Below are 115,343 nucleotides of genomic sequence, written 5' to 3' on the forward strand. Positions count from 1 at the left end.
TTGAAATGGGCAGCGAGATAGGCGCCGGCAACGCCGCCCTGCTGGTCGTCGCGACCGCAGGTACGGAAGGTGTTCCACAGGCCGCGTTCCGTGAAGGTCGGGTTGGTCGCGGCAGGCGTGATTTCGAGAATGCCGTTTTCGGCATAGACTTCCGATGCCGGGATGGAAACGCCCGAGTTGAAGTGACCAACGACGTACTTGACGCCATCGGCAACGAACTTGTTGGCAACCGAGATGCCCTGCTTCGGATCGGAAACGTCGTCGCCGAGTTCGATCTTGATCTTTTCGCCATTGATGCCGCCGGCAGCATTGATGTCTGCTGCGGCCTGTTCGGCACCCTTCTGGAGCTGTGCACCGAAGGCTGCGTTCGGACCGGTCAGGGGACCACCGACGCCAATGATGATATCGGCCCATGCAGTACCGCTGAAAGCGACGAGCGCCGTCAGAGCCACTGCCGAAAGAAGAGATTTCTTCATATTATTACTCCCAATTTTTGGGCGGGGACCGGTCAAGAACCCAACGCATTACCCACCATTGTCCGCGTCGGGGAAGCTGTTCCACTCCAGGCAATTCATGCCCAGTTTCAACGGGCTGTCAATGTTTGTCCTTCCACGAAAACGCGGAAGTCCGTTCGTACAGCCAGTAATAGTTGTTGACCATCTGATTGGTGCGGCGATAGCGGAAACCGGCCATCGAAACGATCAGGAGGACAACGAAATCGATGCCGAAATACAAGGCGCTTAGCATGGGCCCATCGAAGAGCGCATGGTGCAGAAACTGCATCACCCAGGCCAGGAGAAACGTATAGGCGATGACCAGGCCGTAGCCATCCCAGTTCTCGGCAACAGCCCTGCCGGCCCGCGACGCGGTCCACAGGCCGAGCAGCAAGACGAGGCCCCGTATGATCATCCGCACGCCGGTGTCGGGCTCGAAGAAAAGTCCCTGCATAGTAAAGCTCCCCTTCTGTCGGCTTAATGCCGGCCGCCTTCGAGATAGGCCGCGCGGACTTCCGGATTGGCAAGCAGTTCCCTGCCGGAGCCGCTCATCGTCACCTTGCCGTTGACCATCACATAGGCCCGATGCGAAAGTTTCAGGGCTGCGAATGCGTTCTGTTCGACGAGGAAAACCGTCAGGCCTTCCTTCTCGTTCAGCTGCTTGATCGTCTCGAAGATGCCCTTGACGATCAGCGGTGCGAGACCGAGCGACGGTTCGTCCAGCAACAGCAGCTTCGGGCGGGCCATCAGCGCGCGGCCGATAGACAACATCTGCTGCTCGCCACCCGACAGTGTCCCGCCGCGCTGCGCATGGCGCTCCTTGAGGCGTGGGAACATCGTGAAGATCTTCTCGACGTCTTCCTTAAAGTATTTGAGATCGTCCAGGCCTGCGCCCATCTGGAGGTTTTCCATGACTGTCATGCGCGGAAAGATGCGACGACCTTCCGGTGACTGGGCGATGCGCAGCCGGGCGATCTCGTGCATCGGCAGCTTCGTGATGTCGCGGCCTTCGTAGATGATCGAGCCGGAGCGCGCCTGCGGACTGCCGCAGATGGTCATCATCAGCGTCGATTTGCCGGCACCGTTGGCACCGATCAGGCTGACGATTTCGCCGCTGTTGACGTAAACATCGACGCCGGCGAGCGCGCGGATATTGCCATAGTAGGTTTCGACGTTCTGGACGTGAAGCAAGGGTTGGGTTGTCATGTTACTGGGCGCCCCCTTCGAGGTGCTCGACTTCGGCGATCACGTCTTCCACTTCGTCGTCCTCGACGCCGAGATAGGCGGCAATCACCCTCGGGTCGTTCTTGACGTGGTCAGGCGTGCCGTCGGAAATCTTCTGGCCATATTCGAGAACGATGACGTGGTCGGAGATCTCCATCACCACGGACATGTCATGCTCGATCAGCAGGATCGACGTCCCGGTTTCGGCGCGGATGGCACGCAGCAATGCGTTCAGCACCGCCGATTCCCGCGGGTTCAAGCCTGCTGCCGGTTCATCGAGGCAAAGCAGCTCCGGCTCTGTGCACATAGCACGGGCGATTTCCAGACGACGCTGGGCGCCATAGGGCAGATCGCCGGCAGGATCGTCGGCGCGTTCGATCAGATCGGCCTTCTCCAGCCAGAAGCGGGCCAGTTCGATCGCCTTCTTGGCTTCCCGGCTGTATCCGCCGATGCCGAGCAGGCCGAGGATCGTGTAGCCGGAAGCCTTCATCAGCTTGTTGTGCTGCGCCACCAGCAGGTTTTCCAGCACGGTCAGGCCGGAAAACAACCTGATATTCTGGAATGTGCGGGCGACCTTGGCTTCGCGGGTGATGCGGAAATCCGGCAACCGCTCGAGCTGGAAGGTCTTCCCGCTCTTCTGGTTCATGGTGATCATCCCCATCGTCGGCTTGTAGAAACCGGTGATGCAGTTGAACACGGTGGTCTTGCCGGCACCGTTGGGGCCGATCAGTGCTGTGATATTGCCGCGCTTGGCCTCGAAGGAGAAGTCGTTGATGGCCATCAGGCCGCCGAACTTCATCGACAGGTGCTCGACCTTGAGAAGCGTTTCGCTGGACAGGGTGTTCATCAGCCGTGTCCCTCCTTGGTAAAGCTGCCGGAAACTGACTTGCTTTCTTTCAGGAAGGCCGTCGGCGAGCGAGACCCGACAAAGCCGCGTGGCTTGAAGAGCATCACGATCACCATGGCCAGCCCGAACAGCAGCATGCGGTAAAGTTCAGGGGTGAAATCGGGACCGAAGATCGCTTTCAGGAAGTCGAGTTCGCGCAGGATTTCCGTGCCGCCGACCATGACGACGGCAGCGATGGCAATCCCGGTCAGCGATCCCATGCCGCCGAGGACGACGATGGCAAGGATGACGGCCGATTCCAGGAACACGAAGGACTCCGGCGAGACGAAGCCTTGGCGGGCGGCGAAGAACGATCCGGCGAAGCCACCGAACATCGCGCCTGTTGCAAACGCCGTCAGCTTGGTCGTCACCGTGTTGATACCGAGCGAACGGCAGGCGATTTCGTCTTCGCGCAAGGCTTCCCAGGCACGGCCGATCGGCATGCGACGCAAGCGGATGGTGACATAGGCGGTCAGCATGCAGAGCGCCAGGATCAGGTAGAACAGGAAGATCTTGTAATAGGCGGACGAAATCGGCAGGTCGAACATCTTGGCAAAACCGGTCGACGTTGCGTCGAACTTGATGCCGAACAGCGTCGCCTTCGGGATACCGGAGATACCGAACGTGCCCTTGGTAACCTCGGTCCAGTTGATCAGCACCAGGCGGATGATTTCACCGAAGGCAAGCGTGACGATCGCGAGGTAGTCGCCGCGCAAGCGCAGCACCGGAAAGCCGAGGATGACGCCCCACAAGGCAGCGAAGATACCAGACAGCGGCAGCAGCAGCCAGAATGACAGGCCGAAATGTGTCGAGAGAAGCGCGTAGGAATAGGCGCCAACGGCGTAGAAAGCCACGTAGCCAAGGTCGAGAAGTCCGGCAAGGCCGACAACGATGTTGAGACCCCAGGCTAGCATGACGTAGATAAGGATCTGGATACCGAAGTTATCGACGTAGAGTAGCGAGCCCTGCGCGCCCACGAGGCCGACGACGATCATCGGATAGAGGATCATCAGAACCAGTGCGGCCTTGAGAAAGTGCTTTTGAAGAAAGGTCTTTTCCGTCGATATTGCGAGTTCGCCGGCGCGCGCCTTGCTGAGCTTGCGCTCGTCGAGGTGCGGGCGGAGGAAGACGATGACGGCAAAGCGGCCAACGGCGGCGATGGCGACGAATATCGCCAGCAAGCCCCAACGCTGGACGATGATCAACTCGTTGTGGATGTTCTGGTCGGTTTTGAGGCCGATGTAGAGAACGAACATGCCGAACGAGATGAGGGCGGCAAAAAAGGCTTCGATGAGGCCTCTCCGGATCAGGCCCGAGGAGGTCTTGCCGGTATCGGTGGTCGCATTTGCCATGTTATTAAACCTTCTCGACTTCAGGCCGTCCGAGGATACCAGTCGGCTTGAAGATCAGCACGAAGGCCAGGATCGCAAAGGTTGCGACGTCTTTGTATGCGATGGTGAAATAGGCAGACCATAGCGACTCGATGAGGCCGATGAGCACCCCGCCAAGCACAGCCCCCGGGAGGGAACCGATCCCGCCGAGAACCGCCGCGGTGAAAGCCTTGACGCCGGGGGTGAAGCCATCGGTGAACGAGGCCACACCGTAATACATGAGGTACATGGTACCCGCGACGGCAGCGAGCGCTGCGCCCATGATGAAGGTGATGGAAATCGTCTGATCGACGTTGATGCCAAGCAGCGCGGCCATCTTGCGGTCTTGTTCGGTGGCGCGCTGGGCACGACCGAGCGCTGTGAACTTGACGATGTACCAGAACACAGCCAGCAGCACTGCTGTGATGATCAGGATGATGATCTGCTTCAGCGATACGGAGATGCCTGCAATGGTATAGACGTCACGCACAAGCGCGGGGATAGGCTTGTTGCGCGGGCCCTGGGCAACCTGGATGAAGTTCGACAGGGTGATGGACATGCCGATCGCGGTGATCAGCGGCGCCAGGCGGAACGATCCGCGCAATGGCCTGTAGGCAACGCGCTCGATGACCCAGTTCCAGAGGCTGACGACCAGCATGGCGACGACCATCATTATCAGCAGGATAACGGCGACCGGCAACCCGATGAAGATCGATGTCAGCACCAGATAGACGATGAGAGCAGCAAACCCGCCCAGCATGAAGACGTCACCGTGGGCAAAATTGATCATGCCGACAATGCCGTAAACCATCGTATAGCCAATGGCGATGAGGCCATAGATGGACCCAAGAGTCAGCCCGTTAAGGAGCTGCTGGATAAAGTACTCCATATATCTCTTTCCCCTGGACGCGAATTTTTTTCGCGTCTCTTATTGGTTAACGTTTGCCTGCAAAAGAGGCATCCATTCCTCAAAATCCATAGCGCTTTCGGCGCGAATGTGAAGACAAAAATACAGTACGTTGATAAATTCTTTTCAGAAAATGAGGGATTGGCGCATTTTAATCCACAGGATGGTCAAAAAAAGCACGCTCCGGCTGAAAAATAACCACTGGTGCGCGTAAAAGCATTTTAGGCTGAAAATATTCAAACAGAAACGGGCCCCGCGAGGCCCGTTCGACAGCAAAGCTCAGTGACAATCAGGACCGCATGCGCGAGCCGTCGGCGTCGAACAGCGGCGCAGACTGAAGGCTCGCCGGCAGCAATTCGCTGAGCAATTCGATCGACCAACCCTCTGTCTCATCCGCGATTTCCTTCGGAACGTAGCCGAGCGCCACCGAGACACCGGAGCCATGGGCAAACCCGCCAGATGTCACCCAGCCCTTCACCTCTCCCTGGTAATAGATCGGCTCGTCGCCGATGACGTCAGCATCCCTAGCCGAAAGGATGAAGGTTTTCAGCCGCATAGAGCCGCCTTCCGCCTTTTCCCTGGCCGCCGCCTGCTTGCCAACGAAATCGGCGCCCTTCGACAGAGCCACGAATCGACCGAGGCCTGCCTCGTAAGGACCGTAAAGTGGCCGGTATTCGCGCGACCAGCTGCCATAGGATTTTTCGAGACGCAACGCATTGAGGGCGCGAAGTCCAAACAACCCGATGCCGTACTCTTTCCCCGCCTCCATGATGAGATCGAAAAGATAGTTCTGGTACTCCGGCTTCATCCACAGCTCATAGCCGAGATCGCCGGTATAGGAGACGCGACCGACGATGGCCGGCGCCATGCCGATATCCATTCGCCTGATTTCCATGAACGGGAACGCGGCGTCGGAGATGTCCTGATGAGTAAGCTTTTCCAGCAGCTTTCTGGCATTGGGTCCGGCAATCGACAGGCCGAGCAGCGACAGGCCGAGCGCTTTGAGTTCGACTGAGCCGTCGTTCGGCAGACGATCCTCGAACCAGCGCATGTGGTAGGATTCGGCGACGCCGGAGCCGATGAGCAGAAAATCTCCCTCTCCGAGCTTGGCCAGCGTGAAATCGCCGATCAGCTTGCCGTCGTCCTTCAGCATCGGCGCCAGCGTCATGCGGCCGATGGCGGGCATGCGGCAGGTGAGCAGGCCGTCCAGCCAGCCTTCGGCGCCGGCTCCAGTGACCGTATACTTGGCAAAGCCGGATGTCTCCATCATGCCGACGCTCTCGCGCACCGCCTTGGCTTCGGCGCCGACCACGTCGAAATCGTTCGAACGCCGCCATGAGAACGCATCCTCCTCGCCTGCAGGCGCAAACCACAGGGCCTGCTCCAGTCCGTAGTAAGCGCCGAACACGCCGCCGGCAGCTTTCAGCTTGTCGTAGATCGGCGTCGTCAGCAGCGGCCGGCCGGCCGGCAATTCCTCATTCGGATAGCGGATGGAGAAGCGGCGCTGGTAGTTTTCGCGCACCTTGGCATTGGTATAGGCAAGCGTCGCATAATCGCCGTAGCGAGAGACATCCATGGCGAAGACGTCAAAACCCGGGTCGCCGTAGATCATCCAGTTGGCAAGCGCCAGACCGACGCCGCCACCCTGGCTGAAGCCGGCCATGACAGCGCAGGCCGACCAGTAATTGGTCATGCCGCGCACCCGACCGACCAGCGGGTTTCCATCCGGCGAGAAGGTGAAGGGACCGTTGATGATCTTCTTGATGCCGGCATTGTTGAAAGCCGGGAAATGCCGGAAGCCGACTTCGAGCTCGGGCGTGATCCGCTCGATGTCCTCGGCAAGCAACTCGTGGCCGAAATCCCAGGGCGTATTCAGCGGCGACCAAGGCCGACAGGCCTTTTCATAGGTGCCCATCAGCATGCCCTGCCGCTCCTGGCGGAGATAGATCTCGCCATCGAAATCGACGCAGTGCATCAGTTCCTTGCCGGTCGCGGCATTGAAGTCGGTGACTTCCTTCATGTCCTCGGTGATGAGGTACATGTGCTCCATGGCAAGAACCGGCAGCTCGATGCCGACCATGCGGCCGACTTCACGAGCCCAGAGGCCACCGCAGTTGACGACATGCTCGGCGATGATCTCGCCCTGGTTCGTGATCACCCGCCAGCAGCCGTCCTCGCGCTGAACGAGATCCTCGACCTTGGTGTGGAGGTAGATGTCTGCGCCGTTCTTCTTGGCGGACTTGGCATAGGCATGCGTCGTGCCGTAGGGGTCGAGATGACCTTCGACAGGATCGTAGAGCGCACCGACGAACTGGTCGGGATCGAGAAGCGGCATCATCTCGTGCGCCTCTTTCGGCGACAGCAGCGTCGCCTCGAGCCCGTTGTAGCGACCCTTGGCAAGGATGGACTTCAGCCAGTCGAACCGCTGCGGCGTTGCCGCCAGCATCAGGCCGGAGGTCATGTGCAAGCCGATATCCTGGCCGGAATACTCCTGGATTTCCTTGTAGAGTTCGACCGTGTATTTCTGCAACTTGGCGACATTCGGATCGCCGTTGATCGTGTGCATGCCGCCAGCCGCATGCCAGGTCGAGCCGGATGTCAGCTCCGAGCGCTCCAGCAGAACCACGTCGGTCCAGCCGAATTTCGTCAGATGGTAGAGGACCGAACATCCGACGACACCGCCGCCGATGACGACGACCTTCGTATGGCTTTTCATGGATAATCTCCGGTTGCATGCGCGAGATGGTAGCGCAATCGAAACAGTCTGGAATGGGTTGGCGTGCGATGCCGGCGAAAGGATGTTCGGCAAGGCAATCCCCGCCGAAAAACTCCCTTCGATCCGTCGAATTGAGGATCAGCCTAGAGGCAAAATTTCAGGCCACATAGCCCGAACTGCGAAGCCGATACTTCCATTTGCGACATGGAGATTGTCCTCATCGCGCCATGATCCTAGTCTGCGAAACCAGCCGTCAAGTTGAATTCGCGACCCATCTCCAGCACCTCGTCGAAGACCGTTCCCGCGAAGGAGCGCATCACCGCAATCTCGAACGTATCGGCCCCGGTACGGGCCACGTTGGCGGTGACATGGCAGCAGAGCATGGTGCCCGACTGGCCCTCGGCAAAGACGTCTCGATGCAGATCGACCGGCACGCACTTGGCGAGAATAGCACGAACATTCGGTCCGGAGAGACGCAGCAGCGTCCGTCCGTCGCTCTGCTCGAAAAACGACAGCCGTGCCGCGTCGAGCATAGAGAGATCCCGCGCCAGGCTTTCCGCGCCCAGTGCCTCGGAAATCACCAGCCATTCGCCCGGCCCGACGCTGCGCACCGACACATCCTGCATTGCGCGCAGCGCCGCCAGCGCCCAGGCCTCATGGCCTGTATTCGCGAGAACAGAAAAAATGGCGGCGTGGCGGATGATCGACAGGTGATCGACGCTTGGCTGCGAATGGAAGCCGGCGATCCGCTCTTCCAGGATATGGCGGTTGGTGAATGCGACGCGCATGGCCCGCTCCTCAAACATGTAGTTTCTGGGCGTCCGGATCGACGAATACCGGACTGCAGACCTCGGCCAGGAACTCGTCGCCGCGCAGCCGATCCCAGACCAGCACCTTTTCACCGATCCGCTCGCGCCCTGACTTGAGCATGGCGAGCGCGATGGAATGACCGAGCACCGGCGAGAAGCAGGCCGATGACACATGGCCCTGGTCGTTGGCCGTCGACGGTACAGCGCCTTCCTTGAGGATATGCGCGCCGGCCTTGATTTCCTTGTCGTGATCGACCGGCTTCAGGCCGACAAGCTGCCCACGGTCCGCCGCCGTCAGCCCGAAGCGGGTCGACAGTCGCTTGCCGATGAAATCCGCCTTCTGCGTCGACAGCATCCGCCCGAGACCGACGTCGTCGGGCGTGGTGCGACCATCGAGTTCGTTGTGGGTAACGTGCCCCTTCTCGATGCGAAGCACATTCAGGGCCTCGACGCCGTAAGCGCAGATGTCGTGCGCCTTGCCCGCTTCCATCACCGCATCCGCCACCGCCTCACCGAAACCTGCCGGCACAGCCAGTTCGAAGGCGAGTTCGCCGGAGAACGAGATGCGGAACAGCCGCCCCTTCAATCCGCCCTTGAGCGTCACGCTGGCTGCGGCCAGGAACGGGAATGCCTCGTTGGAGATATCGTCCTCGATTAGTTGCTCCAGCACCAGTCGGGCCTTCGGGCCGGCAACCGACATCTGCGCCCACTGGTCCGACGACGACACGAAGCGCACGTCGAGATCGGGCCAGAGAACCTGCGCGCAGAATTCCATATGGCTCATGACTTCGCCCGCATAGGCGGTCGTCGTCGTCACGAAGAAATGGTTTTCAGCGAGCCGGCTCGTCGTGCCGTCGTCGTAGACGAAACCGTCTTCGCGCAGCATCAGCCCATAGCGCGCCTTGCCGACCGGGAGCTTGAGGAAGGCGTTACTGTAGATCCGGTTCAGGAACTCGGCGGCATCCTTGCCGAACACCTCGATCTTGCCGAGTGTCGAGACATCGCAGATGCCGACATTGGCGCGGACGTTGAGCACTTCGCGGTCGACGCTTTCGCGCCAGGTCTTTTCGTCGCCCCTCGGAAACCACGAGGAGCGGTACCAGGCACCAGCCTCGACAAAGATTGCGCCGTTCTTCTTCGCCCAGCCGTGCAGTGGCGATTGCCGTACGGGCCGCGCATGTTTTCCACGCGCCGCCCCCGCCATCGCACCGAAGGAGACCGGCGTGTAGAACGGCCGGAATGTCGTCGTGCCAACCGCCGCCGGGCTGACGCCGCGCATGCCGGCGATGATGCCAACCGCGTTGACGTTGCCGAGCTTGCCCTGATCCGTCGCCATGCCGTTGGTGGTGTAGCGCTTGGCATGCTCGACATGGCCGAAACCTTCGCGGAGCGCGAGGCCCATATCCTTGGCATGCACATCATTCTGGAAGTCGATAAACGCCTTGTCCCGCGCGCCGGGCACGTGCCAGGCGGCTGCGAACGAGGGATCGTACGCGCCCTCGACCTCGGGCACGTCATGGCCCTGAACACTGAAACCCAGGCTCTCTATGACGGCGGCAGCCTTCGCCGCACCGTCGGAGAGGCAACCAGCGACGCTGTCGATACCGCCGGCAGATCCGGCCACAACTAGCCCGCCTGTATCCTCCGGCGCCATGAACGCCTGCCGTTCGTCCGACCAGACGGGCTTGGCGCCGCGCTGGCAGGCGAGATGGATGATCGGCGACCAGCCGCCGGACATTGCCAGCGCATCGCAACCGATGAACTCGTCCAGTCCGCCACGATCGGCAAGCAGACCCTCGATCCGGTATTTGCCCTTGGTGGCAACGACCGTGCCGCCATGGATAACGCGCACGCCATTCGGCGCGACATCCGATGTCCCCGGGCGGGTGTCAATGATCGCGGCGATCTCGACGCCTGCGGCGATCAGGTCGTGCGCCGTGCGATAGCCGGAGCCACCATTGGTGAACACAGCAACCTTCTGGCCGATGGCAACACCGTAGCGGTTGAGATAACTGCGCGCGGCCCCAGCCATCATCACCCCCGGCCGGTCGTTGCCGCCGAAAACCAGCGGCCGCTCCTCGGCCCCGGTAGCGACAATTGCCCGCTTGGCAATGATCCGCCACAGCCGCTCCACCGGCAGATCCGTCGACGGCATGGCGATGTGCTTCTGCACCTTCTCGACTGCGCCGAAAACATTGTCGTCGTACCAGCCGAAAACCGTCGTGCGCGGCATCAGCGTGACATTGGGGAAGCCTGCCAGTTCGTCAAGCACGGTCTTGGCAAAAGCATCGGCGCTCATCCCGCCGATGGCGAGCTTTTCCGACAGCAGCGAGCCGCCGAGACGAAAGCCTTCGTCGGCAAGGATGACCCGCAGTCCGGCGCGCGCCGCAGTACGGGCCGCCATCAGACCAGTCGGTCCCGCGCCGACCACCAGCAGGTCGCAATGGGCCCAGGATTTCTCATATCGATCCGGATCGGCCTGCATCACGGCGCGGCCGAGGCCTGCGGCCTTGCGGATGATCGGCTCGTAGACCTTTTCCCAGAAGGCCGCCGGCCACATGAAGGTCTTGTAGTAGAAACCAGCCCCGAGGAACGGCGACAGCAAGCTGTTGAGCGAGCCGATGTCGTGCTTCAGCGACGGCCAGCGATTCTGGCTGACCGCATCGAGCCCCTGGTAGAGTTCGGCAACCGTAGCGCGCGTATTGGGCTCGGTGCGGCCACCCTTGCCAATGGTCACCAGAGCGTTCGGCTCGGCCGATCCCGCCGTGACGATGCCGCGCGGACGATGATATTTGAAACTGCGGCCGACCAGCATCTGGTCGTTGGCCAGCAGTGCGGAGGCGAGAGTATCGCCACCCAGCCCCTGCAGGCGCTTGCCGTCGAAGGTGAAGCCGAGGGAGGTGCCGCGATCGACAAGACCGCCGATGGAAACGCGATAGGCCGTCATTCCGCGCCCTCCCGCACAGCGTCGGCGACATCCGTCACAGAGAAGACCTCGTGCGTGACGTTACTGCGCTCGACCACCAGCCAGCGGCGGCAGCCGGAGGCGTGGTGCCAGTGTTCCCGGTAGCGACCCCGTGGATTGTCGCGGATATAGACGTAGCGGTTCCACGCATCGTCGGATGCCGTGGGCGACGGGCGCGATACCGAGGCATCGCCGCGGATCGCGAATTCTTCCTTCGGGCGGATGCCGCAATGCGGGCAGTGTATCAAGCTTGCCATTATCTCATGCCCTCAATGCAGGTTCGGCTGCGGGCCCTTGCCGCCTTCGTCGATCTCGAAACCATGGGCGAAGCGGTCGAGCCGCAAAAACCGGCTGACGTCGTGGGTCTCGTTCCGGGCAATAAGATGCGCAAAGCAAAAGCCGGAGGCAGGCGTCGCCTTGAACCCACCGTAGCACCAGCCACAGTTCAGATAGAGATTGTCGATCGGCGTACGGTCGATGATCGGCGAACCGTCCATGCTCATGTCCATGATGCCGCCCCAGGCGCGCAGCACCCGCACGCGCGACAGTCCGGGGATAAGCGACACCCCCTCCTCCAGCGTATGCTCGACCGTCGCAAGGTTGCCGCGCTGGGCATAGGAACTGTAGCCGTCGATATCCGCGCCGAACACCAGCCCGCCCTTGTCAGACTGCGAGATATAGAAGTGGCCCGCACCATAGGTGATGACATTGTCGATCACCGGCTTCAGCCCCTCGGTCACGAAAGCCTGCAGCACATGGCTTTCGATCGGCAGGTCGAGATCGGCCATGCGACCGAGCGTCGAGGTATTGCCAGCAGCAGCCAGTGCCAGCTTGTTGCAGCCGATGAAGCCGCGCGTCGTTTCGACCCCGGTGACCTGACCGTTTTCCCGCCGGATGCCGGTCACTTCGCATTGCTGGATCAGATCGACCCCGCGCGTATCGGCGCCCCGCGCATAGCCCCAGGCAACCGCGTCATGGCGGGCCGTTCCGCCGCGCTTCTGCAGCAGACCGCCGAGGATGGGGAAGCGGGCATGGTCGTAGTTCAGGTATGGCATCATCTTGCGGACCTGCTCGCGGTCGAGCAACTCGGCATCGACGCCGTGCATCCGCATCGCATTGCCGCGCCGCGCATAGGCGTCGCGCTGGCCGTCCGAATGGAACAGGTTGACGATGCCGCGCTGGGACACCATGGCATTGTAGTTGAAGTCCTGCTCCAGACCTTCCCACAGCTTCATGGACAGCTCGTAGAACGGCTCGTTGCCGGGCAGCAGGTAGTTCGAGCGGATGATAGTCGTGTTGCGGCCGACATTGCCGGAGCCTATATAGCTCTTCTCCAGCACGGCGACATTGGTAATGCCATGCTCCTTTGCGAGATAATAGGCCGTCGCCAGCCCATGCCCGCCCCCGCCGACGATGATCACGTCGTAATGCGGCTTCGGCGCCGGCGTCCGCCAGACCGGCTTCCAGTCACGGTTGCCGGTAAATGCCTGCTTCAAGATGTTGAGTGCTGAATAACGCATGCGATGTCCCAAACTCGATCCCGCCAGACATTCGCACATGCAGCAAAAACAACAAGCCTCCGAAGGACCTAAAATTCGCTGATAAGGACATGATCTTTTTTCCCTTGGCACATGGAAGAAGTGAGTTGGTCCGGTCTTTTTCGCGGGGACACCGCAGACCTCACTCTGCTAATCGGAATTCGAAATATATCACCAACGAGATATTGCGTGGGTAACAGCTCCGCACTTGTGGAAAATCAGCATTGTGACGCGAATTTCACATTACCGCTTACCATTCCTCTAAGCCTTGAAGTAAACGACAGATCACTGAAATTGGTATCGTGTCATGAATACTGTCGTACCCGGCGATAAGGCAAGCAATCGGAGCTTCCCGATACTCATGTATCATCACATCGCCGACGCCCCGCCGCGCGGGGTGGGGTCGCGATATATGTTTGTCAGCAAGCGGCGTTTTCGAAGCCAGATGCGGGCTCTGAAATTGCTTGGCTATACCGGCTGCTCGATGGCAGAACTCGGCCTCTACATGTCGGGCGAAAAGAAGGGCAAGGCGGTCGGCATCACTTTCGACGACGGCTACCGCAACGTTCATCACAATGCCCTGCCGGTTCTGGCCGAGTTCGGCTTCACCTCCACCACCTATTTCGTTAGCCGCCAGGTCGGCGGCTATAACAAGTGGGACGAGGGGAGGATGCCGGTCGACCCTTGCATGACAAAAGAAGAACTCCGGGAATGGATGGCTGGCGGCCAGGAGGTGGGTGCCCATACCCTCGATCACGCCCGTCTGGGCCTGCTCGGCGAGGCCGAGGCACGCGAGCAGATGGCAGGCAGCAAGGCCGAACTCGAGGATATCAGCGGCGGCGCGGTGACGGCTTTCAGCTACCCGTTCGGAAGCCATAATGATCTCGTCGTGGCAATCGCCCGAGACAGCGGGTTCCTGACGGCAACGACCACCATCAAAGGCAAGGCAAACGCCAGCCTTGACCAGATGCGCCTGCCACGCGTCACGGTGCGCCGGAAAGATATCGTTCCTAAATTTCTCTGGAGCCGGATTCTGTAACGAGCCGGATTTCAGGCGCTTCATTCGCCTCGGGCGCTGTGCCAGTCCAATAGGACTGGCCTGCAACCACCTGCTTGACGATATTGCGCTCTTTCCTCCAACTCCGGCCGATATCCTCGATGTAATAAGCATCGATCTCGCCGACGATCAGGTTCCGATATTGCGCTGCATAGCGCTCCAGCGGGCGGTTGACCCCTCGGCAAAATTGCTTTTCCGGATCGAGAGCGAAATCCATCAGTTCGGCAGACCGGTGAGCGAAGGATCCCCTGAGAAAGGATGGCCCCGTCAGAAATGTCGGCTTCTTCTGGCCGATGGAGCATTTTATGCCAATCAGCCGGAAGTGCTTCAGGGCGTAGCAGAATGACCCATTTTTACGGACATCCCATCGCTTGTTGGCGTGATTGAAGCTGATCTGGCCGATCCACGGGTAATCCACAAAGGCGTGCAGGTGATCCGGGCGGACCGGGCGATTGAGAAGCCAGTCGTCTTCCAGATGGAGAATGACGTCGGTCGAACTGGCCAGCCAGTTGCTAGCGACGGCCTTCGCGAAATTCGGCCGCTCGGGAAGAGAGATCAAGGCATTCGGGTCATACTGGCGAATGATGGCTATGCATCTCTCTTGATCCGCCTCGCTCCCGAACAGCGGATCGATATTTGCAATGATCCTGCGTATCCTGAAGGCACTGAAAAGATTTGCGTGGAAAGACCGAAGTGTCCGCTCCAGCAAATCGGGGCGACGCGTTGCAACAATACAGACGTCGATCCACTTCAATTCTGCCGGCATAACAGAAGTATTGTACTCTTCCTGCTGATACATTTTCGCATTTCTCGTAGAGCAAAATAAAATTTTCTTATTCTATCGATCGCATAGATCGAATGGACCTTCAGAAGTGCGGTGAAAAACTTTTATGTTTTAAAATTTAAAATCATAGAAATCAAATGATACTCTCAAGTTTATTTATATATTCGCGAATTTTTTCTGTCATTTTTTTGTAAAAAATCTAAAATTAAGTTTCGCCTCATAAAGTAAAAACAATAAGGTATTTTTCGATAGTGAAGCGAAGCTGATTTTTACTGATATTTTTGGCAACAGGATCTCACTCGCCCATGGCGAGTTGAGGCTGCCCCTGCCCAAGCACTCCCTTGGCACCGAGACCAAGGATGGCGTAAAAGAGGATCATGCTTGCAGTATTTGAAAAAGCCGCGTTGGAAGCGGGTCAGGCCATTCTGGCCGTCTACCGCTCCGGACATGCGGTGACCCGGAAACTCGACCTGTCGCCCGTAACTGTTGCGGATGAGAGGGCGGAGGTGATCATCCTTGCCCATCTTGCGGCGGCTTTTCCGGACATTCCCGTCATCGCGGAAGAGGCAGTGGCCGCTGGCTACAGTCCGGCAACCGGCACGACGCCGTTCTTCCTGGTCGATCCGCTCGACGGCACACGTGAATTCATCGAGCATCGCGACGAATTTACCGTCAACATAGCCTATATCGTTGACGGCAAACCTGTTGCCGGAATCGTCTATGCCCCTGCCCTCGGCGTGGCCTTCACAGGCGAGGATGGCGTGGCTGAAAAGCTGGTGGTGGATGCCGACTTCAGGATCGCCAGCCGCACGCCGATCACCGCGCGCCAGGCTGGTAAAACGCTGACGGGGCTCGCCAGCCGCTGCAACGGCAACGACCGAACCGACGACTTTCTCTCCGACAACGCCGTCAGCGCCTGCACGATGATCGGCTCCTCGCTGAAATTCTGCCTGCTCGCCGAAGGCAAGGCGGACGTTTATCCGCGTTTCGCAAGGACGATGGAATGGGACACGGCCGCCGGCGATGCCGTGCTTCGCGCAGCAGGCGGAACGACAGTCACCCTCGATGGCAAACCGCTCGGCTATGGCAAGCGAAACCAGCCGACCGACAGCGACTTCGCCAACCCCGACTTCATCTCATGGGGCGCACGGAATACAGCTTCCGGGGGATAAACCGTCCGGAAAATCCAGCAAAAACAACGCCGACTAGCGTTTTTCATCCCCGCACCCTCCATCGGCTTTAAACTCCACGGTGAATGACGCCGGCAAGCTGACCTGAAAGCTCCGGCCCACACCGCGGGAGATGCCCATGTCAGACCAGACCGCCAACCTATCCCTGCCCTATATCCTGCCATCCCAGGCTCAAAAGCACGTCACCCATAACGAAGCGTTGCAACGGCTGGATGCCATGGTCCAGCTCGCCATCACTGCGACCCGCTCATCGCCACCGCCCGACCCCATCAGCGAGGGCGACTGCTATCTCGTCGCGTCGGCGGCGACAGGCATCTGGTCAGGCAAATCCGCACAATTGGCTCTCAGGCAGGACGGAGCCTGGATTTTTCTGCAGCCCCGCACCGGCTGGCGCGCCTGGTTCAAGGCCGACAACCGCCTTCGCGTCCTCGAAGGCGGCACCTGGAGCGAAATGAGCCTCCCATCCGAGGGCACGATGTCTGCGCTCGGCATCAATGCGTCTACCGATGCCACCAACCGCCTCACCGTCAGCGCTGCAGCAACGCTGTTCAACAATGCCGGCAACGGCCACCAGATCAAGGTCAACAAGAACTCTTCCGGCGACACTGCCTCACTGCTCTTCCAGACCGGTTGGTCTGGGCGCGCGGAACTGGGACTGGCGGGCAACGACAGTTTCTCCATCAAGGTCAGCCCGGACGGTGGGACATGGCAGACCGGGCTGTCAGTGTCGCCGCAGGGCATCGTCGACATGCCGCAACAACCGGCCGCGCGTGCATCGCTCGCCGTCGGCGCGCTGACACCGTCGAGCGGCAGCCAGACCGGCTTTACACAGTTGAGCGCCGCGCGTGGCGGCTTCGCACTCGGCACGAGCCTCGGTAGCAGCCTCGGCAATCGCCTCGTGGTGCCGGCCGCAGGTCTTTATCTTCTATCATTGAGCGCAAGCATCCTCACCTCCGCTGGGCATTCCGCCAGCCTTGTCGCCAACGGCAGCACCACGCTTGCCACCGCCAGTGCCGTGGCAAGCAGCAACCCGTTTCGCCACAGCGGCGTGGGATTGGCCATCCTTAACGCCGGCGATCTGCTGACCTTGCTTCATTCCGGCACGGCGCAATACGATTTCGGCGCCGGTAAAACGGAGATAACCATAGTCCGGCTTTGAGAAATTAACGGAGAGGCCGGCAGATCCAAAAACTGCCGGTCAATGGCTCGGCCGGCACCGAACGCATCCCCCGACCTCGCCTCCGCACCGAAAAGCGCGCCCAACGATCCACCAGTTTGCGCCAATCTCTGAGAGATCAGCTGGATGCCATTGAAAAAATACAAAATAATTTCAGCTGTTCACTGCTGCTCAAAAACACAAAATACTGAATTAGCGACTTAAAAGAAATCCCGCGAATCAGCCAGTTTCTGCGCGAACATAAGGACTTGGCGGCGATCGGCGACGATTGGAAAGCCGCCGCAAATCACTTGCGCGCCACACTCCGTAAAATTGTTATCAAAGTGTTACTGAGGGCTTAGTCAATTTTTAAATGTGGCGAGATACAGTCCTGGAAGTGGTCTTGAGTGTGTGTAGAGAGTCCAATGACCGAAATGATACGTCCCCGGGTGAAATACGTCATCGGCCCCGATGGCAGCCCCCTTACGATTGCTGACCTGCCCCCGCCCAATACGCGGCGCTGGGTCATCCGCCGTAAAGCTGAGGTTGTCGCGGCTGTGCGCGGTGGCCTGTTGAGCCTGGAAGAAGCCTGTGACCGCTATACGCTGACGGTCGAGGAGTTTCTGTCTTGGCAGTCCTCCATCAGCAGCCATGGTCTTGCCGGCCTGCGCACCACGCGCATCCAGCAATATCGCCACTGACGCGATAACCTGATCTTCACAGAACCTATTTTTTCGGGCCCGATCCATTCCTCAGGAGGAAATGGAGGAGGCCCGAAATTATTGTCGAGCCCGCGTAAAACCAGAGACCGGGCTGCGTGAAAGCGCTCGCCAGACCACTGGTCTTGGCAGCCGCGATTACAATTGCCACGAGCATCACATCCATCATCGACCAGCGCGAGAGTTGCGGAACGACCCGCTCGAAAAATGCCCCGCCTTCGCCCCTGCCATCGCTGGACAGGGCCTCCATCGCCAGGGCCACGAGTTTCACGATCGGCAACCCGATCGACACGACAGCCACGACTACCGAAAGCACAACGTTGCCGCTCTGCCAGAGCGATGCGACGATGGCAAGCAACGACGGCGTCTCGCTGAAAAAGTAGAGCCGGTCGAAACGCACCAGCGGCAAGACCAAGCCGAGGGCCAGGAAAAATGGCGCCGCAATCAGGAGAACGGCCCTGACGCTCCTGATGTCCATGACCCGATCCTCCAAGACGATGCTGCGGGTGCAGCGATAGCCTGAAGCCGGCCCGGGGCGCAACTGTGCCCCGAATGGAGAGCGGTCGGAAAAACGCCAAAAACCGTGCATGGCTGGCCACCAGGCCAGTCATGCACGGCTCTTCGCGATGACTTTCACAAACCCCAGCGAAGATGCGATCAGGCGCGGGCTCTCGCCCCCCCGTCACGCTCTTCCAGCGCTGCCGCCTTGGCATACTCGGCCTGCATCTCTTCGAGAGTGCTTTCCAAGGCCTCCTCCTGCGTCCGCAGTTCCCGGATCGAGACCTGCAGGTTGTCCGCACGCTGCCGCGCGGCCTTGGCAAAAGTCGGATAGGCAAAGTGGTTCGGGTCCGTAATTCCGGACTTTTTCTCTTCCAAGACGATCTGGCTCTCCAGATCCTTGGTCATCCTGTCGAATTCCGCTGTCATCATTTGCAACTGCTGCAACTGGCGACGTTTTTCGTTTACCTGGAACTCTTTCAGACGGACTAGGCTCTCACGTGACTTCATACGCATTACTCCCGTGATGAGAGACCCCGGATCTCTACACATTACCCGCCCACGTCGATTTGAATCGCAATGGGACAAAAAAATTCCGGCGGCGTTAACAAAAAGCTACCTCTGGTAACCTTTCGTTTACGGGCATCGTTAATGATAGGCCCTATCATTTAAGGGTCGGTAAATACCTCGGACGAAATCGAAACAAAGGCATTATCGATTCAAAAGAATCAGTTGGCTTATTTTCTTAATGTAGAAGTTAAGAAAATCGGAATGCTGATTTGCGTGGAAAATCAGGGAAGTGAGAAAAATATTTAATAAAGTCGATACAGCTTGCCAGATGGAATCAGAATTTGTTAACCATTCCGTGGCAGCTTTCAAATCAGGCAGTGGTTGAATCGGTATCGCGTAGGAGGCTTTCGACCTTTCGGCGGCGGTAAAGGGGAATATTATGCGGGTTCTACTCATTGAAGACGACAGCGCGACAGCGCAGAGCATCGAATTGATGCTCAAATCCGAAAGCTTCAACGTCTACACGACCGACCTCGGTGAAGAGGGCGTGGATCTTGGCAAGCTGTATGACTATGATATCATTCTACTCGATTTGAACCTTCCAGACATGTCTGGCTACGAAGTTCTTCGTACGCTGCGTCTGTCGAAGGTCAAGACACCGATCCTCATCCTTTCCGGCATGGCCGGCATCGAGGACAAGGTTCGCGGTCTCGGCTTCGGTGCCGACGATTACATGACAAAGCCGTTCCACAAGGACGAACTGGTCGCTCGCATTCATGCGATCGTCCGTCGCTCCAAGGGTCACGCCCAGTCGGTCATCTCGACGGGCGAACTGATCGTCAACCTCGACGCCAAGACCGTCGAAGTCGGCGGCCAGCGTGTCCACCTGACTGGCAAGGAATACCAGATGCTGGAGTTGCTTTCGCTCCGCAAGGGTACGACCCTCACCAAGGAAATGTTCCTGAACCACCTCTATGGCGGCATGGACGAACCGGAACTGAAGATCATCGACGTCTTCATCTGCAAGCTTCGCAAGAAGCTCGCCAATGCGGCCGGCGGTGCGAACTACATCGAAACAGTCTGGGGCCGCGGCTATGTGCTGCGCGAACCGGAAAGCAGCAGCTACGCCGAAAGCGCCTGAGCTACCCGACGGAACCCGACCACTGCCACATATCAAAAATCCCGCCTCGGCAACGAAGCGGGATTTTTAGTGGCAATCGTTCGGGCGAAGCAGATCGGAAACTTGCGTGCTTGATCCTCAGGCTGCGATGGCGCGGTTGCCGAACACGGCCGTCAGGATCTTGCGGTCGAATGGCTTCAGCAGGAAATCTGTCGCCCCTGCCCGCTTGCCGGCCATCAACTTCTTGAGATCGGCTTCGACGACACAGTAGTAGATTTTCACGTCCTTGCCCTCTGGCATGGCGCGGATCGCGGCAATAAGCTCGAGCGCGCCGTCCATGCCGGCATCGACGATCATGTAATGCGGAATACCGGATTCGAAACGGCTCAGCGCTTCGTGCGCGTTCGATGCCTCGCTGACGAGGAAATCGAGTTCGGACAGAATGCGCATGCCGACCTTGCGCACGACGTCGGATGTGTCGGCTATCATGAACCGCTGCATGGGCAACTCCTTTGCATCGAACCACTGTCCAAGGAACGCGTCTTCGCGAAAGACGATAGTGGCTCGACGCTAAAGAAATCGTTACTTTTCCCCGTCAGCGCAACGCAGGGTTAAGCCGCCCGCATCTCTACGACGTATGTTATCTCTTCGGCCGTTGCGGTGTAGGTGATGTCCATCCCGCTCTCGTCGGCCAGCAGCACCGTGTAATAGGGCTGCACGGAATGGGCATCGATCGCTTCCTCGATGACACCATTGCAGATCTCGGCGAATTTCGCCGGAACGCGCATCAGCTTGCCCTTGACGACAAGTGTGAACTTCGCGTCGAATTCTGGATTTTCGAGGGTCACGTCGATCGTGCCGCCGCGCGGGATGGACGCATAGGCGACCAGGAACAGGTTGAGAAGCAGCTTGACCCGGTTCTTGGCGACAATCGCCCGCGGTCCGTTCCAGACGACGGTTGCCTTCTTCTCGGCCTCGGCGAAATCCTTGGCGGCGCGCTCGGCTTCGCCCGTATCGATGGAAGCACCGACAGACCCGGATGCACCGAAGGCGATGCGCGCAAACTTCAGCCGTACCGAGGCATTCAGCGCGCTCGTGCGGATGAGATCCATGGCATCCGCATCAGCGCCGCCCTCGTCCAGCAGTTCCAGTCCGTTGTTGATGGCGCCGACGGGCGAAATGACATCGTGGCAAACGCGGCTGCACAGGAGCGCGGCCAGATCCGTCCCATTCAAAGTCAGATTCGGATTTCTTGACATTCATTGTCTCCTGTATGCCGGGCGAGGTTTCATGACCTGACATTGGCACGGCAAGTTTGCACGGGGATTACCAGTTTCAGCATCTGTTGCGCCATAAAGACACCATATTTGGTAAACCGATTGTTAAGAGGATCAACGCAAAATGCGGCCATCGTCGGGCGCATGCTTTGCGCCCACTGAGATGAACGGATGAGCCTATGCGCAATCAAATCCTACGCAGACTATTCGGCCTCGGAATGGTGGCTGCATTCGCCGCCCTCGTCAGTGTTTCCTTGCCCATGCGCGCGGCGGAAGCAGCGCCCAACAGCGGCCAGTACACCGTTCAGGAGATCATCGACGCCGGCCATTCTTTCTTCGGCTCCACCAGCGGCGGCCTTGCCAAGGTTGTCGAGACCGCCTTTGAGCGCTACGGCCTGCCGAACGGCTACATCCTCGGACAGGAGGGCTCCGGCGCCTTCATCGCCGGCCTGACCTATGGCGAGGGCCAGCTCAACACCAAGAACGCAGGCGAGCACCCGCTCTACTGGCAGGGTCCATCGCTCGGCTTCGACTATGGCGGCCAGGGCACCCGCGTCATGATGCTGGTCTACAACCTCGCCAACACCGAAGCGATCTACACCCGCTTCGGAGGCATCAGCGGCCAGGCATTTGTGATCGCCGGCGTCGGCATGACAGCGCTGAAAAACAACAACATCGTCGTCGTGCCGATCCGCACCGGTATCGGTGCCCGTCTCGGCCTCAACCTCGGCTATCTCAAGGTCACGCCGCAACCGACCTGGAACCCCTTCTGACCAGGCGACCCCGACCGCGATATTAACCGCGCACGGACATGAAGCTTGCCCGATGGCAGGCTTCCTGCTTAATTTCCACCTCCGCTCTATGCCCAAGTACAGGTGATTGCCGCGCCGTGATACAATTTGCGCTACTGTTCGGTTTAGGCTTTCTGACGGCGGTAATCCTCGTGTGCATGGTGGCGCCTGTCATCCATCGCCGCATCGTCCACTTCACGGAAAAGCGCCTGCGCGCCACGATGCCCTTGAGCGCCCAGGAAGTGCGTGCCCAGAAAGACATGGCACGGGCGCTCTATGCCGCAGAAAATGCCAAGACCGAGCAGGCCCTCTCCCGACAGCGTGAAAAGAGCATCGCCCTTCAAATCGCGCAGGAAGTTGTAAAAAAGGAAGCCGGGCGGCTGGCCATGGAAAACGAACAGTTGCATGCCCAGATCAACGATATGAGCGTGGAGGCCAGCGACTTGCGGGCACGCCTGCGCCGCGAGGAGAGCAACATCAGCCAGTTGCGGTCGTCCTTGCGCGTTTCCGAGCTGGCCCATGCGGAGAAGGAAGCCGATCTCGACAGCCTGCGTAAACGCATCGACAGGATGGCGGTCGACGCCGACAACACGAAGATCGACCTTGCCGCGCGCGAAGCAGAGATCGAGAACCTGCGTGTCCGCTTCAACGGTCTTCGCACCGAAAGGGATGCGGCGCGCAGTGAGCTCGAGACCTTTACGAGGCGCGCAACCGAAGCCGAGATGCGCCTCGGCGAGGAGCAGAACAAGGTGACCCGGCTCGAGGAAAAACTGAGCCGCGAAGTCGCATCCAACGCCGACCAGCAAAACCTCATCGCGCGCCGGGTCGAAGAAGTGACGCGCCTCAAACAAAAACTGAAGATGGCAACGACCGACGCCAAGGAAGCCGCGAAGTCGTCGAGACGTGCGGCAGGACCTGCCAAAGCGACCGCAGCCGATGGGACGAAAAACGTGAAATCCACAAGTAGCGCACCGGCTGACACTGACACGGTTGCTGATGACGCCGAACCCGCTTTGGGAGCGGACATCGCGGTGCTCGCCGACGACGCCCGCAATCGCAGCACGGCCCTCTCGGACCGGCTGCTCAAATCCCGCTCGACCGCCCAGGATGGGGCTCTGCGCGAAGAGATCGCCACCATCGCCGCCAGCATGGTGGCGCTTACGGCGCTTACCGAGGGCAAGCAGTCGCCCATCCATGCCTTGCTCGAGAAAAATGGAGAGAGCGACAGCGGCGACCGCAGGAGCCTTGCCGATCGCGCCTCCGAACTGCTCGAGAAACCGTCGGTCTAGATCCGCCCGGCAGACGATGCCATGGCAAAAAGCGCAATGCCGGTGGCCGTCGCCACGTTGAGGCTGTCCAGCCCCGGCGCCTGCGGAATGCGCGCGGTCCGGAAGCGCGAAAGGATGGAGCGAGGCAATCCCTCCCCTTCCGTGCCCACCACCAAGGCCAGCCGATCCGATGGCGGCACAACGGCAATCGACGTTTCGCCGCGTGGCGAAAGCCCCCAGATGGCGAAGCCACGGGCATCGAGCGCGTCGAGAATGGCAAGATCGGAGCCGGCCCGACAATAGGGCAAGGTCAGCACCGAGCCGACCGAGACCCGTACTGCCTTGCGATAAAGCGGATCGCAACTCGTCTCGTCGAGAAGAATACCGTCGGCACCGAAGGCCGCAGCATTGCGAAACATCGAACCGACATTGTCATGATTGGAAATGCCGCACCCGACCAGCAGCAGGGCCGATTTCGGCAGACTGTCGATGAAGGCAAGCGGATCGTCCGTGACTACACGGCGCCCGAGTGCAAGCACGCCACGATGCAAATGGAAGCCGACGATGGCATCGAGCACCGGCGCCTCCGCCACATAGACCGGCACATCACGCGGCAGCGCCGCGATGATGTCGGCGAGTCCCGCCGCACGGTTGCGCAGCAACAGCACCTTTTCAGCGACAAAGCCGCGCTCGGCACGGTGCGCCTCGGCCAGAAGCCGCAGCACCACGGTTCCCTCGGCAATGAAGCGGCTTTCACGGCCGGTCAGGTCGCGCTCGCGGATATCGCGGAATGCGGCGATGCGCGGATCGTCGGCATCCGCGATGATGGTCAACCGGTCCTCGCTCATCGGGCTATCCGTCAGGGCGTCGGCAGCGAGACCGTCGAGACGATGCGGCCAACGCCATAGTCGAACACGATCGCCTGTCGCTGGCCGGATATGGTCACGCCGTAAAACAACATCTGGTTGCCGGAGAGACTGACCGACTGCACCGAAAAGCCCGCCGGCAGCGCCACGGAGGACGAAACCGGAGCATCCGAAGGCACGCCGCTCGTCGCAACACCCTTGGCCGCCGGCCGCATCGCCTTGTAGACAATGGCACCGAACACCGCCATAAGGCTCACCACCATGACGGCACCCGAGACGATCATCAGCCGTACCATCTTGCGCCGCACATTTTCCATTGCCGGATCGAGAGGCTTTTCGTCCTGGTCGTCTGGCTTGAGACTTGTCATGAATACGTCCTGTTCTTGATCTCGCCGGAGAGAAGCGTTTGAACGACCCCTTTAAAGAAACCGATGCCATTAGCAAAGTGCTGATCGCCGACGAAGCCGCAGAAGGCCGCCTTGATGCCTGGTTGACCGCGCAACTCGGCGACGACATTTCGCGCAGTCGCGTCAAGGTGCTGATCAAGGAAGGTGCAGTGCTGCGCAACGGCGAGCCGATGACCGATCCGCAGCGCAAGGTCCGGCCGGGCGAGCGTTTCGAGATCACCATGCCGGAACCGGAAGATCCGACGCCCCAGGGCGAGGACATTCCGCTCGACGTGCTCTACGAAGACAGCGACCTCATCGTCATCTCCAAGCCCGCCGGCCTCGTCGTTCATCCCGGCGCCGGCAACTGGACGGGGACGTTGGTCAATGCCCTCATCCATCACTGCGGCGACACCCTGTCTGGCATCGGCGGCGTCCGCCGTCCCGGCATCGTCCACCGCCTCGACAAGGACACCACCGGTGTCATGGTTGTCGCCAAGAACGACATCGCCCACCGCCACCTGTCGGCGCAGTTTGCCGATCACGGTCGGACGATGCCGCTTGAACGCGCCTACCGCGCCATCGTCTGGGGCCGGCCGCGCCAGCTCAACGGAACGATCGATGCGCCACTCGGCCGCTCGACCGGCGACCGCACGAAGCGAGCCGTACAAAAGCCCGACCGCGATGATTCGGACGAGGCGATCACCCACTACACGGTGCTCGAACGCTTCCACGAGCAGCCGGATGCGACGGCGCTAGCCGCGTTGGTGGATTGCCGCCTCGAAACCGGCCGCACCCACCAGATCCGCGTTCACATGGCCCATATCGGTCATCCGCTGCTCGGCGATACCGTGTATGGTGCTGGCTTCCGGACCAAGGCGAACCTTTTGGCGGATGAACGCAAGGACATCGTCAGCCGCTTCCCGCGCCAGGCGCTGCATGCCTACCTGCTGCAGTTCGAACATCCGCGCACCGGCGAAATCCTGCATTTCGAAGCCGCTCTGCCCGACGATATGCTGGAGCTGGCCGAGGCTCTCCGCAAATAGTGCATGGATCTGGACATCTGAGCGCGAAGAGCTTATAAAGCGCTGATTGTTCAGGATCTTCGCCAGCATGCCGGTTATGCGCTGGATAATTTCGATATCGCCAATAATAATTGGCCTCTGGTGCATCTCACCGGTCACACATGCGTGACACAGTTCTTGAATCCCAGTTTCGTCATACTTATTTATAACTAGACTTAGTGCGGGGTCTGCCAGAACCGCACGTGCTGGCCCGCTTTTCGCCATGTTGAATGGCGTCTCGAAGGGGCTGGTTTCCAACAAGGAGGGTGCTTCATGGCCCGCAATAACTTGCCATCCATTACCGCCGGCGAGACCGGCCTCAATCGCTATCTTGACGAGATCCGCAAGTTCCCAATGCTGGAACCGCAGGAAGAGTACATGCTCGCCAAGCGTTATGCCGAGCACGCCGACCGTCAGGCAGCCCATAGACTTGTCACAAGCCATCTCCGTCTGGTGGCAAAGATCGCCATGGGCTATCGCGGCTACGGCTTGCCGATCGGCGAAGTCGTGTCCGAAGGCAATGTCGGCCTTATGCAAGCCGTCAAGAAGTTCGATCCGGAACGTGGCTTCCGTCTGGCCACCTACGCCATGTGGTGGATCAAGGCCTCGATCCAGGAGTACATTCTGCGCTCGTGGTCGCTGGTGAAGATGGGGACGACCGCCAACCAGAAGCGGCTGTTCTTCAACCTTCGCCGCCTCAAGGGCAAGATCCAGGCGATCGATGAAGGCGACCTCAAGCCTCATCAGGTGACCGAGATTGCCACGACTCTGAAGGTATCCGAGGAGGAGGTCATCTCGATGAACCGCCGCCTTTCGGGCGACGCATCGCTGAATGCGCCAATCAAGGCTGCGGAAGGCGAAGGCGGCCAGTGGCAGGATTGGCTGGTGGACAACCACGAGAGCCAGGAAGCGGTTCTAATCGAACAGGACGAACTCGAGACGCGCCGCAACATGCTGGCCCGTGCAATGAGCGTGCTGAACGACCGCGAACGCCGTATCTTCGAGGCTCGCCGCCTGTCGGAGGATGCCGTGACCTTGGAAGACCTGTCGTCCGAATTCGATATCAGCCGCGAACGTGTCCGCCAGATCGAAGTGCGTGCCTTTGAAAAGGTCCAGGAGGCTGTCCGCAAGGACGCCCTCGACCGCGCCAAGGGCCTGCGCGTCGTGGAAGCAACTGCATAAGCATCCGGTCCACAGACCGGATGTGTTGAAACTGAAAAAGGCGGGCCCGTTCGGACCCGCCTTTTCTGTGTCGCTTGGAAATCCGCTCGTTACTGGCCGCTGGGACCGGCGATGGCAGCCCATTCGCCAATAACCTTGTTGAAGGCGTCGGTGCCGGTCGTGCCCTTGTCCATGGTCAAGAGGGCGCGACGGCCGTTGCGGTAGGTGATCGGGATGTCGATCCAGTTGCGGTTGCGCAGCAGGTCCAGGTTGGTCTTGCGAGCATCCGGGAAGTCGTTCAGCGCCACCATGTGGAAATCGTCGGTGATCTTGGCCGGCACGCCGATCAGCGGATCGCCACGATCCTGCTCGGTCGCCTTCATCGCCACGCGCTGGACGCTGTCGATGGCACCGCCTTCGAAATTCGGCGGCAGCGAGAATACCAGTTCGATCAGATGGCTCGCCGGTAGCGACGGGTCGCTGTTGCGCTTGAACGTCACCAGCGCGGTCATGCCACGTTCGGGCACGTTGATGCTGCCCTGGACAGTCGGAGATGGCTTGCCATCGTCGCCCTTGTCCTCATGGACGCTCCAAGTCACCGTACCCTCGATCGCGGTCGGTGACGTCTGGCCAAGACGTTCTTCGTACAGGAACATCTTCTCACCCGTGCCGACAGTCGCCGTCTGCGTCGCTGCCGGCGGCGTAGCCGACGGAACCATCGCGGTCGGCTGTGCAGGGGCCGGGGCCGGTGCAGCAGCTGTCGGCGCAGGCGTCGGAGCCTGTGCCGGCGGCGCGGATGCGGGAGCCGGTACGGATGGATTGGCAACAGCCGCAGCGGGTGGCGGCGTCGCGGCTGCGACATTCTGCTGGGCGATGGACTTGCCCTCGGCAGCGACCGGTCCACCTGGGACAGGAGGCACGCCTGCATCCACCTCGCTGCCATCCGCCATCAGGCGCTGGGTAAATTTGCTGTTGACGGTGTTGCCGTCGTCAACCGGTGGAGTTTCCGGCGTCGTCGGCTTCGTGGCGACAGGCGTGGTTGCTGCCGGTGTTGCGGTCTTGTCTGCGACCGTTGCATTTTTCGGTGCGGAACTCACCAGTCCGGCGACCATCTCGTTGAGCGCGGTGCGGTTCATCCAGGCGGCATAACCACCGCCGGCGACAACAGCGACACCAGCCAGAGTAAGGAGAATACCTGCGACGCCAAAGCGGCGGCGCTTCGGCTCCATGCGGTAGCTCTTGCCCTGAAGCCCGGCGACACTGACCTGCCCCAGATCCGACGGTACCGAATCGCTGAAATCGGTCTCGGCGGCGAATTTCTCGTAGCCGGAAAGCTCCTTGATCTCGTTCCAGCCGTCCGACTGCCCGGATTGAGCGGCAGGTTTGGCCGCATTGCCGTGAACATCGGCAAACAGGTCGACATCGTCAAAATCACCGGCAGGCGTCGGCGGGGCCTGCTTGACAGGAGCAGCCTCTGCAACGGGAGCGGATTTTACCGGCGGCAGATCGTCGAATGTTGCAGCTTCCCAGGCGACGTGTTCGGCGGCATCCGGCATGCGGGCGGAGGGATGTTCTTCAGCCGCAAAGCCGACATCCGGCGGATAGTGAACGGGAATAGCCGTTGGTGCCGGCTGTCCGCCCGGAGCCGGCGCTCGCCACTCATTGTGCGCCGTGCCAGCGTCCTCTGGTTCCGGGGTTGCGGTTTTCGCCCAGACGTCGTCGAAATGGCCGGCATTGTCCGAATGAGCGGGATCGCTATGGGTCTCGGTGATGCCGTAGCCGGCGTGGTCGGCTGCATCCAGATCCGGCGCCGGCTCGTGGACCTCGCGTGGAACCTCGTCGACGGAAGAGGAGTGATATGCCTCCGGCTCCGGCTGCCATTCGGCATGCACGGGCTCAACTGCAACCGGCTCGACCTGCTCACGATAGCGCTCGTGCTCGGGCGCTTCGTAAACGGCCTCCAGCGCTTCCAGAGGCTGCGGTTCCCTGTCCGCCTGCCAGTCATCTTCGGCGCGCCAATTATCGTCGACGGTCGGAGAGGTGTCAGTATGTGCACTCTCTTCAACGTGGTGCACCTCGGCAGGCGCCACGGGCGCGGGTTCCTCGATATGTGCAGGCTCTTCTTCTGACGCTGCTGCCGGCTCTGGCTGCACCACCTGCTCTGGCTCCGGCTCTGGAACATGCTGCACCACCGGTTCCGGCTGCTGATACTCCTCGGCCGGCTGGGCGTGGAACTCCTCCGCAGCGGCTTCCTCTGCGATTGCAGGCGGCACTCCGGCTTCGGCATGCTCGGCCTCGACGTCGCGAATAGCGGCTTCGAGCTTCTCGAGCTGGCGCTGCAGCATCGTCTCCGGCGGTCGCGGCTTCATGCTTTCCAGCTGGCGCTGTACGGCACCGCGAGCGCGGGCATAAACTTTCACCCGCATTTCGGGTGTATTGTCGGACAAGCCATCTACGGCACGTCGGATGACTGCTACAAAATCCGCCATCAGTACTTTCTCGTGATGTCCAGCAGTAAGGCCGAACAGCGTTTTATCGTTGGCGCGACATTAATCCTCAAACGGATCAGTCACAAGTATGGTGTCGTCGCGCTCCGGGCTGGTCGAAAGAAGCGCTACGGGGGCACCGATCAGCTCTTCCACCTGTCGCACATATTTGATCGCCTGAGCTGGCAGGTCGGCCCATTTGCGGGCGCCGACGGTCGATTCTTTCCAACCCTCAAGCGTAATATATACCGGCTCGACCCGCGCTTGCGCACCCTGGCTTGCCGGCAGGTGGTCAATCTGCACGCCGTCGAGCATGTAACCGACGCAGATCTTCAGTTCTTCCAGTCCGTCCAGCACGTCGAGCTTGGTCAGCGCGATGCCGGTGATGCCGTTGGTGGCGACCGACTGGCGCACCAGCGCCGCGTCGAACCAGCCACACCGACGTTTACGCCCGGTAACTGTGCCGAATTCATGACCTTTCTCGCCAAGAAACTGGCCAATCTCGTCTGTCAGTTCCGTCGGGAAAGGCCCTTCGCCGACGCGGGTGGTGTAGGCCTTGGTGATGCCGAGGATGTAACCCAGCGATCCCGGCCCCATGCCGGAACCGGCCGAGGCCTGCCCTGCAACGGTGTTCGATGAGGTAACGAAGGGATAGGTGCCGTGGTCGATGTCGAGCAGCGAGCCCTGCGCGCCCTCGAACAGGATGCGCGCACCGCGACGGCGCTCCTTGTCGAGAAGAAGCCAGACGGTTTCGCGGAACGGCAGCACGCGGTCGGCGACTGACGTCAGTTCTTCCATGATCGTTTCGTGGGACACTTCGGCAACGCCGAGGCCGCGACGCAGCGCATTGTGGTGCGTAAGAATGCGGTCGACCTTGGCGGGCAGAGTTTCGAGATCGGCAAGATCCATGAAGCGGATCGACCGGCGGCCGACCTTGTCTTCGTAGGCAGGGCCGATGCCCCGACGTGTGGTACCGATCTTGGTGCCGCTGTTGCTGGCAGCATCTTCGCGCAGCGCATCGAGTTCACGGTGCAGCGAAAGGATCAGCGTGGCATTGTCGGCAACGCGCAGGTTTTCAGGCGTGATCTTGACGCCCTGAACAGCGAGCCGATCGATTTCGGCCAGCAGCGCATGCGGATCGACGACCACGCCATTGCCGATGACGCCCATCTTGCCCGGCCGCACGACGCCAGAAGGCAGCAGCGACAGCTTGTAGCTGATGCCGTCGATGACGAGTGTATGGCCGGCATTGTGGCCGCCCTGGAAGCGGACAACGATGTCCGCGCGCTCCGAAAGCCAGTCGACAATCTTGCCCTTGCCTTCGTCACCCCATTGCGAACCGATCACGACCACGTTCGTCATTTGTCTCTTCCTGCTTCCTGCGCAAAGATGCGCCTTGCCCAAACCCGCGCATCTATAAAGCGTTGCTTTTCGGAAAGCGACCCCGTTGTCGGCGGAGATCGCGCTTTTGCAGGGCAAATCAAGCGGAACGACAACAGCCGGCTAGACACTTCGCCCTGTCGTCAGCCACTGAGGGGGTGACGGGGCCGGCGGAACTCGGAAACAGGGCTTGGAGCCTGGCACGGTCCCGGTCACGCAACCTTGCGAAACGGACCAGCCTGCGACGTCTGCAGCCCCAGCGCATGCAGCATTTCGGCAAGCTTCACGGCCGCAGCCACGCCGTCGATCACGGGCACGCCGTGTTCGAGGCTAAGCTGCAGGGCAAGATCCGCCATGCCGGCGCAACCGAGGACGATGGCATCGGCATCGTCCTTCACCAATGCGGTTGCAATCTCGAGCGAGATGGTGCGACAGGCATCGGAGCCTTCACGCTCGAGTTCCAGCACCGGTACTTCTGAAGCCCTCACCCGGGCACATCGGAGACTGAAACCGTAGGCACGAACATTGTCCTCGATGACAGGCACCGACACGGACAGGGTCGTGACGACGCTAAATCTCGACGCAACCAGCGTGGCTGCATGAAAGGCCGCCTCCCCGATGCCGATCACCGGCCGCGCGGTTCGCCTGCGCGCCTCGTAGAGCCCGGTATCGTCGAAGCAGGCGATGATGACGGCGTCGAAATCCTCGACATTGGACCGCTCGATTTCATACAGCAGCCCAGGCAAGGCCGCCTCGCCGTCCTCGGGTCCCTGAATGCTGACGGGGCCGATGACGGGATTGCGGGCAACGACTTCCGTCCCCGGGCTTGCAACCGCCCGCGCCGCGATGCCGATCTTGTCCGTCATCGACGCCGTCGTGTTGGGGTTTATCACCAGGATCCGCATGCGCTCAGACCCCCTTGCCGGCATCCGAACCCACGGCAGCGCGCCGCCGGCTGACATACATGCCGATGCCGACGCAGGAGAGGATGATGGTGAAGGAGAACAGCGTCGTCACCGTGCCGAGCGCATAAAGAACCGGCGTGGTGACATTGGTGGTCATCCCATAGATCTCCAGCGGCAGCGTATTGAACGAGCCCGACGTCATCAGCGTCCGGGCAAACTCGTCGTAGGAGAGCGAAAAGCCGAACAGCCCGACGCCGATCAGGCTCGGCGCGATCATCGGCAGCACGACGTGGCGAAACGTCTGCCACGAACTCGCACCGAGGTCGCGCGCAGCTTCCTCATACGATGGAGAAAAACGGTTGAAGACGGCAAACATGATCAGCACGCCGAACGGCAGCGTCCAGGTCAGGTGGGCGCCGAACGCCGAGGAATACCAGGCCGGCGCAAATCCGAGCTGCTGGAAGACGACGCCGATGCCGAGCGAGATGATAATCGACGGCACCACGAGGCTGGCGACCGTTCCGTAGAAGACCAGCGAGGCACCACGGAACTTGCGCCGGAAGGCGAGGCCAGCCAGCAGCGACACCACGACGGTCACGACCATCACCATAAGGCCAAGAAAGAAGGACCGCTGGAAAGCCGCACCGAAATCGCCGACCGACTGCTTTTCGAACAGGTTTGCGAACCAGTGGAACGATACGCCGTTGAGCGGAAATGTCAGGCCGCCGTCCGGTCCCTGGAAGGAGAGGATGAAGATCGCCGAAAACGGCCCGTACAGGAACAGCACGAACAGGATGAAGAAGGCGGTGAGCACGTAGAACTCGAGAGGGCGTTTGTCGGCGTTCATCTCAAAGCTCCTTGCGGATATCGACGACGCGCAGGATGGCGGCAACCATCAGCAGCACGAGGACCAGCAGCACCACGGCGTTGGCGGCAGCGGCCGGATATTGCAGCAGCGACATCTGGTTCTTCATCATCAGCGCCACCGAGGCACTCTGGCCGCCGGACATCACCTGCACGGTGGAGAAATCGGCCATGACTAGCGTCACCACGAAAATCGAGCCGATGGCGATGCCGGGCTTGGCGAGCGGAATCACCACGTTCCAGAGGATCTGCCAACCGGTCGCCCCGGCATCGCGGGCCGCCTCGAACAGCGAGCGATCGATGCGCATCAGCGTGTTGAAGATCGGCGTCACCATGAACAGCGTGTAGAGGTGGACCATGGCGAGCACCACGGCGAAATCGGAATAGAGCAGCCACTCGATCGGCTTTGGAATGATGCCGGCACTGATCAGCGCCGAATTGATCAGCCCGTTTCGCCCGAGCACCGGGATCCAGGAGATCATGCGGATGATGTTGGACGTCAGGAACGGTACCGTGCAGATGAGAAACAGCACCATCTGCGTCGACGGCTTGCGGATGTGGAAGGCGAGGTAATAGGCAACCCAGAACCCGATGAACAGGGTGATCGCCCAGACGATCAGCATGAATTCTATGGTGTGGAGATAGGTCTTCCAGGTGACCCACGACTCGAGGCTGTCCGAATAGTTGGTGAGCAACATCGCCGGATAGATGCCGGCAAAATCATAGTCCCAGAAACTGACGACAGCGATCATCAGGATCGGCAGGATGAAGAAGAAGCCGAGAATGACAAGCAGCGGCAGCGCCTGGAGATACGAAACGACCCCGAGCGGAACCGTCAAGTTGCGTCTTTGCGGCTTGTCGAGCTGTGTCGTTGCTGATGCCATTCTACGGTATCTCCGATTTTTCCTGATCTCCCCCCTTGTGGGGAAGATGTCGGCAGAGCCGACAGAGGGGGGATGGCCGCAGATCTGGAGTTTGCCGCACCGCCCCCCTTTGTCACTTCGTGACATCTCCCCCACAAGGAGGGAGATGAAAAGGTGCCTTAGGCAGCGATGAATTCGTTCCAGCGCTTTACCATGTAGCGGTCCTCGTCCATGACCGAGTTCCAGCAGGCGACGTGGCCCATGCGCTCTTCGAACGAGCCGCCGTCGCGGACTGCTCCGGCCTTCTCCATGACCTTGCCTTCAGGCGACATGATATCGCCCTGTGCCGGCTTGCCCTCGATCCAGTAGCCCCACTCGTCGGCCGTCATGAAGTTCTTGGCGGTGTCCATGCAGGCAGAGTAATAGCCCTGGCGGTTGAGGTAGCCGCCGACCCAGCCGGACGTGTACCAGTTGATGTACTCGTAGGCCGCGTCGAGTTCGGCGCCCTTCAGGTGCTTGGCAAGGCCGAGACCGCCGCCCCACGAACGATAGCCTTCCTTCAGTGGCTGGAACTTGCAGGCGATGCCCTTGGAGCGGACGGCGGCAACGGCCGGCGACCACATGGACTGGATGACGACTTCGCCCGATGCCATCAGGTTGACGCTCTCGTCGAAGGACTTCCAGAAGGCGCGGAACTGGCCGGCCTGCTTGGTCTTGATCAGGAAGTCGATCGTTTTGTCGATCTCCGCCTTGGTCATGTTGCCCTTGTCGGCATATTTCAGCTGACCGGAGGCTTCCATGATCATGGCAGCGTCCATGATGCCGATCGACGGAATGTTGAGGATCGCCGTCTTGCCCTTGAAGGCAGGGTCGAGGATGTCGGCCCAGGAGGTGATGTCGCGACCGACGAGGTCCGGCCGGATGCCTAGCGTGTCGGCGTTGTAGATGGTCGGGACCATCGTCATCCATTCGGTCGGTGTCTTCGAGAACTTCTTGGAGTCCGGGCCGTCGACGAAGCCGACCGTGTGCGGCGCGGTACCCTGTGCGATGACGCTGTCGGGCTTCAGCTTGCCGGTGATGAACAGCGGCACGATCTTGTCGAAGTATTTGAGCTTCTTGGTGTTCATCGGCTGCATCACGCCGGCCGGGTAGACCTTCTTGGCGATCCAGTATTCGATGTCGGCGATGTCGTAGGAGTTCGGCTGTGTGACGGCGCGCTGGGCGGCAGCGTCCGAATCCGTTGCCGTCATCTGCAGCGTGATGCCGAGGTCGGCTTTGCACTTGTCGGCGATGGCATTGAGGTTCGATACGCCGGTGCCGAACTGGCGCAGCGTGATCGGGTTCTGAGCCCATATGGTCGGGAAGCCGGTGACGAGGCCGGAGCCGACGACGGCGCCGAGCCCGGCAGCGCAGGTCTTCAGGAGATTACGGCGGGAAATACCCTTGGCCGGCTTGGTAGACTTTGTGTCCTTGGTCATGCTCAGTTCCCCTTCAGGTGGTTGATGGATCAGCCGCGGCCGAGGAGGACTGCGTCCTCCAGGGCCCAGCTCAGTGACAGTGCATCGCCGACCGAAACCGGCTTGGCGAAATAATCGGTGTCGCGAATGATCGCCGTGAAGTCCTCGCTACCGGCGCCGATGACGGTGATTTTCACGGTGGCGCCGCGATATTCGACGTTGGAAACGATGCCGTTGAAGCCGAGGCCCTTCTGCGATGGCTCGGCGAGGCGAACCCGGTCTGTGCGGATACCGATATCCACGGGCGCGCCGACTTCCGTCTGGCCGCGAACGGAAAATGTCTGGCCCTCAGGCGCTTCCAGCGTCACGACCCCGTCCTGGCTGTGGGTCGCGCGACCGGAGAGAACATTGTGATCGCCCATGAAACGGGCGACGAAGGCGGTGGCAGGCCGCTCGAAGACCTCGCGCGCAGAGGCTGCCTGCTCGATGCGGCCGTTGTTCATCACCACGATCAGGTCCGACAACGCCATCGCCTCTTCCTGGCTATGGGTGACGTGAACGAAGGTGATGCTCAGCGTCTTCTGCAGCTTTTTCAACTCGGCACGCATGCGAATTTTCAGGAACGGATCGAGCGCCGACAGCGGCTCGTCGAGCAGCAGCGCTTCCGGATCGGTGATCAGAGCGCGAGCCAGCGCCACGCGTTGCTGCTGGCCGCCGGAGAGTTGTGCCGGACGCCGGGTGGCATAGGGCTCCATCTGCATCAGCGTCAGCATTTCGAGCGCCTTGGCCTGGCGCGCCTGCTTGTCGACGCCCTTCATCTTCAGGCTGAAGGCGACGTTGTCGATGAGATCGAGATGCGGAAACAGCGCGTAGCTCTGGAACATCATCGCCGTCCCGCGCTCCGCCGGACGGGCGTGGGTGATCTGGCTTTCGGAAAGAACGACATCGCCGCCGGAGACACTTTCATGGCCGGCCGCCATGCGAAGCGTCGAAGACTTGCCGCAGCCGGACGGGCCCAGCAAGCAGCAATAGGTGCCGGCCGGCACTTTCAGATCGATCGCGTCGACGGCAACCGTGCCACCGTAACGCTTGGTCAGCCTGATAAGTTCTAGATCGCCCTTAGCCATCGGCCCCTCTTCCGCTTCTTCACAGGAAGAGGGACTGCAAGGCCCATGCCAAATCCTAAATATTGATTAACATACTGAAATCGTTGACTTCGAAGATAGGTAGCCAACCATAGCATAAAAAATATGCCCATTTATTAGATGCGGCAAATTCAGCAGATGCACACAACGTGAGCAAATATTGTATACAAAACTCACGTGGTATTGGACGCAATTATCGGTTATGCTCCGGCCAAGATCAATACTCGGATTCCGGCACGCGCCATGCTTGAAAAATCCATCAGGGCCAGAGCGGCGGGGCAACCGCCCGTGCAACAGTCGCCGGTTTATCTCGGCATTCGCAGCGCCATTCTCGGCCATAGCGTGGCGCCCGGAATGAAGCTGCCGGAAGACGAGTTGGCCGAGATCTACTCTGTCAGCCGCACCGTGATACGCGCAGCCCTGCAGGCACTGGCGCTCGACCATCTCGTGACACTCGAAGTCAATCGCGGCGCTTTCGTCGCCAAGCCGACACGGCTGGAGGCCCGCGAGGTTTTCGAGGCTCGCGCGCTGCTCGAGCCGAAAGTCGCCGCCATGGCTGCCGAAATCGCCAAGCCGGCCGACATCGTCCTGCTGGAGCGTCACATCGCCGAAGAACATGCGGCGGTCGCCGCCGGGCGGGACGGAGAAGCGGTCCAGCTCTCCGGCCAGTTCCACGTGGCCATCGCCGAAATTGCCAATCATTCGATCTATATCGACTTCGTCCGCAGGCTTTGCTCTCGCTCGTCGCTGATCGTCGCCCTCTACTGGCGTCGCCGCGATGCCATCTGCGAGCACCACGCTCACCATTCGCTGGTCAATGCGATCGCCAGCAACAAGCCGAAGGACGCGTCCGAGCTGATGGTCAGCCATCTCGTCGACCTGTTTTCGGGCCTCGACCTGTCAGAGCGCGAGCCCGGTTCCCGCCGCCTCGCGGAGATCCTCAAGGCTTGAAGGACGCTCCTTCGCTTCAATGCTCGTTGGCGACCGGCGCGTAGGCAGCAGGATCGACGAAATCGGGCCGCCCGTTGAGCGACAGCCTTGCGCCTCTCGCCGGCGTCTCGCTGATCACCTTGCCGCGACGAACAACAAACAAACGCGTTGCGCGCAGACGGATCGCCTCGATCGGATCTTTCGCTTGCAGCACCACCAGATCGCCATTGCAGCCGACGTCGAGACCATAACCTTCCAGCCCCATCAGCTTGGCCGGATTTCTGGTGACCGCGTCGAAACAGAACCGCATTGCCTCGCGAGCCGACAGCTGTCCGACATGCAGGCCCATATGCGCGACATCGAGCATGTCGCCGCTGCCGAGCGAATACCACGGGTCCATGCAGCAATCCTGGCCGAAGGCGATGTTGATGCCGTGCTCGCGCATCTCCTTCACCCGCGTCATACCGCGCCGCTTCGGGTAGCTGTCGTGTCGTCCCTGCAGCATGATGTTGATCAGCGGGTTGGCAACCACCTGAACCTCAGCCTCGGCGATCAGCGGCAGTAGCTTCGACACATAGTAATTGTCCATCGAATGCATCGAAGTCAGGTGCGAGCCGGTCGCGCGGCCTTGCAGTCCCAGCCGCTGCGTTTCACAGGCAAGCGTCTCGATATGCCGCGAAAGCGGATCGTCCGTTTCGTCGCAATGCAGGTCGACGCGCAGGCCCCGCCTCGCGGCAATCTCGCAAAGCGCCCGCACAGACCGCGCACCGTCTTCCATCGTCCGCTCGAAATGCGGAATACCGCCGACAATGTCGACACCGAGATCCAGCGCCCGCTCGAGATTGTCGGCAGCTGTCGGCGAACGGTAATATCCATCCTGCGGAAAGGCGACGAGTTGCAGATCGAGATAGGGCGCGACCGCCTTCTTGACGTGCAGCAGCGCCTCGACAGCCAGAAGCCGGTCGTCGCAGATATCGACATGGGTCCGCACCGCCAGCAGCCCTTGCGATACGGCGAGATCGCAATAGCGCAATGCCCGCTCGACCACCGCCTCCTGCGTCAGCAACGGCTTCAGTTCACCCCAGAGCGCAATGCCTTCGAGGAGCGTACCGGACGTGTTCAAGCGCGGCAGGCCAAGCGACAGGGTGGCATCCATATGAAAATGGCAATCGACGAAAGGGCTCGAGACAAGGTGGCCGCCGGCGTCGATCTCGCGACCGGCGTTAGCAGCGATCTTGTGCTCGATTGCAGCGATCCTGCCGCCGGCGATACCGATGTCGATCCCCGTGCGGCCATCGGTAAGCGTTGCGTTTCGGATGAGTAGATCGAACGTCATGAACCGGCCCCTTGCTCGACAGGCGCTGCGCCTGAACGTGACGGATTTTTAGCACGCCGACACCACATGCCAACCGTTGAATGCCCAGAACATCATGGACGGACTGTATTTTTTCAAACGAAGGCGAAGGCTGGCGAGGTCTCCGGGCTATAGGCGGCGACGGAAACGCTGTGTATAAGCGCAGGCAATCAACTGCTCCTGAAAGCCGGGGCCGCTCTACCACGCTCCCGGAGCGTCGACCGGGTGCGCCCGGCACCATCACGAAGGACCTGACATGCGCTACCTGATCACCGGCACCGGTGGCTTCATTGGCTTCCATCTCGCCAAGCGACTGCTCGACGAAGGCAATTTCGTGGTCGGCTTCGACGGCATGACACCGTATTACGATGTGGCGCTGAAGGAAAAACGGCACGCCATCCTCGCGCGCTCGAACGGCTTCAAGCCGGTGATCGCCATGCTGGAAGACAAGGCGGCGCTCGATAGGGCGGCCGAACTGGCGGAGCCTGATGTCATCGTCCACCTCGCCGCCCAGGCCGGCGTTCGCTACAGCCTCGAAAATCCGAAATCCTACGTCGACTCCAACGTCACCGGGTCGTTCAACATTCTAGAACTCGCCCGCGCCATCAAGCCGAAGCATTTGCTGCTCGCCTCGACCTCGTCGGTCTACGGCGCCAACGAGAAGATGCCGTTTGCCGAAAGCGACAAGGCTGACGAGCAGATGACGATCTATGCGGCGACGAAGAAAAGCATGGAGCTGATGGCCCACAGCTACGCCCATCTCTTCGACATCCCGACGACGGCGTTCCGCTTCTTCACGGTCTATGGCCCGTGGGGCCGGCCGGACATGGCGCTGTTCAAGTTCGTCGATGCCATCAGGAACGATCGCCCGATCGATATCTACGGCGAAGGCCGGATGAGCCGCGACTTCACCTATATCGACGACCTCGTCGAGGGCATCGTCCGCCTGATCGCGGTGCCGCCGGCAGAGGCCAACCGCGTCGTCTCGGATACCGTCATCGATTCGCTGTCGAGCACCGCCCCGTTCCGGATCGTCAACATCGGTGGCGGCGCGCCGGTGGAGCTGATGCATTATGTCGAGACGATAGAGGCCGCGCTCGGCAAGAAGGCCATCCGCAACATGCTGCCGATGCAGCCGGGCGACGTACATCACACCTACGCCGAACCCGGCCTGCTCGTCGCCCTGACCGGCTACAAGCCGGAACTGGGCGTCGAAGAAGGTGTCAGGCGCTTTGTCGAATGGTATCTCGAAAACTACTGAGGATCAGCCGGCCGTGTGATAATTGCGGTCGAAATAGACGAGACCCTGCCCGCCATCGCGCCGACGGATCGCCTCGACTTCGCACATCAGCACTTCGTGCGTGCCGACCTCGGCGCGCTGGGCGATCCGGCAATCGAACGACACCAGCGCGTCCTCGAGCGCCGGCGATCCGGTCACCAGTTCGGACCACTCGGCGGCTGCAAAGCGCTCGGCAACCGGCGTCTTGCCGCCGAAGAGGCGCGACAGATCCTGATGGCTCTCCGACAGGACGTTCACGCAGAGCACGCCATTGGCAGCGACAGCGGGATAGACGGAGGCATTGCGGTTCAGGCACACCAGAAGCGTCGGCGGACTGTCGGTGACGCTGCACACGGCAGTCGCGGCAAAGCCGGCAAGACCTCCCGGACCGTTGCTGGTGACGATATTGACGGCTGCCGCCATGCGCGCCATGGCATCGCGGAAGGTGAGCCGCAACGCTTCGGCATCAGCCACGGGTATCTTCTGGTCGGTGGCTGCAGACGTTTTCATGTTCATCCCCATAATTTCAGGCGGCAGGTGCGGTTCCGGGCCGCAAACTAGACGCCGGATCGGTGCGTCTCAAGCAAAAGCATTTCGCCCAACGGCGGGCACGAGACAATACATTCCCCCGAATCCGCTATCGTCAACCGCATACTTCGAAAAATGTTGCGATGCACAATGTCGATGACGGTTTTGACGCCCTCCGGCGCTCAGCCGGGATTGACGACCATCGGCGCCCGGTTGCGCCGGACCTCCGTGAAAATATGGCCAAACAATGCGACAAGCACGATCGGCCCGCCGATCATCGTCGCGCTCGATGGCGTCTCGCTGAAGAATATCCACACCCAGAGCGGCGTCAAAGGAACCTCGAGCGCGGTCAGCAGGCTGGCATCGGCAGCGGGAATGAGACGGGATCCGAATGTGTAGAGGCTAAGCCCAAGCGCATTCTGGATCAATCCGAAGGCCACGATCAGCCCGGCGTCACTTCCCGAGACGGACCCTGGCGATGCGAACCAGAAACACACCAGTGAGCACAGCCAGCCGGATGCAGCCATGGCCGGCAGCATCGGCACATCGCGGTGACGGCGCATGACGACTGCAAGTCCGGATACCATCAGGGTCATGATGGCCGCAAGGGCGCGCCCGAACCAGCTTCCACTGCCGGTGCTATCGCCCGTCAGCATTACCAGGACCCCAACCAGCGCCACTCCCGCCGCAATCATCGTCGCGGCACTGGGGCGCTCGCGGATATACAGGAAGGCGACGCCGGCGGTGATGAAGGGCACCGTGGCGTAAATCACCATCGAGTCGGCGACGGAGGTGTAATAGATGGAGCCGATGCCGCTGATCATCGCGCCCGTCGAGAAAAACATCGCGGCAAACGACGGCCCGCGCATCGCCCCGATGATGCGCCACGCGCCACCGCGTTCGATGAACAGGAAAAGCAGGAATACCCCGCCGCCCGAGACGATGCCGCGATAGAAAAGGATGGTCATCAGATCGGCATGGATCGCCCGCATGAACAGCCCGGCCGAGGACCAGGCCAGCGCAGACAGCGCCACATAGAGAACGCCCAGACGATATTGGCTCTGCTCGGCAAGCGTCACGACGATCCCCCTGGACTTGAAGGCTGACCATTAGCGAGCTAGGCAACCACCTGCAAGCAGGCGTTGCGCCCTTTGGGATAACGGATCAGATAACGGCGATTGGTGGCCCAACTGCCACTGGTGGCCGTCGTCCTCCTCCATGTCCACGCAAGCCTTTTCATGGTCTTATCGGCAGCGATTCGGGAGAGTGGTATGAATGCTTTGATGGCTGGGCTTTTGGCATGTGGCTGCGTCAGCCTGATCGACGCTCCCCTCTGGCCGCCTGCCAGCGACTACATCAACGCCGCCGTCGATTGCCGCCAGAGCAGCAATGCGACAGGCTGTGAAAGCGTGCGCAAGAGCTGGACCGGCGATTTCAACGATGCGATCGCCGGCAAATATCAGGCGCAAAGCACTGTCGCCACGTGCCTCAGCACCGGTTGCGACGGTGCGATCAAGCCCGACCCGATGCTCGGCTGCGCCTGGCGAAAGGTGGCGATCAGGACCGCTCACGGGCAAGCGGATGCACGCGACACAGCAGGCCTTAAGCAATATTGCAGCCAGCCCTATCTCGACGCGGCCGGCCAGCACGCGGCTGACGAAGAGGCACTCGCCCTCCAGCAAATGCTGAGCGCAAAGTAGACGTGGCTCGCGCCGGCGCAGGGCCCTTGGGCCGCCGCGCCGGATCGCAGATCTCATTTAGGCATAGGCTGCAAGTAGCGTCCGCACCGCGTCGATCTCGTTCGGCCGGATATCGTGACCGCCCGGATGCCATTCGAGCGTCACATCCGCCTTCTGCCGGACGAAGTAATCCGCAAGCGCCTTTGTCAGGGAGGCCGGTGCAATCGGGTCTCGCTCGCCGGCCGTGATCAGCACCTTCGAGCCCGCCAGGCCGGCATTGTCGCGCGGTTCGAACGGGATCAGCGGATGCATCAGCACCGAGGCGTCGAAAAGATTGCCTGCCTCGATCAGGACATTGGCAAGGATATTGGCCCCATTCGAAAAGCCGAGGCCGATGACTGCCGACGCCTGGTGCTCATCCGCCAGGCTTTTGACGTAGCCGACCATCTTCGTCGTCGCCCGGGCGAGATCGTCCATGTCGTAGACGCCCTCGCCGGTGCGCCGGAAAAAACGGGCAGCCCCATGTTCGGCAACGTCGCCGCGCGGCGAGACGATGGTCGCCTCCGGCAGCAGCTGGCTGGCAAAGTCGAAAAACTGGTTCTCATCGCCGCCTGTGCCGTGAAAGACGAAAAATATCGGCTTTCCCGGCGCACCGGCTCGCAGCCGGTGCACATATGTCGATGTCATGATGACCTCCTGCCTCAAGCGTCGAGTGGCTCGAGATGTTCTTCCAGCAGTGGGCGCAGATGCGCATGCTGTGGTGGCAGCTTCAGTGCCTCGCCGAGATGTGCGGTATCCTCGTCGCGATCGAAGCCAGGTTCGTTTGTGGCAATCTCGAACAGGACGCCGCTCGGCGTGCGGAAGTAGATCGCCCAGAAGTAGTCGCGATCGATGACTGGCGTGACCTGATGACCGGTATCCATCAGCAGCTTGCGCACTTCGAGCTGCTTGGCGCGATTTTCGACTGAGAAGGCAACGTGGTGCACGGACCCTGCCCCCGGCAGCGAACGGGCGATGTTCGGCATGGTTTCGAGATCGATGAAATCGGCGCCATTGCCGCCCGGGATGACCAGCCGCTTTGTGCCCTCATGGGTTTCGGCAACCTGATAGCCCATGTATCGCAGCAGTTCGTCCGTCGCACCGTCGTCGCGCAGGCGCATCGACACCGAGTGAAAGCCGCGGATCGCGTGGTCGGCCTCGATGCCTGCGTGCAGCCAGGGCTGGCGCAGATCGTCCCGGACCTCGACAAGCGCAAGGTCGTCGCCATCAGGACCGGCAAAGTGCAGGCGCTTCTGGCCGAAGGATTCATCGGCCTTGAGACCGGCGATGCCCTGCGCTGCGAGACGATCCGTCCAGTAACCCAGCGAACCTTCGGGAACCGAGAACACCGTGGTGCCGACCTCGCCCGTACCGGGACGGCCACGCGCCATCTTCGGGAACGGAAAATAGGTCATTACCGAGCCGGGCGCGCCGACTTCGTCGCCGTAATAGAGATGGTACACATCCGGTGCATCGAAATTGACAGTCTTCTTGACGCGGCGAAGGCCTAGCGTCTGGGTGAAGAACTTGTTGTTGGTGCGGGCATTCTCTGCCATCGACGTGACGTGGTGGAGGCCTTTGATCTGGTCAAGCATGTCAAACCCCTTTGTTCTGCCCGGTCGTATCGACCGGTTCCATGGGGTGAAGATGGTCGCTGTCAGGCTTTTGCGATAGACCGCAAGACCCGGACGGATTGTCTCCAGATCGTGAACGATCTATCGATGTCGTTCACGCTATGCGCGATCGGGAACAGTCGGAAGGGTAGTCGGCGCAATTTGCAGCCTTCGATCAAACGCTTGCAGCCCAGGTGCCGCAGCTTCGGATGATGCAGAGCATGAACCCGCCTATTCCTCCTCGACCTCTTTATCGCGCTGGCAACAGATTTCGGCGATGGCTTTCACCATCTGGACTGTGTGCGGACATGTGAGCGAATAGCGGACGTTCTTGCCGCAGCGGCGGCTGCGGACGATGTTGTTGTCACGAAGGATCGTCAGGTGACGCGAGACGCCAACCGGAGTTTCATTCAGCTCCCGCATCAGATCGCGAACAGAATGCTCGCTTTCGAGCAACAAAAACAGGATGTGCAGGCGATGGCGGTTTGCCATGATCCCAAGAAAATCGGATTGCGCTGCAGCGGCCCTCTGCACCTCTTCCCCATATATGCCAAAATCATCGTCCCCCGACGGTACCACCAAGAAATCTCCCCAAATCCCGCCCCCGGAATTTTAAACTATTGCTGCTGTTCCACTTCTATTTTCTATTGATTAGAGGAACAAAAGGCAACTTGGCCGTAGAAAAATAAATATCGGGATTTATAGCTATATTTTATATTTCGCATGAAAGTATTTATTCGAAGAATTCGCCAACTAGAAATTATGCGATATCGCGTCCAGAGCATTCAGGATGACAACCACGTTGATCGATTTCGCGGCGTAAAAGATGTTCTGAGCCTTCCTCTTGGTAGTGACGACCCGTCCCCGTCTCAGCTTTGCCAGGTGCATGGAGGTGGCATTTTCGCTTAACCCCACTTGCGTGGCCAGCTGCCCGACCGATCTCTCTTCCTCGAGAAGAAGTCGCAGGATAGTCAGTCTCGCCGGGTTGGCCATCATCGCCAGGAGCGAGGCTTGATCACGCATCAGTTTTTCCTGCTGCTCGGCACCCATGGTCTGCTCCTGTGCTTGTTTTTAATTTCCAATATCTTCCAGGATGAAACAGAAAAGGCCCAGCTGGGATGCCGGACCTTTTCCGTTCGGACCGGAGGTCAACCGATCAGTCTTTCCCCGCAGGCATTCACCCACGGGATCCTCAACCTGGCAGATGCCAGGTGTCGGGATTAGAAGTTGCGCTGGACGCGGAGAACGCCTGCCCAAACGCTTTTATCGACGTTGTCATAGTTGACGTAGGTGATTTCCGGCTGGAGCTTGAGGCCCTTGACCGGGAAGAAGGCAAGGTTGGTGGTTGCTTCGAAGGTCTTGTTGTCAGCATAGGCCAACTGCACGTTCCAGCTCAGCTTTTCGCTGAACTTTGCAGTGCCGCCGCCCCAGACAGCCCAGTCACCCGTGGTGCCAAAGGGGTCGCCATTGGCGTACTTGTTGGTCGTGTTGCCGTCGGTGTTCCAGGCACCCATCAGGAATGCGCTGACTGTGCCGAAGTCTGCATCGAGGCGTACCTTGACTGCGCCTTCTTCGGCGACAGAGTCGTAACCGCCCGCAACCTTGATCCCGAATGCGCCGGCCTTGTAGCCGAGCCCGGCAACGACGTCGGGAGCATAGTGGTCATAGGCTACGCTGGAATAGGAATCTTCGAGCGAGATCACACCGGTGAAGCCGGTGCCGGAGTCGTAGGAATAGGTGAGCTGGTTCAGCTCGTAAGGTCCATCTCCGATCACATCATCGTTGATGACGTTGCCGGCATAGCCCATGTATTCGTTATACTGCGAGTCCTGCCGACCGATGAGGAAGCCGCCGAGCGAAATATAGGCGATCAGCGGAGAGGCATCCGAATTTACGCCTTCCGAATAGTTAAAGCGCAGCGTCGTCGCCGTCTTCAAGGGACCATATTCAGTGTCCGTTGCGGAGTTGAACGAGAGTTCAGCGCGGGTGTAGTTCTTGGTCCCAAAGGCACCAAAAGGATTGTAGGCATCGTGCCAGTAAGTATCGTTGCGGATCATGCCGCCGATCTTGAGGCAAGTTTCGCTGCCTGGAATGTAGAAGTAGCCGGCGCCGTATGCGTCGCAGATGCGGACATATTCCAGCGGTTCCGGTTCGGCAGCGACGATTGCGTCGGCCGCATGTGCACCAGATACAACAGCGAGCGCTGCAGCGGATCCGAGAAGAAGAGATTTGATATTCATGAAAGCTCCCGATGTGTTATCTCGGCACAATTCTTCGCTTGCGTAAATCAATACACAATTTTGAAAGCACCAATTTGTTGAGACCCTTACAGATCAAAACCGAAGCAGAAGTCTTCGATTTACAATTCGAATATCATCGCATCACGATAATATGACAACAAAGATTTTGTATTAGGTACGCACTTGAACAATATAAACTTAGATCTATGTTGCAGCCATGTAACTTATTATTATAGTAAATATGTTTGTTATTCTAATAAATTCCCGTAATTGTATTTTATCAAGTCAATATATCGAAAACAAACATATCTGCATCTCTAATATTTTAATTTTTACTTGAGAATCATCGGTAAGGCCAGCGCTAGTCCGCATCGGGCTAGCGCTGGCCGCCATGGCGTTCGGCACGCCTGGAATTTCGGTGGGAGATCTCTGGCGTCGATTGCGGCCCTAAGCCTGGCCGGCGCCTGGATTTTCCGGGAGCGCCCAGTCAATCGGCGTGCGTCCGTGTTGCTCAAGATAGGCGTTGGCCTTGGAGAAAGGTCTGGATCCGAGAAATCCGTTATGGGCCGAAAGCGGCGACGGATGTGCGGATTTCAGCACCAGATGGCGCGACGCGCCGACGAATGCGGCTTTCTTCTGCGCATAGGCACCCCATAGAAGGAAGACGACATGCTCGCATTGATCGTTGACGGCCCGGATCACGGCATCGGAAAACCTTTCCCAACCCTTGCCCTGATGGGACGCGGCGCGAGACTCCTCGACGGTCAGCACGCTGTTCAGCAAAAGTACGCCCTGCCGGGCCCAGCTTTCGAGAAACCCGTGGCGTGCCGGTGGAATGCCGAGATCGGCCTGCATCTCCTTGTAGATATTGACCAGCGACGGCGGCGTGCGCACACCCGGCCGGACGCTGAAGCAAAGGCCGTGCGCCTGCCCGAGGCCGTGATAGGGATCCTGACCGAGGATCACCACCTTGACATCATGCAAGGGCGTCAGGTCGAGCGCGCGGAAATATTCAGGCCCGCGCGGAAAGATGGTCTTGCCGTTTTGCCTTTCCTCAACCAGGAAGGCCTTGAGCTTTTCCATGTAGGGGCTGGAGAATTCCGCCGACAGCGCATTCTTCCAGCTTTCCTCCAGCTTTACTCCCGCCTCCGGCATTCACTTGGCTCCTTGTTAGGCCTCCACCGTGATGGCGAAATGCTGCCCAAGTCAACAAAACGACGTCGGGGATGTCCTTAAAGCCACAGCCTTTAGGCTCTGATACGAGCCATCTGCGGATCGTAGAGCGGCTTCAGCGAGACAGTACAGGGCACGCGTCGCATCGCAACGTCGAGCGTATAGCGTCCCGACATGACGAAATCGGCTGTGACCCCGGCAGCGTTGCGGACGTACCCGTAGCCGATCGGCCGGTCGACCGTGTATCCGAAGCCACCGCTCGACAGCCACCCGACGCGTTGGCCATCGCGGTAGATGGTTTCCCGTCCGAGCAGCACCGTATCGCGGTCCTCCGGCACGAAACAGGCCAGCAGCTTCTTGACGCCGGACTTGCGCTGCTCCTCGATGGCCGCCCGCCCCCTGAAATCAGCGTTCTTCTTTACGGCCCAGCCAAGCCCGGCTTCGATCGGCGTGTGGTCCGGGCCGATGTCGGCACCCCAGGCCCGATAACCCTTTTCCAGCCGGCAGCTTTCGATCGCCCGGTATCCGGCATTGACCAGATGATGCGCGGCACCGGCCGTCATCAGTGCATCGTAGACCGCCCCGGCATTTTCCACCGGCACATGCAGCTCGAAGCCGAGTTCACCTACATAGGTAATGCGCAGCGCCCGCACAGGTGCCCCGGCGATACCGATGGTGCGCACTTGGCCAAACGGAAAGGCGGCATTCGAGACGTCGGCGCGGGTCACCTGCTGGAGCACGGCGCGCGATTGCGGCCCCATCAGCGACAGCACGCAGTAGCCCGATGTCACCTCCACCAGTTCGGCCTGCAGACCCTTGGGGATATTGCGGCTGATCCAGTCGAAGTCGTGAGTGGCAAAGCCGGTACCGGTGGTGATGTAGTATTCGTTGTCTGCCAGGCGAGCGACCGTCAGATCGCATTCGATGCCGCCCCGGTCGTTGAGCATCTGGGTGTAGATCAGCGATCCGACCGGCCTCGCCACGTCGTTGGAGGCGATCCAAGTGAGCGCCGCTTCGGCATCTCTCCCCTTCAGCACGAATTTCGCAAACGACGTCTGGTCGAAGATGACGACGGATTCGCGCACGGCCTTATGTTCGCGGCCAACGGCATGGAACCAGTTCTGCCGACCGTAGGTGTAGATATCGCGGGGCTCCTCCCCGGCAAAAAGGTCGGCAAACCAGTTCGGCCGCTCCCAGCCGAGTTTTTCTCCGAAGCAGGCCCCTTGCGCCTTCAGGCGGTCATAGAGCGGCGATTTGCGGCAGGGACGTCCGCTCGCATGTTCCTCGAACGGCCAGGCCATGGTGTAGTGCTTGCCGTAAGCCTCCAGCGTCCGGCTGCGCACCCAGTCGGTGTCGAAATGCGGCCGGCCGAAGCGACGAATGTCGACAGGCCAGAGGTCGTAGGGAGGCTGTCCCTTCGAGACCCATTCCGCCAGAGCCATGCCGGCACCGCCGGCAGATGCAATGCCGAAGGCATTAAAGCCGGCGCCGACGAAAAAGTTACGCAGCTCCGGCGCCTCGCCGAGGATGAAATTGCCGTCGGGCGTAAAACTTTCCGGCCCGTTCAGCAGTTGCTTGATACCTGCCGTTTCCAGTGCCGGAACGCGGGCGAGTGCCTGCTCCATGATCGGCCCGAAATGATCGAAATTGGAATCGAGCAGAGAGAAATGGAAATCCTTAGGTATGCCGTCGACTGCCCAGGCGATCGGGTTGGGCTCGTAGCCGCCCATGACGAGACCGCCGACCTCCTCTTTGTAATAGGTGAGCCGATCCGGGTCGCGCAATGTCGGCAGGTTCGAGGGCACGCCGAAGGATTCGGTGATGATATATTGATGCTCGACCGAGACAAGCGGCACGTTGACGCCGAAGCGGGCCGCGAAATCCCGCGTCCACTGGCCAGCGCAGACGACGACCCGCTCGCACTCGATCCGACCGCGATCGGTGAGGACGGCGCGGATGCGGCCCTTGTCGATCTCGATGTCGAGCACTTCCGTATCCTCGAAGATCGCAGCGCCGGCCATGCGCGCACCGCGCGCCAGCGCCTGGGTGATATCGGAGGGATTTGCCTGCCCGTCGGTGGGAAGGTAGGCAGCACCGATGAGGTCGTCGACCTGCATCAGCGGCCAGAGCGACAGCGCCTCCGATGGCGTCAGCAACTGCATGTCGAGGCCGAACGACTGGGCGGTCGTCGCCTGGCGCTTGACCTCGATCCAGCGCTCCTCGTTGCAGGCAAGGCGCAGACCGCCATTCATCTTCCAGCCGGTCGCAAGACCCGTCTCCGCCTCCAGCCGCTTGTAGAGATCGACGGAATAGCCGAGCAGCTGGGTGATGTTGGCGTTGGAGCGCAACTGGCCGACTAGTCCCGCCGCGTGAAACGTCGTCCCGGACGTCAGCTTCCGGCGCTCGAGAAGAACGGTATCCGTCCAGCCGAGCTTGGCGAGGTGATAGGCGGTAGAACAACCGATGATGCCGCCGCCGATGACGACTGCTTTTGCTGTCCCGGGCAGTTCCTTCATCGACGTTCCTCGATATCAAACAGCTGATAGGCGCGCTCGAAACGCGCCATGTTGTCGGCGGTATAGGCGACGTAGTCGAACTCTATCGTGGAATAGGCTTCGGACACCATGCTCCAGAGCGTTTCGCGCAAAAGCGATGCACATTTCATCGCCTCGTAGCGGCGCTTCAATCCTCTTTCCCCGACGCCGTCGTGGTAGATATCCAGCATGGCGGCCTCCTGATCGGCGGAAAATCCGGCATTGGAGGCAAGCCCGCCGAGATCGAACAGCGGCGTATTGAAGCCGGCATAGTCCCAGTCGATAAGCCAAAGCCGGTGACCGTCGTCAAGAAAATTGCTGGCCAGCAGGTCGTTATGGCAGAAGACGATGTCAAACGGTCCCGCCGCCTTCTCCAGCCTCCTCATCTTGTCCAGCAATCCGTGCATCAGGGGCTCGTAGCGGCTCCCGATATCCCGGAGCGTCGATGCGTAGTCGGCAATGATATGAAACGACCAGAACATCCCGGCAGCGCCGCGCAGGTGGCCGCCAACCCTGCGATGAGCATCGCGCACCAGCAGCACGACACGCTCCAGCATATCCGGCCGCCCGAGCACCTCGGCCGACAGCGCCGGCGCGTCGATGTAGTCGAGTACGAGAATGCCGGGCTCATGATAGACGACATCGGGAGACAAGCCGGCAGCATGGGCAGCCAGGCTGGCCGCCAGCTCGTTGGCACGGACGATATGATGAACCGGAATATCGGAGCCGAGACGCACGACACGGCGCCGCGAACCGTCCCTTACATGATAGTTGCGGTTGGTGATGCCGCCGGTCAGGGCAGCGATCTCGATTGGCCCATGCCAGATATCGAGCGCGCGAATACGATCCTCGGGCTTGTCGATAATGCCGGTTCTCCCATTGCAGAAGAGCTGACCCGAAATTTCGTCACAATTGCCGGACTGTCAAGGATAATGCCGGAAAGTCAAGCATTCTGACCAATTTGGAGCCGCACCGCAGGCGTCTCAAGAGGCGCTGGCTCGAGGTGTAACAACGCGGCACATCTGTTCCAGCGCGATGGACGCCTTGCTGGCGTGCCGTTCCTTGTGGCGCAGCAGGCGAAAACTGCGGGCCGGTAGCTCGAAGGCCGCCTTCACCAAAAGCCCCTGTTGCAGATAGAGACTGGCCGAGACGCTGGAAATCGCCGCCGCGCAGGCGCCTGCCTGCACAGCCGATAGAACCGCTTCGTTGGATGGAAAGACCAGCGCGACCTGCATGTCCTGCGGCACGATGCCGAAGCCCCGCATAGCCTCCTCGAAGGCCGAGCGGGTGCCCGACCCTTTCTCGCGCATCACCCAGAGACTGTCGGCAACGAGGTTGGCTGCTGACAGCGCCCGGCCATCCGCCCACGGGTGGTCCGGCGCCACCACCACCGATAGCGCATCGCTTGCAACAACGGCGGACGACAGTTCCGGTGCGTCGATCTCCCCCTCCACCAGCCCGAGTTCCGCCTCGCCGGCGATGACTGCATCCGCGACGGTGCGGGTATTGCCGATGGTCAGGCTGAGGTCGATGCCGGGATAGGCCTGGTGGAAGCGTATCATGACCGGCGGCAACCAGTAGCTGGCGATGGTCTGGCTGGCATAGAGATTGAGTTGGCCGCGCTGCAGCCCGCCGAGCTCCGACAACATCAGTTCGGCCGCGCGTACGCGCGCCAATGTCGCCCGCGCCTCGTTCAGAAACACCCGTCCCGTCTGCGTCAGCTCGATCCGCCGTCCGACGCGATGAAACAGTTCCACGCCATAGAATGCCTCGAGGTTCTTGATCGAGGCGCTGACGGCTGACGGCGTCAGCCGTATGGCTTGCGCGGCGCGGGTCAGGTGCTCCCGCTCGGCAACGGCGACGAAGATGGCAAGCTGTTCAAACGTCATAAGCCAACCGTTCGTTTTAATCGAACGAAACATCCCATAATATTCGATGGAAATCTACAACTCGCTGTAGGACAGTCCGGGCACCAGACCAAAGAAGGTGACCCATGTCTATCGCCTCGCGCTCACGTCACATCCTGCCAGGATTGGCACTTTGTCTTGCCGTCGCACTGGCTGCAGTGGCGGTCGAAAAGCTTGAGGTTGTGCTGCTTGGCGGCCGATGGATCGAAGGTCTCATCCTGGCGATTGGCTTCGGCATCGCCGTTCGAACCGCACTGCCGCACATGCCCTCGATGCGCGCGGGTATCGATTTCAGCGCCAAGATCCTGCTGGAATTGGCGATCGTGCTGCTGGGTGCATCGATCAGCCTGTCGGCAATCCGGGGCGCTGGGTTACCGTTGATCGGCGCGATTGCCGGGCTGGTCCTGATGTCGATAGCCATCAGTTACGCCATCGGCAGGCTGCTGGGGCTTCCGGGCAAGCTGGCGACGCTGATCGCCTGCGGCAATGCCATCTGCGGCAACTCTGCCATTGTCGCCGTTGCGCCGGTCATCGAGGCCGACGCCGAGGAAATCACTGCCGCACTGGCCTTCACCGCCGTGCTCGGCGTTTTCGCGGTGTTCCTGTTGCCGGTGCTGTTCGTCAGGGCAGGTCTCAGCCCGTCGCAATACGGCGTACTTGCCGGCTTGACGGTTTATGCCGTGCCGCAGGTGCTGGCTGCAACGGCACCTGCCGGCTTGCTGGCCGTCCAGACGGGCACGCTGGTCAAGCTCGTGCGCGTGCTGATGCTCGGCCCCGTCATCGTCATGATCGGCACGATGATGAAGGGCGTGAAGACGGAACTCCCAGCACAGCACCACTCAATCGTGCCGTGGTTCATCGTCGGCTTCGTGCTGATGATGGGCTTGCGTTCATTCGGCCTCATCCCGGAGGTTGCCTTTGTACCGATGAACCTAGTCTCCAACACGCTGACGCTGGTCGCCATGGCAGCACTGGGATTGTCGGTGGACGTTCGGGTCGTCGGCCATGCCGGCGGCCGGGTGATCGCGGCAGCGACGCTATCGTTGCTCGTTCTCGGCGGGCTGAGCTGGATCGTCATCACGTTTCTGCAGATCCAGTAGAACGCCTGCGGTTTCAGCGCGGTCTATGCGCTGTCTGCTGGCATCTTTGACAGCAGCTTGAAGATGTCGGCTGCCGGGCTCGGATAGCCGAGAGCAAAACCCTGCAACCCGTCGCAACCGATCTCTCCCAGCACCCGGGCATGCTCCTCGGATTCGACACCCTCGGCAATGACTTCGACATTCAATGTCTTGGCAATCTCGACGATCGACGCGACAAGGCGCCGCTGTTCTTCCGACACGGTAATGTTGGTGACAAGCTGGCGATCGATCTTCAGCCGCTTCGGCCGCAAGCTGACCAGCCCGATCAGCGACGCATGCCCCGACCCGAAATCGTCTATCTCGATATCGACGCCCAGTGTCTTCAGACCCGCGATGTTCGAGACGACGATATCTTCGCAATCATCGAGGAAAATCGTTTCAACAAGCTCGAAAACGATGGATTCCGGCGGGATGTCGAGCCTGTTCAATTTCTGAATCAGTTGCGGGTCGTTGAGCCGTTTGGCAGACACATTGACCGCAATGCGCGGCGGCACGATACCTTCCGCCCGCCATCGTCCGTAGTCAGCAAGGGCCTGCTCCAGAACCGCGGCATCGATTTCGGCTTCCAGACCGTATTCCTGGGCAACCTTGAGGAAGGTCCCCGGAAGCATCAGGCCATGCACCGGATGTTTCCAGCGCGCCAGCGCCTCGAGGCCGAAAATACGGCGAGTGCGCGCATCCACCTGCACTTGATAATAGGGAATGATTTCGTGGCGCTGCAATGCCAGCTTGAGGTCGCCGGCCAATTGCCTTTTGCCCAGCAGATCAGATTGCAGCTTTGCACTGAAAAACTGCACCCTGTTGCGACCTAGTTTCTTCGCCTGGTACAGCGCCAGATCGGATTCCGCCAGAATATTCCCGGCCTTTGACGTCATGTTCCAGGCGATACCGACCGAGGCATTCGTCTGCACGACGCCGGCTGCGAAAGGGACATCGGCGCGCAGCGCAGAGAGGGCGCCGTCGGCCAGCGTCTCCAGCGCGCCGGCCTCGGCCACGTTGGTCAGCAGGATCACGAATTCGTCGCCTCCGATGCGGGCAACCATGCTCGCTCCGGAAACGGCGCCGGAAAGACGCGCGGCGGTGGCCTTCAGCATCGCGTCGCCGGCCGCATGGCCAAGCTTGTCGTTGATCTCCTTGAACCGGTCGAGATCGATATGAATGACGGCGATGCTCTCGACCGTCGGATCGCTCAACAGTTCGGCAAGATGGCGGTCGAAATAGCGGCGATTGGGCAAGCCGGTGAGATAATCGTGGTTGGCAGCGTGCTCGACCAACCCCTTGCTGCGCTCGACCGCGACTGCCCTCGCCTCTGCCACTGACTTTTGCTCCGCTAACTCACGGGTCAGGATGACATCGGCGGTGACGTCCCACTCGGCGCCGATGATCGATAGAGATCCATCCGGCCCCTCGAAGAAACGCGCGCTCGAGCGGATGTGGCGCGTCTGGCCGTCGGCGAGAATGATGCGGAAATGCGAGTTGTATCGGCCTTTGGAGGCCACGGCTGCATCGAATTCGGCGGAGGCCCTATCGCGGTCGTCGGGATGAACTGCATTCAGCCATATGTCGCCGGTCACTCTGCCCGACAGGCCTGTCCCGTAGAGCCTGTGCATGGAAAGGTCCCAGACGACGGTGTCATCCCGAAGATCATGCTCCCAGACACCAATTTGCGATGTCTCCAGCGCCAGCTCCAATCTCCTCACGAGATCCTGGAACTCCTGCTCTGTCCGACCTGCATCGATAGATGGTTTCGCGATCGCCGCTCCTCCCGACGCCAAGGCAATGTGACACGCCTTGCCGACCTCAGATCACATAGCTTTTCATTAGCTAATTTTAATAAACACAGGAAGCGCGAGCGTCTATCTTCGTGATACATCAGACGGGCAAAGCCATGGCATTCCGTGCCTTGAGCCTCAAACGAAGATATATCTTATTCCAGAAACGACAATGGGCGGACCCTTGCGGATCCGCCCATTCTGTCTGTTCGAGGAGGTCAAGCGCCGAACAGGCAACTTTTATTCGGCAGCAATCCGGATGATCTCGGCGTTATGCTCTTCATGCTGCTTCAGCGGACGGTTGCCCGATAGCTTGCGGATCAACACATAGAACACCGGCGTCATGAAGATGCCGAAGAATGTCACCCCGATCATGCCGGAGAATACCGCCACGCCCATGGCCGCACGCATCTCGGCGCCCGCACCCGTCGAGGTGATCAGCGGCACGACGCCCATGATAAAGGCCATCGAGGTCATCAGGATCGGTCGCAGTCGCAGACGGCTGGCTTCCATGGCAGCCTGAACGGGCGTCCTGCCGACAAACTCCAGCTCACGGGCAAATTCGACGATCAGGATGGCGTTCTTCGCCGATAGCCCGACCAGCACCATCAACCCGATCTGGGTGAAGATGTTGTTATCACCGCCCATCAGCCACACACCGGTCAGCGCCGCAAAGACCCCCATAGGCACGATCATGACGATCGCCAGCGGCAGGGCGAGGCTTTCGTACTGCGCGGCAAGCACGAGGTACACGAGCAGCAAGGCCAGCGGGAAGATGATCAGTCCGGAATTGCCGGCGATGATCTGCTGGTAGGTCAGGTCCGTCCACTCATAGCCGATACCCTTTGGCAGAGTGTCGGCCGCAATCCGCTCTACTGCTGCCTGCGCCTGGCCGGATGAAAATCCGGGGGCTGCGCCGCCGTTGATGTCGGCAGCCAGGAAGCCGTTGTAGCGCGTCGTCCGCTCAGGTCCGGTGCTGGCCTCGACCTTTAGTAGCGCCGAAAGCGGGATCATCTGCCCTGTCGACGAGCGCACCTTCAACTGCCCGATATCGCCTGGATGAGCCCGAAACTTCGCATCCGCCTGTACACGGACACTGTAGGTACGGCCGAAAGCGTTGAAGTCGTTGACGTAGAGCGAGCCGAGATAGATCTGAAGCGTATCGAAGACATCCGTCACCGAGACACCCAGCTGCTCTGCCTTGGCGCGATCGAGGTCGGCGTAAAGCTGCGGTACGTTGATCTGGAAGCTCGAGAACAGACCCGCAAGCTCAGGCGCCTGATAGGCCTTGGCCAGAAACGCCTTGTTGGCTTCGTCGAGGGCCTGGTAGCCAAGCCCCGCCTTGTCCTCCAGCTGCAGCTTGAAGCCGCCGGTGGTGCCGAGGCCCTGGACGGGCGGCGGTGGGAACATGGCGATGAACGCTTCCTGGATGCCGCCGAACTTCTTGTTCAGCTGCATGGCGATGGCGCCGCTCGACAGATCGGGTGTCGTACGCTCCTCGAACGGCTTCAGCTTGACGAAGATGACGCCGGCATTCGACGAGTTGGTGAAGCCGTTGATCGACAGGCCGGGGAAAGCGATCGAATGCTCGACGCCCGGTTCCTTCATCGCGATCTCGCTCATGCGCTCGATGACATTCTGCGTCCGGTCGAGACTGGCCGCATCCGGCAGCTGGGCAAAACCGATCAGATACTGCTTGTCCTGGGCCGGCACAAACCCGCCCGGCACCGCCTGGAACAGGAAGTAGGTGGCACCGATCAGGGCGAGATAGACGACCATGACGACGCTTTTCATCGACAGGATGCCGCCGACCCCACGGCCATAGCCGTTTGAACCGCGCTGGAAGACCGTGTTGAATCCACGGAAGAACCAGCCAAGGCCCTTGTCCATAACCCGCGTCAGCCAGTCCTTCGGGGCATGGTGGTCCCGCAGCAGCAGCGATGCCAGCGCCGGCGACAGCGTCAGCGAGTTGAAGGCCGAGATCACCGTCGAAATGGCGATCGTCAGCGCGAACTGCCGGTAGAACTGGCCGGACAGGCCGGAGATGAACGCGAGCGGTACGAACACTGCGACGAGCACCAGGGCGATGGCAACGATCGGGCCCGACACTTCCTTCATGGCCCGGTACGTGGCATCCCTCGGCGACAGGCCGTTCTCGATGTTGCGCTCGACATTTTCGACCACGACGATGGCGTCATCGACGACGATACCGATGGCCAGTACCAGCCCGAAGAGGCTGAGTGCGTTGATCGAGAAGCCGAACATGTACATGACGCCGAAGGTACCGATGATCGACACCGGCACTGCCACCAGCGGAATGATCGACGCCCGCCATGTCTGCAGGAACAGGATGACGACAACGACAACCAGCGCGATGGCTTCGAGCAACGTGTGCACGACCTTGTCGATCGACGTGCGAACGAACTCGGTGGTGTCGTAGACGATCTCGTACTTGACGCCGTCAGGCATCGCCTGCTGCAGCTCGTTCATGGTCTTGTGGACCTCGTCCGAGATGGTGATGGCGTTGGAGCCGGGCGCTTGGAACACCGGAATGGCGACAGCCGACTTGCCGTCCAGCAGCGAGCGCAGCGAATAATCGGATGCACCGAGCTCGACGCGAGCGACATCGCGCAGGCGGGTGATCTCGCCGTTGGTACCGCTCTTGACGATGATATTGCCAAATTCCTCCGGCGTCTGCAGGCGACCCTGCGCATTGACATTAAGCTGCACGTCGATGCCGGTAAGATTCGGAGAAGCGCCGATGACGCCGGCAGCCGCCTGGACGTTCTGCGCCCGGATGGCATTGGCGATATCGTCGGCCGCAAGGCCGCGCTCGGCGGTCTTCTGCGGGTCGACCCAGACACGCATGGCATAGTCGCCCGAGCCGAAGATCTCGACCTGGCCGACGCCCTGGATGCGCGCCAGCCGATCCTTCACGTTAAGGACCGCATAGTTGCGCAAGTAGGTGATATCGTAGCGATTATCCGGCGACACCAGATGCACGACCATCATCAGGTCCGGCGAACTCTTGACGGTGTTGATGCCGAGATCGCGGACGTTCTGCGGCAACCTTGGCTCGGCCTGCGAAACGCGGTTCTGCACCAGCTGTTGCGCCTTGTCCGGGTCGGTGCCGAGCTTGAAGGTGACAGTCAGCGTCATCAGGCCGTTGGATGTGGCCTGGCTGGACATGTAGAGCATGCCCTCGACGCCATTGATCTGCTCTTCGATCGGCGTTGCCACCGTCTCGGATATGACCTTCGGGTTGGCGCCCGGATATTGCGCGGTAACGACAATCGACGGCGGCACGACTTCTGGATATTCCGAAATCGGCAGCAGCCCCATGCCGATCAATCCTCCGACGAGGATCAGGACCGACAGCACGCCGGCAAACACCGGTCGGTCGACGAAAAAGCGAGACATGTTCATGATGTGGCCCTCTCCAGGGATAACGGTGGACGCACTGCGCAGGACCACGCGGCAACTCCGCCGCAGGTCTCATGCCATTTGCAATTTTTAACTGACCGGGAGGCCCTCTCCCGGTCTTGAAGGCGCCTACTTCGAAGCGGCGACCTTCTGCTCGGGCTTCTGTTCAGGCTGCGGATCGACCAGTGCACCCGGGCGCACCCGCTGCAGTCCGTTGACGACGATACGGTCGCCGACGGCGAGACCGGCTTCGACGATACGCTGGCCGTTGTTGAGGTCGCCGAGCGTCACCTGCCGATAGACGAGCTTGTTGTCAGCGCCGACGAGGAACACGAACTTCTTGTCCTGGTCGGTGCCCACGGCCCGGTCGTTGATGACGATCTTGTTCTCCGACTTAGGCTGGCCCATGCGCACCCGCACGAACTGCCCGGGAATAAGGTGGCCGCCCGGATTGGCAAAGACGGCGCGCACACCGATGGTGCCGCTGGCCGTATCGACCTCGTTGCCGATCAGTTGCAGCTTGCCGGTGATCGGCGTGCCGCTGTCGCGTGTCGTACCGATCTCAACCGGGATCTGCTCGACTGGCGGCGCAACGCCGTCATTGGCCGTCAGTTGTGCGAGGGCGCTGGTCACGGCCTGCTCGTCGGCATTGAAGCTTGCATAGATCGGATCGACCGAAACCAGCGTCGTCAGCGCCGGCGACGCCGAGCCGGCAGCGACGAGATTGCCGACAGTCACCTCTAGCTTGCCGACACGCCCGGCGATCGGTGCGCGGACCTGCGTGTAGTCGAGGTTGAGCTGGGCGGTCTGCAGGGCTGCCTGGGCCGCCTGGACATTCGCCTGCGCTTCCGAATAGGCGCTCGCCCGTGTATCGAGGTCGCTCTGCGAAATCGTCTTGTTGTCGGAAAGGCGACGACCGCGGTCGAGCTCGAGCTTGGCAAGATCGACGCGCGAAGCGGCGGCTTCGACCTGCGCCTTTGCCTGGGCTACGGCCGCCAGATAGGGCGCCGGATCAATGGTCAGCAACAGGTCGCCGGGCTTGACCAGCGCGCCTTCGCGGAAATTGACCGACTGGATGGCACCGGCGACGCGCGGACGGATGGACACCCGTTCGATCGCTTCGAGCCGCCCGGAAAACTCCTCCCAGGCCGTGACGTCCGCAGCCGCTACCGTGGCGACGGTCACCGGAACAGCAGCAGGGGCCGCCGCCTTTGCAGGCTCACTGGCAACCGCACCGCGCGGCAGGTCGAGATAGAAGGCTGCCCCGAAAACGGACGCAGCAAGGCTTATGCCGGCGCCCCACAGGGCCCAGCGCTTGTCTTTGGTTGTCATTGCATTCTCTCCTTTTCAGCCCCGGCTTGGGATCCCGGGCTGCAGATCACTGGCTCTAATCAGCCAGGCCGAACACGAATATCGTCTACGAAGCTCTTGAAACTCTTGCGGATATCACCCTGCCAAGTTTGCTCGTCGGCCGATTGCCCGCCATAAATTCTTGCCCAGCCCATACCGGCGGACAGGATACGCTGCTGGACTGAAACGCCTGCCTTTTCCAGCAATTTGCCATATTCCACGCTCTCGTCGCGCAACGGATCGTCCTCCGCCGTCAGCAGCAAGGTCGGCGCCACGCCCGAAAGCCGCGAGCAGAACCGCGGCGCGGCATAGGGATGGCAGACACCACCGAGGAAACCCAGATAGTGGTTCCAGCCCTCGCTCCAGCGTTCGCGCATCCCGCTCTTGTCGGCGCACTGAAACGACTTGCTGCCCATGAAAGGGTCCAGCAGCGGCGAGATCAGCACCTGACCGTCGAGCATCCCAGGCATCTGGTCGCGCGCCTTGAGAGCGACGCCAGCCGCAAGGTTTCCGCCAGACTCTTCGCCGGCAACAAGCAATAACGACTTCTTGCCACCCAACTCGCGCTTGCGCGCAAGATATTCCAGGACGCCATAGGCATATTCGAGCGACTTCGGAAAACCGTTGTCGGTCGGCCCGCTGCAATCCGCATCGACGACGATGGCACCGGCATCTGCCAGGCATTCCGCAACCGGACGGCCGACATAGACCGCCTTGTCCAGAAATGCGCCGCCGTGAAGATATAGCACGACCGGCGCAGTCTTGTCGTCAAGCGAGTCACAGAACACACGCGCAGAAACCGGACCTGTGGCCACGCCTTCCAACACAACTTCCTTAAACGGGGCACGCATCGAGGGGCTCCCAACTGAGTGGATCGACCAAACGAGATCAATTCCGCCTCATCTCTTGGGTGGAACATATTGTTATTCCGTTTTACAGATAAGTCCCCTATATTCGATCAGACTATTCACGATCTCGAACAATGAGCAGCTTTCCATAAACCGGCTCAGGATTATTACAGGATGGACCAGCTTTCCGCCATGCGCGCTTTCGCTCGTGTTGTCGAAACCGGCAATTTCACGCGCGCAGCCACGACCCTGTCGATGCCGAAGGCGACGGTAACGACACTCATCCAGGGGCTCGAACAGCACCTGCACACGAAATTGCTGAACCGCACGACCCGCCGTGTCATGGTTACCACCGACGGCGCTCTTTACTACGAGCGCGCGATCCAGATCCTTTCGGAAATCGAGGAGCTCGACGGCAGCGTCAGCAATTCGCAAAGCCTGCCGAGCGGCCGGCTGCGAGTCGAAATGGCCGGCGCCTTCGCCGACGAGATCGTTATCCCGGCGCTGTGCGACTTCCACCTGCGCTATCCCGATATCCGCATCGACATGGGTGTCGGCGACCGGCTGGTGGATTATCTCGCCGAGAACGTCGACTGCGCCCTGCGCGCCGGCACCCCCACGGATCAGTCCCTGATTGCCCGGCGCGTCGGCGAAATTCCGATGGTCACCTGCGCGTCACCGCGTTACCTCGAAAAATTCGGCACGCTTCAGGCCCCTCAAGACATCGAAACCGGACACTTCGCCGTCAGCTACTTTCGCGCCCAGACGGGAAAGACGATACCGTTCGAGTTCTCCCGTGCCAACGAGACGTTTGAGATCAGCCCCACCTACATCCTGTCGGTCAATGATAGCAGAAGCTTCGTCAACGCGGCCCTGAGCGGTCTCGGCATCATCCAGGCTCCTGCCTTCATGATCCGCGAAGCGTTGGCGGATGGGAAGCTTGTGCGAATGCTTCCTGATTGGCACCGCGACCCCTTGCCCCTGCACATCGTCTATCCGCCGAACCGGCACCTCAGCAACAAGGTCCGCGTCTTCGTCGACTGGCTGGCAAAGCTGCTGGTCACCTCGCGCATCGGCGATCTCTGATGCATGACATCGACAGCCTCATCTCCGGCGCATCTGCGTGGGGCTGCTGCCGGTCAGGCGTCGGAACATGGCAATAAATGCAGACGCGCTGCCATATCCCAGTTCTTGCGCCACCCGGCGCACTGGCATGTCGGCTTCGAGCATCGCCAGCGCCGCAACCAGCTTCAATCGCTGCCGCCAGTCGTTGAACGACATTCCAAGCTCGTCCTGGCATCGCCTCGAAAGTGTCCGCTCGGTTGTTTTCATCATCCGCGCCCATTCTTCGAGGGACCGGCGATCCCCTGGCGACTCCTGCAGGGCAGACAGCACAGGTCCGAGCAACGCATCGACCGACAGCGGCAGATAGCTTTCGCAGCGCTCCGCCAGCCGTATCTGATCGACTAGCACCTGCGCCAGCCGTAGATCCTCCGTCGTTTGTGGCACGCCGACGTCGCGGATCGCAAAGTCCGCCAGTATAGCCTTCAACAGCGGACTGAGGCTGAGCGTCTGCGGAACGGGCGGCAGGTCGGCACACAACTCACGGGCGACATACACCGTGACGTAGCGAACGTCATGCCTGATCCACGCTTCATGCAGGGTGTAGGGCGGCAGCCATATGCCGTAATGCGGTGGGGAGAGATAGCGGACACCTTCGATGTCCAGTTCCGCGACGCCGACGAGCGCATAGTTCAGCTCGCCCCACTCCTGGCTCTTGGCCGGAAAGACCGTACCTCCAACGTAACTCTCGGTTCGGAAGGAGACCGGGGCTGGCGGCTCTCCGTCAAGGCGTGGGGATCGAAGGGACATGGCGGCATTCCGGGATTGGCTTTCTGGAATTCGCTATATACCACTAATCGGACAACCGCTAAACACATCCCTGCAGCAGACATCTCCATTATCATTCTGCGGGAATATCCATGGCCGACGGAAAATCCATCGAGACAGCCACGCCGCTGACCCCGGCTTCGGCCTTCGCGCCGTTTGCGACCGTGCTGATCTGGTCCGGCAACGTCATTGTCACGGAGGCGGCATTCGGCGTCATCGCTCCGGGATCGATCGCGTTTTATCGCTGGCTGATCGCTTTCCTCGTCCTGCTGCCCTTTGTCGCCAAGGCAGCCTGGCAACAGCGAGCCGTCGCGGCGCGTCACTGGTTGCAACTGGCAGTGCTAGGAGCGCTTGGCATGGTCGTCTACCAGAGCCTTGCCTATGAGGCGGCGAAGACCACGACCGCCGTCAATATGGGCGTTATGCTGGCACTGATGCCGCTGATGTCGGCGCTGCTTGCAAGCCTGCTTGCCGCGGAAAGACTATCGTTCAACCGTCTCGCCGGCGGCGCCGTATCGCTCGCCGGCCTCGTCTACCTCACGTCGCACGGCCATCCCGCCACGCTCCTGACCGGTGGATTTCACCTCGGCGATGGCCTGATGCTGATCGCGATTGCGGCAAACTCGCTCTACGGCGTCCTGCTGAAGCGCTGGACCATTCCGCTGTCGCTCTGGCTGCAGCTGTTCTGGCAGATCGCCTTTGCGACCTTGATGCTGGTTCCCGTCTGGCTGATGGGGACGATTTCGCCGATCACGACGGCAAACCTGCCGCTCATCCTCTACGCCGCCATCCCCACCTCCCTGATTGCGCCACTCTACTGGATGACGGCGATCCGCAGGCTCGGTGCCGCCCGCACCGCCCTCTTCATCAACCTGCTCCCGGTCGTCGTCGCCATTCTTGCTTGGGCTATTCTCAAGGAGGAGTTGCACGCCTACCACGCCATCGGCGGTGCACTTGCGCTGGCCGGCGTTGGCATCGGCCTTCGCCAGCGCAAACCCTCTCGCATAATGGCAAAAGCCGTCACCAACCCTGTTCAACACAGGTCGTGATCTTCCACCAAATACAATCTTAAGGCGATTTTTCTATCTTACTCATCCACTTCGACTATGACTGATAGAGTCGGTAGCGAAAGCAGCAGGCACCGTGGCCAGCGGTGCATCGAGGAAGACGGGCCTCCTCGACCCAGGCGAGGGCCTCGTTACTGAAAACGGAGGTGATCTATGTGGTACATACCGCTTAGTTTCACGTTTGTGGTAAGAAAAACCCGCACAGGCTGGTCAATGACCGTGCGGGTTAACTTTTTATCATAAAAAAATGGTGGGTGGAGTTAGCGCTCCATCCACCGCTCCAAGATATGTCGAACCAACCAATTTTGCAAGTACAGTATCAAGCTCACCGAGCCGATCCCAAGACCACCCTCGAATTTAGTTGAACTATAAAATATCTCGTGATCATATGCTTGCGAGACGGCAGGGGACCCCGCCTCAAGCCGACCAAACGAAACGGCGCCCCCGCGAGACACCCATGAACGCTGCAGCTTCCGACACGACGTTTACCGGCGAAAACGGCTTTCCGGTCGAGGAGCTGCGCGGCATGTTTCCGGCACTGCAGAAGGCCGGCGATTTTGTCTTTCTCGACAATGCCGGTGGCGCGCAGGTGCCGCAGGCTGTTGTCGACGCAGTTGCAAACCACCTCATCGACTTCAACGTCCAGCGCATGGCCAAATACCAGCACAGCCAAGGTGTCGACCGTAATCTCGATGAGGCACGCGTGACCGTTGGCTTGCTCGTCAACGCCTACCGACCGGAAGAAATCTCCTTCGGCCTAAACGCCACATCTTTCATCCGGCTCGTTAGCCTTGGCATTGCAAGGATGCTGGAGACACGCAACGAGATCATCGTCACCGACATGGACCATGACGCAAACATCGCCACCTGGATGGCGCTGGAGGCCGATGGCGCTAGGATCGTCTGGTGGCACATGCGCGAAGACGGTACGCTGCATACGGATGATCTGAAGCCGCTGCTCTCGGAGCGCACCCGCCTCGTCGCCTGCACCGTCACGGCCCATTCGATCGGCACCATCGTCGATGTCAAGACGGTCGGGCAGTTGGCTCATGCCGCCGGCGCAGAAGTCTTTCTCGATAGCGTCCACTACGGCCCGCACAGCCTGATCGATGTGCAGAACTGGAACTGCGACTATCTCGTCTGCTCCGGCTACAAGAATTTTTCGCCGCACATGGGGTTCCTGTGGGGCCGCTACGATGCGCTGGTGAAGCTGCCGACGTTCAAGGAAGACTTCATTCCGGATGTCCCGCCCTACAAGATCGAGGTCGGCACCTTCGCCTACGAGAACGTGGCCGGCATGAACGCTGCCGTCAAATATCTAGAAACCCTCGGCCGCCGCTTCCTGTCCGCCGGAGAACACTCCCGACGCGCTGCCATAGCCGCCGCCATGGGCGCCATCCGCGCCTATGAAACGACCCTGTCGCGCGAATTGCTGGCAATCCTCAAGCGTCACGGCGCAGTGATCTACGGCATCTCCGACGAGACCAACATTGCCGGTCGCGTGCCGACAATATGCTTCAACATCCCCGGCATCACGCCCCAGCAGATTGCCAGTGAAATGGGCGAAGCCGGCATCGGCCTGCGCGACGGCCACATGTTCGCCCCGCGTCTGATGAGACGTCTCGGGCTGACCATGGAACAGGGCGCGCTCAGGATTTCCATGGTGCACTACAACACCCTGGCGGAAGCCGCCCGCTTCGACCTAGTCCTCGGCAACATCATCGCCCGCCATCGGTGAAATGCATTCTCACATCCGATACCCCGCCTGCTGCAGGATCGGCAGCACGCGGTCGCAGAAATATGGCAGTTCCTGCGTGTAGTTGACGAAGGAAAGGGCTATGCCGGCATAGCCTTTTTCGCTGATCTCGATCATTTCAGCGGCGATGCTCTCCGGCGTCCCGATCAGCGGATAGCTTCCGGCACCACCTGCAAAGCGCTGGCGATAGCGGTCATAGGCTCCGGCATCATGCGATTGTGAGAACTCCTTCTTGCCTGCCATATGGGCATCGACCGCCTCGTGATCGGCCATGGTGACGGCGTAGCGCACGTAATAATCCTGCGCTTCCTGCCGGCTCTCGCGGCAGACGACATGGCAGACGGTGTAGACGCCTACATCCCGGCCTTTGGCCTCCGCCCGCTCGCGGATATCGGCAACCGGCTTTCCGGCATCCGCCATCTCCGTGAACGTGGTGAACAGGTAATCGCAATGGGCTGCGGCGAAATCCCGACCCGGACCGCCGAATGCTGCATTCATGGTCACCGGGCGAGGCATCTGCAGGCTCGCCGGCCGGCTGACTGCATCCTTCAGGCTGTAGTAGACACCGTTGAAATCGAAGGGCTGATCGGGGCCGTAGGCGCGCTCGACAATATCGAGCCACTCGGCTGCCTGATCATAGCCCTTCTCGACCAGGGGCGTGCCGAACATGCCGAATTCCTTCGGGTTCCAGCCGCAGACGATGTTGAGGCCTGCCCTGCCGCAGCTGACATGGTCGACCGTCGCCAGCGATTTTGCGGCGTAGAGCGGATGAACGAGTGGCACGTGGACTGTCATGAACAGGCCGATCTGCTTGGTCGAGGCGGCGAGCGCGGCTGCCCAGGTGAAAGTCTCGAACGACCATTCGCGCACCCTGTTGCGGCCACCGAAACCGCGCCAGCGGGCAATCGGCAGCAGGAATTCCAGCCCGGCGCGGTCGGCGATCTTTGCCGCAGCAAGATTGTCCTCCCAGCTTGCCGTCCACCGCTCCGGCACATCGGTGATCGCCAGCCCACCATCGGCATTGGTCGAAAACACGCCAAGCTTCAGCTTGTTCGGCCCCTTGAGCGGATGCTGCTTGATCATGGTTTCTCCCTCACCTTTCCAGTCAGGCTACGTGCAGGATAAAATATTTCAAGCCTAAAATAGATTTCGCTTTCGCAGACTTTGCGTTTAGGTTTATCGGTGAACAAACCAATGCCGCCATCCGGGGATCCACCATGACCAGTTTTCGCCAGCGCTGCCTCGACCGCGCTCCGCTGATCGGCACGTTCTCGGCCATCCCCCACCCTGTCGCCGTCGAAGTCGTGGCAATGGCAGGCGTCGATTTTCTCTGCATCGACTGGGAGCACGCGCAGATCAGTCGCGAGCGCATCGAGGATCTCATCCGCGCCGCCGACGTGCATCGCGTGCCTGCAATTGTCCGGGTGCCCGGCCATGCGCCGGAATCCATCGCCGCCGTTCTCGATGCTGGAGCAGCCGGCGTGCTGGTGCCGCGCATCTCCAATGCCGCAGAGGCCACGGCCGCAGTGATGGCAACGCGGTACCCGCCGGTCGGCGAGCGAGGCGTCGGCCCAGGTCGAGCCGCAGCCTACGGCTATCGCATCCCGGACTACCTCGCGACAGCCAATGAATCCCTCGTTCTCGCCATCCAGGTCGAGACGGCTGAAGGCCTTGCCAACATCGCGGAGATCGCGGCCGTCGAGGGTGTCGATGTCATTTTCATCGGCCCCGGCGACCTGTCGGTGTCGATCGATGCACTCGGGCCAGATGGCAAGGACAGGCTCGACAAGGCCATTCATGCCATCACGGAAACGGCGCTTGCAGCCGGCCGGACTGTCGGCATTTTCCGTCCTTCGACATTCGATATCGCGACCTGGTCGGCGGCCGGCATCAGTTTCTTCCTGCTGGCCAGCGACACAATGTTTCTTGGAGCCGCCATGGCGGAAAACGCTGCAAAAGCGCGCAATTCTTGCGCTTAGCAACAACCGATATTTAAGTTAGCAACATCAACGACTTGAAGCCAATTTTCAAACGTCAGAAATATGCTTTTTCCAGAGACTTTTTAAGCTTCAAATTTTTTTCTTGAAATGCCCTTCGTTTTGGATAACCATTCGAAATCAAGGGGTGATCCATGCGTCTTCCGAAACTATCGGCGACGTTCCGACATCTGAATTTCAAGGAAAAGACCGTGCCTTTACGAGCATCACCCGCAGCCGACAACGACCATTACGCTTTCGACGGCATCCGCGCCCAGATCCGCGACCTGCACACCGAGAATATTGCCGAGCTCGCCATGCGTGCACGCGAACTCGGAGATGTGATCCCGCTCTGGTACGGCGAAGGCGACATGGTAACGCCGGCTTTCATCCGCGATGCCGCCAAGCAGGCACTCGATGACGGCGCCACTTTCTACATCCCCAATATGCGCGGCTCCGGTCCGCTCAACGAAGCCCTTTCGGCCTATCAGTCGCGGCTGCACGACCGCGACATTCCGATCCAGCGTACGACGATCACGCCAGGCGGCATGCAAGCGCTTTATCTCGCCCTCCAGCTGCTGGTCGATGTCGGCAGCAATGTCGTCTACGTCGCGCCGCAGTGGCCGAACATTCACAATGCCATCCACCTGATCGGCGGCGAGCCCCGGCCGGTGCCGCTCGACTTCGACACCGACTGGCACCTCGATCTCGACAAGCTGTTTGCCCGCTGCGACGCCCGCACCCGGGCAATCTGCCTGTCGACACCCTCCAATCCGACCGGCTGGACGGCTTCGCACGACGAGATGAAGGCGCTGCTCGAGTTCAGCCGCCGGACCGGCATCTGGATCATCTCCGACGAGGTCTATGCGCGGCTCTATTTCGAAGGGATCGTTGCACCCTCGATCCTCCAGGTTGCCGATGACGGCGACCGGGTGATCTCGGTGAACAGCTTTTCAAAAGCCTGGGCGATGACCGGCTGGCGCATTGGCTGGCTCACCCACCCGTCCGGCGTCGCCGACCAGCTGGCGGCGATGACGCAATATATCAACAGCGGCACGGCCGGTATGATCCAGGCTGGAGCACTGGCTGCCGTCAGGGATGGCGAGCCGCTGGTCGAGGATGTCAGGCAGAAGATCAAGGCCGGCCTCGACCTCGCCTACGAGAAACTTCCGCAGATTCCGGGCATCGTCCTGCCGGTAAAACCGCGCGGCGGCATGTATGCGTTCTTCGCGCTCGAAGGCGAAAGCGATGCCCGCGCTGCCTGCACCCGCATCCTGGAGACCTCGCGCGTCGGCCTGGCCCCGGGCTATCTCTTCGGAGACAGCTCCCGCGCCTTCCTGCGCATGTGCATCTTCCGCGACATCGAACAGATCCGCACTGCGCTCGACCGCATGGTTGTCGCCATGACATGACGGCCAGCCCTTAAGGGCCGCGCCGATGCTACCCGCGTGGGCCAACGATGCCCACGGGTCCATAACCAGAGGGAAACAGACATGAGCCTTACGCGTCGTAATCTATTGGTGCTCGCCGCCGCCATCAGCCTTGCCGGCGGGTCGTCCATTGCCCATGCGGCAGAGACGTTGAACGTCGGTTCCTACCCGAGCAACCCGCCGTTTGAGTACAAGACGGACTCGGGCGCCTTCGAGGGCTTCGAGGTCGACATCGTCAAGGAAGCCGCCAAGCGCGCCGGAATGACCCCCGAAATCGCCGACTATGGCTTCCAGGCGCTGTTCGCCGGAACCTCGTCCAAGCGCATCGACGTTGCGATCTCGTCGATCACCATCACGCCGGAGCGGCTGAAGTCGCAGTCCTTCACCCAGCCCTACTACGATTCCGACATGGGCATCGCCGCCAAGGCCGACAGCGCCATCAAGGGCATTGCCGATCTCAAGGGCAAGACCATCGGCGTGCTGTCCGGCTCGACCGGCGCTAAATGGGTCGACGAGCATAAGGCCGCAGATGGCTTTGCAGACGTCAAGGGCTACAATGCCCAGCAGGAAATGTTCCTCGATCTCGGCGCCGGCCGGGTCCATGCCGTGGTCAGCGACGTGCCCGGCATGGAATACCTGTTCGTCAAGATGAAAGGCTTCGCCGTAAAGGAGCGCATCAAGACAGGCGAACAGTACGGCCTGATGATGACGAAGGATTCCCCACTGCTCAACAAGCTCAACGATGCCCTGACAGCGATGAAAAAAGACGGCACCTTGCAGGCGATCCACAAGAAGTGGTTTGGCAGCGATGCACCGGCTGGCTCCTCCACCGTCGTCGAAATGCCGATCCCCAAGGCTTGATCGAACCATAAACTGCCATGATCCATGCCGGTCGCCCCGAAGCCGGCATGGATGTGACGGACTGAACGCTTGCAAGACCGGTGGATACCATGTCGCTCGTCGAGACCTTCTTCAACTACGACGTCCTGATGTCGTCCATACCGGCCCTGCTGCGGGGATTGTGGAACACCATCCTGCTCGGCATGATGAGCATCCTCATCGGCGTTCCCTTCGGCCTCGTCATCAGCCTGGTCAGGCTCTATGCGCCGAAACCATTCCGGCTGCTCGCTGTTGGCTATATCGACATCCTGCGGGCGACGCCCGTCCTCGTCGTCCTCATCCTGATCTATTATGCCCTGCCGTTCCTTGGCATCAGGCTAACGTCCTGGGCATCGGCCGTCATCGCCTTTTCCATCGTCATGGCCGCCTACTCCGCCGAGGTATTCCGATCCGGCATCGAGAGCGTCGCGAGGGGCCAGTTCGAGGCAGCCTCAGCCCTCGGCCTGCCGTTCATCGTCACGCTCTACAAGGTGGTCCTGCCGCAGGCGATCCGCATCGTCATTCCGCCGATGACCAGCAATTGCGTATCGATGTTCAAGGATACCTCGCTCGCCTCGACCGTCGCCCTGCCGGAACTGTTGAAGGAAGCGCAGGACGCCCAGGCCCTCTACGCCAACCCCTCGCCCCTGATCGGCGCAGCACTCGTCTACATCATCCTGCTATGGCCAATGGTGCGACTGGTGAGCATGCTGGAAAAGCGCTTCAAGACCGAAAAGGCCCATTGAAGTCTGCGGTTGCCTGGACGGCAGACGTAGTCTCTTGGACAGCACCGGCAGCAATCATTGCGGAGTGCCTCCGCAAGAAGGCACTCCAGAGCGGAAAACATTCAGCTCCTACGCCGAACCGACTTCTGCCTTACGGCCAAGGGCGCGTTCGACGATGATCACCAGCAGGCCTGCGGCTGCCAGGCATGCGGCAAGGAAGAACATCGGCACGATCTTGCTTCCGGTGGCATCGCTGATCCACGGCACCACGTTCTGCGCGATGAAGCCACCGAGATTGCCGACCGAGTTGATGGCGGCCAGGCCCGCTGCGGCGCCGGCACCCCGGAGGAAGCGCGATGGCAGGCTCCAGAACACCGGCTGCCCGGCAAAAATGCCGGCCGCGGCGATGCAGAGAAAGATGAACTGTAGCAGCGGCGAAGTGACAAGGGCGGATAGCGTCAGGGCGATGGCGCCGACGAAAGCAGGTCCGGCGATGTAGGGTGTCTTTGCTTCCGTCTTGTCGGCAGCGGCAGGCACGACCCAGAGGGCAATCGCCACGACCACCCAAGGGATGATGTTGATGAAGCCGTTGACTGTGTTGGTGACGCCGAAGCCCTTGACGATGGTCGGCAGCCAGTAGCTCAACCCGTAGGCTGCCAGCGGAAAACCGATGTAGCAGATAGCCATCAGCATCACCCGCGGGTTGATAAGCGCCTTGAAACCGTCATCAGCAGTCCCGTCCATGCCCTGGTTTTCCTGCGCCAGCCGCTCTTTCAGCCACAGCTTTTCAGCATCGTTGAGGAATTTTGCCTCTTCCGGCCGGTCGTCCAGATAGAAGAATGTCACCAGACCCACCACGACGGCGGGGATACCGGTGGCGAGGAACACCCACTCCCAACCGGCAAGGCCGAGAAAGCCGTGCAGATCCAGCAACATGCCGCCAAGCGGCGCGCCGACAGCATTGGCGATGGCGCTGAAGATCATGAACAGGCCGACCATGCGCCCTCGATAGTTCCGGGGAAACCAGAGGGTCAGGAGAAACAGCACGCCCGGAAAGAAGCCGGCTTCGGCGACGCCGAGCAGGAAGCGCAGGATGTAGAACATCGTCATGTTCTGCGTGAATGCCAGCGCGATCGTCACCAGGCCCCAGCTGACCATGATCCGCGTGAACCACACACGGGCTCCGAACCGCGTCAGAAACAGGTTTGCCGGGATTTCGAAAATGAAATAGCCGACAAAGAACAAGGATGCACCAAGGCCATAGGCGTATCCGCTCATGCCAAGCGTATCGACCATCTGGAGCTTCGCATAGCTGACATTTTGCCGGTCGATATAGGCGATGAGGTAGAGGAGACCCAAAAACGGCATGAGCCGCCAGGTGATCTTCCTGATAAGTGCCTGTTCCGAAACCATGCCGCGTCTCCTCCTCGCAAAATAACAATCAGCCTCCCGTCACCTAGTGCCGGCGCAAAGGCTGGCAACCCTGTAAGGGAAACTTACAGTTGTGTCGCGGATTTGGTGGAGCGCCGTTTGATGCGTTAGTAGATAGAGCTGATAGTGGCAGCCCAATTCAAATTTGGAGAGAAGTGCTTCATACGTATATATTCGTGAAATAAAATAATTAATGCGATTGAGCGAATGTCGACCTGCTCACTTTATGGCCTGCCAGTAAAGATAATCCGTGTATTCCTCAGTAGTCATCTCCCGATAAACAACACCCATCGGTGAGGATTTCTTCATGAGGGGGCCATCAAGTGAGATGCCGGATTCAAGCTCAACAACACCGGTGGCAACACAAGGCTCCCACTTCTCTGTTGCCCCAAATAACCTGTTCAAAACCGCGATCATATCATCCCCTAGCTGAAATTCATGCTTAACAAACAACTAACGCGGATTGCTAGCCATCAGATGTAAGCTGGGGACAAATTTGCAGAAGTGGTATTATTGCAACTATATTTGCAATGCCAACTTTTAGAGATAACAATGCCTGTTTCACGAAAAATTTTGAGAAAAGGCCAGCATGGGCGGTAATTTACAAGCGAAATTATAGTTATAATATTATATAAATGAAATTTATTAAGGTAAAAAATAAAACGGAAGGTCTGCTAAAGAAAAATATACATAATAATAGAAGAAATATCCACCACAGAATCTTTGATTTGCGTCGCCATGCGACGTCGATTGCCAATAATGCCCACTAGATTTGGCTGCTGCTCTGCCGCCAACTCTTAATCAAACTCCCCGCCCGAAAGGTGGTTGCTGACGGAGGCCTTGACGGTGCCGATGTCGGTCCAGAGTTCTGCGATGATGGACGGGTCTACGTCTCCCAGCATGTCGCGCAGCCACCCTTCGTGGGCGGCGGCCATGGCGGTGAACAGCTTTTCGCCCTTGGCCGTCAACTTGGCGACGGTCACGCGCCGGTCGCCGTGGGGCGTTTCGCGCAAAACCATGCCGTCGATTTCCAGCCGCTCGACAAGCCCCGTGACGTTGCCGTTGGTGACCATCGTCCGTTTTGAGAGCTCGCCGAGCCTCAGCCCGTCACTTTCGCGATAAAGCTGCGCCATCAGGTCGAACTGCGGCAGCGTCGCGCCGAATTCGGCCCGCAGCCGGCGGCGCACTTCCTGCGAGATCAGCTTCGTGGTCGACAGCATGCGCAACCAGAGGCGCAGTTCCTGCTTCTTGCCATCCTGGGCGCCGTGGGCAATCGCCTCCAGGTCGACAGTTTCGCTTTCTGCTTCGGCCATGATCCCCGCTCGAATTCCTGGACCGCAATCCGTGTTTCCATGGCATACGAAGCAATATTTGAAATGTCAAAGGTTTCGGGTCGGGCTGCCTTGCACGCCAGTGGATAGCATCACTTCGCCAGCATCCGGGCAAGCAGGAAGCCGGAGCCAGCTCCCGTTCCCGCCCCCGGCCAGGTGGACGCACCGCACATGTAGAGGCCGGCGACCGGCGTCCTGTAGCGCGAATATCCGGCGACGGGACGGAACAGGAAATTCTGGTCCAGGTGATGGCTGCCGGAAAGGCTGTCGCCGCCGATGAGGTTGGGGTTTTCGCGCTCGAGGTCCAAAGGCGAGACGACCGTCCGGGCGAGGATCTTGGCTCGCAGGCCCGGCGCATGGACCTCGATGATATCGATCACCCTGTCGGCGTAGTCCTCCTTGACCGCATCCCAGCTGAGCGCGCCGATCTTCGCAGCGGCGTCGCCGAGGATCTCGGCCGGAAGAACCCGCACCTGGACCCAGAGCACATGCTTTCCGGCAGGCGCCCGTGACGGATCGATGGCGGTCGGCTGGCCGACGACCAGCGCCGGCTCTACCGGCAACAGACCGGCCGCCGCTTCCGCATAGACTTTCGACATCATCTCGAGATCAGGTGCGATATGCACATAGGCAAAGCTCTTCAGCGCCTCTCCGGCCGTCCAGTCCGGCAGGCTGTCCAGCGCCAGATGGATCATCATCGTGCCGGGTCCGGCGCGGAACCGGCTGACCTTGCGATCGAAGTCCCGGCGTTTCGGATCGGCATCGAGCAGCTTGTCGAAGAGGTTCTTCGGATTGACGTTGGCGATGACGGCGCGGCTCGCCTCCAGCCGACGGCCATCGGCCAGCAGCACGCCGGTCGCCTTGCCGCCGGACACCAGCACCTTGTCCACCGCCGTCCCGAGCAGGATCTCGCCCCCGCGTGCGGTCAGCATGCCCGTCATCGCCTTGATGATCGTATCCGCACCGCCTTGTCCAATGACCATGCCAAAGGCCTGGTTGGCCATCGATTCCAGATAGGGAAACAGCGCACCGCCTGCGACATCCGGTGCAAAATCGAGGTGTAGCCCCCAGGCGGCCATCATCGTCTTAAGCTTCGCGTGACGAAACCGGGCATCGAGGAAATCGCGCGGAGAGGAAAGCAGCATGCGCACCGTGTCGTAGAGCCAGCCGCTGCCCTTTTGCCGCCAGGCCTTCCAAAGGACGTTCGCTGCTGCAAGCGAGGGCATGGGTGCACCGAGCAGCCCGAAGATGTGCGGCGCATCGGTGGTGAATTCGGAAAGCATTGCCCGCCAGGCCGCCGCGTCCTCCGGCGAAAGTGCCGCAATCGCAGCCGCCGTCTTTTCGAGATCGGTGCTGACGCCGAGATACGTGCCGTCTCGGAAGACGCTGGCGAAACAATCGGCGGCCGGTACGAAACCGAGACCGTTGGCAACGAGCTCCTGCCTGTATTGGGCAAGGAAGGCCGAACCCGCAAACATCGATAGGTTCATGGCGCAGAGATCGTGCCGAAAACCCGGTAGCGTCACCTCCGCAGTCTTGACCGCACCGCCGGCGGTCGTGCTGCCCTCGACGACTGCAACCTTCCAGCCTTTTGCGGTCAGATGTACCGCTGCCGCAAGCCCGTTATGCCCCGCCCCCACCACCACCGCGTCGTATGCCATGATCCACCTTCCGTTCCCTTATTATTTTATACATCACATGCATACATTCTGCGCCGCCGGCATCAAGGGCAGAGGTCTCGAAATCCCGTCATGGACCGCACGACGATGCGGAATTTGGCTGGAATAACGCCACTGGAGAGCCTGTTTTATAGGCCATATGCCCACCTTTGCCAAAATGTCGGGCGGCCTGAAACTTGACGCCCGAGCCGCCCCGCAAATGCTTGCAATATCATATGGTGTGACATAGGCTTGCCCCATTCAGCCGCCTGCCTGGGCGCAAGAAGGGCAGATCAATGCCCCATCCAGCACGGCGGTTTTCGTTCAAGGGGAACATACGAATGACGTCGAACACGCTTGCAAGCCTGGCCACCGCCCTCGTTTCGGGCTCCATCAAGGTCGTCGATCTCACCGCATCGCTCGGCCCCGACACCCCGGTGCTCTACCTGCCGCCGCAGTTCGGCAAGAACACGCCGAAGGTCAAGGTCCACACCATCTCGCAGTATAACGAGGATGGGCCGTTCTGGGCCTGGAACTGGCTGGAACTCGGCGAGCATACCGGCACCCATTTCGATGCACCGAGCCACTGGATCACCGGCAAGGACAACCCCCGGAACACCACAGACACCATTCCTCCGCAGAATTTCGTCGCCCCCGTGAATGTCATCGATCGTTCGAAGGAGGCCGCCGCCAACCCGGACTATCTGCTGACCGTCGACAGCATCAAGGAATGGGAAGCTGAGCACGGCGACATCGAAGCCGGATCCTGGGTATTGCTGCGCACTGACTGGTACAAGCGCAACGGTTCGACCGAGACATTCTTGAACGCCGACGAGAACGGCCCGCATTCGCCGGGTCCGACTGCCGAGGCGATCGAATATCTGCTCACCAAGGACATCATCGGCTGGGGCCAGGAAACCATCGGCACAGATGCCGGCTCGGCCGGTGGCATGAACCCGCCCTTCCCGGCCCACAACCTGATGCACAAGAACAACCGCTACGGTCTCGCCAGCCTCTGCCAGCTTGATCTTCTGCCGCCAAAGGGCGCCATTCTCATCGCCGCCCCACTGAAGATCGTCTCCGGCACCGGCTCCCCCGTCCGCGCCCTGGCCCTGATCGCCCAATAGGCGCACCATGCCCTTAGGCGCTCCCTCTCTCCGCCACCGGCAAGGCTCTTGGCCCGGGAGAGCGTCCGCCAAAGGGCACCGGGCGCTTTCGAGCCCCGCTGCGGTGAAGGGACTGGCGGAAGCAGAATCGCTGCCTCCGCCCTCCGCCGCTAGGCAAGCCGCCGCCCCATACATCCCCCACCCTCATTCCAGTGCTCGTCACAGGAATCCAGCCACGGCGCGTCTGCGCCGTGAAAAAACACTTGACCGTCCGCCACAAGCCTTCCCGCGCCCAAGGACTTGGGCGCACTGGATTCCTGTGACAAGCACAGGAATGAGGGAAACCGTGGCAACCTCCCGCCCTCCCGCAAAAGCCAGACTGGCGGAGACAGAGGCAGCAGAGGCAGCAGAGGCAGCAGAGGCAGCAGAGGCAGCAGAGGCAGCAGAGGCAGCAGAGGCAGCAGAGGCAGCAGAGGCAGCAGAGGCAGCAGAGGCAGCAGAGGCAGCAGAGGCAGCATCATTGCAAGCGCCTATCCCACTAAGGCAAGCCATCGGAAGCACCACTTCCCTCCCTCATTCCTGTGCACGTCACAGGAATCCAGCCACGGCACGTCCGCGCCGTGAAGGGACGTCTCTGGGCTCGTCATATACCCTCCCGGCCTCGACGAGCGGGCCCCATCCTCCAACCACTCTTTGCGGGACAACGGCATGAGCAGCCATGACTACATAATCGTTGGCAGCGGCATCAATGCGCTGGTTGCGGCGGCCATGCTGGGCAAGAGGGGTCGCAAGGTTCTGATCCTCGAGCGCAACGAGCGTATCGGCGGATGCCTGCGCAGCGAGGAGATCACTGAGCCCGGCTTCGTCCACGACGTCATGGCGACAACGATGGTGCTGTTCCTGACCTCGCCGGCCTACGGGGCGCTCGGTAAGGATCTGGAGGCGCGCGGCCTTGCTTTCTCGCATGCCGACCTGCCAACCGGCGTGCTGCGTCCGGACGGATCGAACGTCATCTTTTCCAGGGATCGCCAGCGCAACATAGCAACATTCGAAGCCCTCTCGGCAGGCGACGGCAAGACTTTCTCCGACGAAATGGACAAGCTCGGAGCCGATGCGCCATTCCTGTTCTCCCTGCTCGGCGGCGCTCTCTGGTCGGGCAACATCTTGAAGACTGTGTCCCGGCAGGCCTGGGGGCGAGGCCTTCGCAACCTTGCTGCCTGGTTCGGCAACGCTCTGACGCCCGCGCGCGGCTACCTGCAAACAGCCTACGGCTCGGACCTTGCCCGCGCACTCTGGGCACCTTGGGTGCTGCATTGCGGCCTCAGCCCGGAAGATGCCTATTCCGCCGAAATGCTGAAGGTCATCGGGTTTGCCATCGAACTTGCGGGCTGCCCGGTAGCGACAGGGGGCGCCGGCGTTCTGGTCACTGCTTTCGAACGGCTGATTGCGGACCAGGGCGGCACCATCCGTACGGGTGCCGATGTCGCAAGCATCCTGCCCGGCCCCGGCAACGTCGCCGGCGGCGTTCGCCTTGCGGGTGGTGAAACCCTCACCGCCACCGGCGGCGTCATCTGCTCGACGACCCCGAACCAGCTTTATGAGCGCCTGATGGCCGACTGGCCCGGGCCGCTGCCGGCACAGATCCGCAAGGATGTCTCCCAATATCGCTATGGCAAGGGCAACATGCAGATCCACTACGCGCTGTCCGCCCCGCCCCGCTGGAAACATAACCCTGAGCTCGGCCAGGTCGCGTTGCTGCACCTGACCCCCGGCCTCGACGGTGTCTCGCGCGCCTGCAACGAATGCGAACGCGGTCTACTGCCGGCGGAACCCACCGTTTGCGTCGGCCAGCCGGTATCCTTCGACCCCAGCCGGGCGCCCGAGGGCAAGTCCATCCTCTGGCTACAATTGCCGGAAGCGCCGCGCCTGCTGAAAGGCGATGCCGCGGCCAAGATCGAGACACCGGCGGATGGCCGCTGGACGGAGACGGTGCGCGAACAGTATGCGGATCGCATAGAGGCGTTGCTGGCGAGCCACATCGAAAACTTCGCCGAAATCAGGCTTGCCCGCCGCGCCTACTCTCCGGCCGATCTCGAGACGATGAACATGAACCTCGTCGGCGGCGACCCCTATGGCGGCCATTGTGGCCTCGACCAGTTTTTTCTCTGGCGGCCCTTCAAGTCTTCGGTTAATCACCGCACCCACATCAAGGGCCTGTACCATATCGGTGCGTCGTCCCACCCGGGCCCTGGCCTCGGCGGCGGTTCGGGTTTCCTGCTCGCATCCTCGCTGAAATAACAGGAAGACGAGGAGGCGTGTGTTCATGGAAGAACGGTTTTCAGGTGTCGTGCTCAGGCGCAAGGACGATGGCTACGATGCCCGCCCGACCATGGGCGAGATCGGCCTGAACCATTTCGCGCCCTATCTGATGAACCGGCTGATGTCCCGCTGGAACGCCAACATGGCCGACGAGCTGAAGGAACTGGACATCTCGACCGCCAAGATGCGGGCGCTGGCGGTGCTCAGCGTCTCGACCTCAGTGACCATCAACGAGCTGTCGATCTTCGCCGTGACCGAGCAGTCGACAATGAGCCGGACGCTGGATTCGCTGGAAACCCAGGGCTACATCCGTCGGCAACCGCGCGCCGAAGACATGCGCATCCGCGATGTCTCGATCACCGAGGAAGGCCGTGCCGCCTTCGAAAAAGTCTGGCCGACGATGTACGACCTGTTGCTGCAGATGTTCGACGGCGTCGAGGAAGCCGAATACCGCGCCTTCATCGGAACGCTGCACAAGGTGCTGCACAATATCCGCAAGCACGAGATCTGAGGGCCGCAGAGCGGCTGTGGCGCGTCGTGACAAAATCTGCGGGAGTTGGTACTATCGGACCATGGACCGGAAAGAAGTCATTACCCGCCTGAAAGCCACCGAGCCGCAGATACGCGCGCTGGGTGTTGATGCTCTCTATCTGTACGGCTCATATGCCAGCGACAGCGCGCGCAGTGATAGCGATCAAGATGCGGGCGCTGGCGGTGCTCAGCGTCTCGACGTCAGTGACCATCAACGAGCTGTCGATCTTCGCCGTGACCGAGCAGTCGACAATGAGCCGGACGCTGGATTCGCTGGAAACCCAGGGCTATATCCGCCGGCAACCGCGCGCCGAAGACATGCGTATCCGCGATGTCTCGATCACCGAGGAAGGCCGCGCCGCCTTCGAGAAAGTCTGGCCGACGATGTACGACCTGCTGCTGCAGATGTTCGACGGCGTCGAGGAAGCCGAATACCGCGCCTTCATCGGAACGCTGCACAAGGTGCTGCATAATATCCGCAAGCACGAGATTTGAGGGCCGCGGAGCGGCTGCGGCGCGTGATGACAAAATCTTCGGGAGTTGGTACTATCGGACCATGGACCGGAAAGAAGTCATTACCCGCCTGAAAGCCACCGAGCCGCAGATACGCGCGCTGGGTGTTGATGCTCTCTATCTGTACGGCTCATATGCCAGCGACAGCGCGCGCAGTGATAGCGATATTGATGTCTTGGTCGATTTTGGTCCGGAGAGCGGCAAGGGCCTGACAGCTTTCATGATGCCTTACCAACTTTTGGAAGACCAGTTCCCAGGCGTCGAAATTGGTTACGGTACGCGGGAGTCAATTTCGCCTGCCTATCGCGCCTCTGTAGAGCAAAGCGCGATCAGAGTATTCTGATGACCTCAGCGAAGAGTGTGCATGTCCGCTTGCTGCACATTCTGGAGAACATCGATGGCATTCTGTCTGCCACAAAGGATGTGAAGCCGGATGCGATCGCCGACGATTTTTTGGTCCTGCGCGCCATAGAGCGCTGCATTCAGATTATATCCGAGGCAGCGAAGGAATTGCCCTCCAAAATGCGTTCGAGCGAACCCGATATTTCCTGGCGTGCCATCATTGGCATCGGCAATCTGCTGAGACATGAATATTACCGCATTCGACCGGGCGACCTATGGGACATTATCCACGTCCACTTGCCCAAACTACGACCAGCCATTGCAAGGCTTCTGTCAGAGGCAGAACAATGACTGCTACGCCAGTCAGTCCAGCAAATTATCACGCCTTCGACCCCAGCCCCAAAAGCATGGGGCCAGAGTGTGAGGTAGCCGCTACACATGTCCGGTTCGGACGCGGGCGTGCTATTGGGTCTGGGTGGTGACCGCAGGCTGCGGAGTGGTTGCGTCGGGGGCATTGGCCTTTCCGACGAAATACATTCCGCCCACAAAGATCACGCAGGCAACCACCGTGATCGCTGCCAGCTTGGCAATCGATCCCACGCTGGTCCGTTCCGTACCAAAACCCATCTCTTCTGAAGTCATCGTTTAAAAACTCCTCCGTTGATGCGAGCGCTTCTCCTCTTCGCCCGCATCTGGGAAGGGTAACACAGCTTTTCCCCGGTTACATCCCCTAAGATGTAACCCAGGCATATCTACACGTATTGCGGTGCAACATGCAGTGGCCGGAGAACTGGCGCAGTGCAACATCGACCGGTTTCCGACCGCCACGTTAACCTGCTGGTTTGTTGGGGATCAGCGCGGTTGCGCCGGCTGCAATTGCCGCGATGATCGCGAAGACGTAGAAATTCCACTCGGGCGCAACCGCGATGCTGGCGATATAGCCGCCGATCAACGGCCCCAGCAATGCTCCGATCCGCGCGAAGCTCAGAGCCCAACCGGTGCCGGCCGCGCGGACAGAGGGCTTGAGATAGTGGGCGAGATAGCCGGTCAGGATGAGCGACGCCGACACCGTGCCGAAACCCGCCACGGCTACGACCGCGTAGTTCAGCAGGATCGAACCCTTGAAGGCGAGTGCGGCGATACCGATAGCGCCGAGCAGGTACGACAGGGTGACCGTCAGCTTCACGCCGAATCTATCCGCCCATTGCCCGAGCACGATACCACCGATCGCCGACGTAAAGGAAAAGACGGCAAGGAAGAGCAGGCTGTCGCCAAGATCATACCCGCTCTTGCGCATGATCTGCGGCAGCCATTGCGCCAGCCCGTAGACCAGCAGCAGCCCCATGAACAGCGCTAGCCAGAAACATATCGTCGCAAAGGCGTTTTTCGGTGAGAAGATTTCGCCGAGTGCAGTTCGCCAGCCGACCATCTCCCTGGTGTGGGAAGGTTCAACCGGGACCGGCAGACGGAGCCGCGTGGCCAGCTTCGCAGCCGCCTCGTTGCGCTTGCGGGAGACAAGATAGTCCAGCGATTCTGGCAGCAACCAGGCCATGACGGGGACACAGAGCAACGGCAGCGCGCCGATCAGCACCACCGGTCGCCAACCGTAATCCGCAAGCAGCCCCCGACCGACCAAGGCCGCCGCAAACAGCCCCAGCGAATAGCCGGAATACATTATGCCGTAGTTCAGGCTCTTCCTCCTGGCCGGGGAATACTCGATAGTCAACGCCGCGGCGATGGGGATTATGCCGCCGAGACCGAGCCCCGCCACGAAGCGGCTGATGGCAAAGACGGTGGGCGTCGGCGCTGCCGAGGTGACGATCATGCAGACCGCGAACAGCGACAGGCAGCACAGAAACATCGGCTTGCGTCCGTAGAGATCGCTCAGCGTACCGATCAGGATACCACCGACCAGCATGCCGAAAATGGTGTAGCTGCCCATGGCGCCAAGCTGCATCGGCGTCAGACCCCAGGCGCTGTCGGTCGAGAGCGCCGGCAGGATGGCACCGAGCACGCCAACGTCATAGCCCTCAGCAAAAATGGCAAACCAGCACAGGAGTACCACCATCAAACCGGTGTTCTGGCGTCTGGCAGAGGTACCCGCGTCGACCCCGGATGCTTGAAGATCGTCCATCCAGTTCCCCTTTATTTTCAACCGTTCCGTCCTCACCCTCATCGCTGTGCTTGTCACAGCAATCCAGCCACGGTGCGCTGCGCCGTGAGGAGACCCTTGCCGCTCTGGAAAAAAAGCAGCTCGCCCAACGAATTAGGCACCTGACAACGGTGACGGGCACTAGAACGAGACAAAAGCGCCTCTCCCGCACACGATGGCCTTCGCCCCAAAGCGTCGGCAATCCCTCCACCCTCTAAAGCGTTGCCACCGTCTTTAGCGCGCCATCGAGCGCGATACCGCTTTCGTCGAGCAGGGCTGCTTGGCGCAGGCGCTTCATCCAGGCGGCACCGTCCTCCCGATCTCGCAACAGCGGCAGCGCCGACATGACACGGTCAAATTTCGACAGGCCGCGGGCGTGGGTGTCGGAGTAGCCCTTGACGAGGCGCCTGTTGTTGAGCACCTCGACGGCGAGATCGTAGTTGGCAGCGAGCAGGCCGGTGGCCATTGCGAGCCAGGCGTCACGGTGTGCCATCTCACGGGAATGGCGCAATGTTCCCCGGCGTGTCCCGCGCAAAGCCGAAACGGCATAAAGGCTTAGGAACCAGAACAGCGTTCCCGTTTGCACCCTTCGCCCCTTGTTGACGAGGCGATCGAGCCGGGCAAACAGCTTCGGCCGGTTTTCGATCCACAGGCCCAGCCGCTTCGGAAGAGTGCCGCAGATCTCCTCCATGCGCGGATGCATATACTCTGTCATGTAGACGATCTGGTCGGCCTTTGCCCCGACCTCCTTGCGAACCCGGTCGAAACGGGATGCCCGCACCTTCAGGTCGGCAACGCGGATGACATCGTCATAGGCCATCGAGATCGCGACGTATTTCGCTGCCTGAACGGTGAACGCGAAGCCTTTTCCCGCGCCGCCATATCTGCGGTCGAGTTCAAGCAGACTTGCCACGCGGCTCAGATATTCGTCGCCATAGGCCGGATCCTGGAAATCCGTCAGCTTCCTGGCGCCGGCAAAGAGCAGCGGATGAGCCTCTTCCGGAAATTCGGCACGGATGCGGTAGACGATCCTGTCGAGAGAGGGATGTCCTGCCGTCTCGGGCAGCGCGTCGAAATGCTTGTGCGGCGTCGCCGAGACCACATCGTTGGTCCTCGCCGTCGCCCGCTCGAAGGCGGCATTGAAAGCCTTCAGGCTCGGCTCGATGCCTTTTCCGCCGCCGCGAATGGTCGCCTCGAATGCCTCCCTTGAAAAGGGCAGCACACCGGCGGCGGCCAGCGCCCCGAACATGGACGCGGAAATGACGCTGCCGTTTTTGGCCGCCAGCGTATCCATGTCGAAGGCGATAATCCGCTTGGCGGCAAAATCCGTGGCTTCGACGACAACTTCGGGATTGCCGATGCCATCACCCGGCTTCTCCTTCTCGCCGACCGCCAGCGCGCGGTGCGTCGAGGCAATCAACGTCGTACGATCCGGCGTCACCAGGCCGCGCAGAACGGAGCGTCCGGCTTCCATCAGTTCGGCGGCCAGCACGATATCGACGTCGCCCGGCGTCGGCATCAGCGCAAAGATCGGATGGCGGCCCTCGCGGGCGGGCAACAGTTCGAGATAGTAGATGGTGGCGCCGGTACGCTGGGCGACGCCGGGGACAGACGTCGTCTGTGCCATCCAGCCTTGGCTTTCCGCCAGCCCGACGATCCAGTCGGCAAGCACCCCGCCGCCCTGGCCGCCCATGGCGAGAATGGCAATCGAGATCGGCTTGTCCGTCGACAGGCGAATGGCGCCGACGGCCGTTGTAGCAACATGCTCGTTCATGGCGATCCCCTCAATCTGCAAAGACGATGCGGCTTGCCTTGCGGCGGGCCTGCAGCCAGCCGATGACGGCACTGCGCATCCTAGCGAGAAAGCGGTCCCAGCCGGTCGGGTTGTGGATAATATCGGCGCGGTAGAACGACGGACAGAGGATGGCGGCCTCCGCCACCTCGCCGCAATTGCCGCAGCCGACGCAGCTGTTGTCGATGGCAGCGACCGGATCGTCCTTCAGCGGGTCGTCGGTGTGCTTGACCGACAGCGACGGACAGCCCGACAGCCGGATGCAGGCGTGGTCGCCGGTGCAGACATCCTCGTCGACGCCGAAGCGCTCCTTGACCATACGCTTGCCGTCCTTCACCGCCTTGTTGAACAAAGGCTTCACCCGGCGCTGCTTGTTGAGCATGCATTCCGACGAGGCGACGATGATCTTCGGGCCCGGCTCCTTGGTCGTCAATGCCTCGCGCAGGGTGTCGCGCATCTTGGCGACATCGTAGGTCCGGTCGATCTGGCGGACCCAGGTGGCGCCGATGCCCTTGACGGCATTGACGATGGAATTGTTGGTCTTGCGCCGCGGATTGTCCGCGCGCGACGACAGGATGTCCTGGCCGCCAGTGGCTGCGGAGTAGAAATTGTCGATGACGAGGATGACGCCGTCCTGCTTGTTGAACACCGCATTGCCGACTGAGGTCGCCAACCCGTTGTGCCAGAAGCCACCGTCGCCCATGACCGAGATCGAACGCTTGTCCGCTTCGACATTGAAGGCCGAGGCCGAGGCTGGTCCAAGACCGTAGCCCATCGTCGTGCCACCGATGTTGAACGGCGGCAGGATCGAGAACAGGTGACAGCCAATATCGGCGGCGACATGGTGCTCGCCCAGTTCCTGTTCGACCAGTTTCATTGCTGCAAAGATCGGCCGCTCCGGACAGCCGATGCAGAAACCGGCAGGCCTCGGCGGTACGACCTCGGCCAGCGCCCTGACCTTCGGATCGTTGAGAACGGGCGACGGATCCGGCAGCGGCGGCTGGTTGCCGAGCAGCACGCGCGCATGGGTCTCGAGGAAGGTCTTGATGCCCTTCATCAGCACCTGCGTCGTGTATTCGCCGCCCATCGGCAGGGTGTCCTTGCCGGCGATCCGCGTCTGGATGTCGCGGCGGCGCAGGATCGTGTTCAGCGACTGCTCGATATATTCCGGCGCCCCCTCCTCGACCATCAGAACGGCCTTTTTGCTGGCGCAGAATTCGGCCAGCTGGTCGTCGATCAGCGGATAGGCGACGTTGAGCACATACAGAGGCACGGAACAGTTGCCATAGACATCGGCAAGGCCAAGCTGCTGCAACGAGCGCATGACGCCATTATACATGCCACCCAGCAGTATGATGCCGACATCGCCTTCGCTGGGACCGAAATATTCGTTGAGCCTGCGGCGCTTGATGAACTCTACGGCAGCCGGCCAGCGGTGCTCCAGCTTCTGCTTTTCATGGACGAAGGTCGCTGGCGGCAGGACGATGCGGTTGACGTCGCGGACCGGATTTTCCAGCGCCTGGCGCAGCGTGAACTCCGGCCGCTTATTGTTCTTTGCTTCGAACTGGCCGTGCACATGGCAGCTGCGGATACCGACCTGCAGCATCACGGGTGTATTGGAGGCCTCGGAAAGCTCGAAGCCGGTTTCGACAGCATCGACGATCGACGGCAGGTTGGGGCGTGGATTGAGCAACCACATCTGCGACTTCATCGCATAGGCATGGCTGCGCTCCTGCATGATCGACGATCCCTCGCCGTAATCCTCGCCAATGATGATCAGCGCGCCGCCGGTCACCCCGCCGGACGACAGGTTGGAGAGTGCGTCGGAGGCAACGTTGGTGCCGGCCGTCGACTTCCAGGTGACGGCGCCGCGCACCGGGTACATCACCGAGGCCGACAGCATCGCCGCCGCCGCTGCCTCCGAGGCCGATGTCTCGAAGTGGATGCCGAGGTCTTCCATGACATCCTTGGCGTCGGCCAGCACGTCCATCAGATGCGAGATCGGCGAGCCCTGGTAGCCGCCGACATAGGAGACGCCGGACTGCAGCAACGCCTTGGTAATCGCGAGAATTCCCTCGCCGCGGAAGGTGTCGCCCTCCCCCAGCTTCAGGTCCTCGACTTCGCGGGCAAAAGACCGTTCAGCCATTTCAGTTCCCCTTCGCCCTTGTCAGGCGTTTTCTTCAATCATTTGCAAAAGCATATTTTGCGCTTCGACCGGCTGTCAATCAGCAAATGGCGTGAAGCCATCAACATGCGTTACCGCACGCCCGTTTGATCGGAGTAAAAGCAAACTGAGCCGAATAAATATGCAAAAGCATACATTATGCTCAACTGGATCTTGCGCAGTCTCCGGCAGATTCCGGGAGATGGAGACCGACACTGCTATTTTTCTACAACGCCAGAGAATCCGCTTGCGCTTCCCGATGGTTATTTTAAGATTAAAACATTCCGATAATAAATCGCCAGCGGCAGGCCGGCCACAGGTCATCTACCGCTGAACAGGGGAACGGAGTGACCATGGACCATCTGACACGGCGCCAGGCGTTGAGCCTAGGCGCGGCTACTTTCATCACGGGCATTCTCGCTGGCCGGACGGTCGTCGAGGCGGCCGATGTGAATACGCTGACGATCGCATTCAACGTCAACCTGCCGGCCTTCGACCCGACGACAGGCCCCTCGGCCGTCAATCCGACGATCCAGGCGATCTACCGCTCGGTCTTCGACCAGTTCATCGGCCAGGGCCCGGACCTGAAGTTCCAGCCCGGCCTGCTCACAAAATGGGGTTGGAACGACGACAAGACCAAAGTCTGGATGGACGTCCGCGAGGGCGTTACCTGGCACGATGGATCCAAATTTACCCCGGAGGATGTCGTCTGGTCGCTCAACCGCGCTGGCGACCAGAAGGGCGGCAACCCGATCTCCTTCATCTGGTCGACTGCCACCAACTACAAGATCGAGGGCAACCGGATTACCGGGGACGTCGTTCGCTACGAGCCGACCTATTTCATGTGGATGGCCTTCCTGACAGGCTATGTCCTGCCGAAAGACTACTTCACGAAAGTCGGTCCGGAGGGCTTCGAGAAGAAGCCTATCGGCACGGGCCCGTATATGGTCGATGCCTACGAGGGCAATTCCTTTCTGCGCCTCAAGGCCAATCCGAACTATTTCGGCGGCAAGCCAGCCTTCGAGACGGTCATCTACAAATTCGTCCCGGATACGACAAGCCGCGTCGCCGAGATCGAATCCGGCTCCTCCGACGTGACGCTGGAAGTGCCCTACGAGGATTTCGACCGCCTCAAGAAGAAGAAGGGCCTCGACGGCGTCGCAACGCCTGTCTCCGACATCGGCATGATCTTCATTTCCAATGTCGGCCCGATGCTCGACAAGAACGTCCGGCTCGCCGCCAACATGGCGATCGACAAGGACGCCATCATCAAGCGCCTGCTGCGCGGCTACGGCAAGCCGTTGTCGACGCTCGAGGCGCCGGAATATTCGGCATATGACGCCGCCATCAAGACGCCTTACGACCCGGAAGGTGCCAAGAAGCTTCTTGCGGCCAGTGGCTTCTCGCCGGAAAAGCCCGTGAAGTTCGCCATCAAGACCACCCGCGGCTTCAAGCCAAAGGACTACGAGATGATCCAGGCGATCGTCGGCATGTGGCGCAAGGTCGGCATCGAAGCGGAAATCGAAGTCTACGAGATCGCCAAGCACTACGAGCTTCGCGCCGCTCACCAGCTCGGTCCTGCCGCCTTCTACAACTGGGGCAATGCCATCGGCGATCCAACGACCTCGACCGGCTTTGCAATGTACAGCAAATCGCCGCATTCGGGCTGGAAGACGGACGATGTCGACAACCTGATCAACCCTCTCTGGGGCGAAAAGGACGAAGCCAAGCGCATCGCGGGCTGGAAGGCGGTCGATAAGTATATTGCCGAAGAGGGATACGTCATCCCGCTGCTGCAATATGCCCAGCCGATCCTCTACAAATCGAGCGTCAAGGTCACCCCGAACATCTCGGGCGCCCTGCAAGCAGCGCAGGTAGCGAAGGCCTGATAGAGGTTTGGACGCAAGCCACGGGCTAATCTCCCCCGTTGCGGGGGAGATGTCAGCAAAGCTGATAGAGGCGGGTTGGTCGCCACGCACTTCCACAGTGACGAGCGACACCTGTGCCTTGTCCCGAACATCCACAGGCGCCCACTCATCAGTCATTCCGGTCATCTTCCTTCCCGCCGGCGGGGAGATGAATTCCTCTTCATTGGCCAATTCAGCCTTATTCGATCGAACGGGCACCGACATGAACATATGGCGGCACCAGACCATCCTCCCTCACTCCTGTACTCGTCACAGGAATCCAGTGCGCCCAATTCCTTGGGCGCGGGAGATGTCACGGCTAGACTCATGGCGTTCTCTAACGGTGCCCCTATGGCGACGATCAACAGGTGGCAGGATGACCAAAGCTGATGCCGCGACTTTCACCAGGAAGCGGCCGAGAATTGGTTTATGCCGCTGCCTGACGGCCGGAAGCCATAATCCATGATAGCCATTGCCATTCTCAATCGCCTGGTCATGGCCCTTGTCACGCTGTTCGGTGTGGCGCTGATCGTCTTCGTGCTTTTGCGCGTTGTCCCCGGCGATCCGATTGCCATGATGATCTCGCCAGGCGCCACACCGGCCGACATCGCCGCGATGCGCGCCCATTACGGGCTCGACGCCAGCCTTCCGGTGCAGTTTGGCCTGTGGCTGAAGGCTGTCGCGATCGGTGATTTCGGCACCTCGATCTCGCTGAAGCGCAGCGTACTCGGCCTGCTCGGCGACCGGCTCCCGGCGACCCTCGAGCTGGCCTTTGCCGCCCTGGTGCTGGCAGTTCTGCTCGGTGGTCTTGTGGCGATTGTTGGCACACTGGTACGCCGTACCATCCTCGAGCCGATCATCGACAGCCTCAATGGGCTTTTCCTCGCCGTCCCCGATTTCGTCTGGGCGCTGGCCCTTGTGCTGGTCTTCGGCGTTGCCTTTCCGCTGTTTCCGCTGTCGGGCCGCATCGATCCCAGTATCGACGCGCAGTTCCACACGCCCTTCTACCTGATCGAGAGCCTTGTGACCCTGCGCTTTGACATCTTTGCCGACGTTGCCGCCCATATGGTAATGCCGGTGCTGGCTCTCGGCCTGCCGCTGGCCGCCATCGTCGCCCGGGTGCTGAAAGCAACGCTTTCGGAGGCTATGCTGCAGGACTACATCCTGCTTGCAAGGCTGAAGGGCATGTCCAACCTGCGACTGGTGCTGCAGGAGGCGCTGCGCAATGCCGTCGGACCGACCATTGCGCTGACCGGCGTGCAGTTCACCTTCCTCATCGGCGGCACCGTCATCGTCGAGCGCATCTTTGCCTATCCGGGCATCGGCAACATGGCGATCGACGCGGTGATCAACCGCGACCTGCCGCTGATCCAGGGTCTGGTGCTGGTCTTCGGCCTGCTGTTCATCGTCATCAACCTAATGGTCGACGCGCTCGTCGCGGCCTTCAATCCGAGGCTGGCTCATGGCTGAGATCATTACATACACCGCGCCGAGAACGCCGTCACGCTCCGCAAGACGCCTGCTGGCCCTGCTGCGCGAGCCGAAAGTCCTACTGGGCGGCGGCATTATCCTTTTGCTGGTCATCCTTGCCGTCTTCGCACCCTTCATTGCCCCGAAGGACCCGCTCGAGCAGGACCTGATGTCCGGCACCCTGCCCCCCGCTTGGATGGATGGCGGCGACCAGAACTTCCTTCTCGGCACCGACGATCTCGGCCGCGACGTGCTGTCGCGCATGATATTCGGCACCCGTATCGCCCTGACCGTTGCCTTCGTGGCCGCCGGGCTTTCCGCACTGATCGGCACCTTGCTCGGCCTGTTTGCCGGCTGGTACGGCGGGTGGCCGGACCGCATCATCTCGCGGCTGGTCGATATCTGGATGGCATTCCCGCCGGTGCTGCTGTCGATCCTGCTGGTCGCCGTGTTCGGCTCGGGCGTCCATTCGGTAATCGCCGCCATCGTCATCATCGACTGGACCCGCTTCTGCCGCGTCGTTCGCTCGGAAACCCAGGCGCAGGCGCAGATGGATTACGTCACCGCCGCCCGCACCATCGGCTTCTCCAGGCTGCGCATCCTGTTCTCCGAAATCCTGCCGAATGTGGCACCCGTCCTCATCGCGCTCGTCAGCCTTGAAATGGGCATTGCGGTCATCGTCGAAGCCATCTTGTCCTTTGTCGGACTCTCCGTCTCATCGGACACGCCGACCTGGGGGGGCATGATCGCCGAGGGCCGGCAGATCATCCATGACGGCTGGTGGGTATTGGTGGCGCCGCTGCTGGCGCTGTTTGCGACGGTGCTGGCCTTCAACCAGCTCGGCGATGGCCTGCGTCGCGCCCTGGACCCCGTGATGCGCCGATGAACCAGCCGCTTCTCTCGATAACCGGCCTCAGCGCCGTCTCCGACCGCGACGGCGGCGCGCCGATCCTGCGCGATGTCGGGCTGACGCTAGAGCGCGGCGAGGTTCGCGGCCTCGTTGGCGAAAGCGGCGCCGGAAAATCGACCATCGCCAAGGCGCTGCTCGGCATCCTTCCGCGCACTGTTCGAGTCGTGGGCGGGTTTATCAATTTCGAAGGTCGTGACTTGCTGCGATTGCCGCAGAAGGAACTGCGCTCGATCATGGGCAGCGAGATCTCGCTAATCCCGCAGGATCCGCAGACGGCCCTCAACCCCGGACGCCGCATCGAGGCACAACTGACGGACGGCCTGCGCCTGAAGCGCGGCCTGTCGTCGAGGGAGGCCGGTCAGCGGGCGCTAAACCTGCTGGAAGAAGTTCATATCCGCGATCCCGGACGGGTGCTGCGCTGCTATCCGCACGAACTTTCCGGCGGCATGCGCCAGCGCGTACTGATTGCCGCCGCCTTTGCGCTGGAGCCGAAGCTGGTCGTCGCCGACGAGCCGACGACGGCGCTCGACGTGACCGTGCAGAAGCAGATCCTGCGGCTGATCCGCCGACTGCAGGAGGCGCACGGCACCGCCGTCATCTTCGTCACCCACGACCTCGGCGTCGTCGCCCAGATCTGCGACAGCGTCACCCTGCTCTACGCTGGCAAGGTCATCGAGGAAGGTCGTACCGCCGAGGTGCTGTCGACCCCGCGCCACATTTACACGCAAGCCCTGATCGCAGCCGGGCCACGCTACGACCGTCCAAACGCCGGCCTGACGCCGGTGCCGCCCGAAATCTTCGAAGAACTCCGCCGCGAGATTGGCCTTCACGACGGGAGGCTGAGCAGCCATGCATGAGCGCTTTTGTAACCCGGCCGCCGGCTGCGACGTCAGCGATCGAGGACGGCAACCGTTGCCCATCCGGCATGATCTAAAGCTAGAACCATCACCAATGACTGCTTCCCGGCTGTCAATTGACCAACCGCAGGCCGACCTCGCTCTCCCTCATCCCTGTGCTCGTCACAGGGATCCAGTCACGGCGCGTCCGTGCCGTGGGGGAACTCGACCTCTCAATCGGAAGGGCCTTCTACGCCCAAGGACTTGGGCATGCCGGATTCCTGTGACAGGCACAGAAATGACGGACGGAGCGAGGCATCCGCTCCAATTTCCGCACCGAAGTCCGGCCTCTGAAAGCCTCCTCTCCCCTTCTCATGCGATAGCCCTGCACGACGGGAGCCGCCGCCATGTCTGAGCCCCTACTCACGGCCACTGGCCTCGAGGTCACCTATGGCGGGCGGCGCACACTGGCCGGCCGTCATGTCGATGGCGTCAAAGTGCTGCACGGCGTCGATATCGCCGTCCATCGTGGCGAAACCATCGGCATCGTCGGCGAGAGCGGCTCCGGCAAAACGACGCTCGGGCGCGCTCTGCTGCGGCTGGTCGACACCTCGGCCGGCGAGATCTGCTTCGACGGGACGGATATCACACGTCTGCCGGATGCCAGGATGCGACCGTTGCGGCGCCGAATGCAGATGATCCTCCAGGATCCGATGGCCTCGCTCAATCCGCGCCACTCGATCCGTCGCATCCTCGTCGAGCCGCTGCTGCTGCACGGCGTCGCCAAGGATCGGCGTGAAGCCGAGCGCAAGGTCGCTGCGATCCTCGATCGGGTGACCCTGCCGCAGGCCTGCCTCGACCGCAATCCGCACGAACTCTCGGGCGGCCAGCGTCAGCGGATCGGCATTGCAAGGGCGGCGCTGCTGGAGCCGGATTTCGTGCTCGCCGACGAGATCGTCTCCGGCCTCGACGTCTCTACGCAGGCTCAGGTACTCAACCTGCTGAAAGAACTTTCGACGGATCTTGGCCTGTCGATGGCTTTCATCAGCCACGATCTCTCCGTCATCCGCGCCATCTGCGACCGCGTCTATGTGATGCGGCAGGGCCGCGTCGTCGAGGAAGGTCCCTGCGAGCGAGTCTTCTCCGCGCCCGCCTCCCAATATACGCGCCTGCTGCTCGACGCCATTCCACTGCCCGAGGTCGACCCGGACTGGCTCTGGCGCGTCAGCGAAAACGAGGACTCGGCCTGACCTGAGGCCGAGCAGTATGTGCTTGCCATAGCCATGAGATACGCACCGGGGCCGCGGGCCTTCGGGGCGGAGGAAGACTGTTGCCTTCCGGAACACGCCCGCCAAAACAGGGGAACGTAGAAATGAAGAAGCATATCACTGCCTTCGCATTCGCCATGACCACTGCCCTCGCCAGCGCCGGTGCTGCCTCCGCAGACGGCATACCCGGCATGCGCGGTCACGACCACACCGGCATCACCGTGCCCGACATGAAGCAGGCGCTCGACTTCTTCGTCGGCGTCGTCGGCTGCGAAAAAGCCATGTCCTTCGGCCCGATCTCCGACGACAAGGGCACGCTGATGACAGACCTCGTCGGCGTCGATGCCAAGGCCAAGATCGACCAGGTGACGCTGGTGCGCTGCGGCTACGGCTCCAACATCGAGATCTTCCAGTACGAAGCCCCTGACCAGCGCGACCTCAAGGCCCGCAACAGCGATATCGGCGCCTTCCACATCGCCCTCTATGTCGATGACGTCGGAGCCGCCAAAAAATATCTCGACGGCAAGGGCATCGCCACCCGCATGGGGCCTGTGCCGATGAACGACGGCCCGATTGCCGGGCAGACGATCATGTATTTCCAGGCCCCCTGGGGCCTGCAACTCGAAGCCATCAGCTATCCCAAGGGGATGGCCTACGAGAAGGAGTCGAAGGTAATCCTGTGGTCGCCCAAGGACCCCGCGAAATAGGGCTGCGACACTTTGGCTGCCTGGTTTCGCTGGAAATCGGGCAGCCGGCGGTCAATTCCCGCAATTGCGACTTGACGCCCAGACGCCGCGTTTATATTTTAAACTTCAAATAACTTGCGACGCGCAGCGACCTGCGGGATGACAGGGAAGGATTGGCGATGAAAATCGTTTGTATCGGCGGCGGCCCGGCCGGGCTTTATTTCGGGCTGCTGATGAAGAAGCTGCATCCCGGCCATTCCATCCGCATCGTCGAGCGCAACAAGCCCTATGACACCTTCGGCTGGGGCGTGGTGTTTTCCGACGCAACAATGGAATCCATGAAGGTCTGGGATCCGGAGAGTGCGGCCGAGATACAGGATGCCTTCAATCACTGGGACGATATCGAAGTCTGGTTCAAGGGCACGAAACAGCGCACCTCCGGCCACGGTTTCGTCGGCATCGGTCGCAAGAAGCTGCTCAATATCCTGCAGCGCCGTTGCGAGGCGCTCGGCGTGGAGCTGATCTTCGAAACCGACGCCACCTCTGACCTCGATTACCCCGATGCCGACCTCGTCATCGGCTCTGACGGGCTCAACTCCAAGATCCGCAACCATTATCCCGAGATCTTCCAGCCCGACATGATCACCCGGCCGAACCGTTACATCTGGCTCGGCACCAACAAGCTGTTCGATGCCTTCACCTTTGATTTCCGCAAGACGGATCACGGCTGGTTCCAGGCACACATCTACAAGTTCGACGAGCAGACCTCGACCTTCATCATCGAGACGACGGAAGAGGCCTACCGCGCACACGGTCTCGACACCATGGAGCAGCAGGCCTCGATCGACTTCTGCCAGGACCTGTTTGCAGAAGCGCTGGACGGCGCGCCGCTGATGACCAATGCCCGCCACATGCGCGGCAGCGCCTGGCTAAATTTCAACCGGCTGATCTGCGGCAAGTGGAGCCATTTCAACGGCAATTCGCACGTCGTTCTGATGGGCGATGCCGCCCACACGGCGCATTTCGCCATCGGCTCCGGCACAAAGCTTGCCATCGACGACGCCATCGAGCTCGCCCGCCAGTTCGAGATCCACGAGCACAGCGCCGACAAGATCCCGGCCGTTCTGCATGCCTACGAGGAGATCCGCCGGGTCGACGTCGCCCGCATCCAGAACGCCGCGCGCAATGCGATGGAATGGTTCGAAGTGGTCGGCACCCGCTATGCCGACGCGCTGGAGCCGGAACAGTTCATGTATTCGATGCTGACCCGCTCGCAGCGTATCAGCCACGAGAACCTGCGGCTGCGCGACAGGCACTGGCTGGAGGGCTATGAGCGCTGGTTTGCCGAGAAATCAGGCCTGACGGTTGGCAATGGCCGCTGCCTGCCGCCGATGTTCACGCCCTTCACCCTGCGCGGCGTCACCCTGCCGAACCGCCTCGTCGTCTCTCCGATGGCGATGTATTCTGCAAAGAACGGCTTGATCAATGACTTTCACATGGTTCATCTCGGCGCCCGCGCTCTGGGTGGCGCCGGGCTGATCTTTGCAGAAATGACCTGCGTCTCGCCGGATGCGCGCATCACGCCCGGCTGCCTCGGTCTCTGGAACGAGGAACAGGCCACCGGCTGGCGCCGAGTCGTCGATTTCATCCACGGCAATGGCGATGCCAAGGTCGGGATCCAGATCGGCCATGCCGGCCGCAAGGGTTCGACCAAGCTCGCCTGGGACGGCATCGACCAGCCGCTCACCGATGGCAACTGGCCGCTGATCTCGGCCTCTGCCATTCCCTACCTGAAGAACAGCCAGGTGCCGAAGGCGATGGACCGCGTCGACATGGACCGCGTCAAGGCCGACCACGTCCGCTCGGTGGAGCTTGCCGTCACCACCGGCGCCGATTGGCTGGAGCTGCACTGCGCCCACGGCTACCTGCTGTCGAGCTTCCTGTCGCCACTGACCAACCAGCGCACCGACGACTACGGCGGCAGCCACGAAAACCGCGCCCGCTACCCGCTGGAAATCTTTGCCGCCATCCGCGCCGTCTGGCCGGACGACAAGCCGATCTCCGTGCGCCTTTCCTGCAACGACTGGGCCGACGGCGGCAATACGCCTGAAGACGCAGCCATCTTTGCGCAGATGTTCAAGGATGCCGGCGCCGACCTGATCGATTGCTCCTCGGGACAGGTATCGAAGGAGGAAAAGCCGGTCTATGGCCGCCTGTTCCAGACGCCGTTTTCCGACAAGATCCGCAACGAGATCGGCATCCCGACGATCGCCGTCGGCGCCATCTCGGAGGCCGATCATGCCAATTCCATCATCTCGGCTGGTCGCGCCGATCTCTGCGCCATTGCCCGGCCGCATCTTGCCGATGCCGCCTGGTCATTGCATGAGGCCGCAAAAATCGGCATCACTTCCATTCCCTGGCCAAAACAGTACCAGTCGGCCAAATCGCAGTATGAAAACAATCTCGCCCGTGCGGTTCCCGCCGCGCCGGCCAAGTGAGAGCCTGACATGACCCATTCGGGCAGACTTGGCGGCCGCCACGCGCTCGTCACCGGAGCCGGAAGCGGCATCGGTGCGGCGATTGCCCGTGCTCTGTCCGCCGAGGGCGCCAACGTCACGCTGGCCGGGCGGCGGCTGGAGCCATTGCAGGCGCTGGCCTCCCAACTGGGCGTGGCGACCTTCGTTGCGGACGGCTTCGACGTCACCAGCGCAGACGCCATCGCCGCAGGCTTTGCAGCCGCGAAGGCTAAATTCGGTCCGATCGATATCCTGGTCAACAATGCCGGCGAGGCACCGAGCGCGCCTTTCGAAAAGACCAGCCTCGAGATGTGGTCGCGGGTCATCGCCGTCGATCTCACCGGCGTCTTCCTGGTGACGCAGGCCGCGATGTCAGATTTGCGCGCCCACGGGCAAGGTGCCCGCATCATCAACATCGCCTCCACGGCCGGCCTCACCGGCTATGGCTATATTTCTGCCTACACCGCCGCCAAGCACGGCGTGGTCGGGCTCACCCGGTCGCTGGCGGTCGAGCTCGCTCGGACCGGCATCACCGTCAACGCCGTCTGCCCCGGCTTCACGGATACGCCGATCCTCGAGCAGTCAATCGACAGGATCGTCGAGAAGACCGGCCGAACGCGCGAACAGGCGAAGGCGGAATTTACCAGATCCAATCCGCAGGGGCGGCTGGTGAGACCCGAGGAAGTGGCCGACACCGTGATATGGCTGGCCTTGCCCAGTAGTGCCTCTATCAACGGCCAGGCAATAGCCGTCGCCGGCGGGGAGGTTCTGACAGGATGAGCGAGCGCGACATGACGATGCGGGGCCATCTGCGCCCCTTCAGGGACTATCGGCCGAGGACCTTCCTCTGGGATGTCAGCGAAGACGGACGGGTGGCATTGCTGCGGCTGAACCGCCCGGAACGCAAGAACCCGCTGACATTCGACAGCTATGCCGAGCTGCGTGATCTCTTTCGCGACCTCGCCTATGCCTCCGACGTCAGAACCATCGTCATCACAGGTGCCGGCGGCAATTTCTCATCAGGCGGCGACGTGTTCGAGATCATCGAGCCGTTGACACGCATGGCCATGCCCGAGCTGCTGGCCTTCACACGCATGACCGGCGATCTCGTCAAGGCGATGCGCAAATGCCCGCAGCAGATCGTCGCCGCCGTCGATGGCATCTGCGCAGGTGCCGGCGCCATCCTCGCCATGGCCTCCGACCTGCGCGTGGCGACGCCGGAGGCCAAGACCGCCTTCCTGTTTTCCCGCGTTGGGCTTGCCGGCGCCGACATGGGTGCCTGCGGAATGCTGCCGCGCATCATCGGCCAGGGCCGTGCCGCCGAATTGCTCTATACCGGCCGCTACATGTCCTCGGCCGAAGGCCATGCCTGGGGCTTCTACAATGCCCTGCATGCAAGCGCGGATCTCGAAGCCGAGGCCACAAAGCTTGCCCGCTCGATCGCCGATGGCCCTTGGTTTGCGCATGGCATGACCAAGACCATGCTGAACCAAGAATGGGCGATGGGCATCGACGAAATGATCGATGCGGAAGCCCAGGCCCAGGCGATCTGCATGGCGACACAGGATTTCCGCCGCGCATTCGAGGCCTTCGCCGAAAAGCGCCGGCCGGAATTCAAGGGAGACTAGGCGATGCAGCCGGTAGCCACCCTGAAAGGACCGACCCGCGACCATCTCGACTGGCCGTTCTTCGACGCCCGTCATCGGCAGTTCGCCGAACGGCTCGATGCCTTCGCCGCATCGACACCGATGGCTGCCATCGATCACAGCGATGTCGACGGCGCCTGCCGCAAGCTGGTACGCGCACTTGGCGATGCCGGCCTGCTGGAAGCCGCCGTCGGTGCGCCCGACGACCCGACGCCGATCGATTCCCGCAGCGTCTGCCTCGCCCGCGAAACGCTCGCCTGGCACGATGGACTGGCCGATTTCGCCTTCGCCATGCAAGGCCTCGGCACCGGCGCTATCGGCCTGTCCGGCTCCGGGGAATTGCGGTCGGCCGTATTACCGAAAGTCCGCTCCGGCGAATGGCTTGCTGCCTTCGCTTTGTCGGAAAAGGATGCCGGCTCCGATGTCGCGGCCATGAGCTGTGCCGCCCGCCTGGAGGGCGACCACTACATTCTCGATGACGAGAAGACCTGGATTTCCAACGGTGGCATCGCCGATGTCTACACCGTTTTTGCCCGTACCGGCGAAGCACCGGGCACGCGCGGTATCTCTGCCTTCGTGGTCTTTGCGGACGACCCCGGCTTTTCCGTCACCGAACGTATCGAGGTGATCGCGCCCCATCCGCTGGCAACGATCCGCTTCGATGCCTGCCGCATCCCGGCATCGCGACGCTTGGGCTCACCCGGCGAGGGCTTCAAGATCGCCATGCGCACCCTCGATATCTTCCGTGCCTCGGTGGCAGCCGCCGCCCTCGGCTTTGCGCGCCGGGCCTTGGATGAAACGCTCGTTCATGTCCAGGAGCGCCCGATGTTCGGCGCCAGGCTTGCCGACCTCCAGTTGACGCAGGCAGCGCTCGGCGATATGGCGACCGGCATCGACGCAGCGGCTCTTCTCACCTACCGCGCCGCCTGGCGCCGCGACGTGCAGCAGCTGCCGACGACCCGCGAGGCGGCGATGGCCAAGATGACGGCAACGGAGACAGCGCAAGTCGTAATAGATCGCGCCGTCCAGCTGTTTGGCGGGCGCGGCGTGAAAACGGGCGAGATAACCGAGAAACTCTACCGCGAGATCCGCGCGCTGCGCATCTACGAAGGTGCGACCGAAGTGCAGAAGCTGATCGTCGCGCGCGAACTGCTGAAATCAAAGTGATGGGAGAGAAACCAATGGCGCATAGCCGCGAGATATTCGACTGGGCCGACCCTTTCCGTCTGCAGGACCAGCTGACCGACGACGAGCGCATGGTCCACGACACCGCACGTGCCTATGCGCAGGACAAGCTGGCGCCGCGTGTGCTGGAAGCATTTCGCCATGAAAAGACAGACCCGGCGATCTTCCGCGAAATGGGCGAACTCGGCCTGCTCGGCCCGACCATCGCACCCGAATATGGCGGCTCCGGCCTCGGCTATGTCGCCTACGGCCTGATCGCCCGCGAGGTCGAGCGCGTCGATAGCGGCTATCGCTCGATGATGTCGGTACAGTCCTCGCTGGTGATGGTGCCGATCGATGCTTTTGGCTCGGAAGCGCAGAAGCAGAAGTACTTGCCGAAGCTTGCCACCGGCGAGTGGATCGGCTGCTTCGGCCTGACGGAACCGAACCACGGCTCCGACCCCGGCTCGATGGCCACCCGCGCCAAGAAGGTCGACGGCGGCTACCAGCTGACCGGGTCGAAGATCTGGATTTCCAATTCGCCGATTGCCGACGTCTTCGTCGTCTGGGGCAAGACCGAGGACGGCGTCATCAGGGGCTTCATCCTCGAAAAGGGATGGAAGGGCCTGACGGCACCGGCCATTCACGGCAAGGTCGGCCTGCGCGCCTCGATCACCGGCGAAATCGTCATGGACAACGTCTTCGTGCCGGAAGAAAACCTGCTGCCCAACGTCACCGGCCTCAAGGGCCCGTTCACCTGCCTGAACTCGGCCCGCTATGGCATCGCCTGGGGCACGCTCGGGGCTGCCGAGGATTGCTACGCCAGGGCACGCCAATACGTCCTCGACCGGCATCAGTTCGGCCGGCCGCTCGCCGCCAACCAGCTGATCCAGAAGAAACTCGCGGACATGACGACCGAGATCGCACTTGGCCTGCAAGGTTGCCTGCGGCTCGGCCGGATGAAGGAGGAAGGCCACCCGCCGGTAGAGCTGACGTCGATCCTGAAGCGCAACTCCTGCGGCAAGGCGCTCGATATCGCCCGCAACGCACGTGATATGCTCGGCGGCAACGGCATTTCCGACGAGTTCGGCATCATCCGCCACATGGTCAACCTCGAAGTGGTCAACACCTATGAAGGCACCCACGATATCCATGCCCTGATCCTCGGCCGTGCCATCACCGGCATTGCCGCCTTCGCGAACTGAGGCTGTCGTGGCATTCAAGACGACAAGACCGTTGCGCTTCGGCGATTGCGATCCCTCCGGGATTGCATATTTCCCGTCCTACCTGAACATCCTTGTCGGTGTTCTCGAGGACTATTTCGCTACGCTCGGTTTTCCCTGGAAGACGATGATCGATGAGCGGCGGATCGGCGTGCCGACCGTCCGCCTGGACCTGACCTTCTCGTCTCCCGGCTTTCAGGGCGACGAACTGGAATTCGCCGTGATCGTCCGCCGCATTGGCCGCGCCTCCCTCGATCTCGAGCATCAGGTTTCGGCCAGGGGCAAGATCCTCTGGACCGCCACCCACCGCGTCGTTGCCACGCACCTCGACACACAGCAATCGCTTGCCTGGCCGGACGACATCAGGGCCGCGCTGGAACACCATCTGGAGAAGACCGATGCACACGATCCTGCAGCCTGAGGGCTGGGCCAAGCCGATCGGATACGCCAACGGTGTCGCCGCGACTGGTCGCACGGTATTCGTCGGCGGCCAGATCGGCTGGAATGCCGCTTGCGAGTTCGAAAGCGACGATTTCGTCGATCAGGTTCGCCAGACGCTTTCCAACATCGTCGCCATCCTCGCCGAAGGCGGTGCCGGGCCGCAGCACATCACGTCGATGACCTGGTATTTCACGGACAAGGCCGAATACCTCGCCAACCTCAAGGGCGTTGGCCAAGCCTATCGCGACGTCATCGGCCGGCATTTTCCGGCGATGGCTGCAGTGCAGGTCGTCGGCCTCGTCGAGGACCGCGCCAAGATAGAGATCCAGGCCACTGCCGTCGTTCCGGAATAGGAGAGCGGCGATGTCGGTAACGACCTTTTCGGAGAGCGTCTCGGGCGAGACGTCGGACGGCGTACTGGTTGTCACCCTCGACAATCCGCCCGTCAACGCGATGTCGAGCCACGTGCGCGCTGGCATCATGGCAGCGCTGGATCACGCAGCGGCGGCGGCGTCGATTGTCGGCATCGTCATCACCGGTGCCGGTCGCACGTTCGTCGGCGGCGCCGATATCAGGGAGTTCGGCAAGCCATCGATCGAGCCCCATCTGCCAGATCTCATCAACCGCATCGAAGCCTTTGAAAAGCCTGTCGTTGCAGCCGTCAATGGCGCGGCGCTGGGCGGCGGTTGCGAAATCGCTCTTGCCTGCCACGCCCGGATCGCTAACCCAAGCGCCAGTTTCGGACTGCCGGAAGTCAAACTCGGCCTTGTGCCCGGCGCCGGCGGTACCCAGCGTCTTCCAAGGCTCATCGGCACGGTTGCCGCTATTGACCTGATCGGAACCGGGCGGGCGGTCAAGGCTGCGGAAGCAGCATCGCTCGGTCTTGCCGATGCCACCGATGCCGACGAGCGGTCAGCGGCGATTGCCATGGTCCAAAGGCTTGCCGGAACTCCGCTACGGCGCACCGGTCAACTGGCCGTACCGCAACAGAATATCGCAGCGGTAGAGGCTGCAGCGGCGAAGGTCGTCGGAAAATCTCGCGGCCAGACAGCGCCCGTCGAAGCCGTGCGGCTTGTCAGGCTCGCCACCTACGCAACCCTTGCCGATGGCCTGTCGGACGAACGGACGACATTCCTTGGCTTGCGGGACTCCGAGCAATCGGCAGCCCTCCGCCATGTCTTCTTCGCCGAGCGCGCCGCCGGCAAGGTCGATGGGCTCGCAGGCATAGCGCCCCGCAGCATCGAGACCGTCGGGATCGTCGGCACCGGCCTCATGGGTTCCGGCATTGCGGTGGCGACGCTTGGCGCCGGCTTCCGGGTCGTCGCCGTAGAGCAGACCGAAGACGCCGCTGACAAAGGTCGCGAGCGCATCGCAGCCACGCTGCAAAAGGCGGTGCAGACCGGCCGTCTCGACACCGACGGCCTTGCCGATCAGCTCGGCCGCCTGACCGTCACCAGCGACATGACGGCCCTCGCCGATGCAGATCTGGTCATCGAGGCTGTGTTCGACGACATGGCGGTCAAGACGGCGCTGTTCCAGCGGCTCGACGGCATCGTCCGCGCAGATGCCATCCTTGCCACCAACACCAGTTATCTCGATCCCGACGCCATTGCCGCAGAAACGCTTCATCCCCGTCGAATCCTCGGCCTGCACTTCTTCTCCCCCGCCAATATCATGCGGCTGGTGGAAGTGGTGAATTGCGCGGAGACGGCACCGGATGCGCTGGCCAGTGCCCTGGCCTTTGCCAAGCGGCTCGGCAAGCTGCCGGTCGTCTGTGGCGTCACCGAAGGTTTCATCGGCAACAGCGTCTTTTCCGCCTACCGCCGGGAGGCCGAGTTCATGCTCGAGGATGGCGCGCTGCCCCACGAGATCGACGCAGCGCTCGAAGCTTACGGCTTCCCCATGGGGCTCTTTGCCGTCTACGACATGGCAGGCCTCGAAATCGCCTGGGCCCGCCGCAAGCGTCAGGCGGCAACGCGCAATGCGGATGAGCGCTACGTCCCCATTGCCGACCGGCTTTGCGAGGCTGGCCGATTTGGCCAGAAATCCGGACGCGGCTGGTATGCCTACCCGGACGGCACGCGGACTGTCGATCCCGAAGTGACAGCGTTGATCGAGCGGGTGCGGGCCGAAAAAGGCATCACCCCGCGCAGTTTTTCGTCGGACGAAATCGTCGCAAGGCTATTGCGGGCGATGGCCGACGAAGGCAAGGCCTTGCTCGAACGTGGTATTACCGCCCGCCCGGGCGACATCGATCTGGTGATGATCAACGGCTACGGCTTCCCGCCTCACAAGGGCGGTCCGATGTTTGCCGCCGGCAAGCGCTGAAGCCCCTCAGGCCGCGTGCATCAGCGTGAACAGTTCCTGCGCCCGCTTGACGCCCCGCAACGCGTAGCGGCCGACGGAGACGAGATCGTTGCGCTGCGAGACCTCTGCCGCTGCAACGAAGTTCGACGACATGAGCACATCGCGGTCGACGGAATGGCACATCGAGGCGATGCGGCTGACCTCGTTCACCGCCGGCCCGATGACGGTGAAATCAAGCCGGTCTTGGCTGCCGATATTTCCGTAGAACACCTCGCCGATATGCAGGCCGAGATAGATCTCCGTCACCGGCCTGCCCTCGACCTGCCGCTGGGCATTGAGATTGCGCAAACGCTCCCGCAGCAGCGATTCTGCCTTGAGGGCCGCCGCACAGGCATCGCGTTCGTCACGCGCCTTGAAGATCGCCAGCGTGCCGTCGCCGATCAGCTTCAGCACGTTGCCGCCTGCCTCGTGGATCGACGAAATGACGGCGTCGGCGTAGTCGTTGAGCATCGGGATGATCTCGTCGGGCTCCGCCGTATCCGAGATGCGCGTATAGTTGGCGAGATCTGAAAACCAAAGGGCCGCCGAGATGCGCTCCGTCTTGCCGCGCGTGATCTTGCCACCGAGCACATGCTGCGCCGCGTCTTCGCCGAGATAGACCTCGGCGATCGTACGGGCAATCCGGTCGAGCGCGGTGCACTTGATCGCCAGCGCGAGCGCAGGCACCAGCCGGCGCAGCGTGGCGATGTCGTCGTCCAGGAAACCATCCTTGTCGGCAGTGGCGAAATGCGCAAAGAAACAGTCCATGTCGCCGATTGTACCGGCATCCTCGAATGGGTGGGCAAAGGCGATGAAGTCCGTAACGCCCGCCTCCTTCAAGACATCCAGCGTGTAAAAATCGACAGGATCGCCAAAGCCTATTCGGCGGCGAACTTCCGATGTCATGGTTTCCTGCAGATAGTAAAACGCCGATTTCAGCCAGTTTTCCGCAGCGATACCCTGGTTGGTGGAGCCATATTCGAACACAGGCTCGATGACCTCGGTGCTGTCCCAGCGAAACACGCGACCTTCGTAGACCGGATGCAACGTGTCCATCAGCGCCATGCCGCGACTAAGTTGCAGCCCGCTTCGGCGACAGGCCTCGCAGAAGCCGCTCAAAAGATCGATTTCAGTCGCGCCCTTCAGACCTCGCTGCATCAGCCATGCGGTAATATCTGCGATGTCTTTCTCATGCATGGATTGGTGTCCCCGAGGCTTGAAAGCTTGGTCTATTCCCAATTGGCCGCACGGAAAAGGCGAACAAGCAAAAAAGATTGGTCACCTATGTATTTTCGACGCGCCACTTCTAGCTCCCGGCCGTTGATTGATACGAAGGCGTCCCCCATCTCAAGTCATGGTTTTGCTGCATCGCAGTCAAGCTGTGCCAAGAGGTTTTGAAAAGGATCCCCTGATGTCCGGCCAAAAGCAAATGAAGCTCGGCGCTTTCATGCGTCCTGTCAGCCTGCACACCGGCGCCTGGCGCTACCCCGGAGCCTATCCGGATGCCAATTTCAACTTCAGGCACATCAAGAGTTTTGCCCGGAAACTCGAAGCTGCCAAGTTCGACGCTTTCTTCATGGCCGATCATCTGGCCGTCCTCAACATGCCCATCGAGGCCCTGAAGCGCAGCCATACGGTGACCTCCTTCGAGCCGTTCACGCTGCTCTCGGCGCTGGCTGCGGTCACCGAGAAGATCGGCCTGGTCGCCACCGCCTCCACCACCTTCGAGCAGCCCTATCATATCGCCCGGCGCTTCGCCTCGCTCGACCACATCAGCGACGGACGCGCCGGCTGGAACATCGTCACCACGTCCAACCCCGATGCCGCCCTCAACTTCGGCCTCGAAGATCATGTCGAGCACGACGAGCGCTATCGCCGGGCGCGCGAATTCTATGACGTCGTCACCGGCCTCTGGGACAGCTTTGCCGACGACGCCTTCATCCGCGACACCGAAACCGGCATCTTTTTCGACCCGGACAAGATGCACGTGCTCGACCACAAGGGCGAAAGCCTGTCGGTGCGCGGCCCGCTCAACATTGCCCGTACACCGCAGGGCTGGCCGGTCATCGTCCAGGCCGGCCAGTCCGAGCCCGGCAAGCAGCTGGCAGCCGAGACCGCCGAGGTGGTGTTTGCAGCGCCCCGCGATCTCAAGACCGCAAAGTCGCTCTATGCCGATATCAAGGGCCGCATGCCTCGCGTCGGTCGCAACCCGGACCACCTTAAAATCCTGCCGGCGGCATTTGTCGTCGTCGGCGACAGCGTCGAGGAGGCGCGCGCCAAGCGGGCCCGCCTCGACAGCCTGGTGCATTACGACAGCGCCATCGCCTCGCTGTCGATCTCGCTCGGCCACGACGCCTCGAAGTTCGACCCCGACGCCCCTCTGCCGCAAATACCCGAAACCAACGCCAGCAAGAGCGGCCGCGAACAAGCGATCCGTATGGCCCAGCAGGAAAACCTGACCGTCCGCCAGCTTGCCCAGCGGCTGGGCGGCTACGGCGGACTGGCCTTCGTCGGCACGCCCGAGACCATTGCCGACGAAATGGAAACATGGCTGTCGGAAGAGGGCTCGGACGGCTTCAACGTGGTCTTCCCCTTCCTGCCGCAGGGCCTCGACGATGTCGCCGACCGCCTGGTGCCGGAGTTGCAGCGGCGCGGCCTTTTCCGCAAGGAATACGAAGGCACCACGCTGCGCGACCATCTCGGCCTGCCACGCCCGGAAAATCGTTTCTTTCCGGCTGTTTCGGAAGCCGCGGAGTGACAGAGTTGCGGAAATCGGCAAAAAGAGTGCGATCCCTCCGAGAGCAGCACCGATGAGCCATCTGTCACACTTCGACTACGCCACAGCATCCGATGAGGCCCGTGCCGAGCATGACCGCGAGGTACTCCTTCGCGGCCGGATGACCAACATGAAGCGGACGCTGCTGCATTCGCCTGTGGCCCACCGCATCTATGCTGAATGGTTTACCCTCCGCGAAGAGCTGCGCCCCGATCTCGACGACCGCGCCGTATGGCTCTTCTGCCAGGCAATCGCCATCGAGTGCCGCTCCATCATCCCCGTCGGCTTTTTCCGTCGCGCGCTGATCAATGCCGGCCTGAAACCCGAGACGATAGAGCCAAGCCCAGACGAGGCCACGCTGATCGCCTTCGGCAAGGCAATGGTCGCGGATTCGAACGCCATTCCTGACGAGATCTGGGCGCGCCTCAAAGCCCGCTACGATGAGCCGACGCTGGTCAACCTCGTGGCCTTCGGGGGCATCATGATCGCTACGGCGATCTTCAACAACACGGTCAAGATCGACATCGATCCCGAACTTGGCCCCTTTCTTGAAGGTTTCGTGATGCCGCCCCGCTAATGGGCCTAGCCAACCACCACCGTTGAAAATTCGGGGTTGCCGCGGATGGTGTTGCTGACGGTGCAGATCTCGCCTTCGGCGGCGTGAGCGATGGCGTTACGGGTTTTGTCGTCGAAGTCGCCCTTAATGGTGAAGACGATGTGGAACGTCTCGACGCGCGACACGCCCGAGGCTGCCTTCTGTCCGGTTACCTCGGCCGTCACTTCGGACAGCTTGTCCAGCACGCCCATCTGTCCTGCGGCCATGCGGGCGCTGAGCACGAGGCAGGCGGACAGCGATGCGTAGAGCAGGTCGAGCGGGTTGAAGCCGACCTGCGACGGCGCCGTCACCACGTTGATCTCGCCGCCGGTAACCGACGTCACCTGCGGAAAGCCGGTGCGGCCGAGCACGGCCCTAGCGCCCGTCTGCCGTTCCTTGCCCTTCAACTCAACCATGTCGAAAACCCCTGCCTGCAATTTACCTGTCGATGCGAAACAGATAGGCATTTCGCGTCAGGGAAACAATCGCCGTCCTTGTGTCAATCCCGCCGTTGAGGCTTGCAACGCGAGCGGCGTTGGTTCATGCCCGTGTTAACGACATCAGGCAGACAACCATGACCGTCACCGATCCCCGCGCCTTTCTCACAGCCCTGTTCGATGTGGCCGTCGCTGCGGCCGATCCACTGGCAGGCATCCGCCGCCATCTTCCACGGCAACCGAAAGGCCGAACCATCGTCATCGGCGCAGGCAAGGGCTCGGCGCAGATGGCCGCAGCGCTGGAAAGCTGCTGGGACGGACCGCTGGAAGGGCTCGTCGTCACACGCTACGGCTTTGCCGTTGCCTGCGAGCGCATCGAAATCGTCGAAGCGTCGCACCCCGTCCCCGATAGATCTGGGCTCGATGCCGCGACGCGGCTGCTGCGTCTGGTGCAGGGGTTGAGTGCCGACGATCTGGTGATTGCGCTGATATCGGGAGGCGGCTCGGCGCTGCTGCCTTCGCCGGCCGTAGGGCTGACGCTTGACGACGAGATTGCCGTCAACCGCGCCCTCCTCGCATCCGGCGCGCCGATCTCCGTCATGAACACCATCCGCAAGCATATCTCGACCATCAAGGGCGGCCGGCTTGCCGTCGCCGCCTATCCCGCCAAGGTCGTCACCCTTGTCGTCTCCGATATCCCGGGCGACGACCCGGCGCTCGTGGCCTCCGGCCCGACGATTGCCGGTACCGGCGATCGCTCCGACGCACTGGACTTCATCCGGCAATATTCTCTCGCCCTTCCCGCCAATGTCCTCGCGCACATCGGAAGCCCGCAAGCCGATGCACCGGCCACCGACGACCCGCGTTTTGCGCGCAACGAAGTCCACGTGATCGCCTCGGCAGGCGTTTCGCTGGAAGCAGCCGCGAACGCATCCCGCGCCTTCGGCATCGAAGCAGCCATCCTGTCCGATTCGATAGAAGGCGAGGCCCGCGAGGCGGCCCGTGTGCATGCTGCCATTGCCCGCGAAATAGCGGCGCGCAATCGCCCGTTCGCAAAACCCGTCGTGCTTCTGTCAGGGGGCGAGACCACGGTGACGGTGGCCGGCGACGGCAAGGGTGGCCGGAACTCGGAATTCCTGCTGTCTCTCGCCATCGATATCGACAGTTTTGAGGGCATCGACGCCATCGCCGCCGATACGGATGGTATCGATGGGAGCGAGGACAATGCGGGAGCCTTTGCGGACGGCAGCAGCGCTGTCCGCATGCGCGCGGCTGGCATCGTGCCCGCCGATCGCCTACGCAACAACGACGCCTGGTCGGCTTTTCACGCCATCGGCGATATCTTCGCCCCGGGTCCGACCGGCACCAACGTAAACGATTTCCGCGCCATCCTGATCCGCTAGCGCAGCAACCCTGCGGGCCTATTGATTTAGGATTTGGAGCAATCGTCGCATCGACCATAGGCAGCGGCGGTGGATGTCCAGCGGAAGAAATGGCTGTGGCAGCCAACGCATTCGATTTTGGTGACGGGACTTTTCTTGGCGGGACGCGCAAGAAATGGCAGGCGATTCTCGGTCTTCCACTGCTCAAGCCTGGTGACGATCATGTCGCCCTCCCGCAAACCGCGTTCTGTCTCGAAACAAGACTGCCCTAGTTTGGAAATTTTGCGAGAGCCCGGCCTGTCCAGACACATTAAATTTTTTCAACAGCGTTAATCGATAGTAAAAATACAATAAGTAGCCCGTGAGAAATAACGTTTCTATTGTTGAAATCTGCAGACAAGCTCCACCATACAGCTGTTCACCAGCCGATTTTCAAGCGACTCACATCCCTGCGCCACAGGACGGTATCGCCATTACTTCCGATTCAATTATGACTGGACATATGGGGAAGGCAGCGCTCTTCTGGCGTTTATCCTGTTTCGGAGAACCGACGACATGCACCTGACTGCCAAGCGCTTGACCCTGACCGCCCTGATCCTGACGCTCGACCTGATAGCAGTGATGCCGGCCTCTGCAGCTTCCCCGCAACCGGTGAAGGCAGATCACGGCATGGTGGTCACGGCCCAGCACCTGGCAACAGATGTCGGGGTCGCAGTCCTGAAAAGCGGTGGCAACGCTATCGATGCCGCTGTCGCGGTTGGCTATGCCCTCGCGGTTGTCTATCCGACAGCTGGCAACATCGGCGGAGGCGGCTTCATGACCATCCGCCTGAAGGACGGCAGGACAACCTTTCTCGACTTCCGCGAGCGGGCGCCGCTTGCCGCCACCAAGACGATGTATCTCGATGACAAGGGCAACGTCGTCAAAGGCGCCAGCACCGAGGGCTACCTTGCCGTCGGCGTGCCGGGATCGGTGATGGGCCTCGAGACGGCGCGCGAAAAATACGGCACGAAATCGCGCGAGGAGCTGATGGGGCCGGCAATCCGCTATGCCCAGGAAGGCTTCACGCTCGACCAAGGCGATGTCGTCGAACTCGGCGGCGGCCAGAAGCGCCTGTCGCGCGACCCGGCTGCGGCTGCCATCTATGTCAAGCAAGATGGCAAGTCGTTTGCGGTCGGCGACCAGTTGCGCCAGCCGGACCTCGCCGCCACCTTGTCGCAGATTGCCGAGAACGGTCCTGACGGATTCTACAAGGGCCGGACGGCAGATGCGATCGTCAAGGCGAGCCAGGACAAGGGCGGCGTCCTCGCCAAGGCAGACTTCGACCAGTACAAGGTCCGCGAACTCGCACCGGTCACCTGCAATTACCGGGGTTACGAGATCGTCTCTTCGCCCCCGCCCTCCTCCGGCGGCGTCATCATCTGCGAAATCCTCAACGTGCTCGAAGGCTATCCGCTGTCCTATCTCGGTTACGGCTCGGCAGAAACAGTACATCTGATGGTCGAGGCCATGCGCCACGCCTATGTCGACCGCAACGCGCCCCTTGGCGACCCCGACTTCGTCGACAACCCGGTCGCAAAGCTGCTCGACAAGGGCTACGCCAAGCAGATCCGCGACAGCATCGATCCCTACCGCGCCGGCGTCTCCAAGGACCTGATGCCGAAGGGTTTTGGCGAGAGCCACGAGACCACCCATTATTCGATTATAGACAATGACGGCAACGCCGTGGCCGTCACCTATACCCTGAACGGCTCGTTTGGCGCCGGCGTCGTCGCACCCGGTACCGGCGTGCTGCTCAACAACGAGATGGACGATTTCACCTCCAAGCCCGGCGTGCCCAATCTCTATGGCCTAGTGCAGGGCGAGGCCAACGCCATCCAGCCGAAGAAGACGCCGCTGTCGTCGATGAGCCCGACCATCATCGCCAAGGACGGCAAGCCCTTCATGGTCATCGGCAGCCCTGGCGGTGCCCGCATTATCACCATCACGCTCGAGACGATCGTCAACGTCATCGATTTCGGCATGGATATCCGCCAGGCCATCGATGCACCGCGCATCCATCACCAGTGGCTGCCGGACAAGGTCTTCACCGAGCCCTACGCGCTGTCACCCGACACGATGCGGCTGCTTGCCGCCATGGGCTACAACGTCGCGGTCGACAAGGACTGGCCGATCTGGGGCCAGGCAGCCGGCATCTTGGTCGGCGGCAAGAGCGTTGCCGAGATCGCGGCCGGCGGTGGTGCGCGCTACAACGGCGCGATGGACAGCAGGGCCGGTTCCGGCACGGCGAGCGGCTACTAGCGCGGTATCTGCCGGCAAAATCCGGCCGTCGCCTGCCAGATCCGGGCAAAACTGTTGCAGGTCTGCAAAATAAGTCTGCCTTTCTAGTTTTGCGGGGTTGATCTGCATAATTGCATATAGCAAAGCTGGAAAACGAGGCGTATACCGGCCCGGTTCAAATGCGGCTCTTGCGCCGTTACCAGATTTGCGGGTCTGCCCCCGGGCTCCCACCGCACCACCGAGAGCGATAACCGACGATGTCGGATCAGACCTATCCGTCCGCCTCCCGGCCGGCGGCACCAAATTTCCGTACGATTGCGCTGATCGTCGCCAGTTCGATGTTCATGGAACAGCTGGACGCCACCGTGCTGGCAACGGCCCTGCCGACGATGGCGCGCGACTTCAACGTCAGCCCGCCGGCAATGAGCATCGCGCTGACATCGTATCTGCTCAGCCTGGCGATTTTCATTCCCGCCAGCGGCAAGATCGCCGACCGCTTCGGCTCGCGCACCGTGTTTCGCAGCGCCATAGCCGTGTTCGTATTCGGCTCCATCCTCTGCGCACAGGCTCCGACATTGTCCTTCCTCGTGGTCGCCCGGCTGATCCAGGGGATCGGCGGCGCCATGATGATGCCGGTCGGCCGTCTCGTGCTGATGCGCAGCGTCGACCGCAAGGATCTGGTCTCGGCCATGTCCTGGCTGCTGGTGCCGGCGCTGATCGGCCCGATCGTCGGACCGCCGGTGGGCGGCATGTTCGTCACCTACCTCGACTGGCGCTGGATCTTCTACATAAACGTGCCCATCGGCATCCTTGGCTTCGTGCTCGTCAGCATCTTCATCGAGGACGTCAAGGGACCGGCGAACGGACCGTTCGATCTCTCCGGCTTCATCCTGTCCGGCATTTCGCTGGGCTCCCTGCTGTTCGGCTTCGAGATGTCCAGCCGCTCGGGCGAAGGCTCCATGGCCATCATGCTGATTGCGATAGGGGTGCTGTTCGGCATCGCCTATCTCAGACACGCCAAGAAGCATCCGTCGCCGATCATGGATTTCTCGCTGATGCGGGTGCCGAGCTTCGGGGCGTCCGTCATTGCAGGCTCGCTGACCCGCATCACTCAAGGGGCACAACCGTTTCTGATCCCGCTGATGCTGCAGCTCGGCTTCGGCATGTCGGCAGCCGCTGCCGGCCGGATCGTCATCGCCACGGCCATCGGCTCCATGGCCATGAAAGCCCTGCAATCAAAGGTGCTGAAACGTTTCGGCTTCCGCAACAGCCTCATGGTTTTCGGCGTCATCGGCACGCTCGGCTACGGCACCTGCGCCGCCTTCCGTCCGGATTGGCCGATGCCGCTGATCTTCGTGATCCTGATGCTGTGCGGCTTCTTCATGTCGTTCCAGTTCACGGCCTACAACACCATCGCCTATGACGAGATCGACAGAGACCGGATGAGTGCTGCCACCAGCTTCTACACGACCTTCCAGCAACTGATGCTGTCGCTCGGCATCTGCGTCGCAGCCCTGGCGCTGCACGGCTCGATGTTCATCCAGGATCACCAGCAGGCCGAACTCAACGACTTTTCAGCCGCCTTCATCGTGGTCACGCTGATTTCGCTGAGCGCGACGATCTGGAACTCCCGCTTTTCGAAGACCGCCGGCGCCGAAATGAGCGGCTACAAGAGCAAGCGTCCGTCGCCGATCAGTGAACACTGAGGGCTCGCCGGGCGCATTGATGCCAACCCTCCTTCCGGTCTAGATGAGCTCAGGTCGCAAAGCGGGCAGAGCCCTGGAGCAGAGATGGTCGCCGGTATCCACCACATCACGCTGATTACCCGCAAAGTGCAGGCAAACGTCGATTTCTACGCGGGCTTCCTCGGGCTGCGGCTAGTTAAGCGTACTGGCGGTTTCGAGGATGCGACGCAACTGCACCTGTTTTACGGTGACGCCAGCGGCTCGCCAGGCTCGCTGGTAACCTTCCTCGTCTGGGAAGACGGGTCGCCCGGCCGCGCCGGCTACGGACAGACCGGCGAGATCTCGCTTGCCATTGATCCCCTCAGCATCGGCTTCTGGCTAACCCGATCCCTCACCTTCGGCCTGAAGGTGGAAGGGCCCATGGATGAATTCGGCGAACCGGTGCTGCGGCTGAAGGACCCGGATGGCATGATCGTCAAGCTGGTCGGGAACACCGGATTGCACGCCGGCACGCCATGGGCATCGGACGGCATTCCCGGGGAACACGCCATCCGCCGCCTGCGCGGCGCGACTCTGTTTACCGAGAAGCCCGGGGAGACGCAGTCTTTCCTCGAACGACATTTCGGCTACCGGCCGCAGGCGACCGCCGGCAACATCCGCCGCATGGTCTCGGAGCCCGGCGACATCATTGATGTCCGGGATGCCGCCGGCTTCTGGTCGAGCGCGCCGGGAACAGGCACCGTCAATCACGTCGCCTTCCGCGCCAACGACGATGCAGAACTGCAGGCCGTTCTCGGCACTCTGCAGGATTCAAATTCGGGCACCGTCAACGTCCACGACCGAAAGTATTTCCGGTCGCTCTACGTCCGCGAGCCCGGCGGTATCCTGTTCGAACTCGCGACCGATACGCCCGGCATGCTGATCGACGAGGAGAGCAGTACACTCGGAACGAAACTGTTCCTCCCGGCCGGCAATATCGAGCGGGAGCGCGAACTGACACTGCTGATGCCGCAATTTGCGATGCCCGGCGAGCCGAGGGTGATCTATCGCGACCTGCCCTTCGTCCACCGCTTCTATACGCCCGAAGACGCCGACGGCAGCGTGATCGTGCTGCTGCACGGCTCCGGCGCCAACGAAACCAGCCTGTTGCCGCTTGCCAACCGCATCGTACCGCGCGCCACGCTGCTCGCAGTACGCGGCTGCGCCGAAGAGGACGCGCTACCGCGCTGGTTCCTGCGCCTCACGCCTTTCACCTTCGTCCAGAGCGATATCGTCAGCGAGGCCGAAGCCTTTGCCGCCTTCATCGAGGGCGCTATCAAGGCCTATGGTCTCAAGGCTCAAAGAACCGTCTACCTCGGCTATTCCAATGGCGCCAACCTCCTCAACGCAATGCTGTCGCTCCATCCGCACGTGATCCACCGTGTCGTACTGCTGCGTTCGATGCCGGTCCTCGACCAGCGTCCGCAGGCTGATATGAGTGATGTGGACGTGCTGATGATCTCGGGCGAATTCGACGACTACGGCCGCTACGCTGAGACGCTGCGCACCGAACTTGCCACTGCCGGTGCCGACGTCGAGCTCCGGATCGTGCCGCACGGCCACGAGTTGACCGATGACGATGTGGGGATCGTGCGGGCTTGGCTGGATAAGACGCATCGAGCCGAGGACAGCGTGGTCTGAGACACTGCTGAGTTAGGTCGTTCGACGCAAGACGCCCCCCTCTGTCGGCGACGCCGACATCTCCCCCACAAGGGGGAGGGGAGATGAGCCGTAGGCTTCCGGGCTGCCTTACAAGAAATCCGAGCACCGGCGTTAAATCCAACCCCTCAGTTCTTCGTCACCGGCTTGGAGCGCATCCGCGATACCGTTTCGCGCTCGGCGCGCTTGCAGCGCATCGGCGGCAGGCCTCGGTCCATGAGGTCCATGTCCTCGATGACCATGTCGCCCATCTTCTTGAAGGCGCTATTCAGCGCGCCTGCGCGGTGTGCGGAGCGGATGAAGCCCTTCAAACGGCGCACCGGGTGGTCCTTGCCCAGCGGCTCTTCCGGATAGACGTCACTGGCAGCGACGATGTGGCCCGAGGCTACGGCGGCCATCAGCGCGTCGAAATCGACGACGTCAGCGCGGCTGAGCAGGATGAAGGCCGCCCCCTTGCGCATGCCGGCAAAGGCCTCGGCACCAAGAAAGCCCTTGTTCTCGCTGGTGACGGACGCGACTACGAAGACGAAATCGCTGTTCGCCAACACGTCGTCGAGGCTGGCAGGCTGCACGCCAAAATCCTCGAGAATGGAGCGCGGCATCCAGGGATCGTAGACCTTTATCTTCACCCTGAAGCCACTGAGGACCCTGTTCAGCGCCTTGCCGAGATCGCCGAAGCCGACAATGCCGATATCGGAGCCACTGATCTGGCGGGCGCCGGCATTGCCGTCGCCGCCCCAGAGTTCGTTGCCTTCGCGAAACGCGACGTCCGCATCGACGATATCGCGCGCCAGACTGAGAGCGAAACCGAGACCGATCTCGGCCACGGGCTCGGCAAACACCTGCCCGGTGGTCACGACATGGATGCCGCGCTGGAACAGCACGTCATAGGGCATGTTGTTCATCAGGTTGCTCTCGACGTTCAGAATGCAGCGCAGCTGCGGCATCCGGTCGAGCGTTTCATGGGAAAGCGGCGGCTGACCGATGATGTAGCGAGCCCTGCCGAGAATATCGTCGCCAAGGCCGGCGATGTTTTCCGGGTCGGCTTCGACGATCTCGTATGTCGCCCTGAGATGCGCTAGCGCTTCCGGCGTGAAGATCAGTTCGAGCGTGCGCGGCTCGGGCGCGCTGATGGCCAGCGGCCGGTGTGTGGTGGGCATAGAATCTCCTGTCGTCTGACGCCACTCCCCGGGCGCGTCTCGGTGAAACATGGCGAGTAACGGAAAAAACCGCAATGGCCGCGAACGCTCCTCTCGTCCGCGGCCCGCCGCAGGCCTGAAACGCGTTCAGCCGCGGAATGTGTATGTTTCGATCGATTGCGGCTTCATCTCAATCGAGAAGCCCGGCATGCTCGGCGGCATGTAGGCAGCGTCCTTGATGATGCAGGGATCGAGGAAATGCTCGTGAAGATGATCGACATATTCGATCACACGGCCGTCCTTCGTGCCGGAAACCGCGATGTAGTCGATCATCGACAGGTGCTGCACGTATTCGCAGAGACCGACGCCACCGGCGTGCGGCCAGACCGGCAGATTGTATTTGGCCGCAACCAGCAGCACAGCCAGCACCTCGTTCAGACCGCCCATGCGGCACGAATCGATCTGCACGATATCGATCGCCCCCTCGGCGATAAACTGCTTGAACATGATGCGGTTCTGGCACATCTCCCCAGTCGCCACCTTCACCGGCGCCACGGCTTCGCGGATCTTGCGATGGCCGGCGATATCGTCCGGGCTGGTCGGCTCCTCGATAAAGAACGGTTTGACAAAGGCCAGCTGGTTCACCCAGTCGATGGCCTCGCCGACTTCCCAGACCTGATTGGCATCGATCATCAGATAGCGGTCGGGGCCAATGACCTCGCGGGCAATCGTGAGGCGACGGATATCGTCCTCGAGGTCGCGGCCGACTTTCATCTTGATATGATTGAAACCGGCATCGATCGCTTCCTGGCAGAGACGTCGCAGCTTGTCGTCGCTATAGCCGAGCCAGCCGGCCGAGGTCGTGTAGCAGGCATAACCGTCGCGTTCGAGGGTGGCGATGCGCTCCGCCTTGCCGCTTTCGGCTTTCTTCAGCAAAGCCACGGCCTCGTCGCGCGTCAGCACGTCGGTCAGGTAGCGATAATCGACGATATCGGCGATCTGTTCGGCGTCCATCTCGCTGACCAGCCGCCAGACCGGCTTCCCCGCCTGCTTGGCGAGCAAATCCCAGACCGCGTTGACGACGGCGCCGGTTGCCAGATGCATGGCGCCTTTCTCAGGGCCGATCCAGCGAAGCTGGCTGTCGCTGGTCAGGTGCCGCCAGTATTTTCCGGGATTTTCGAGCACAGTCGCAAGATCGGTGCCGACAACCAGATGCGCCATCGCCTTGATTGCCATGCAGCAGATCTCGTTGCCGCGGCCGATGGTGAATGTCAGGCCATGGCCGGAAAGGCCCGGCTGGTCGGTCTCGAGAATGACGTAGGCCGCCGAATAGTCCGGGTCGGGGTTCATCGCATCGGATCCGTCAAGGCTGAGCGAGGTCGGGAAGCGGATGTCGAATACGCGGAGATCGGTGATACGCGTCATGGCGGCTGCTCCTTGGAATCAGCGACTGGGCGCTGGCGCTAACGGGCCGCAAAATCCAGCAGGCGCCCATGCGGATTGTTCTTATGTGAAGAATATTTTCACAGATGGGTCGCGCGTGCAAGATCGCCAAGCGCACAGAGAGGTCGGGAGTGCCCTTTTCACGACACTAAAAAGCCGCCGGTCTTTGCAAACCGGCGGCCTTTCAATCCATCCCGAACCGACCTAGCGGTCGGAAATATCTTCCGCCTGGCGCTCGGCCACTGCGGCAACCGGCACTGCGCTGTCATCGGCCAGAAGCCGCTTGCGCACCAGGACGCTCATTACGCGGGCGGCTGTCGAAAATGTCATCGTGTCGAGCGGGCCTTCGCCTTCCCAGGGTTTTGTGAGACGCTCGGTCACCGCGCCGAGCAGGTTGCTCGGCATGATGTCGGTGCAACCCCGCATCGCCTCGAAGGCGGCACTGATCGGAAAGATCCGGCCTTCAAAGGTGACCAGCGGCTCGGAGCTGTCGGCGCCCCATTCCTCGAAAGCATGGATAGCTTCGCGAAAAAGCTGCTGCAGGGTGATCGGTGCGTGCCCGTCATGGAGGGCTGGCAGTACATTGGTCATGGCTGTCTCCTTCTATGAAGGTCCGAGGACCTCCGGTAAGGCCGGCAACATGGGTAACGAAACGTATTCCCGTTGGCCAACTAACACGACCGAGTCTATAGATTAATCAGGATTAGGAAAGCCCCCAATGGGCAGTTCGTCGATTACGCTTCACTTTCAAGAGCTTATTTAGAATATC

Annotated in this window: 104 protein-coding genes (1 of these 104 running past the window's edge); 48 read left to right on the forward strand and 56 right to left on the reverse strand. The window is 61.1% G+C overall.

Features of this window, described 5'->3' with window-relative positions; all coding sequences use genetic code 11:
* The 11 genes from J5274_RS16875 to J5274_RS16925 all read right to left on the reverse strand — a co-directional run.
* Positions 1–476 carry the beginning of a branched-chain amino acid ABC transporter substrate-binding protein gene (locus tag J5274_RS16875; protein ID WP_111222527.1) on the reverse strand. 649 nt of this gene lie to the left of the window's left edge, so the window shows 476 of its 1,125 coding nt (coding positions 1–476); its start codon is at positions 474–476; the stop codon falls past the left edge of the window.
* Between the two features lie 118 nt (positions 477–594).
* Complete coding sequence (locus J5274_RS16880; protein ID WP_111222526.1) at positions 595–948, reverse strand: DUF6867 family protein; 354 nt, start codon at positions 946–948, stop codon at positions 595–597.
* A 23-nt stretch (positions 949–971) separates the two neighbouring features.
* The gene (locus tag J5274_RS16885) at positions 972–1,700 is read right to left on the reverse strand and encodes an ABC transporter ATP-binding protein (protein ID WP_142823508.1); all 729 of its coding nucleotides are present in this window, start codon (positions 1,698–1,700) and stop codon (positions 972–974) included.
* A gap of 1 nt (position 1,701) precedes the next feature.
* Entirely contained in the window at positions 1,702–2,565 is an 864-nt protein-coding gene (locus J5274_RS16890) for an ABC transporter ATP-binding protein (protein ID WP_142823509.1), read from the reverse strand.
* Entirely contained in the window at positions 2,565–3,956 is a 1,392-nt protein-coding gene (livM, locus tag J5274_RS16895; RefSeq protein WP_142823510.1) for a high-affinity branched-chain amino acid ABC transporter permease LivM, read from the reverse strand. Before livM ends, J5274_RS16890 begins: the two co-directional genes overlap by 1 nt.
* 4 nt (positions 3,957–3,960) lie before the next feature.
* Entirely contained in the window at positions 3,961–4,863 is a 903-nt protein-coding gene (locus J5274_RS16900) for a branched-chain amino acid ABC transporter permease (protein WP_142823511.1), read from the reverse strand.
* Positions 4,864–5,170: 307 nt separating this feature from the next.
* Positions 5,171–7,597: an FAD-dependent oxidoreductase gene (locus tag J5274_RS16905; protein WP_219274689.1), complete on the reverse strand. Its 2,427-nt coding sequence runs from the start codon at positions 7,595–7,597 to the stop codon at positions 5,171–5,173.
* Positions 7,598–7,830: 233 nt separating this feature from the next.
* On the reverse strand, positions 7,831–8,385 hold the full coding sequence (locus J5274_RS16910) for a sarcosine oxidase subunit gamma (protein ID WP_142823513.1): 555 nt from the start codon (positions 8,383–8,385) through the stop codon (positions 7,831–7,833).
* A 10-nt stretch (positions 8,386–8,395) separates the two neighbouring features.
* Entirely contained in the window at positions 8,396–11,353 is a 2,958-nt protein-coding gene (locus tag J5274_RS16915; RefSeq protein WP_142823514.1) for a sarcosine oxidase subunit alpha family protein, read from the reverse strand.
* Positions 11,350–11,628, reverse strand: coding sequence for a sarcosine oxidase subunit delta (locus J5274_RS16920; protein WP_142823515.1), 279 nt, complete (start codon positions 11,626–11,628; stop codon positions 11,350–11,352). The genes J5274_RS16915 and J5274_RS16920 overlap by 4 nt, the downstream gene beginning before the upstream one ends.
* A 12-nt stretch (positions 11,629–11,640) precedes the next feature.
* Positions 11,641–12,891, reverse strand: a complete 1,251-nt coding sequence (locus J5274_RS16925; RefSeq protein ID WP_142823516.1) for a sarcosine oxidase subunit beta family protein — start codon at positions 12,889–12,891, stop codon at positions 11,641–11,643.
* A 430-nt stretch (positions 12,892–13,321) separates the two neighbouring features.
* On the opposite strand from J5274_RS16925, the gene J5274_RS16930 reads away from it, so the two are divergent.
* A complete protein-coding gene (locus J5274_RS16930) occupies positions 13,322–13,948 on the forward strand; it encodes a polysaccharide deacetylase family protein (RefSeq protein WP_224127779.1) in 627 nt (208 codons plus the stop codon).
* Here the strand turns inward: J5274_RS16930 and J5274_RS16935 are convergent.
* Positions 13,920–14,765, reverse strand: a complete 846-nt coding sequence (locus J5274_RS16935; protein WP_219274690.1) for a glycosyltransferase family 2 protein — start codon at positions 14,763–14,765, stop codon at positions 13,920–13,922. The genes J5274_RS16930 and J5274_RS16935 overlap by 29 nt on opposite strands.
* Before the next feature lie 362 nt (positions 14,766–15,127).
* Between J5274_RS16935 and cysQ the strand changes: the two genes are divergently transcribed.
* The 3 genes from cysQ to J5274_RS16950 all read left to right on the forward strand — a co-directional run bounded on the left by cysQ (position 15,128) and on the right by J5274_RS16950 (position 17,797).
* Positions 15,128–15,922, forward strand: a complete 795-nt coding sequence (gene cysQ, locus J5274_RS16940; protein ID WP_142823519.1) for a 3'(2'),5'-bisphosphate nucleotidase CysQ — start codon at positions 15,128–15,130, stop codon at positions 15,920–15,922.
* Between the two features lie 136 nt (positions 15,923–16,058).
* A complete protein-coding gene (locus J5274_RS16945) occupies positions 16,059–17,099 on the forward strand; it encodes a DUF2793 domain-containing protein (RefSeq protein ID WP_142823520.1) in 1,041 nt (346 codons plus the stop codon).
* A gap of 422 nt (positions 17,100–17,521) precedes the next feature.
* Positions 17,522–17,797 (forward strand): DUF1153 domain-containing protein, encoded by a 276-nt coding sequence (locus J5274_RS16950; protein WP_111222512.1) that lies wholly within the window; start codon positions 17,522–17,524, stop codon positions 17,795–17,797.
* 25 nt (positions 17,798–17,822) lie between these two features.
* On the opposite strand, the gene J5274_RS16955 is transcribed toward J5274_RS16950, so the two are convergent.
* Complete coding sequence (locus tag J5274_RS16955) at positions 17,823–18,293, reverse strand: paraquat-inducible protein A (RefSeq protein WP_142823521.1); 471 nt, start codon at positions 18,291–18,293, stop codon at positions 17,823–17,825.
* Between the two features lie 179 nt (positions 18,294–18,472).
* Positions 18,473–18,823 carry a flagellar export protein FliJ gene (locus J5274_RS16960; protein ID WP_111222510.1) on the reverse strand — a complete coding sequence of 117 codons (351 nt, stop codon included), beginning with the start codon at positions 18,821–18,823 and terminating at the stop codon, positions 18,473–18,475.
* Positions 18,824–19,262: 439 nt separating this feature from the next.
* Here J5274_RS16960 and ctrA point away from each other — a divergent pair, with 439 nt between their 5' ends.
* Positions 19,263–19,964, forward strand: coding sequence for a response regulator transcription factor CtrA (ctrA, locus tag J5274_RS16965; RefSeq protein WP_111222509.1), 702 nt, complete (start codon positions 19,263–19,265; stop codon positions 19,962–19,964).
* Between the two features lie 117 nt (positions 19,965–20,081).
* On the opposite strand, the gene J5274_RS16970 is transcribed toward ctrA, so the two are convergent.
* Positions 20,082–20,444: a PleD family two-component system response regulator gene (locus tag J5274_RS16970; protein WP_111222508.1), complete on the reverse strand. Its 363-nt coding sequence runs from the start codon at positions 20,442–20,444 to the stop codon at positions 20,082–20,084.
* A 110-nt stretch (positions 20,445–20,554) separates the two neighbouring features.
* Complete coding sequence (chpT, locus tag J5274_RS16975; protein ID WP_142823522.1) at positions 20,555–21,202, reverse strand: histidine phosphotransferase ChpT; 648 nt, start codon at positions 21,200–21,202, stop codon at positions 20,555–20,557.
* A 278-nt stretch (positions 21,203–21,480) separates the two neighbouring features.
* On the opposite strand from chpT, the gene J5274_RS16980 reads away from it, so the two are divergent.
* The gene (locus J5274_RS16980) at positions 21,481–21,993 is read left to right on the forward strand and encodes a DUF1134 domain-containing protein (RefSeq protein WP_224127810.1); all 513 of its coding nucleotides are present in this window, start codon (positions 21,481–21,483) and stop codon (positions 21,991–21,993) included.
* Between the two features lie 116 nt (positions 21,994–22,109).
* Entirely contained in the window at positions 22,110–23,300 is a 1,191-nt protein-coding gene (locus J5274_RS16985) for a hypothetical protein (RefSeq protein ID WP_142823523.1), read from the forward strand.
* On the opposite strand, the gene J5274_RS16990 is transcribed toward J5274_RS16985, so the two are convergent.
* The gene (locus J5274_RS16990) at positions 23,297–24,127 is read right to left on the reverse strand and encodes an RNA methyltransferase (protein WP_142823524.1); all 831 of its coding nucleotides are present in this window, start codon (positions 24,125–24,127) and stop codon (positions 23,297–23,299) included. The two genes, J5274_RS16985 and J5274_RS16990, sit on opposite strands and share 4 nt — an antisense overlap.
* Before the next feature lie 11 nt (positions 24,128–24,138).
* Complete coding sequence (locus tag J5274_RS16995) at positions 24,139–24,513, reverse strand: hypothetical protein (protein ID WP_142823525.1); 375 nt, start codon at positions 24,511–24,513, stop codon at positions 24,139–24,141.
* A 38-nt stretch (positions 24,514–24,551) separates the two neighbouring features.
* Here J5274_RS16995 and J5274_RS17000 point away from each other — a divergent pair, with 38 nt between their 5' ends.
* Positions 24,552–25,577, forward strand: a complete 1,026-nt coding sequence (locus J5274_RS17000; RefSeq protein WP_142823526.1) for an RluA family pseudouridine synthase — start codon at positions 24,552–24,554, stop codon at positions 25,575–25,577.
* Between the two features lie 291 nt (positions 25,578–25,868).
* Positions 25,869–26,777, forward strand: a complete 909-nt coding sequence (gene rpoH, locus J5274_RS17005; RefSeq protein WP_111222501.1) for an RNA polymerase sigma factor RpoH — start codon at positions 25,869–25,871, stop codon at positions 26,775–26,777.
* 89 nt (positions 26,778–26,866) lie between these two features.
* On the opposite strand, the gene J5274_RS17010 is transcribed toward rpoH, so the two are convergent.
* The 7 genes from J5274_RS17010 to J5274_RS17040 form a co-directional block, all read right to left on the reverse strand.
* Entirely contained in the window at positions 26,867–29,245 is a 2,379-nt protein-coding gene (locus J5274_RS17010) for a hypothetical protein (protein ID WP_142823527.1), read from the reverse strand.
* A 60-nt stretch (positions 29,246–29,305) separates the two neighbouring features.
* A complete protein-coding gene (locus tag J5274_RS17015) occupies positions 29,306–30,604 on the reverse strand; it encodes an adenylosuccinate synthase (RefSeq protein ID WP_142823528.1) in 1,299 nt (432 codons plus the stop codon).
* A 230-nt stretch (positions 30,605–30,834) separates the two neighbouring features.
* Positions 30,835–31,527 carry an aspartate/glutamate racemase family protein gene (locus tag J5274_RS17020; protein ID WP_142823529.1) on the reverse strand — a complete coding sequence of 231 codons (693 nt, stop codon included), beginning with the start codon at positions 31,525–31,527 and terminating at the stop codon, positions 30,835–30,837.
* 4 nt (positions 31,528–31,531) lie between these two features.
* Complete coding sequence (locus tag J5274_RS17025) at positions 31,532–32,374, reverse strand: ABC transporter permease (RefSeq protein WP_142823530.1); 843 nt, start codon at positions 32,372–32,374, stop codon at positions 31,532–31,534.
* A gap of 1 nt (position 32,375) precedes the next feature.
* The gene (locus J5274_RS17030) at positions 32,376–33,275 is read right to left on the reverse strand and encodes an ABC transporter permease (protein WP_142823531.1); all 900 of its coding nucleotides are present in this window, start codon (positions 33,273–33,275) and stop codon (positions 32,376–32,378) included.
* 158 nt (positions 33,276–33,433) lie between these two features.
* The gene (locus tag J5274_RS17035) at positions 33,434–34,732 is read right to left on the reverse strand and encodes a PotD/PotF family extracellular solute-binding protein (protein ID WP_142823532.1); all 1,299 of its coding nucleotides are present in this window, start codon (positions 34,730–34,732) and stop codon (positions 33,434–33,436) included.
* Between the two features lie 29 nt (positions 34,733–34,761).
* Positions 34,762–35,838: an ABC transporter ATP-binding protein gene (locus tag J5274_RS17040; protein ID WP_142823533.1), complete on the reverse strand. Its 1,077-nt coding sequence runs from the start codon at positions 35,836–35,838 to the stop codon at positions 34,762–34,764.
* A gap of 261 nt (positions 35,839–36,099) precedes the next feature.
* On the opposite strand from J5274_RS17040, the gene J5274_RS17045 reads away from it, so the two are divergent.
* Entirely contained in the window at positions 36,100–36,807 is a 708-nt protein-coding gene (locus J5274_RS17045) for a GntR family transcriptional regulator (RefSeq protein WP_142823534.1), read from the forward strand.
* Positions 36,808–36,823: 16 nt separating this feature from the next.
* Here J5274_RS17045 and J5274_RS17050 read toward each other — a convergent pair whose 3' ends face one another.
* Entirely contained in the window at positions 36,824–38,122 is a 1,299-nt protein-coding gene (locus J5274_RS17050; RefSeq protein WP_142823535.1) for an amidohydrolase family protein, read from the reverse strand.
* 274 nt (positions 38,123–38,396) lie between these two features.
* On the opposite strand from J5274_RS17050, the gene J5274_RS17055 reads away from it, so the two are divergent.
* Positions 38,397–39,401, forward strand: a complete 1,005-nt coding sequence (locus J5274_RS17055; protein WP_142823536.1) for an NAD-dependent epimerase — start codon at positions 38,397–38,399, stop codon at positions 39,399–39,401.
* Between the two features lie 3 nt (positions 39,402–39,404).
* Here J5274_RS17055 and rutF read toward each other — a convergent pair whose 3' ends face one another.
* Both rutF and J5274_RS17065 read right to left on the reverse strand, forming a co-directional pair.
* Entirely contained in the window at positions 39,405–39,944 is a 540-nt protein-coding gene (gene rutF, locus J5274_RS17060; protein WP_374108276.1) for an NADH-dependent FMN reductase RutF, read from the reverse strand.
* 185 nt (positions 39,945–40,129) lie between these two features.
* Complete coding sequence (locus J5274_RS17065; RefSeq protein ID WP_142823537.1) at positions 40,130–41,026, reverse strand: DMT family transporter; 897 nt, start codon at positions 41,024–41,026, stop codon at positions 40,130–40,132.
* A 192-nt stretch (positions 41,027–41,218) separates the two neighbouring features.
* Here J5274_RS17065 and J5274_RS17070 point away from each other — a divergent pair, with 192 nt between their 5' ends.
* Positions 41,219–41,647, forward strand: a complete 429-nt coding sequence (locus tag J5274_RS17070; RefSeq protein WP_142823538.1) for a hypothetical protein — start codon at positions 41,219–41,221, stop codon at positions 41,645–41,647.
* 57 nt (positions 41,648–41,704) lie between these two features.
* On the opposite strand, the gene J5274_RS17075 is transcribed toward J5274_RS17070, so the two are convergent.
* The 8 genes from J5274_RS17075 to J5274_RS17110 form a co-directional block, all read right to left on the reverse strand.
* On the reverse strand, positions 41,705–42,313 hold the full coding sequence (locus tag J5274_RS17075) for an alpha/beta hydrolase (RefSeq protein WP_263431683.1): 609 nt from the start codon (positions 42,311–42,313) through the stop codon (positions 41,705–41,707).
* Positions 42,314–42,327: 14 nt separating this feature from the next.
* Positions 42,328–43,260: a VOC family protein gene (locus tag J5274_RS17080; RefSeq protein ID WP_142823539.1), complete on the reverse strand. Its 933-nt coding sequence runs from the start codon at positions 43,258–43,260 to the stop codon at positions 42,328–42,330.
* Between the two features lie 249 nt (positions 43,261–43,509).
* Positions 43,510–43,857, reverse strand: a complete 348-nt coding sequence (locus J5274_RS17085; RefSeq protein WP_142823540.1) for a helix-turn-helix transcriptional regulator — start codon at positions 43,855–43,857, stop codon at positions 43,510–43,512.
* 174 nt (positions 43,858–44,031) lie between these two features.
* Positions 44,032–44,328 carry a helix-turn-helix transcriptional regulator gene (locus tag J5274_RS17090; RefSeq protein ID WP_142823541.1) on the reverse strand — a complete coding sequence of 99 codons (297 nt, stop codon included), beginning with the start codon at positions 44,326–44,328 and terminating at the stop codon, positions 44,032–44,034.
* A gap of 170 nt (positions 44,329–44,498) precedes the next feature.
* Positions 44,499–45,518, reverse strand: coding sequence for a porin (locus J5274_RS17095; protein WP_142823542.1), 1,020 nt, complete (start codon positions 45,516–45,518; stop codon positions 44,499–44,501).
* A 447-nt stretch (positions 45,519–45,965) separates the two neighbouring features.
* Positions 45,966–46,673, reverse strand: a complete 708-nt coding sequence (gene ung, locus J5274_RS17100) for a uracil-DNA glycosylase (RefSeq protein ID WP_219274691.1) — start codon at positions 46,671–46,673, stop codon at positions 45,966–45,968.
* A 92-nt stretch (positions 46,674–46,765) separates the two neighbouring features.
* Positions 46,766–49,207, reverse strand: a complete 2,442-nt coding sequence (locus J5274_RS17105) for an FAD-dependent oxidoreductase (protein WP_219274692.1) — start codon at positions 49,205–49,207, stop codon at positions 46,766–46,768.
* Positions 49,204–50,067 carry a phosphotransferase gene (locus tag J5274_RS17110; RefSeq protein ID WP_224140228.1) on the reverse strand — a complete coding sequence of 288 codons (864 nt, stop codon included), beginning with the start codon at positions 50,065–50,067 and terminating at the stop codon, positions 49,204–49,206. Before J5274_RS17110 ends, J5274_RS17105 begins: the two co-directional genes overlap by 4 nt.
* On the opposite strand from J5274_RS17110, the gene J5274_RS28825 reads away from it, so the two are divergent.
* Positions 49,990–50,181, forward strand: coding sequence for a hypothetical protein (locus J5274_RS28825; RefSeq protein WP_224140223.1), 192 nt, complete (start codon positions 49,990–49,992; stop codon positions 50,179–50,181). The two genes, J5274_RS17110 and J5274_RS28825, sit on opposite strands and share 78 nt — an antisense overlap.
* A gap of 27 nt (positions 50,182–50,208) precedes the next feature.
* Here J5274_RS28825 and J5274_RS17115 read toward each other — a convergent pair whose 3' ends face one another.
* The gene (locus J5274_RS17115; RefSeq protein ID WP_142823546.1) at positions 50,209–51,114 is read right to left on the reverse strand and encodes a LysR substrate-binding domain-containing protein; all 906 of its coding nucleotides are present in this window, start codon (positions 51,112–51,114) and stop codon (positions 50,209–50,211) included.
* A 104-nt stretch (positions 51,115–51,218) separates the two neighbouring features.
* Between J5274_RS17115 and J5274_RS17120 the strand changes: the two genes are divergently transcribed.
* A complete protein-coding gene (locus J5274_RS17120; RefSeq protein WP_142823547.1) occupies positions 51,219–52,232 on the forward strand; it encodes a YeiH family protein in 1,014 nt (337 codons plus the stop codon).
* A 23-nt stretch (positions 52,233–52,255) separates the two neighbouring features.
* Here the strand turns inward: J5274_RS17120 and J5274_RS17125 are convergent, their stop codons facing one another.
* The 4 genes from J5274_RS17125 to J5274_RS17140 form a co-directional block, all read right to left on the reverse strand.
* A complete protein-coding gene (locus tag J5274_RS17125) occupies positions 52,256–54,046 on the reverse strand; it encodes a putative bifunctional diguanylate cyclase/phosphodiesterase (RefSeq protein ID WP_374113725.1) in 1,791 nt (596 codons plus the stop codon).
* A 237-nt stretch (positions 54,047–54,283) separates the two neighbouring features.
* Positions 54,284–57,469, reverse strand: coding sequence for an efflux RND transporter permease subunit (locus J5274_RS17130; protein ID WP_142823548.1), 3,186 nt, complete (start codon positions 57,467–57,469; stop codon positions 54,284–54,286).
* A 126-nt stretch (positions 57,470–57,595) separates the two neighbouring features.
* Positions 57,596–58,798 (reverse strand): efflux RND transporter periplasmic adaptor subunit, encoded by a 1,203-nt coding sequence (locus J5274_RS17135; RefSeq protein ID WP_142823549.1) that lies wholly within the window; start codon positions 58,796–58,798, stop codon positions 57,596–57,598.
* 59 nt (positions 58,799–58,857) lie between these two features.
* Positions 58,858–59,667 carry an alpha/beta hydrolase fold domain-containing protein gene (locus J5274_RS17140; RefSeq protein ID WP_142823550.1) on the reverse strand — a complete coding sequence of 270 codons (810 nt, stop codon included), beginning with the start codon at positions 59,665–59,667 and terminating at the stop codon, positions 58,858–58,860.
* A gap of 171 nt (positions 59,668–59,838) precedes the next feature.
* Here J5274_RS17140 and J5274_RS17145 point away from each other — a divergent pair, with 171 nt between their 5' ends.
* Positions 59,839–60,750 (forward strand): LysR family transcriptional regulator, encoded by a 912-nt coding sequence (locus J5274_RS17145; protein ID WP_142823551.1) that lies wholly within the window; start codon positions 59,839–59,841, stop codon positions 60,748–60,750.
* A gap of 18 nt (positions 60,751–60,768) precedes the next feature.
* Here the strand turns inward: J5274_RS17145 and J5274_RS17150 are convergent, their stop codons facing one another.
* Entirely contained in the window at positions 60,769–61,536 is a 768-nt protein-coding gene (locus J5274_RS17150) for a helix-turn-helix domain-containing protein (protein ID WP_142823552.1), read from the reverse strand.
* A gap of 110 nt (positions 61,537–61,646) precedes the next feature.
* Here J5274_RS17150 and J5274_RS17155 point away from each other — a divergent pair, with 110 nt between their 5' ends.
* On the forward strand, positions 61,647–62,603 hold the full coding sequence (locus J5274_RS17155; protein WP_142823553.1) for a DMT family transporter: 957 nt from the start codon (positions 61,647–61,649) through the stop codon (positions 62,601–62,603).
* 475 nt (positions 62,604–63,078) lie between these two features.
* On the forward strand, positions 63,079–64,359 hold the full coding sequence (locus J5274_RS17160) for a cysteine desulfurase-like protein (protein WP_142823554.1): 1,281 nt from the start codon (positions 63,079–63,081) through the stop codon (positions 64,357–64,359).
* Positions 64,360–64,368: 9 nt separating this feature from the next.
* Here J5274_RS17160 and J5274_RS17165 read toward each other — a convergent pair whose 3' ends face one another.
* Positions 64,369–65,460 (reverse strand): LLM class flavin-dependent oxidoreductase, encoded by a 1,092-nt coding sequence (locus J5274_RS17165; protein ID WP_142823555.1) that lies wholly within the window; start codon positions 65,458–65,460, stop codon positions 64,369–64,371.
* 134 nt (positions 65,461–65,594) lie between these two features.
* Between J5274_RS17165 and J5274_RS17170 the strand changes: the two genes are divergently transcribed.
* The 4 genes from J5274_RS17170 to J5274_RS17185 all read left to right on the forward strand — a co-directional run bounded on the left by J5274_RS17170 (position 65,595) and on the right by J5274_RS17185 (position 69,408).
* The gene (locus tag J5274_RS17170; protein ID WP_142823556.1) at positions 65,595–66,356 is read left to right on the forward strand and encodes an HpcH/HpaI aldolase/citrate lyase family protein; all 762 of its coding nucleotides are present in this window, start codon (positions 65,595–65,597) and stop codon (positions 66,354–66,356) included.
* Between the two features lie 152 nt (positions 66,357–66,508).
* Positions 66,509–67,765 carry a pyridoxal phosphate-dependent aminotransferase gene (locus J5274_RS17175; protein ID WP_219274694.1) on the forward strand — a complete coding sequence of 419 codons (1,257 nt, stop codon included), beginning with the start codon at positions 66,509–66,511 and terminating at the stop codon, positions 67,763–67,765.
* Positions 67,766–67,846: 81 nt separating this feature from the next.
* Entirely contained in the window at positions 67,847–68,644 is a 798-nt protein-coding gene (locus tag J5274_RS17180) for an ABC transporter substrate-binding protein (protein ID WP_142823558.1), read from the forward strand.
* Between the two features lie 89 nt (positions 68,645–68,733).
* Positions 68,734–69,408 (forward strand): amino acid ABC transporter permease, encoded by a 675-nt coding sequence (locus tag J5274_RS17185; RefSeq protein ID WP_142823559.1) that lies wholly within the window; start codon positions 68,734–68,736, stop codon positions 69,406–69,408.
* A 108-nt stretch (positions 69,409–69,516) separates the two neighbouring features.
* Here the strand turns inward: J5274_RS17185 and J5274_RS17190 are convergent, their stop codons facing one another.
* From J5274_RS17190 to J5274_RS17205, 4 genes are all read right to left on the reverse strand, one after another.
* A complete protein-coding gene (locus tag J5274_RS17190) occupies positions 69,517–70,800 on the reverse strand; it encodes an MFS transporter (protein WP_219274695.1) in 1,284 nt (427 codons plus the stop codon).
* 237 nt (positions 70,801–71,037) lie between these two features.
* Positions 71,038–71,235 (reverse strand): hypothetical protein, encoded by a 198-nt coding sequence (locus tag J5274_RS17195; protein ID WP_142823561.1) that lies wholly within the window; start codon positions 71,233–71,235, stop codon positions 71,038–71,040.
* 380 nt (positions 71,236–71,615) lie between these two features.
* Positions 71,616–72,131, reverse strand: coding sequence for a MarR family winged helix-turn-helix transcriptional regulator (locus J5274_RS17200; protein WP_111222465.1), 516 nt, complete (start codon positions 72,129–72,131; stop codon positions 71,616–71,618).
* Positions 72,132–72,241: 110 nt separating this feature from the next.
* Positions 72,242–73,813, reverse strand: a complete 1,572-nt coding sequence (locus tag J5274_RS17205) for an NAD(P)/FAD-dependent oxidoreductase (RefSeq protein ID WP_161990944.1) — start codon at positions 73,811–73,813, stop codon at positions 72,242–72,244.
* A 335-nt stretch (positions 73,814–74,148) separates the two neighbouring features.
* On the opposite strand from J5274_RS17205, the gene J5274_RS17210 reads away from it, so the two are divergent.
* The 6 genes from J5274_RS17210 (at position 74,149) to J5274_RS17235 (ending at position 78,969) form a co-directional block, all read left to right on the forward strand.
* On the forward strand, positions 74,149–74,934 hold the full coding sequence (locus J5274_RS17210) for a cyclase family protein (RefSeq protein ID WP_142823563.1): 786 nt from the start codon (positions 74,149–74,151) through the stop codon (positions 74,932–74,934).
* A gap of 687 nt (positions 74,935–75,621) precedes the next feature.
* Positions 75,622–77,211, forward strand: coding sequence for an NAD(P)/FAD-dependent oxidoreductase (locus J5274_RS17215; protein WP_143123185.1), 1,590 nt, complete (start codon positions 75,622–75,624; stop codon positions 77,209–77,211).
* A 25-nt stretch (positions 77,212–77,236) separates the two neighbouring features.
* Positions 77,237–77,743 (forward strand): MarR family winged helix-turn-helix transcriptional regulator, encoded by a 507-nt coding sequence (locus tag J5274_RS17220; protein WP_142830794.1) that lies wholly within the window; start codon positions 77,237–77,239, stop codon positions 77,741–77,743.
* Between the two features lie 173 nt (positions 77,744–77,916).
* Positions 77,917–78,258, forward strand: coding sequence for a MarR family winged helix-turn-helix transcriptional regulator (locus tag J5274_RS17225; RefSeq protein ID WP_224127965.1), 342 nt, complete (start codon positions 77,917–77,919; stop codon positions 78,256–78,258).
* A gap of 61 nt (positions 78,259–78,319) precedes the next feature.
* Positions 78,320–78,619 carry a nucleotidyltransferase family protein gene (locus J5274_RS17230; RefSeq protein WP_143123186.1) on the forward strand — a complete coding sequence of 100 codons (300 nt, stop codon included), beginning with the start codon at positions 78,320–78,322 and terminating at the stop codon, positions 78,617–78,619.
* A complete protein-coding gene (locus tag J5274_RS17235; RefSeq protein WP_142830790.1) occupies positions 78,619–78,969 on the forward strand; it encodes a DUF86 domain-containing protein in 351 nt (116 codons plus the stop codon). The genes J5274_RS17230 and J5274_RS17235 overlap by 1 nt, the downstream gene beginning before the upstream one ends.
* Before the next feature lie 111 nt (positions 78,970–79,080).
* On the opposite strand, the gene J5274_RS17240 is transcribed toward J5274_RS17235, so the two are convergent.
* From J5274_RS17240 to J5274_RS17255, 4 genes are all read right to left on the reverse strand, one after another.
* Entirely contained in the window at positions 79,081–79,260 is a 180-nt protein-coding gene (locus tag J5274_RS17240) for a hypothetical protein (protein WP_142830788.1), read from the reverse strand.
* A 187-nt stretch (positions 79,261–79,447) separates the two neighbouring features.
* A complete protein-coding gene (locus tag J5274_RS17245; RefSeq protein ID WP_142830786.1) occupies positions 79,448–80,752 on the reverse strand; it encodes an MFS transporter in 1,305 nt (434 codons plus the stop codon).
* A gap of 232 nt (positions 80,753–80,984) precedes the next feature.
* The gene (locus J5274_RS17250) at positions 80,985–82,544 is read right to left on the reverse strand and encodes an indolepyruvate oxidoreductase subunit beta family protein (protein ID WP_142830784.1); all 1,560 of its coding nucleotides are present in this window, start codon (positions 82,542–82,544) and stop codon (positions 80,985–80,987) included.
* 10 nt (positions 82,545–82,554) lie between these two features.
* A complete protein-coding gene (locus tag J5274_RS17255) occupies positions 82,555–84,708 on the reverse strand; it encodes an indolepyruvate ferredoxin oxidoreductase subunit alpha (RefSeq protein WP_142830782.1) in 2,154 nt (717 codons plus the stop codon).
* Positions 84,709–85,079: 371 nt separating this feature from the next.
* On the opposite strand from J5274_RS17255, the gene J5274_RS17260 reads away from it, so the two are divergent.
* The 14 genes from J5274_RS17260 to J5274_RS17325 all read left to right on the forward strand — a co-directional run bounded on the left by J5274_RS17260 (position 85,080) and on the right by J5274_RS17325 (position 101,121).
* On the forward strand, positions 85,080–86,615 hold the full coding sequence (locus J5274_RS17260; RefSeq protein WP_142830780.1) for an ABC transporter substrate-binding protein: 1,536 nt from the start codon (positions 85,080–85,082) through the stop codon (positions 86,613–86,615).
* Between the two features lie 480 nt (positions 86,616–87,095).
* Positions 87,096–88,103: an ABC transporter permease gene (locus J5274_RS17265; RefSeq protein WP_142830778.1), complete on the forward strand. Its 1,008-nt coding sequence runs from the start codon at positions 87,096–87,098 to the stop codon at positions 88,101–88,103.
* Positions 88,096–88,989, forward strand: coding sequence for an ABC transporter permease (locus J5274_RS17270; protein WP_142830776.1), 894 nt, complete (start codon positions 88,096–88,098; stop codon positions 88,987–88,989). The genes J5274_RS17265 and J5274_RS17270 overlap by 8 nt, the downstream gene beginning before the upstream one ends.
* Entirely contained in the window at positions 88,986–89,870 is an 885-nt protein-coding gene (locus J5274_RS17275) for an ABC transporter ATP-binding protein (protein WP_142830774.1), read from the forward strand. The genes J5274_RS17270 and J5274_RS17275 overlap by 4 nt, the downstream gene beginning before the upstream one ends.
* A 386-nt stretch (positions 89,871–90,256) precedes the next feature.
* Positions 90,257–91,099, forward strand: a complete 843-nt coding sequence (locus J5274_RS17280) for an ABC transporter ATP-binding protein (RefSeq protein ID WP_219274696.1) — start codon at positions 90,257–90,259, stop codon at positions 91,097–91,099.
* A 122-nt stretch (positions 91,100–91,221) separates the two neighbouring features.
* Positions 91,222–91,824, forward strand: a complete 603-nt coding sequence (locus tag J5274_RS17285; RefSeq protein ID WP_161990969.1) for a VOC family protein — start codon at positions 91,222–91,224, stop codon at positions 91,822–91,824.
* 158 nt (positions 91,825–91,982) lie between these two features.
* Positions 91,983–94,301, forward strand: a complete 2,319-nt coding sequence (locus J5274_RS17290; RefSeq protein WP_142830770.1) for a bifunctional salicylyl-CoA 5-hydroxylase/oxidoreductase — start codon at positions 91,983–91,985, stop codon at positions 94,299–94,301.
* A gap of 9 nt (positions 94,302–94,310) precedes the next feature.
* A complete protein-coding gene (locus tag J5274_RS17295) occupies positions 94,311–95,099 on the forward strand; it encodes an SDR family NAD(P)-dependent oxidoreductase (protein ID WP_142830768.1) in 789 nt (262 codons plus the stop codon).
* A complete protein-coding gene (locus J5274_RS17300) occupies positions 95,096–95,947 on the forward strand; it encodes an enoyl-CoA hydratase family protein (protein ID WP_142830766.1) in 852 nt (283 codons plus the stop codon). Before J5274_RS17295 ends, J5274_RS17300 begins: the two co-directional genes overlap by 4 nt.
* A 3-nt stretch (positions 95,948–95,950) precedes the next feature.
* Positions 95,951–97,132, forward strand: coding sequence for an acyl-CoA dehydrogenase family protein (locus J5274_RS17305; protein WP_142830764.1), 1,182 nt, complete (start codon positions 95,951–95,953; stop codon positions 97,130–97,132).
* A gap of 14 nt (positions 97,133–97,146) precedes the next feature.
* Complete coding sequence (locus J5274_RS17310; RefSeq protein WP_111222448.1) at positions 97,147–98,334, forward strand: acyl-CoA dehydrogenase; 1,188 nt, start codon at positions 97,147–97,149, stop codon at positions 98,332–98,334.
* Positions 98,335–98,341: 7 nt separating this feature from the next.
* A complete protein-coding gene (locus J5274_RS17315; protein WP_142830763.1) occupies positions 98,342–98,773 on the forward strand; it encodes a thioesterase family protein in 432 nt (143 codons plus the stop codon).
* Positions 98,751–99,146 carry a RidA family protein gene (locus tag J5274_RS17320; protein ID WP_111222446.1) on the forward strand — a complete coding sequence of 132 codons (396 nt, stop codon included), beginning with the start codon at positions 98,751–98,753 and terminating at the stop codon, positions 99,144–99,146. Before J5274_RS17315 ends, J5274_RS17320 begins: the two co-directional genes overlap by 23 nt.
* Positions 99,147–99,156: 10 nt before the next feature.
* Positions 99,157–101,121 carry a 3-hydroxyacyl-CoA dehydrogenase NAD-binding domain-containing protein gene (locus J5274_RS17325; RefSeq protein WP_219274697.1) on the forward strand — a complete coding sequence of 655 codons (1,965 nt, stop codon included), beginning with the start codon at positions 99,157–99,159 and terminating at the stop codon, positions 101,119–101,121.
* A 6-nt stretch (positions 101,122–101,127) separates the two neighbouring features.
* Here the strand turns inward: J5274_RS17325 and J5274_RS17330 are convergent, their stop codons facing one another.
* Entirely contained in the window at positions 101,128–102,336 is a 1,209-nt protein-coding gene (locus J5274_RS17330; RefSeq protein WP_142830759.1) for an adenylate/guanylate cyclase domain-containing protein, read from the reverse strand.
* Positions 102,337–102,550: 214 nt separating this feature from the next.
* On the opposite strand from J5274_RS17330, the gene J5274_RS17335 reads away from it, so the two are divergent.
* Complete coding sequence (locus J5274_RS17335; RefSeq protein ID WP_142830757.1) at positions 102,551–103,897, forward strand: LLM class flavin-dependent oxidoreductase; 1,347 nt, start codon at positions 102,551–102,553, stop codon at positions 103,895–103,897.
* A gap of 52 nt (positions 103,898–103,949) precedes the next feature.
* A complete protein-coding gene (locus J5274_RS17340) occupies positions 103,950–104,492 on the forward strand; it encodes a carboxymuconolactone decarboxylase family protein (RefSeq protein ID WP_142830755.1) in 543 nt (180 codons plus the stop codon).
* A 5-nt stretch (positions 104,493–104,497) separates the two neighbouring features.
* Here J5274_RS17340 and J5274_RS17345 read toward each other — a convergent pair whose 3' ends face one another.
* Positions 104,498–104,926 carry an OsmC family protein gene (locus J5274_RS17345; protein ID WP_142830753.1) on the reverse strand — a complete coding sequence of 143 codons (429 nt, stop codon included), beginning with the start codon at positions 104,924–104,926 and terminating at the stop codon, positions 104,498–104,500.
* Positions 104,927–105,084: 158 nt separating this feature from the next.
* Between J5274_RS17345 and J5274_RS17350 the strand changes: the two genes are divergently transcribed.
* From J5274_RS17350 to J5274_RS17370, 5 genes are all read left to right on the forward strand, one after another.
* A complete protein-coding gene (locus J5274_RS17350; protein ID WP_142830751.1) occupies positions 105,085–106,350 on the forward strand; it encodes a glycerate kinase in 1,266 nt (421 codons plus the stop codon).
* 95 nt (positions 106,351–106,445) lie between these two features.
* Positions 106,446–106,601 carry a hypothetical protein gene (locus J5274_RS17355; protein WP_153816486.1) on the forward strand — a complete coding sequence of 52 codons (156 nt, stop codon included), beginning with the start codon at positions 106,446–106,448 and terminating at the stop codon, positions 106,599–106,601.
* A 283-nt stretch (positions 106,602–106,884) separates the two neighbouring features.
* Positions 106,885–108,630 (forward strand): gamma-glutamyltransferase, encoded by a 1,746-nt coding sequence (ggt, locus tag J5274_RS17360; protein WP_142830749.1) that lies wholly within the window; start codon positions 106,885–106,887, stop codon positions 108,628–108,630.
* A gap of 236 nt (positions 108,631–108,866) precedes the next feature.
* The gene (locus tag J5274_RS17365) at positions 108,867–110,315 is read left to right on the forward strand and encodes an MFS transporter (RefSeq protein WP_142830747.1); all 1,449 of its coding nucleotides are present in this window, start codon (positions 108,867–108,869) and stop codon (positions 110,313–110,315) included.
* An 84-nt stretch (positions 110,316–110,399) separates the two neighbouring features.
* Positions 110,400–111,974, forward strand: a complete 1,575-nt coding sequence (locus J5274_RS17370; protein ID WP_219274698.1) for an alpha/beta fold hydrolase — start codon at positions 110,400–110,402, stop codon at positions 111,972–111,974.
* 146 nt (positions 111,975–112,120) lie between these two features.
* Here J5274_RS17370 and J5274_RS17375 read toward each other — a convergent pair whose 3' ends face one another.
* The 3 genes from J5274_RS17375 to J5274_RS17385 all read right to left on the reverse strand — a co-directional run bounded on the left by J5274_RS17375 (position 112,121) and on the right by J5274_RS17385 (position 115,165).
* Complete coding sequence (locus tag J5274_RS17375) at positions 112,121–113,152, reverse strand: hydroxyacid dehydrogenase (protein WP_142830743.1); 1,032 nt, start codon at positions 113,150–113,152, stop codon at positions 112,121–112,123.
* Between the two features lie 126 nt (positions 113,153–113,278).
* Complete coding sequence (locus J5274_RS17380; RefSeq protein WP_143123188.1) at positions 113,279–114,556, reverse strand: L-fuconate dehydratase; 1,278 nt, start codon at positions 114,554–114,556, stop codon at positions 113,279–113,281.
* A gap of 222 nt (positions 114,557–114,778) precedes the next feature.
* Positions 114,779–115,165, reverse strand: a complete 387-nt coding sequence (locus J5274_RS17385; RefSeq protein WP_142830739.1) for a hypothetical protein — start codon at positions 115,163–115,165, stop codon at positions 114,779–114,781.
* Positions 115,166–115,343 lie beyond the last annotated feature (178 nt).

The sequence above is a fragment of the Rhizobium sp. L51/94 genome, assembly GCF_019355555.1.
GTDB lineage: Bacteria > Pseudomonadota > Alphaproteobacteria > Rhizobiales > Rhizobiaceae > Rhizobium > Rhizobium rhododendri.

Excerpts from the sequence above, each read along its gene's own strand:
- J5274_RS17245 (WP_142830786.1), bottom strand. The coding sequence starts at position 80,752 with ATGGACGATCTTCAAGCATCCGGGGTCGACGCGGGTACCTCTGCCAGA.
- J5274_RS16925 (WP_142823516.1), bottom strand. The coding sequence starts at position 12,891 with ATGCGTTATTCAGCACTCAACATCTTGAAGCAGGCATTTACCGGCAAC.
- J5274_RS17150 (WP_142823552.1), bottom strand. The coding sequence starts at position 61,536 with ATGTCCCTTCGATCCCCACGCCTTGACGGAGAGCCGCCAGCCCCGGTC.
- J5274_RS17175 (WP_219274694.1), top strand. The coding sequence starts at position 66,509 with ATGCGTCTTCCGAAACTATCGGCGACGTTCCGACATCTGAATTTCAAG.
- J5274_RS17260 (WP_142830780.1), top strand. The coding sequence starts at position 85,080 with ATGGACCATCTGACACGGCGCCAGGCGTTGAGCCTAGGCGCGGCTACT.
- J5274_RS17330 (WP_142830759.1), bottom strand. The coding sequence starts at position 102,336 with ATGCATGAGAAAGACATCGCAGATATTACCGCATGGCTGATGCAGCGA.
- J5274_RS17295 (WP_142830768.1), top strand. The coding sequence starts at position 94,311 with ATGACCCATTCGGGCAGACTTGGCGGCCGCCACGCGCTCGTCACCGGA.
- J5274_RS17195 (WP_142823561.1), bottom strand. The coding sequence starts at position 71,235 with ATGATCGCGGTTTTGAACAGGTTATTTGGGGCAACAGAGAAGTGGGAG.
- cysQ (WP_142823519.1), top strand. The coding sequence starts at position 15,128 with ATGCTTGCAGTATTTGAAAAAGCCGCGTTGGAAGCGGGTCAGGCCATT.
- J5274_RS17145 (WP_142823551.1), top strand. The coding sequence starts at position 59,839 with ATGGACCAGCTTTCCGCCATGCGCGCTTTCGCTCGTGTTGTCGAAACC.
- J5274_RS16930 (WP_224127779.1), top strand. The coding sequence starts at position 13,322 with ATGTTTGTCAGCAAGCGGCGTTTTCGAAGCCAGATGCGGGCTCTGAAA.
- J5274_RS17385 (WP_142830739.1), bottom strand. The coding sequence starts at position 115,165 with ATGACCAATGTACTGCCAGCCCTCCATGACGGGCACGCACCGATCACC.
- J5274_RS17020 (WP_142823529.1), bottom strand. The coding sequence starts at position 31,527 with ATGCGGATCCTGGTGATAAACCCCAACACGACGGCGTCGATGACGGAC.
- J5274_RS16935 (WP_219274690.1), bottom strand. The coding sequence starts at position 14,765 with ATGTATCAGCAGGAAGAGTACAATACTTCTGTTATGCCGGCAGAATTG.
- J5274_RS17130 (WP_142823548.1), bottom strand. The coding sequence starts at position 57,469 with ATGAACATGTCTCGCTTTTTCGTCGACCGACCGGTGTTTGCCGGCGTG.
- J5274_RS17210 (WP_142823563.1), top strand. The coding sequence starts at position 74,149 with ATGACGTCGAACACGCTTGCAAGCCTGGCCACCGCCCTCGTTTCGGGC.
- J5274_RS16970 (WP_111222508.1), bottom strand. The coding sequence starts at position 20,444 with ATGCAGCGGTTCATGATAGCCGACACATCCGACGTCGTGCGCAAGGTC.
- J5274_RS17340 (WP_142830755.1), top strand. The coding sequence starts at position 103,950 with ATGAGCCATCTGTCACACTTCGACTACGCCACAGCATCCGATGAGGCC.
- J5274_RS17075 (WP_263431683.1), bottom strand. The coding sequence starts at position 42,313 with ATGACATCGACATATGTGCACCGGCTGCGAGCCGGTGCGCCGGGAAAG.
- J5274_RS17080 (WP_142823539.1), bottom strand. The coding sequence starts at position 43,260 with ATGCTTGACCAGATCAAAGGCCTCCACCACGTCACGTCGATGGCAGAG.
- J5274_RS17030 (WP_142823531.1), bottom strand. The coding sequence starts at position 33,275 with ATGGCATCAGCAACGACACAGCTCGACAAGCCGCAAAGACGCAACTTG.
- J5274_RS17230 (WP_143123186.1), top strand. The coding sequence starts at position 78,320 with ATGGACCGGAAAGAAGTCATTACCCGCCTGAAAGCCACCGAGCCGCAG.
- J5274_RS17320 (WP_111222446.1), top strand. The coding sequence starts at position 98,751 with ATGCACACGATCCTGCAGCCTGAGGGCTGGGCCAAGCCGATCGGATAC.
- J5274_RS17045 (WP_142823534.1), top strand. The coding sequence starts at position 36,100 with ATGCTTGAAAAATCCATCAGGGCCAGAGCGGCGGGGCAACCGCCCGTG.
- rpoH (WP_111222501.1), top strand. The coding sequence starts at position 25,869 with ATGGCCCGCAATAACTTGCCATCCATTACCGCCGGCGAGACCGGCCTC.
- J5274_RS16915 (WP_142823514.1), bottom strand. The coding sequence starts at position 11,353 with ATGACGGCCTATCGCGTTTCCATCGGCGGTCTTGTCGATCGCGGCACC.
- J5274_RS17090 (WP_142823541.1), bottom strand. The coding sequence starts at position 44,328 with ATGGGTGCCGAGCAGCAGGAAAAACTGATGCGTGATCAAGCCTCGCTC.
- J5274_RS16900 (WP_142823511.1), bottom strand. The coding sequence starts at position 4,863 with ATGGAGTACTTTATCCAGCAGCTCCTTAACGGGCTGACTCTTGGGTCC.
- J5274_RS16905 (WP_219274689.1), bottom strand. The coding sequence starts at position 7,597 with ATGAAAAGCCATACGAAGGTCGTCGTCATCGGCGGCGGTGTCGTCGGA.
- J5274_RS17185 (WP_142823559.1), top strand. The coding sequence starts at position 68,734 with ATGTCGCTCGTCGAGACCTTCTTCAACTACGACGTCCTGATGTCGTCC.
- J5274_RS17180 (WP_142823558.1), top strand. The coding sequence starts at position 67,847 with ATGAGCCTTACGCGTCGTAATCTATTGGTGCTCGCCGCCGCCATCAGC.
- J5274_RS17285 (WP_161990969.1), top strand. The coding sequence starts at position 91,222 with ATGAAGAAGCATATCACTGCCTTCGCATTCGCCATGACCACTGCCCTC.
- J5274_RS17170 (WP_142823556.1), top strand. The coding sequence starts at position 65,595 with ATGACCAGTTTTCGCCAGCGCTGCCTCGACCGCGCTCCGCTGATCGGC.
- J5274_RS16885 (WP_142823508.1), bottom strand. The coding sequence starts at position 1,700 with ATGACAACCCAACCCTTGCTTCACGTCCAGAACGTCGAAACCTACTAT.
- J5274_RS17040 (WP_142823533.1), bottom strand. The coding sequence starts at position 35,838 with ATGGCTAAGGGCGATCTAGAACTTATCAGGCTGACCAAGCGTTACGGT.
- J5274_RS17140 (WP_142823550.1), bottom strand. The coding sequence starts at position 59,667 with ATGCGTGCCCCGTTTAAGGAAGTTGTGTTGGAAGGCGTGGCCACAGGT.
- J5274_RS16960 (WP_111222510.1), bottom strand. The coding sequence starts at position 18,823 with ATGAAGTCACGTGAGAGCCTAGTCCGTCTGAAAGAGTTCCAGGTAAAC.
- J5274_RS17115 (WP_142823546.1), bottom strand. The coding sequence starts at position 51,114 with ATGACGTTTGAACAGCTTGCCATCTTCGTCGCCGTTGCCGAGCGGGAG.
- J5274_RS17010 (WP_142823527.1), bottom strand. The coding sequence starts at position 29,245 with ATGGCGGATTTTGTAGCAGTCATCCGACGTGCCGTAGATGGCTTGTCC.
- J5274_RS16880 (WP_111222526.1), bottom strand. The coding sequence starts at position 948 with ATGCAGGGACTTTTCTTCGAGCCCGACACCGGCGTGCGGATGATCATA.
- J5274_RS17335 (WP_142830757.1), top strand. The coding sequence starts at position 102,551 with ATGTCCGGCCAAAAGCAAATGAAGCTCGGCGCTTTCATGCGTCCTGTC.
- J5274_RS17095 (WP_142823542.1), bottom strand. The coding sequence starts at position 45,518 with ATGAATATCAAATCTCTTCTTCTCGGATCCGCTGCAGCGCTCGCTGTT.
- J5274_RS16990 (WP_142823524.1), bottom strand. The coding sequence starts at position 24,127 with ATGAGCGAGGACCGGTTGACCATCATCGCGGATGCCGACGATCCGCGC.
- J5274_RS17165 (WP_142823555.1), bottom strand. The coding sequence starts at position 65,460 with ATGATCAAGCAGCATCCGCTCAAGGGGCCGAACAAGCTGAAGCTTGGC.
- J5274_RS17215 (WP_143123185.1), top strand. The coding sequence starts at position 75,622 with ATGAGCAGCCATGACTACATAATCGTTGGCAGCGGCATCAATGCGCTG.
- J5274_RS17220 (WP_142830794.1), top strand. The coding sequence starts at position 77,237 with ATGGAAGAACGGTTTTCAGGTGTCGTGCTCAGGCGCAAGGACGATGGC.
- J5274_RS17370 (WP_219274698.1), top strand. The coding sequence starts at position 110,400 with ATGGTCGCCGGTATCCACCACATCACGCTGATTACCCGCAAAGTGCAG.
- J5274_RS17365 (WP_142830747.1), top strand. The coding sequence starts at position 108,867 with ATGTCGGATCAGACCTATCCGTCCGCCTCCCGGCCGGCGGCACCAAAT.
- J5274_RS17345 (WP_142830753.1), bottom strand. The coding sequence starts at position 104,926 with ATGGTTGAGTTGAAGGGCAAGGAACGGCAGACGGGCGCTAGGGCCGTG.
- J5274_RS17015 (WP_142823528.1), bottom strand. The coding sequence starts at position 30,604 with ATGACGAACGTGGTCGTGATCGGTTCGCAATGGGGTGACGAAGGCAAG.
- J5274_RS28825 (WP_224140223.1), top strand. The coding sequence starts at position 49,990 with ATGATAGTTGCGGTTGGTGATGCCGCCGGTCAGGGCAGCGATCTCGAT.
- J5274_RS16890 (WP_142823509.1), bottom strand. The coding sequence starts at position 2,565 with ATGAACACCCTGTCCAGCGAAACGCTTCTCAAGGTCGAGCACCTGTCG.
- J5274_RS17135 (WP_142823549.1), bottom strand. The coding sequence starts at position 58,798 with ATGACAACCAAAGACAAGCGCTGGGCCCTGTGGGGCGCCGGCATAAGC.
- J5274_RS17025 (WP_142823530.1), bottom strand. The coding sequence starts at position 32,374 with ATGAACGCCGACAAACGCCCTCTCGAGTTCTACGTGCTCACCGCCTTC.
- J5274_RS17190 (WP_219274695.1), bottom strand. The coding sequence starts at position 70,800 with ATGGTTTCGGAACAGGCACTTATCAGGAAGATCACCTGGCGGCTCATG.
- J5274_RS17050 (WP_142823535.1), bottom strand. The coding sequence starts at position 38,122 with ATGACGTTCGATCTACTCATCCGAAACGCAACGCTTACCGATGGCCGC.
- J5274_RS17350 (WP_142830751.1), top strand. The coding sequence starts at position 105,085 with ATGACCGTCACCGATCCCCGCGCCTTTCTCACAGCCCTGTTCGATGTG.
- J5274_RS17250 (WP_142830784.1), bottom strand. The coding sequence starts at position 82,544 with ATGAACGAGCATGTTGCTACAACGGCCGTCGGCGCCATTCGCCTGTCG.
- J5274_RS17155 (WP_142823553.1), top strand. The coding sequence starts at position 61,647 with ATGGCCGACGGAAAATCCATCGAGACAGCCACGCCGCTGACCCCGGCT.
- J5274_RS17305 (WP_142830764.1), top strand. The coding sequence starts at position 95,951 with ATGCAGCCGGTAGCCACCCTGAAAGGACCGACCCGCGACCATCTCGAC.
- J5274_RS17375 (WP_142830743.1), bottom strand. The coding sequence starts at position 113,152 with ATGCCCACCACACACCGGCCGCTGGCCATCAGCGCGCCCGAGCCGCGC.
- ctrA (WP_111222509.1), top strand. The coding sequence starts at position 19,263 with ATGCGGGTTCTACTCATTGAAGACGACAGCGCGACAGCGCAGAGCATC.
- J5274_RS17270 (WP_142830776.1), top strand. The coding sequence starts at position 88,096 with ATGGCTGAGATCATTACATACACCGCGCCGAGAACGCCGTCACGCTCC.
- J5274_RS17070 (WP_142823538.1), top strand. The coding sequence starts at position 41,219 with ATGAATGCTTTGATGGCTGGGCTTTTGGCATGTGGCTGCGTCAGCCTG.
- J5274_RS16945 (WP_142823520.1), top strand. The coding sequence starts at position 16,059 with ATGTCAGACCAGACCGCCAACCTATCCCTGCCCTATATCCTGCCATCC.
- J5274_RS17280 (WP_219274696.1), top strand. The coding sequence starts at position 90,257 with ATGTCTGAGCCCCTACTCACGGCCACTGGCCTCGAGGTCACCTATGGC.
- J5274_RS17240 (WP_142830788.1), bottom strand. The coding sequence starts at position 79,260 with ATGACTTCAGAAGAGATGGGTTTTGGTACGGAACGGACCAGCGTGGGA.
- ggt (WP_142830749.1), top strand. The coding sequence starts at position 106,885 with ATGCACCTGACTGCCAAGCGCTTGACCCTGACCGCCCTGATCCTGACG.
- J5274_RS17300 (WP_142830766.1), top strand. The coding sequence starts at position 95,096 with ATGAGCGAGCGCGACATGACGATGCGGGGCCATCTGCGCCCCTTCAGG.
- J5274_RS17120 (WP_142823547.1), top strand. The coding sequence starts at position 51,219 with ATGTCTATCGCCTCGCGCTCACGTCACATCCTGCCAGGATTGGCACTT.
- J5274_RS17290 (WP_142830770.1), top strand. The coding sequence starts at position 91,983 with ATGAAAATCGTTTGTATCGGCGGCGGCCCGGCCGGGCTTTATTTCGGG.
- J5274_RS17105 (WP_219274692.1), bottom strand. The coding sequence starts at position 49,207 with ATGAAGGAACTGCCCGGGACAGCAAAAGCAGTCGTCATCGGCGGCGGC.
- J5274_RS16995 (WP_142823525.1), bottom strand. The coding sequence starts at position 24,513 with ATGACAAGTCTCAAGCCAGACGACCAGGACGAAAAGCCTCTCGATCCG.
- J5274_RS17325 (WP_219274697.1), top strand. The coding sequence starts at position 99,157 with ATGTCGGTAACGACCTTTTCGGAGAGCGTCTCGGGCGAGACGTCGGAC.
- J5274_RS17160 (WP_142823554.1), top strand. The coding sequence starts at position 63,079 with ATGAACGCTGCAGCTTCCGACACGACGTTTACCGGCGAAAACGGCTTT.
- J5274_RS17310 (WP_111222448.1), top strand. The coding sequence starts at position 97,147 with ATGGCGCATAGCCGCGAGATATTCGACTGGGCCGACCCTTTCCGTCTG.
- J5274_RS16950 (WP_111222512.1), top strand. The coding sequence starts at position 17,522 with ATGACCGAAATGATACGTCCCCGGGTGAAATACGTCATCGGCCCCGAT.
- J5274_RS16910 (WP_142823513.1), bottom strand. The coding sequence starts at position 8,385 with ATGCGCGTCGCATTCACCAACCGCCATATCCTGGAAGAGCGGATCGCC.
- chpT (WP_142823522.1), bottom strand. The coding sequence starts at position 21,202 with ATGTCAAGAAATCCGAATCTGACTTTGAATGGGACGGATCTGGCCGCG.
- J5274_RS17275 (WP_142830774.1), top strand. The coding sequence starts at position 88,986 with ATGAACCAGCCGCTTCTCTCGATAACCGGCCTCAGCGCCGTCTCCGAC.
- livM (WP_142823510.1), bottom strand. The coding sequence starts at position 3,956 with ATGGCAAATGCGACCACCGATACCGGCAAGACCTCCTCGGGCCTGATC.
- J5274_RS17265 (WP_142830778.1), top strand. The coding sequence starts at position 87,096 with ATGATAGCCATTGCCATTCTCAATCGCCTGGTCATGGCCCTTGTCACG.
- J5274_RS17255 (WP_142830782.1), bottom strand. The coding sequence starts at position 84,708 with ATGGCTGAACGGTCTTTTGCCCGCGAAGTCGAGGACCTGAAGCTGGGG.
- J5274_RS16980 (WP_224127810.1), top strand. The coding sequence starts at position 21,481 with ATGCGCGCGGCGGAAGCAGCGCCCAACAGCGGCCAGTACACCGTTCAG.
- J5274_RS17035 (WP_142823532.1), bottom strand. The coding sequence starts at position 34,732 with ATGACCAAGGACACAAAGTCTACCAAGCCGGCCAAGGGTATTTCCCGC.
- J5274_RS17055 (WP_142823536.1), top strand. The coding sequence starts at position 38,397 with ATGCGCTACCTGATCACCGGCACCGGTGGCTTCATTGGCTTCCATCTC.
- J5274_RS17235 (WP_142830790.1), top strand. The coding sequence starts at position 78,619 with ATGACCTCAGCGAAGAGTGTGCATGTCCGCTTGCTGCACATTCTGGAG.
- J5274_RS16955 (WP_142823521.1), bottom strand. The coding sequence starts at position 18,293 with ATGGACATCAGGAGCGTCAGGGCCGTTCTCCTGATTGCGGCGCCATTT.
- ung (WP_219274691.1), bottom strand. The coding sequence starts at position 46,673 with ATGCCGGAGGCGGGAGTAAAGCTGGAGGAAAGCTGGAAGAATGCGCTG.
- J5274_RS17200 (WP_111222465.1), bottom strand. The coding sequence starts at position 72,131 with ATGGCCGAAGCAGAAAGCGAAACTGTCGACCTGGAGGCGATTGCCCAC.
- J5274_RS17380 (WP_143123188.1), bottom strand. The coding sequence starts at position 114,556 with ATGACGCGTATCACCGATCTCCGCGTATTCGACATCCGCTTCCCGACC.
- J5274_RS16920 (WP_142823515.1), bottom strand. The coding sequence starts at position 11,628 with ATGGCAAGCTTGATACACTGCCCGCATTGCGGCATCCGCCCGAAGGAA.